Annotated in this window: 77 protein-coding genes, 1 other RNA gene and 1 pseudogene; 46 read left to right on the forward strand and 33 right to left on the reverse strand. The window is 46.8% G+C overall.

Translation table 11 applies throughout. The annotated features are described in order from the left end of the window. Positions 1–1,919: Ig-like domain-containing protein (locus QUB30_RS01725; protein ID WP_333328162.1), on the forward strand; the 1,919-nt coding region annotated here is incomplete at its 5' end. An 88-nt stretch (positions 1,920–2,007) separates the two neighbouring features. Here the strand turns inward: QUB30_RS01725 and cruG are convergent. From cruG to QUB30_RS01755, 6 genes are all read right to left on the reverse strand, one after another. Then, a complete protein-coding gene (gene cruG, locus QUB30_RS01730; RefSeq protein ID WP_333328165.1) occupies positions 2,008–3,219 on the reverse strand; it encodes a 2'-O-glycosyltransferase CruG in 1,212 nt (403 codons plus the stop codon). A 504-nt stretch (positions 3,220–3,723) separates the two neighbouring features. Further along, positions 3,724–4,665 (reverse strand): gamma-carotene 1'-hydroxylase CruF, encoded by a 942-nt coding sequence (gene cruF / locus QUB30_RS01735; RefSeq protein WP_333328167.1) that lies wholly within the window; start codon positions 4,663–4,665, stop codon positions 3,724–3,726. 163 nt (positions 4,666–4,828) lie between these two features. Continuing rightward, positions 4,829–7,444, reverse strand: coding sequence for a CHAT domain-containing protein (locus QUB30_RS01740; protein WP_333328170.1), 2,616 nt, complete (start codon positions 7,442–7,444; stop codon positions 4,829–4,831). 119 nt (positions 7,445–7,563) lie between these two features. Then, positions 7,564–10,482, reverse strand: a complete 2,919-nt coding sequence (locus QUB30_RS01745) for an S-layer family protein (RefSeq protein ID WP_333328173.1) — start codon at positions 10,480–10,482, stop codon at positions 7,564–7,566. 65 nt (positions 10,483–10,547) lie between these two features. Next, entirely contained in the window at positions 10,548–13,439 is a 2,892-nt protein-coding gene (locus tag QUB30_RS01750; RefSeq protein WP_333328176.1) for a two-partner secretion domain-containing protein, read from the reverse strand. A gap of 65 nt (positions 13,440–13,504) precedes the next feature. Beyond that, entirely contained in the window at positions 13,505–16,402 is a 2,898-nt protein-coding gene (locus QUB30_RS01755; RefSeq protein WP_333328178.1) for a two-partner secretion domain-containing protein, read from the reverse strand. Positions 16,403–16,739: 337 nt separating this feature from the next. Here QUB30_RS01755 and QUB30_RS01760 point away from each other — a divergent pair, with 337 nt between their 5' ends. From QUB30_RS01760 to QUB30_RS01775, 4 genes are all read left to right on the forward strand, one after another. After that, on the forward strand, positions 16,740–17,030 hold the full coding sequence (locus tag QUB30_RS01760) for a hypothetical protein (protein WP_333328181.1): 291 nt from the start codon (positions 16,740–16,742) through the stop codon (positions 17,028–17,030). A 131-nt stretch (positions 17,031–17,161) separates the two neighbouring features. Beyond that, on the forward strand, positions 17,162–17,392 hold the full coding sequence (locus QUB30_RS01765; RefSeq protein ID WP_333101609.1) for a DUF433 domain-containing protein: 231 nt from the start codon (positions 17,162–17,164) through the stop codon (positions 17,390–17,392). A 41-nt stretch (positions 17,393–17,433) separates the two neighbouring features. Next, positions 17,434–17,646: a hypothetical protein gene (locus tag QUB30_RS01770; protein WP_333218639.1), complete on the forward strand. Its 213-nt coding sequence runs from the start codon at positions 17,434–17,436 to the stop codon at positions 17,644–17,646. 139 nt (positions 17,647–17,785) lie between these two features. Then, positions 17,786–18,778: an alpha/beta hydrolase gene (locus QUB30_RS01775; RefSeq protein WP_333328184.1), complete on the forward strand. Its 993-nt coding sequence runs from the start codon at positions 17,786–17,788 to the stop codon at positions 18,776–18,778. 58 nt (positions 18,779–18,836) lie between these two features. Here the strand turns inward: QUB30_RS01775 and QUB30_RS01780 are convergent, their stop codons facing one another. The 5 genes from QUB30_RS01780 to QUB30_RS01800 form a co-directional block, all read right to left on the reverse strand. After that, complete coding sequence (locus tag QUB30_RS01780; protein ID WP_333328187.1) at positions 18,837–21,002, reverse strand: ShlB/FhaC/HecB family hemolysin secretion/activation protein; 2,166 nt, start codon at positions 21,000–21,002, stop codon at positions 18,837–18,839. A 794-nt stretch (positions 21,003–21,796) separates the two neighbouring features. Beyond that, on the reverse strand, positions 21,797–22,804 hold the full coding sequence (locus tag QUB30_RS01785; RefSeq protein ID WP_333328190.1) for a protochlorophyllide reductase: 1,008 nt from the start codon (positions 22,802–22,804) through the stop codon (positions 21,797–21,799). Positions 22,805–23,059: 255 nt separating this feature from the next. After that, positions 23,060–24,178, reverse strand: coding sequence for an alkene reductase (locus QUB30_RS01790; protein ID WP_333328193.1), 1,119 nt, complete (start codon positions 24,176–24,178; stop codon positions 23,060–23,062). 436 nt (positions 24,179–24,614) lie between these two features. Further along, positions 24,615–25,178 carry a Uma2 family endonuclease gene (locus QUB30_RS01795; protein ID WP_333328197.1) on the reverse strand — a complete coding sequence of 188 codons (564 nt, stop codon included), beginning with the start codon at positions 25,176–25,178 and terminating at the stop codon, positions 24,615–24,617. Positions 25,179–25,262: 84 nt separating this feature from the next. Next, positions 25,263–26,999: a pseudouridine synthase gene (locus QUB30_RS01800; protein WP_333328200.1), complete on the reverse strand. Its 1,737-nt coding sequence runs from the start codon at positions 26,997–26,999 to the stop codon at positions 25,263–25,265. A gap of 282 nt (positions 27,000–27,281) precedes the next feature. Between QUB30_RS01800 and QUB30_RS01805 the strand changes: the two genes are divergently transcribed. Both QUB30_RS01805 and QUB30_RS01810 read left to right on the forward strand, forming a co-directional pair. Beyond that, positions 27,282–28,964 (forward strand): tetratricopeptide repeat protein, encoded by a 1,683-nt coding sequence (locus QUB30_RS01805; RefSeq protein WP_333328203.1) that lies wholly within the window; start codon positions 27,282–27,284, stop codon positions 28,962–28,964. Positions 28,965–29,288: 324 nt separating this feature from the next. Continuing rightward, a complete protein-coding gene (locus tag QUB30_RS01810; protein WP_333328206.1) occupies positions 29,289–30,500 on the forward strand; it encodes a transposase in 1,212 nt (403 codons plus the stop codon). A gap of 11 nt (positions 30,501–30,511) precedes the next feature. Here QUB30_RS01810 and QUB30_RS01815 read toward each other — a convergent pair whose 3' ends face one another. The 3 genes from QUB30_RS01815 to QUB30_RS01825 all read right to left on the reverse strand — a co-directional run bounded on the left by QUB30_RS01815 (position 30,512) and on the right by QUB30_RS01825 (position 33,607). Beyond that, positions 30,512–31,576: an aldo/keto reductase gene (locus tag QUB30_RS01815; RefSeq protein ID WP_333328209.1), complete on the reverse strand. Its 1,065-nt coding sequence runs from the start codon at positions 31,574–31,576 to the stop codon at positions 30,512–30,514. A gap of 164 nt (positions 31,577–31,740) precedes the next feature. Further along, a complete protein-coding gene (locus tag QUB30_RS01820; protein WP_333328212.1) occupies positions 31,741–32,577 on the reverse strand; it encodes an MBL fold metallo-hydrolase in 837 nt (278 codons plus the stop codon). Positions 32,578–32,797: 220 nt separating this feature from the next. Further along, positions 32,798–33,607, reverse strand: a complete 810-nt coding sequence (locus QUB30_RS01825; protein WP_333328215.1) for an SDR family NAD(P)-dependent oxidoreductase — start codon at positions 33,605–33,607, stop codon at positions 32,798–32,800. A 1,429-nt stretch (positions 33,608–35,036) separates the two neighbouring features. On the opposite strand from QUB30_RS01825, the gene QUB30_RS01830 reads away from it, so the two are divergent. After that, positions 35,037–35,354 (forward strand): RNA-binding protein, encoded by a 318-nt coding sequence (locus tag QUB30_RS01830; protein ID WP_333328567.1) that lies wholly within the window; start codon positions 35,037–35,039, stop codon positions 35,352–35,354. On the opposite strand, the gene QUB30_RS01835 is transcribed toward QUB30_RS01830, so the two are convergent. After that, positions 35,340–35,555 carry a hypothetical protein gene (locus tag QUB30_RS01835; protein ID WP_333328218.1) on the reverse strand — a complete coding sequence of 72 codons (216 nt, stop codon included), beginning with the start codon at positions 35,553–35,555 and terminating at the stop codon, positions 35,340–35,342. The genes QUB30_RS01830 and QUB30_RS01835 overlap by 15 nt on opposite strands. Between QUB30_RS01835 and QUB30_RS01840 the strand changes: the two genes are divergently transcribed. The 3 genes and pseudogenes from QUB30_RS01840 (at position 35,554) to QUB30_RS01850 (ending at position 37,419) form a co-directional block, all read left to right on the forward strand. Continuing rightward, complete coding sequence (locus QUB30_RS01840; protein WP_333328221.1) at positions 35,554–35,742, forward strand: hypothetical protein; 189 nt, start codon at positions 35,554–35,556, stop codon at positions 35,740–35,742. The two genes, QUB30_RS01835 and QUB30_RS01840, sit on opposite strands and share 2 nt — an antisense overlap. A gap of 356 nt (positions 35,743–36,098) precedes the next feature. Beyond that, positions 36,099–36,338: pseudogene (locus QUB30_RS01845) on the forward strand (RNA recognition motif domain-containing protein); the annotation flags it as partial. 469 nt (positions 36,339–36,807) lie between these two features. Continuing rightward, positions 36,808–37,419 (forward strand): hypothetical protein, encoded by a 612-nt coding sequence (locus QUB30_RS01850; protein WP_333328224.1) that lies wholly within the window; start codon positions 36,808–36,810, stop codon positions 37,417–37,419. Between the two features lie 222 nt (positions 37,420–37,641). On the opposite strand, the gene egtD is transcribed toward QUB30_RS01850, so the two are convergent. From egtD to egtC, 3 genes are all read right to left on the reverse strand, one after another. Beyond that, positions 37,642–38,688, reverse strand: a complete 1,047-nt coding sequence (egtD, locus tag QUB30_RS01855; protein ID WP_333328227.1) for an L-histidine N(alpha)-methyltransferase — start codon at positions 38,686–38,688, stop codon at positions 37,642–37,644. Between the two features lie 573 nt (positions 38,689–39,261). Further along, positions 39,262–40,557, reverse strand: coding sequence for an ergothioneine biosynthesis protein EgtB (gene egtB, locus QUB30_RS01860; RefSeq protein ID WP_333328230.1), 1,296 nt, complete (start codon positions 40,555–40,557; stop codon positions 39,262–39,264). Continuing rightward, a complete protein-coding gene (gene egtC, locus QUB30_RS01865) occupies positions 40,529–41,317 on the reverse strand; it encodes an ergothioneine biosynthesis protein EgtC (RefSeq protein ID WP_333328233.1) in 789 nt (262 codons plus the stop codon). The genes egtB and egtC overlap by 29 nt, the downstream gene beginning before the upstream one ends. Positions 41,318–41,482: 165 nt before the next feature. Here egtC and QUB30_RS01870 point away from each other — a divergent pair, with 165 nt between their 5' ends. Beyond that, a complete protein-coding gene (locus QUB30_RS01870) occupies positions 41,483–41,701 on the forward strand; it encodes a hypothetical protein (protein WP_333328236.1) in 219 nt (72 codons plus the stop codon). Positions 41,702–41,855: 154 nt separating this feature from the next. After that, a complete protein-coding gene (locus QUB30_RS01875; protein ID WP_333328239.1) occupies positions 41,856–42,143 on the forward strand; it encodes an RNA-binding protein in 288 nt (95 codons plus the stop codon). 267 nt (positions 42,144–42,410) lie between these two features. Here the strand turns inward: QUB30_RS01875 and QUB30_RS01880 are convergent, their stop codons facing one another. Next, complete coding sequence (locus QUB30_RS01880; protein WP_333328241.1) at positions 42,411–42,857, reverse strand: hypothetical protein; 447 nt, start codon at positions 42,855–42,857, stop codon at positions 42,411–42,413. Positions 42,858–43,328: 471 nt separating this feature from the next. Then, complete coding sequence (locus QUB30_RS01885) at positions 43,329–45,785, reverse strand: putative PEP-binding protein (protein WP_333328244.1); 2,457 nt, start codon at positions 45,783–45,785, stop codon at positions 43,329–43,331. Between the two features lie 72 nt (positions 45,786–45,857). On the opposite strand from QUB30_RS01885, the gene QUB30_RS01890 reads away from it, so the two are divergent. After that, the gene (locus tag QUB30_RS01890; RefSeq protein WP_333328247.1) at positions 45,858–46,544 is read left to right on the forward strand and encodes a ComF family protein; all 687 of its coding nucleotides are present in this window, start codon (positions 45,858–45,860) and stop codon (positions 46,542–46,544) included. A gap of 395 nt (positions 46,545–46,939) precedes the next feature. Here the strand turns inward: QUB30_RS01890 and QUB30_RS01895 are convergent, their stop codons facing one another. Further along, on the reverse strand, positions 46,940–47,494 hold the full coding sequence (locus QUB30_RS01895; RefSeq protein ID WP_333328250.1) for a 2'-5' RNA ligase family protein: 555 nt from the start codon (positions 47,492–47,494) through the stop codon (positions 46,940–46,942). Positions 47,495–47,614: 120 nt separating this feature from the next. Between QUB30_RS01895 and QUB30_RS01900 the strand changes: the two genes are divergently transcribed. The 15 genes from QUB30_RS01900 to QUB30_RS01970 all read left to right on the forward strand — a co-directional run bounded on the left by QUB30_RS01900 (position 47,615) and on the right by QUB30_RS01970 (position 57,098). Continuing rightward, a complete protein-coding gene (locus tag QUB30_RS01900) occupies positions 47,615–47,848 on the forward strand; it encodes a YciI family protein (RefSeq protein WP_333328253.1) in 234 nt (77 codons plus the stop codon). A gap of 56 nt (positions 47,849–47,904) precedes the next feature. Beyond that, an RNA gene (gene ffs / locus QUB30_RS01905) (signal recognition particle sRNA small type) lies at positions 47,905–48,001 on the forward strand. A gap of 23 nt (positions 48,002–48,024) precedes the next feature. Then, a complete protein-coding gene (locus QUB30_RS01910; protein ID WP_333328257.1) occupies positions 48,025–48,405 on the forward strand; it encodes a phasin-related domain-containing protein in 381 nt (126 codons plus the stop codon). 198 nt (positions 48,406–48,603) lie between these two features. Beyond that, positions 48,604–49,047, forward strand: coding sequence for a hypothetical protein (locus QUB30_RS01915; protein ID WP_333328259.1), 444 nt, complete (start codon positions 48,604–48,606; stop codon positions 49,045–49,047). A gap of 34 nt (positions 49,048–49,081) precedes the next feature. Further along, positions 49,082–49,651 (forward strand): Uma2 family endonuclease, encoded by a 570-nt coding sequence (locus QUB30_RS01920; protein ID WP_333328262.1) that lies wholly within the window; start codon positions 49,082–49,084, stop codon positions 49,649–49,651. Between the two features lie 96 nt (positions 49,652–49,747). After that, complete coding sequence (locus tag QUB30_RS01925) at positions 49,748–51,094, forward strand: DNA phosphorothioation system restriction enzyme (protein ID WP_333328569.1); 1,347 nt, start codon at positions 49,748–49,750, stop codon at positions 51,092–51,094. Positions 51,095–51,297: 203 nt separating this feature from the next. Beyond that, positions 51,298–51,573, forward strand: coding sequence for a hypothetical protein (locus tag QUB30_RS01930; RefSeq protein WP_333206012.1), 276 nt, complete (start codon positions 51,298–51,300; stop codon positions 51,571–51,573). After that, the gene (locus QUB30_RS01935; protein WP_333328265.1) at positions 51,570–53,636 is read left to right on the forward strand and encodes an AAA family ATPase; all 2,067 of its coding nucleotides are present in this window, start codon (positions 51,570–51,572) and stop codon (positions 53,634–53,636) included. The genes QUB30_RS01930 and QUB30_RS01935 overlap by 4 nt, the downstream gene beginning before the upstream one ends. After that, complete coding sequence (locus QUB30_RS01940; protein ID WP_333328268.1) at positions 53,626–54,282, forward strand: Uma2 family endonuclease; 657 nt, start codon at positions 53,626–53,628, stop codon at positions 54,280–54,282. Before QUB30_RS01935 ends, QUB30_RS01940 begins: the two co-directional genes overlap by 11 nt. A gap of 12 nt (positions 54,283–54,294) precedes the next feature. Beyond that, complete coding sequence (locus QUB30_RS01945; RefSeq protein ID WP_333328270.1) at positions 54,295–54,615, forward strand: nucleoside triphosphate pyrophosphohydrolase; 321 nt, start codon at positions 54,295–54,297, stop codon at positions 54,613–54,615. A gap of 92 nt (positions 54,616–54,707) precedes the next feature. Beyond that, positions 54,708–55,178 (forward strand): DNA phosphorothioation-associated protein 4, encoded by a 471-nt coding sequence (locus tag QUB30_RS01950; RefSeq protein WP_333077092.1) that lies wholly within the window; start codon positions 54,708–54,710, stop codon positions 55,176–55,178. A 10-nt stretch (positions 55,179–55,188) separates the two neighbouring features. Continuing rightward, the gene (locus QUB30_RS01955) at positions 55,189–56,247 is read left to right on the forward strand and encodes an endonuclease/exonuclease/phosphatase family protein (RefSeq protein WP_333328273.1); all 1,059 of its coding nucleotides are present in this window, start codon (positions 55,189–55,191) and stop codon (positions 56,245–56,247) included. Further along, positions 56,244–56,522, forward strand: coding sequence for a hypothetical protein (locus QUB30_RS01960; protein ID WP_333328277.1), 279 nt, complete (start codon positions 56,244–56,246; stop codon positions 56,520–56,522). Before QUB30_RS01955 ends, QUB30_RS01960 begins: the two co-directional genes overlap by 4 nt. Before the next feature lie 185 nt (positions 56,523–56,707). Next, positions 56,708–56,896: a DUF6888 family protein gene (locus QUB30_RS01965; protein WP_333077086.1), complete on the forward strand. Its 189-nt coding sequence runs from the start codon at positions 56,708–56,710 to the stop codon at positions 56,894–56,896. Then, on the forward strand, positions 56,883–57,098 hold the full coding sequence (locus QUB30_RS01970) for a DUF6887 family protein (protein WP_333077085.1): 216 nt from the start codon (positions 56,883–56,885) through the stop codon (positions 57,096–57,098). Before QUB30_RS01965 ends, QUB30_RS01970 begins: the two co-directional genes overlap by 14 nt. Positions 57,099–57,160: 62 nt before the next feature. Here the strand turns inward: QUB30_RS01970 and QUB30_RS01975 are convergent, their stop codons facing one another. Continuing rightward, the gene (locus QUB30_RS01975) at positions 57,161–58,753 is read right to left on the reverse strand and encodes a DGQHR domain-containing protein (RefSeq protein WP_333328280.1); all 1,593 of its coding nucleotides are present in this window, start codon (positions 58,751–58,753) and stop codon (positions 57,161–57,163) included. 251 nt (positions 58,754–59,004) lie between these two features. Between QUB30_RS01975 and dndB the strand changes: the two genes are divergently transcribed. Next, positions 59,005–60,114, forward strand: coding sequence for a DNA sulfur modification protein DndB (gene dndB, locus QUB30_RS01980; protein WP_333328283.1), 1,110 nt, complete (start codon positions 59,005–59,007; stop codon positions 60,112–60,114). Between the two features lie 16 nt (positions 60,115–60,130). On the opposite strand, the gene QUB30_RS01985 is transcribed toward dndB, so the two are convergent. Then, positions 60,131–61,306 (reverse strand): DNA sulfur modification protein DndB, encoded by a 1,176-nt coding sequence (locus QUB30_RS01985; RefSeq protein WP_333328286.1) that lies wholly within the window; start codon positions 61,304–61,306, stop codon positions 60,131–60,133. Positions 61,307–61,487: 181 nt separating this feature from the next. Here QUB30_RS01985 and dndC point away from each other — a divergent pair, with 181 nt between their 5' ends. After that, positions 61,488–63,170 carry a DNA phosphorothioation system sulfurtransferase DndC gene (gene dndC, locus QUB30_RS01990; protein WP_333328289.1) on the forward strand — a complete coding sequence of 561 codons (1,683 nt, stop codon included), beginning with the start codon at positions 61,488–61,490 and terminating at the stop codon, positions 63,168–63,170. Between the two features lie 130 nt (positions 63,171–63,300). Then, entirely contained in the window at positions 63,301–63,864 is a 564-nt protein-coding gene (locus QUB30_RS01995; RefSeq protein WP_333328292.1) for a GxxExxY protein, read from the forward strand. Positions 63,865–63,913: 49 nt separating this feature from the next. On the opposite strand, the gene QUB30_RS02000 is transcribed toward QUB30_RS01995, so the two are convergent. Further along, entirely contained in the window at positions 63,914–64,048 is a 135-nt protein-coding gene (locus QUB30_RS02000) for a hypothetical protein (RefSeq protein WP_333328295.1), read from the reverse strand. A 67-nt stretch (positions 64,049–64,115) separates the two neighbouring features. On the opposite strand from QUB30_RS02000, the gene dndD reads away from it, so the two are divergent. Together dndD and dndE are read left to right on the forward strand one after the other, a co-directional pair. Further along, the gene (gene dndD / locus QUB30_RS02005; protein ID WP_333328298.1) at positions 64,116–66,113 is read left to right on the forward strand and encodes a DNA sulfur modification protein DndD; all 1,998 of its coding nucleotides are present in this window, start codon (positions 64,116–64,118) and stop codon (positions 66,111–66,113) included. 265 nt (positions 66,114–66,378) lie between these two features. After that, a complete protein-coding gene (dndE, locus tag QUB30_RS02010) occupies positions 66,379–66,780 on the forward strand; it encodes a DNA sulfur modification protein DndE (protein ID WP_172191399.1) in 402 nt (133 codons plus the stop codon). On the opposite strand, the gene thiD is transcribed toward dndE, so the two are convergent. Continuing rightward, positions 66,777–67,619 (reverse strand): bifunctional hydroxymethylpyrimidine kinase/phosphomethylpyrimidine kinase, encoded by an 843-nt coding sequence (thiD, locus tag QUB30_RS02015; RefSeq protein WP_333328301.1) that lies wholly within the window; start codon positions 67,617–67,619, stop codon positions 66,777–66,779. The genes dndE and thiD overlap by 4 nt on opposite strands. Positions 67,620–67,802: 183 nt before the next feature. Between thiD and QUB30_RS02020 the strand changes: the two genes are divergently transcribed. After that, positions 67,803–68,582, forward strand: a complete 780-nt coding sequence (locus tag QUB30_RS02020; RefSeq protein WP_333328304.1) for an MBL fold metallo-hydrolase — start codon at positions 67,803–67,805, stop codon at positions 68,580–68,582. A gap of 159 nt (positions 68,583–68,741) precedes the next feature. On the opposite strand, the gene ftsZ is transcribed toward QUB30_RS02020, so the two are convergent. Both ftsZ and QUB30_RS02030 read right to left on the reverse strand, forming a co-directional pair. Further along, on the reverse strand, positions 68,742–70,016 hold the full coding sequence (ftsZ, locus tag QUB30_RS02025) for a cell division protein FtsZ (RefSeq protein WP_172191392.1): 1,275 nt from the start codon (positions 70,014–70,016) through the stop codon (positions 68,742–68,744). A gap of 378 nt (positions 70,017–70,394) precedes the next feature. Further along, on the reverse strand, positions 70,395–71,300 hold the full coding sequence (locus QUB30_RS02030) for an FtsQ-type POTRA domain-containing protein (protein ID WP_333328309.1): 906 nt from the start codon (positions 71,298–71,300) through the stop codon (positions 70,395–70,397). A gap of 339 nt (positions 71,301–71,639) precedes the next feature. Between QUB30_RS02030 and QUB30_RS02035 the strand changes: the two genes are divergently transcribed. From QUB30_RS02035 to QUB30_RS02055, 5 genes are all read left to right on the forward strand, one after another. Continuing rightward, entirely contained in the window at positions 71,640–72,971 is a 1,332-nt protein-coding gene (locus QUB30_RS02035; protein WP_333328312.1) for a P-loop NTPase fold protein, read from the forward strand. Between the two features lie 949 nt (positions 72,972–73,920). After that, complete coding sequence (locus QUB30_RS02040) at positions 73,921–79,398, forward strand: WD40 domain-containing protein (RefSeq protein WP_333328315.1); 5,478 nt, start codon at positions 73,921–73,923, stop codon at positions 79,396–79,398. 321 nt (positions 79,399–79,719) lie between these two features. Further along, on the forward strand, positions 79,720–80,523 hold the full coding sequence (locus QUB30_RS02045; protein WP_333328318.1) for a TPM domain-containing protein: 804 nt from the start codon (positions 79,720–79,722) through the stop codon (positions 80,521–80,523). A 139-nt stretch (positions 80,524–80,662) separates the two neighbouring features. Further along, the gene (locus tag QUB30_RS02050; RefSeq protein WP_333328321.1) at positions 80,663–81,286 is read left to right on the forward strand and encodes a precorrin-8X methylmutase; all 624 of its coding nucleotides are present in this window, start codon (positions 80,663–80,665) and stop codon (positions 81,284–81,286) included. A 289-nt stretch (positions 81,287–81,575) separates the two neighbouring features. Beyond that, on the forward strand, positions 81,576–82,040 hold the full coding sequence (locus QUB30_RS02055) for a GNAT family N-acetyltransferase (protein WP_333328324.1): 465 nt from the start codon (positions 81,576–81,578) through the stop codon (positions 82,038–82,040). 135 nt (positions 82,041–82,175) lie between these two features. Here the strand turns inward: QUB30_RS02055 and QUB30_RS02060 are convergent, their stop codons facing one another. Beyond that, a complete protein-coding gene (locus QUB30_RS02060; RefSeq protein WP_333328328.1) occupies positions 82,176–82,886 on the reverse strand; it encodes a phosphate ABC transporter permease in 711 nt (236 codons plus the stop codon). 154 nt (positions 82,887–83,040) lie between these two features. Continuing rightward, complete coding sequence (dapB, locus tag QUB30_RS02065) at positions 83,041–83,868, reverse strand: 4-hydroxy-tetrahydrodipicolinate reductase (RefSeq protein ID WP_333328332.1); 828 nt, start codon at positions 83,866–83,868, stop codon at positions 83,041–83,043. 302 nt (positions 83,869–84,170) lie between these two features. On the opposite strand from dapB, the gene QUB30_RS02070 reads away from it, so the two are divergent. The 6 genes from QUB30_RS02070 to ruvC all read left to right on the forward strand — a co-directional run bounded on the left by QUB30_RS02070 (position 84,171) and on the right by ruvC (position 89,504). Continuing rightward, the gene (locus QUB30_RS02070) at positions 84,171–86,693 is read left to right on the forward strand and encodes an EAL domain-containing protein (RefSeq protein WP_333328335.1); all 2,523 of its coding nucleotides are present in this window, start codon (positions 84,171–84,173) and stop codon (positions 86,691–86,693) included. A gap of 65 nt (positions 86,694–86,758) precedes the next feature. After that, positions 86,759–86,893, forward strand: coding sequence for a DUF4160 domain-containing protein (locus tag QUB30_RS02075; protein WP_333328338.1), 135 nt, complete (start codon positions 86,759–86,761; stop codon positions 86,891–86,893). Between the two features lie 142 nt (positions 86,894–87,035). Continuing rightward, on the forward strand, positions 87,036–87,344 hold the full coding sequence (locus tag QUB30_RS02080; protein WP_333328572.1) for a DUF2442 domain-containing protein: 309 nt from the start codon (positions 87,036–87,038) through the stop codon (positions 87,342–87,344). A gap of 10 nt (positions 87,345–87,354) precedes the next feature. Further along, positions 87,355–87,633: a DUF4926 domain-containing protein gene (locus tag QUB30_RS02085; RefSeq protein ID WP_333328341.1), complete on the forward strand. Its 279-nt coding sequence runs from the start codon at positions 87,355–87,357 to the stop codon at positions 87,631–87,633. Positions 87,634–87,759: 126 nt separating this feature from the next. After that, the gene (bchI, locus tag QUB30_RS02090; RefSeq protein WP_333045226.1) at positions 87,760–88,875 is read left to right on the forward strand and encodes a magnesium chelatase ATPase subunit I; all 1,116 of its coding nucleotides are present in this window, start codon (positions 87,760–87,762) and stop codon (positions 88,873–88,875) included. A gap of 95 nt (positions 88,876–88,970) precedes the next feature. Continuing rightward, positions 88,971–89,504: a crossover junction endodeoxyribonuclease RuvC gene (ruvC, locus tag QUB30_RS02095; protein WP_333328345.1), complete on the forward strand. Its 534-nt coding sequence runs from the start codon at positions 88,971–88,973 to the stop codon at positions 89,502–89,504. 7 nt (positions 89,505–89,511) lie between these two features. Here the strand turns inward: ruvC and QUB30_RS02100 are convergent, their stop codons facing one another. The 4 genes from QUB30_RS02100 to QUB30_RS02115 form a co-directional block, all read right to left on the reverse strand. Further along, complete coding sequence (locus QUB30_RS02100) at positions 89,512–90,081, reverse strand: Uma2 family endonuclease (RefSeq protein ID WP_333328348.1); 570 nt, start codon at positions 90,079–90,081, stop codon at positions 89,512–89,514. 104 nt (positions 90,082–90,185) lie between these two features. Beyond that, positions 90,186–91,565 (reverse strand): hypothetical protein, encoded by a 1,380-nt coding sequence (locus QUB30_RS02105; protein ID WP_333328351.1) that lies wholly within the window; start codon positions 91,563–91,565, stop codon positions 90,186–90,188. Next, positions 91,558–92,013, reverse strand: a complete 456-nt coding sequence (locus tag QUB30_RS02110) for a hypothetical protein (protein ID WP_333328354.1) — start codon at positions 92,011–92,013, stop codon at positions 91,558–91,560. Before QUB30_RS02110 ends, QUB30_RS02105 begins: the two co-directional genes overlap by 8 nt. After that, positions 92,010–94,515 (reverse strand): CHAT domain-containing protein (locus QUB30_RS02115; RefSeq protein WP_333328357.1); only part of this gene is annotated, 2,506 nt, incomplete at its 5' end. The genes QUB30_RS02115 and QUB30_RS02110, both read right to left, overlap by 4 nt.

Here is a 94,515-nt window from a genome sequence, read left to right on the forward strand (position 1 = left end):
TAGCTACGGATACTGCGGGTAATAACAATACCGCCGCAGCAACTCAACTGACTCGCACTGCTGATATCACCACACCTGACATCACCGCACCTACTGTTGCCTTAACATCAACTTCCACAACTACAGTAACTGGTTTATTTAGCGTCACCGCTACCTTTAATGAAGATGTCACGGGCTTTGATAATACTGATATCACCGTAGCCAATGCGACTGTCGGTAACTTTGTTAAAGTTGACGGCAAAACTTACACCTTTGATGTCACTCCCGCTGCTAGTGGTAATGTCACAGTTGATGTCCCAGCAGCAATAGCTACGGATACTGCGGGTAATAACAATACCGCCGCAGCAACTCAACTGACTCGCACTGCTGATATCACCACACCTATTGTTGATGTCACCGCACCTACTGCTAACTGGGCTGCAATTTCTAACCTTACTACAACGGGTGGTACAAGTCAGACATTGACAGTTACTTTCAGCGATAGTAGTGGATTTGATGTTAGCAGTTTAGATGATTCTGATGTTGTTGTAAATTGGTCAGGTGGCGCTATTCCTGCTACCTTTGTTAGTGTTGATATTAATAGCAATGGTACGCCGCGTACAGCAACATATTCATTTACTCCGCCAGGCGGAATTTGGGATAATGCTGACAATGGTACTTACACAGTTAATTTGCAAGCATCGCAGGTGAAGGATACTGTTGGCAACTTGTCTGCTACTAGCAGTTTAGGTACTTTTGGCGTGAATATTGCCACACCAACGCCAACTCCTGCACCTGTACCAACACCAACTTCTGCACCTGTACCAACACCAACTCCCGCACCTGTACCAACACCAACTCCTGCACCTGTACCAACACCAACACCAACTCCTGCACCTGTAACAACACCAACTCCGGCACCTACACCAACACCAACACCCGCACCAAGCCCTGCGGAAACAGCGACACCGACGCCCGCACAAACACCGACGCCAACGCCATCGGTAACGCCAACACCAACAACTAACAACATCCCCAACGATGACTGCATCTGCGATGACATTGACTATCCCAACTTAAACCAACCGAATAGGGTTGAAAACACCATACTCGGTGTATCGTCCATTCAAATAGGCACTGCCAAAAACGATGAATTACTAGGCAGCAACAGCGGCAATCTATTCGATGCCAAATCCGGGAATGACAACTTATATGGTGGCGAGATTCGTGACATCCTCAACGGCAACACAGGCAATGATTTTATCAGCGGTGGCAAAGGTGACGACATCCTATTCGGAGATGAAAATAATGACATCATCCTTGGAGACTTGGGGAACGATTTAATCTTTGGAGGCAAAGGCAATGACTCCATAAATAGCCGCGAAGGTAATGACATCATTTATGCTAATAGAAATGATGACTTCATAGATGGTGGCAAGGATAATGACACCTTATTTGCAGGCAAAGGTAACGACATAATGCTTGGTAGTCAAGGTGATGACTACCTGTTTGGAAATGAGGGTTCGGATACCATCTGCGGCGGGGCTGGCAATGATTTCATCAGCGGTAATGAACAAGCAGATATCCTGGGAGGGTGTGAAGGAAATGATACTCTTTACGGAGGGGAAGACAACGATACTCTCACGGGTTGTCAAGGTGATGATATTCTTTACGGAGACTTGGGCAATGATAGTTTGAGTGGTGGTAGCGGTAACGATATCTTTGCCTTAAAAGCTGGTCAAGGATTTGATATTATTGCTGATTTTACAATCGGTCAAGATTTGATTGGATTAAGCGGAGGTTTGAGTTTTGGTCAGTTAACAATAACTCAAAATACTCAGGGAACTCTCATCAAAAATGTCTTGACAGGAGAAGAGTTATGTGTGATGGTTGGAGTCAGTGCCAATGCGATTACATCTGCTAATTTTCGGTTAATTTAGGAAATCAAAAAAAGTACGATCGCCCATTCGATCAAAAAAGGCTCTCGCACTTCTACCAATTTTAAAAGCTCTAGCAAAAATTTAACGATTATTCATACTTTCGGCCGCGCCACTGAGTAGGCTGATTTAAAGCAGAAATTAGAATTCGCAAAAACGCCAGCGGATCGGCCAAAGGTGATAGCCAAAACAGCCATTTACCCGATGCCCCAGTTGTATCGTAAGAAGGTGCGATCGCCAAACACAAAGCCGATCGCACTGCAACCAAAAATACATTCAATCCCAACAGCCAAAAGTGCCCAAATACACCAACCGGCGGCAGCGAACCAAACAGCAAATAGCACAATACAATCGGCACCGGCAAACCTTGAACCGCCAGCAACAGCCACAAATCGCCCCAAATTTGACCGCCAGAAGCAGCATCTTTCAAATCCAGCGATCGACCCCATTCATTCCAAGTCTCGATCGCCCCCTCATACATCCGCACCTTCAACACTTTTGCCCCATCCAAAAAGCCCACCTTAAAGCCCTTAGCAGCCGCATAGCGAGCCAGAGTCACATCATCGCAAAAAGAACCCCTCGCGACCTCATAGCCCCCTAATGCCACCAAAACCTCGCGCTTACACAAGAAACACTGACCGTTCGCCATCACCCGTTCCGGCACATCCCCGCCAGTCCCCGTCGGCCCGAACCGATAAACCAAAGTCATTAACAAAGCAGGTTGCAGCCACAACTCCCCCGGATACTTGAGGATAAACTGCGGCGACAGCGAAATCAAATCGTAATTTCCAGCTTTCGCCGTTTTGAGTAAACTCGCCACCAAACCCGGATGCGGCACAGTATCCGCATCGATGCCCAAAATCCACTCGCACTTCTCGGAACTTGCCAAAAAACCCGCATTCAGCGCCCAGGGACGCCCTACCCAGCCCGCCGGCAGCGGATCGTCGTTAATCAAGCGAAACCGGGGGTCTTTTTGTGCTGCTGCTTTGACTAAATCTCCGGTTCCGTCTACCGAATAGCTGTCAACCACGATCGCTTCTCGGAGTTCGTAACTTTGGCGGCTTAATCCTTCCAAACAAGGCGAAATGCGATCGGCTTCGTTCAAAGTCGGTACTACCGCAGTACAAGAACCTAACAAATCCAGCGTCGGCGAATCCGGTTCCAGGGGCGGAATGCGCGATGGGCCTTTAATTAACCGCGACATCAGAAGGGCTGCAGCGGGCAATTGCAGCAGCAGGAGTGCGACAGGGAGGATGCTTGTCAGCGGTTGGGAGAACAAGTGAGGGGCGATCGGGAAAACCATACTATTGAAGAATTGAAGAATTGGGAATGACTTACTGGATATGGGTTGGGAGCTTATTTACAGTTGATTTTTTTGGTAACTAATATCAATTAAAAAAAATTAATAAAATTTTGACCTCAAACATATTACAGGAATTGGGAATAATATCAATTCCGGTTGCACTCATACATGATATGGAGGACACGGCAATGCCGTGTCCCTACCGAAAATAATTTTGTAGGGACACGGCACTGCCGTGTCCTAATTTTGGCTAATAATATCAATTCCGGTTGCACTCATACATGATATAGAGGACACGGCAATGCCGTGTCCCTACCGAAAATAATTTTGTAGGGACACGTCACTGCCGTGTCCTAATTTTGGCTAATAATTCCGATGCTACCGGAAACCCTATGAAAAAATCTCCGCTGAAAAACCCGGTTTCTACAAGAAACCGGGTTTTTAAACTAGCTCAAAAATTAGTGTAAGTTTTTGCTAAATCAGCCGCGGTTGCTCACTAGCGACTTACTTGCGCAAAAGGCCCACGGGCTGAGGTGGAATTTCAGCCGCGAGCACAGATGTATCCAAAGATGGCATTGTTTCTGTGGCGTCACTTGCTGCGGGTTTAGCGATCCAGCTTAACGCGATCGCCGGAACAACACCCAGAAGCACAGCTAGCGATGTCGGGAACCAGAACCGAGAATCCAAGGAAGTGACAGTGATAATTGCTCCGAAAGCAAAGTTTACCAAATAAACAATTAAGGGCAAACCCAATTCCGATCGCTCTAATTTAATCGGTTTTTTTCTCCACAAGAAAGCTGCTACAGACATAAATAGCGCCCCCGTACCCATCCACCCAGCCAAATTGCGGTAAGGCATCCCAAAGAAAGCCCCAAGTTCCTCAAACTCCCAAAAAGGCACAGAAGTTTGACTCATCGCCGGATCTAGTACAAAATCCCAAGCTGTTAGCAGCAAAGCACCAAGGGCGAGCGCCCCTATTTGGCGCACCCAGTTGAGTTCACCTTTACCGCCAGCTACTCCAGCCCGAGCAATTACATAGGAAACCAGTCCCAGATAAAACCACGACAGGGGAATTGTAAACGGAACCAGCCCTGCAATTTTGTAACCCAAACCGCTCAAATAGTGGTAGTTGCCGAAGGGAAAACCCGTACTCGTTCCCAACAACTCGCTACTCAAGGACAAAAACACAGAAGGCAGTAAAAAAGCCAGAGTTGCACCCAAACCCAACGTCCGAAACGCATAGAGAGCAACTGCTGCTGCACCAAAGATGATATAAACTACTCCACCCCCAGCCATCCCCCACTGGAATAGCGTTTGCCCTGCTGGTGGCAAACTCATCACCAATTCGGGACGGGGTAAAATCAGCAGCAACCCTGCCAATCCAAAAGCCATTGACAAGACGTGGGCAATCAGGCAAAAGCGCTCAGCAATCAAAAGTTGCTTCATGGGACTCCTCGAAAAAATATTAGATGCGGAAAGCACTCCCTAACAGTTTACAATTTTTAATAAAAAATCAAGCATTTAAGTCAGTTGTCTGTTGTCTGTTGTCTGTTGACTGTTGACTGCAAGCCCGATGCCCAATTCCCAATTCCCCACTTCCGATCTTAAATTACTGCCAATTTCCCACAAGCACGAAAGGTGCCCAGAAATACGGATTCTGATACTCTGGGTTTTGCAGCAGCGTTAATTGAGCGTTGCGGAGGGCTTCAGCTTTGCTGGTTTTAGAAGAAGCAAGCTGTCGGTAAAACTCAGCCATAAAGATAGCTGTAGATTCGTCGTTGACTTGCCAAAGGGTGGCGGCGGTGCTGCGGGCACCCGATCGAATTGCGGCCCCTGCCAAACCCAAAGCCGCGCGGTTATCGCCCGAAGCAGTTTCGCAAGCACTCAAAACCAAAAGTTCGATCGGCTGTTGTTTCTCCCCAGTGCGGGCTCGCAGCAGTCGATCGAACTCCTTAACATTCACTTTCTGATCCCAAGTCACAATAAAAGTATCCGCAGCATTCGAGCTAAACTGACCGTGAGTTGCCAAATGCACGATCGGGTAAGACAAAGCTTTAATTCGATCGTGCAACCGCCCGCTGACAAAATCTTCATTCAGCAGCGAACTCGCCGGCATCTCGGCTGCAATTTGTTGAATTTCCTCCTTCACCCCCGGCAAAGCCGAGAAGCCTTGACGCGCTTCGGAGAGGGCTGCGGTAAGCACTTTTAACTTTACTTGGCTCAGCGGTTTCGGTGCCAGCAATTGCAATCCCGGCGCCAAAGCAATGCTGTATTTTTCTACCAAAAATTTTTCACCGTCGTGCAGCACAGCCATCGGCAGATTGCGCAAGTAACCGTCGAGCACAAATACCAGGGTTTTAATCCCGCTAGCCGTCAAATCCGCTTCCGCAGGCCGGATTAACCAGTCGTAAACCTGTTCGACGGGTTGCCTCCTGTCGCGGGGGAAAGCAGCAGGCCTGATGGTATTTTTGGCTTGTCTGAAGGCAGTTTCCAACTCAGCTTGAGACTTCTTCGTAGCGTAGCGGCGCAGGGGTTTGCCGGGAATAGATAAAATTACCTCCAAACGATCGCTCAAAATAATCGGATAAATCACCGCCGCTGTCGGATCGATTTCCTCGATCGACTTTGGTTTAGCATCAGCGCAAGCATCCCGAAAAAAGTTGTCCAATTCCGCCAACTGCAAAGATTCCACCGTTTGGCGCGCCAGTTTCAATTTAGGTTGACTGGGAGATTCCTCTTGCAAAAGCAGCCCGACTAATTCCCGATAAACCGGTTCGGCACTTTCCCGAAACGAAAATTGCACTTCGGGATTGACTGTCACCAAATCGCCCCGCAGAGAAGACAATATATTGACAGCTTGAGTATATTGAACGATCGCCCCTTCTGTATTTCCCTGAGCTTTCCGAATCCGTCCCAGTTGCCAAAACAATTGGTAAGCAATATCGGGAGATTGAAACGCCGGTGCTAAACTCAAAGCCTCAGTTGTGAGATTTTCCGCTTTCTGATACTGCTGTTGGATTTCCGATAGTTTGCCTTTCGCTGCCAGAATATAAGCTTGTATTCGTTTATCGCCCAAACTGTTTGCTGGTTCGACAGAGCGATCGAGCATTTTGTCAATATCGCTTAAACTCAAAGTTTCCGCAGGCGATTGAGCTAATTTCATCAAGCTTTGAGCTAGATTAATTTGAGCGTAAAGTCCGGCGCGGTTCGACCCCAATTGAGCGACTTGAGGTTCAATGGAACGCCACAAAGCTTCGGCCTCAGACCAATCTTCGCGATCGACCAACAAACTCAATTGGTTTAACTTTGCTTGAATTTGTAGGAGCGATCGCTCCGGCATCGCCTGGGCAGATCGAGCATAATATTCTAGGGCCGAGCGTTCCAAATCAGCGCGCTGTTTGGGTGTCAAACCCGGTTTATTGCTTTGAGCCCGTACCGTATTGCCCAGATTGAGATAAATTGCAGCCTCCTCTGGCCGGGAACCTAATTTTTGGGCTGCTTCGAGTCCAACCGACAGCACATCCTGCGATCGTTCCAGTTGTCCCAAAACCCGCAGCACCCGCCCTAAAGCATGAATTCCCCGGACTTGTTCGAGAGAAACCGACCCCTTTTTTAAACTTTCCAAACCCGCTGCCGAAACTTCGCAAGTTTGGTTTTCCAACTTGAAAGAAGCTAACAGCATTTTGCAAACTCTGGGGTAAAGTCCGAGAATTTCCCAAGCCCGACTTTGATTAATTTGAACTTGAAAAAGTTGGGGTTTTCTATCAATTTGCTCGAAAATTTTAGCAGCTTGCGTCCAAATCTCTATCGCATCTTGAGGCTGCCCCCGTTCAAGTTGCAACTGTCCTTGAATATTGAGAGTTTCAGCCAAAATCCGCTGCTGTTCGGGAGTTTTTGCCTGTGTTCGCACAGCCGACAAACTCGAATTTACAGCTTTTTCTGCTTGTTCCCAAAGCCCCAACTGCCCGTAGGTTGCAGCTAAATTGCTCAAAGCTGTGGCGCGATCGAGATTTTCGCCTTTTGCCTCAAACTGGGTCGCCGCTTGCTGCAACAGCGGTACAGCTTCCGAAAAACGTTCCTCTCGGTACAGAGTTCGAGCTTGACGGACAAGCTGCACCGCTGGTGGTGGATTAACCTGAGCAACTCCGGGAGGAATCGCAACTGCTAGCAGACAGGAAATCACAAATAACAGAATTACTTGTCGGAGCGATCGAGTAAACTTCATACTTTAAAAATAAAATTACAGATGCAGACACACATACTAACTAACCCAAATACATCTTATTCTTTATCTGCGTTAATCTGCGTTAATCCGCCTACATCTGCGGTTAAAAAAACCTAATTTCAACGCGGCACACAACCAGAATTCGGCCGAGGATTGCGAGAGTCAGCAGCATTACCCGGATTATATCCAACCAGCGTAACTTCTCCTTTCGCATTCACCACCCAACCTTGCGCCGGAACAACTTCCCCAGCCCGGATTTCCCCCTCTTCCTTCTTGCCTCGATCGGTTACATCGGTTAAATCCTCTACATTGCTCGTTGCCGAACTTCCTGCCTCTTCTACCCAAGGCAACGGCGATAGAGGGCTGCTGAGGGCATCATTAGGACTTGGTGGCACTCCTCCTTTCCCAGTAGCGGTAAACTCGCTTGCTTGCCCTCTAATGCAGGGATTTGCAGCAATTAACGCAGCCGGATTGACCACATTTTGCGGCAGTTCCACTAAACCTTGAGCGGGATTCACCCCAGAAGCACTAAATGTTACAGTACCTTGCAAAGCCGGGCCGCTACTTTGGGAAATAGCCGCAATATCGCTGGTAGGAATTAAAGATGTTGGACTTACTTGCAACGCTGCAAATTCAGGATCAGTCAGTCCTAAACTACTCCTGGCTTGTTCGCGGTTAAGGCTTGTAAAGCCAAAAATATTTGGTACATTGACCGTAAGTTTTCCGCCCCTAGCTGTGCGAGCATTAGCTGTAATATCGCTATTTTCTCGCGGTAAAGCTACCAAAATATCGCTATTAATTCTGATATTACCGCCCTCAGAAATACCTGCATCCGTGGTGATTCTACTGCCGCGCCGCAACTGAATATCTTGCGCTTGCAGGTTAATATTTGCCCCTGTACCAGAGACAGTCGTGCCATCAATTATGCTTTTATTATCCAGGGAAATTGAGTTAGCTGCAACGTTAATATTGCCAGCTCTACCTGTTCCTGAAGATTGAACGTTAACCACTGCACTGTCCCGAAGAATCAATTGATTAGCATTCAAATTCAACGAGCCTGCATTTCCGCTAGCATTGGAATTGACAGCATTAAAGGCCCTACCAGCCGAGGCTTCAATTCCACTCCTCAACCCACTGTTACTCCCAATACCTTGCACTTGTAAGCGATCGGCATTAATTGTAATATCTCCTGCATCTGCTATACCCAAAGAAGCCGCAGAAATAACGCCGCCATTCTGCACAGTTAGTTTAGGTGTTGACAGGCGGATATCTCCACCTCTACCAGAACTTGCAGTTTGAGTAACAAAAGAACTTGCTACATAGCCCGCATTCTCCAAAAATCTTGACTCGCCGCTCACTTCTACAGACTCGGAGGCTCTCACAGTTAAATTTCCTCCCGTCCCCCCACTTGTAGAAAACACGGCTTCGCCAAAAATCGCACCCGTCGTTAAACTAATTGTGGCTCCATTAGAAACACTCAACCGCTTAGTGTCGATCGTAATATCCCCACCTTTTCCATTCCCATCAAAAGTATTCGTGCCGAGCCGAGTTTGCCCTAGACCTACAGGAAGACTACCCGATAATTCCACAGATTCACTCGCTTTAATCGCGATATTTCCCGATGCTCCATCACTAAGGCTGAAGCTGGCAAACGCACCGCCCTCGCGCAGAATTAACCGTTGCGCTTCAACAGTGATGTTTCCGCCTTGACCAGTGCTTTCGTTCGTTGTTCCGTTATAGAGCGTTGAACTGACGAGTTCGACGGTGTTGGCGCGGATACTCAAATTTCCGCCATTCCCAGCACCAAAGGTGGGGGCACCGCCCACTACCCCATTGCTCATCAACAGCCGTCCGGCTTCAATGTTAATATCTCCGGCTGCTCCACTGCCAATAGCGCTAGTGAACAGAACGATTTGCGAAATAAAAGGGTTGCCTGTTCCAGATGTCTGAAAATTTTCTGTAAGCTGCTGATAGCCCTCAATTCCCAACCCGATCATTTCTACTGAGTCAGTAGCGCGGATGTTGATATCGCTTCCCCTCCCCTCTCCCAGTGTGGAGGCGAAAATTTGCGCCCCCCCCTCTACTCGTAAGTTTTGGGAATTGATGTCAATGCCTCTACCATTTATATTTCCGAGTGTCAATCCATAAATTCCTGAACCGTTAAGATTAATATTTCCACCTCGAATATCGACTTTCCCACCTCCTAATCCGCTGGTATTTATAAATGCACCGTTCATTTCAATATTGCCGAAGTTCTGAATATTGCGATAGTTTAAATTCAGACCTAAAGCTGTTGGTTCAAATTGCACTAAACCTGGACTCTTGACGCTACCTAGAAGAATTTGTCCGGTATAAGCAGTTAGATTTCCTCCTTGCAGTTGAATGTCACCGCCAATTAATGCTAAAGTTTGACCGGGGTCTACGGCTAAACCGAGTTTTTCAAAAGCAGGAATTTCTATGGGTAGTGGTGGTAAGGCGGATGTAGGAGCCTTTGTTTGGGAAGAGTTGACAATTGTGCCGGGATTTTCTCTAAATCTTAAACCCACAGGAATATTAATCGCTAACAATGGCACTGCATTAGAATTAGCTGCACTAAATTCAAACCCATTATCAAAGAGAATTCCGCTACCAGTTGAACCGACAAATGAACCGCGCAAATCTAACCGAGCGTTGGGGCCAAAGACAATTCCTTTGGGATTAAGTAAAAATAAGTTGGCATTTCCTTGGACTCCCAAGACGCCTAAAATATTAGAAGGATTGCCACCCGTAACGCGGGTAAAAATATTCGCAATTCCGTTAGGATTGGCAAAATATGCTCCTCTGCCTTCACCCACGTTAAATTGTTGTAAACTGTGAAATAAATTTACTCCGCGAGTTGCACCGCCTTCTATTCTGTCCGATGGTAAATTATTAATAGTGTCGGGAACTGTGCGCGAACTTTCTGCACCCAAGCTATTATCGGGGATGATTTGGGCGATCGCAGGGAAAGGAAACAGCAGTAAGAATGCAAAAAATAGGGCGGAAGATTGGCGGGGCATCTTTGAAGTCTGGTTAATTTAGTATGAGGAAAATAGCGACGGGCTAGCTAAAACCTGAAGATTACCTATTGAGGTACGCAAACACCCGTCGGTTTCGGACTGCGAAGAGATGCACCATTACTTGAATTATACGCTACCAGCGTTACTTGTCCTCGATCGTCCATTACCCAACCTTGAGCGGGAATAATTTCTGTTGGCCGAACGTCTATGGATGCTCTTTTGCCTTCTACTTGCTGACTTTCACCTACCGCTGGTTCCACCCAAGGAAACGGCGAGGGAGCGCTGCTGAGGGCATCATTAGGACTGGCGGGCACTCCTCCTTTCCCAGTAGCGGTAAATGCGCTATCGGCCCCTTGCGTGCAGGGATTTGCCGCAATTAACGCAGCCGAATCGACCACATTTTGCGGCAGTTCCACTAAACCTTGAGCAGGATTCACCCCAGAAGCACTAAATGTTACAGTACCTTGCAAAGCCGGGCCGCTACTTTGGGAAATCGCGGCGATGTCGCTGGTAGGAATTAGAGAAGTCGGACTTACTTGCAACGCTGCAAATTCAGCATCTGTTAATCCCAAAGTCGCTCGCACCTGTTCGCGAGTGACTGATGTAAACCCGAAAACATTGGGGACATTAATATTAACCCGACCACCGGCGGCCGATCGCGCATTAGCAGTAATATCGCTATTTTCATTGGGGAGGGCGACCAGAATATCGCTTTTAATGTTGATATTGCCACCCTCAGAAATACTTGCATCAGTTGTAATTCTGCTCCCTCGGCGCAACTGGATATCTCGTGCTTCGAGGTTAATATTTGCTCCGGGACCGGATGCCGTTCTACCGTCAATGCTGCTTTGGTTGTCAAGGGAAATTGAGTCTGCTTTGACGTTAATGTTACCAGCCCGTCCCGAGCCCAAAGCTTGCAGATTGAGTGTTCCTTCATTGCGAAGAATCAACTCCCCGACATTTAGATTCAACGAACCTCCGTTAGCCGTAGCATTAGGATCTATAAGGTCAGATGCAATCCCAACGGAAGTCTGAATTTGACTGTTAAATTCACCTTGACCCCCATTCCCAATAACTTCTACACGCCCCGCATCAATCGTGATGCTTCCGGCTTCTCCGCTGCCTAAAGATGCAGTGCTAATAACTCCCCCACCCCGGAGAGTCAGTACAGGTGTAGAAATGTTGATACTCCCTCCCCGATTAGCAGTGTTGGCATCAGCGCAGATGAAACTGGGATTCCGACTCCCATTCGCCAAAACTCCAGAAATACCCTCGACTGTTACTGACTCAGTGGCCCTAACTGTCAAATTACCTCCGGGCCCCCCAGTTGTATTCAACGGTTGGTTGCCCACAACTGCTCCGCTAGATAAACTAATTCCGCCTCCTTCGGAGATAATCAACCGCTTCGTGTCGATATTAATGTCCCCAGCTTCCCCATTCACACCGCTGGCAGTTGAGCCAATTAAACTTGCTACGGGACTTCCAGTGGGAGTCCGCAGCACTTCTACTGATTCATTCGCTTTAATGTTGATATTCCCCGCTCCTCCTTCACCGCGGGTGAGGCTGATCGCACTAGCACCATCGCTTACGGTTAAACGTTTTCCCTCAAAGGTGATATTTCCTCCCCTACCGGTACTCCCCAAAAGTGGGCCACTGTGGATTGCAGAAGCGACCATATCTAAAACCCCGGCACGGATGGTAATATTTCCGGCGTTGCCAGCACCTAACGTGGTGGTAGTCAATGCGCTTCCATTGTCCATCAGCAATCGTCCCGTGTCGATCGTGATGTTTCCGGCGGCTCCCATGCTATTAGTGCCAGTTATCAGCAGAAGTTGTGGGTCAAAAGGGTCGAAAGAGCCAGATACCGTATACTTACCACCAAACACTCTATAGTTATCTAATCCAATTCCGAGCATTTCTACTGAGTCGGTAGCCCGGATATTGACAGCGCCTCCCGCACCACTTCCTGCTGTCAGCGTGGAGATTTGCGTTCCACCTTGGCTCCGAAAATTTTGGGCGTTAATGTCGATCGCCCTGCCATCAATATTTCCCAAAGTCAGGGCATAAATTCGCCCATTATTGAGGTTGACATTTCCACCTCGAATATCGACTTGGCCGCCACCGATTCCACTGGCGTTGATCAGTGAGCCGTTGGTCATTTCAATATTACCAAAGTTGGAAATCTTGTCATAGTTTAAATTTAATCCAAATGGCGTTGTGCCAAATCCAACCATCCCCGGACTAGCGACGCTACCGAGCAAGATTTGTCCGGTAGATGCAGTGAGTGTTCCCTGATTTAATTCCATATCTCCGCCCACTAGGGCGATAGTTTGTCCGGGAGCAACTGCTAAGCCCATGTTATTGAAAATCGGCGGAATTCCTGGGGGTAATTGGGGTAAATTCAAGGCGGGCGCTGCTGAATTGTTAATGATTTTTCCCGAATTTTCTCGGAAATTTAAACCGATAGGTATATTGACATTTAACAGGGGTACTGATTGCGGATTGCTGCTGCTGAATTGATAGCCATTATCGAAAACTACGCTATCAGCAGAACTTGCTAAAAATGAACCACGCAAATCTAACCGAGCATTGGGGCCGAAAACAATTCCTTTTGGGTTAATTAAAAATAAGTTACCGTTTCCCAAAACTCCCAGAGTTCCTAAAATATTTGAGGAGTTTGGGCCCGTAACACGGGTGAATATGTTGGTGATTCCGCTGGGATTGGCAAAATATGCTCCCCGCCCTTCACGGATGTTAAATTCGCGCAAGCTGTGAAAGAGGTTAACGCCGCGAGTTGCACCGCCTTCTATTCTGTCCGAGGGTAAGTTATTAATAATATCGGGAACTGTTCGCGAACTTTCTGCACCCAAGCTATTATCGGGGATGATTTGGGCGATCGCAGGGAAAGGAAACAGCAGTAAAAATGCAAAAAATAGGGCGGAAGATTGGCGGCGCATCTTTTAATTCTGGTTAATTTAATATTAGGAAAATAGGGAGGGATTAGCTAAAACCTGAAGAGTACCTATTGAGGTACGCAAACACCCGTCGATTTCGGACTGCGAAGAGATGCACCACCACCTGAATTATAGGCTACCAGCCTTACTTGTCCTCGATCGTCCATTACCCAACCTTGAGCGGGAATAATTTCTCTTGGTCGAACTTCTATGGATGCTAGGGGGCTTTCTACTTGCTGACTCCCACCTACCGCTGGTTCCACCCAATTAAACTGGCTAGAATTGCTGCTGAGAACCTCGTGAGGACTCGGTGGCAATCCCCCCCGCCCCGTCACAGTAAACTCGCTCTCGGCCCCTTGGATGCACGGATTTGCAGCAATTAACGCAGCCGGATTCACCACATTTTGCGGCAGTTCCACTAAACCTTGAACGGGATTCACTCCAACAGAACTAAATGTTACCGCCCCTTGCAAAGCCGGCCCACCACTTTGGGAAATCGCCGCGATGTCGCTGCTGGGAATCAGAGATGTAGGACTTACTTGCAACGCTGCAAATTCGGCGTCACTGATCCCCAACCTGTTTCTGACTTGTTCGCGACTCGCTGCTGTAAAGCCAAAAACATTGGGAACATTGATATTCACGCGGCCGCCGCCTGCTGTGCGGGCGTTGGCTGTAATGTCGCTGTTTTCTTGCGGGAGGGCGACAAGAATGTTGCTGTTGATGTTGATATTGCCGCCGTCAGAAGTGCCTGCATCGGTGGTAATTTGGCTGTTGCGGCGCAATTGGATGTCTCGCGCTTGCAGGTTAATATTTGCTCCTGTACCGGATACAGTCGTGCCGTCAATCATCGCTTTGTTATCAAGAGCGATCGAATTTGCGACAACATTAATATTACCAGCGCGTCCGGTTCCCGTAGCCTGCACTGTCACTGTAGCTCCATCTCTGACAATTAGTCGATCGGCATTCAGATTCAACGAACCGGCATTTGCCGTAGCATTGGAATTAGTACCAAATATCTTGCCCACCGAAGCATCAATTGTACTGACAAACAGACCATTATTTCCGCTGCCGCTGACCTCAATGCGATCGGCATTAACAGTAATATTCCCCACATCTCCCACCCCCAAAGAACTCGTAGAAATTACCCCCCCATCCCGCACGGTTAGGCTTGGCGTATCAATGCGAATCTCCCCGCCCGGACTAGAGCTCAAAGTTCCAGAACTCAGCGCACTAGCACTCTGAATTCCGCTGGTCAAAAGTTGAGAAATACCTGAAATTTCTACTGATTCACTAGCCGTAACTGTTAAATTGCCAGCAGGCCCCCCATCCCTAGAAAACAAAAACCTGCCAATTAACACACCCGTTCCTACTGTAAACGCAGAACCCCCAGAGAGAGTCAACCGCTTGGTATCGACGTTAATATTCCCCGCCCTTCCGTTAGAGCCGATACTCAGGGTGCTAATTCCGGTTGACACAACTGTTGGCGGGCCGGTGTTAGACAATTCTACTGATTCAGCAGCTTTAATGTTGATATTCCCCGACGGGCCGCTGCTGTAGCTTGTGCTACCCAGAATAGAACCGTCGCGCATAATTAATTTCGCGACATCAACACTAATACTTCCTCCCGCACCGCTACTTTCTTTAGCTGTCCCGTTGTTAATTCCAGAACCCACCATCTCAAAAGTATTGGCACGAATGATTAAATTTCCGCCCCTTCCACCGCCAAAAGTGATACCGCTACCTACTACCCCATTGTTGAAGAAAAGGCGGTCAGTGTCGATCGTAATATTCCCCCCCGAACCAGCACCAGCACTAGCATTAAATAGCATCATTAGCGGGTCAAAGGGGTCTGTAGTTCCCGATACCAAATATTTAATTGCAAGCTGTTGATAGCCCTCAACTCCCAGCCCGATCATTTCTACTGAATCAGCAGCGCGGAAGTTGATATTACCTCCTGCACCATCTCCTAGAGTCAAAGTAGAAAATTGCGTGCCGTTTTCCACTCGCAACTTTTGAGCGCTGATATCGATACCTCTACCATCAATATTTCCCAGTGTCAGCGCATAAATTCGCGCACCGCTAAGGGCGACATTTCCACCTTTTAACTCTATGCGGCCGCCACCAATTCCGCTGGTGTTGATAAGTGATCCATCGGATATGTGAATATTGCCAAAGTTTTGAATATTGTCATAATTTAAACTTAAATTTTCATTTTCCCCCGCTGTCATTGCAAAATTAACTAAACCGGGACTGGCTGCGCTACCGAGTAAAATTTGTCCGCCGCTGGCGGTTAAATTGCCGCCTTGTAGTTGGATGTCGCCGCCAATCAGTGCTAAAGTTTGACCTGGTTCTACTGCTAAACCAACTCGATCGCTAATTGGGATGGGTAAAGCAGAGGCTGGGAGATTTACCTTTCCTACAGCCGTCGATTGATTGACAATTGCACCCGGATTGTCTCTAAATCTTAAACCAACGGGAATATTAACTGTTAACAGCGGGGATGTTTGCGGGTTGGTGCTGCTGAATTCAAAGCCGTTATTAAACGCAATACTGTCAGCAGTTGAACCGATAAAGGAGCCGCGCAAATCTAACCGCGCATTCGGGCCGAATATAATTCCTTTTGGATTAATTAAAAATAAGTTACCGTTGCCTAAAACTCCCAGAGTTCCTAAAATATTTGAGGAGTTTGGGCCAGTAACGCGGGTGAATATGTTGGTAATTCCGCTGGGATTTTCAAAATAAGCTCCCCGCCCTTCACGGATGTTAAATTCGCGCAAGCTGTGAAAGAGGTTAACGCCGCGAGTTGCGCCGCCAGTGATTCTATCTGAGGGTATGTTATTGATAGTATCGGGAACTGTGCGGGAACTTTCCGGGCCCAAGCTACTGTCTGGGATGATTTGGGCGAAGGTTTTCGAGGGAAATAGCAATAAGAAAACAAAAAGTAGGCCGGAAGACAGGCGAGACATAGCTTAAATCCTGTTAGATAAATAATATCGTTTCCGGTTCCATCAGAATTATATATTTGGATTATATCAGTGCGATCGCCCCAGTGCTCGATCGACTCTCTTTCACCCCTAAAGTGGACTTTTCCCCAATATAATAAAGATAGCTTTTTTCAGTGCGACGGCTGAGGAAATCTGTTTCTGTTTAAATATGTGTGTAGAATGTGCGTCCGAACGTTGACTCTCAGAAGATAGAACGATTGATGCAAGTCTTGGGTAGAGAAGCTTAGGGTTCAGTGCTTAGAAGCAAAGTTGAGAACCTCATCGAACGTTTTGAAGGTAACTCAGAGGAGGAACAGTCATGAGCTTGAATGAGTTGCCGGGAGCGGAGCTAATTCTACCTGGATTGGACGAGCTTCATCATGGTAAGACGAATACAGTTGGGTCATTATTAGTCGCGATCGCAGCAACGCGCCTAGCCGAAGCCGGCTTAGAGGTTCCTAAAGATCGTCTAGCAGAAGAGCCAGAACTGACCCTGTATGCTCTTCTTGAAGATGAACGGGATGATGCCTACCTCTATTACAATGCTTTGCTGAATCGCCTGAATAGCTTTTGTAACGCACTTGAACTTCGTTATATGTATAAGCTATGAGAATTGGATTACGCTATTTGAAAAAACTTTTGCGCGATCGTATTAAAAACAAGATTGACAACCTGGCCAGATCCGCAGCCCTAGGCTAAGATTTGGCAAAGGTTGAGAACACAATGACGATAATTACAACTATGAATTACCGAAATCACATCACGATCGAAGCAAATAAACGCGGTGGCAAGCCTTGTGTACGCGGCTTGCGAATTACGGTTTATGAAGTGCTTGAGTACCTGGCTTCCGAGATGACCGAAGCAGAAATTATAGACGATTTTCCAGATCTGACGCGAGAAGATTTAAAAGCCTGCATAGCTTATGCTGCTGACCGTGAGCGTCGGTTTATGACCGCGACATTATCCGCATGAAATTACTTTAGGATAGGAAGGATTAATTAGGGAATACTCAAATGGCAATTAACACTTTAGAGGAACGGCTTGCAGTAGTGGAAGCAGCGATCACTGAGTTGCAGAAGCAAATTGTGGCTTCTCAACCGACGAATTGGTTGCAACAAATTATAGGGTCTTTCAAAGATGAACCTGCCTTTGAGGAGCTACTTGCCTATGGACGAGCGATTCGCCAAGGGGATGAGTCTCTCCTCGAAGCTCAAGATGAGCTATGAAATATCTACTGGATACAGATCATCTGAGTATTCTTCAACGTCAAGCAGGAATAGATTTTAGCACCCTTTCGACGCGCATGGCTCAGTACCCGCTATCAGATTTTGCAGTATCGATGGTATCAGTTCTATAAATTTTGCTATGACAACCACAGAAAAATTGATCGTGCTTGCTCTAGGTATTAGTGCAATCAGCTTATTTGCTGGGATTCTCTATCAAGCAGTCAGTCAAGTAATTGATCGACGTAAGTATCCTCCGCAGGGTGAACTGTTTGATATGGGGGGATTTCGTCTACATCTCAACTGTGTGGGACAAGGGACACCAACAGTCATCATGGATGCTGGCGGTGGTGCTTCCTCAATTACGTGGGGCTTGGTTCCATCTGAAATTGCTAAGTTTACTCGTGTCTGTACCTACGATCGAGCAGGGTTGGGTTGGAGCGATCCCAATCCCAGGATACCTCGCACAAGTCAGCAGAGTGTTGATGAATTACACGCCCTGTTGGCCAAAGCTGAGATCGAACCTCCCTACATTTTAGTTGGACACTCGTTGGGTGGAGGCAATATGCGACTGTATGCCAGTCAATATCCAGAAGAAGTGGTCGGACTGGTGCTGGTTGATTCTGTCCATGAAGATCAAATAACACCCGCAATATGGAAGCGTATGAAAATGGCAATTTTGCTTTATCAGCTTCTGGCAATTGCCAGTCGGGTTGGAGTGTTACGATTAATCGGAGATATGAATCTGTTGCCAATGTTTAAGAATATCAAACAAGAAATTCAAAAATATCCGTTGGCAGTGCAAGCTCTATTTGATACCTACAAATCTTCCTGTTACCGCCCCTGTTATTGGGCAACTATATCAAGTGAGCTTGCCAACATGAAAAGCAGCTTTAAGCAACTGCAAGCGAGTACACTACTGGGGAACCTGCCTTTGATTGTATTAAGTCAAGGCTCTAAAAATCCAGAGATGAGTGATGAAAGATTCCAGCAATGGGCATTACTTCAGCTAGACTTGACCCAACTATCCTCAAATAGCCAACATATCATTGCAGAAAATAGTGGGCATCTTGTACCGCTAGATCGGCCTGAATTGGTGGTTAGTGCGGTTCATCAACTGATTGAGAGGACTTAAAGTAGTGTTGGGCGAAGAGAAGTGTTGGAGTTCGATCGCACTCAACCCAACCTAAAATTTAGAAAGCAAAGTAATTAATCCGAAAGTAGATGCCTTTTTCCTGCAAAGTTCGATCGCCCGATCGAGCATCGATCAAAGGAATACCATAGTCTAGACGCACATTCAACCGATCGCCCATCTGCCAAACTAGGCCTAAACCCGCACCCAGCAGTTTATCCGACTCAGGATTCGCCTTTTCCTCCGACTGGTTCCACCCTAGCCCAAAATCGATAAACGGAGCGACTTGCAACAATCCTTGGACTTCCGGGACACGCCAAACCGGGATTCGCACTTCAGCAGATGCGATCGCACCGCTATCAGTTAACAGCAAATCTTGGCGGTATCCGCGCACGCTTTGAACGCCGCCGATCCCAATTTGTTCGAGGGAAAGCAGAGGGCTGTCGGCTAATTGAATGTCAGAACGCACTATCAGCAAGGTTTCTGGCGCTAGCAGCCGCACGTACTGGGCTTGTCCGCGCCACGCCAAAAAGCGGCTGTCGGGCCCGCTATCGTTCGCAGTAGCGCCGAACAGATTAGTGCCGAGGGAAAACTGCGATCGCGCTGCGAACACTTGGTTGGAACTCCGCTGCACGTATTCTTGAAAAAAGCGCACAGCCGAAACCCGGGTTTCGCCGCGGTCGTTTGCTCCCGCCGAAAGCGCAAATCGTTCCCCAGACAGGAATGTATCGCTTTCTTGCCGCGAAAAACTCAGTCCCAAAGCCAAAGTGCGATCGGGCTTTTCGACAATCGGCTGGCGGTAAGTTAACTCGTAAGTCCGCGATTTCCCCTCAATTTCAGCAGCATCAAACGGTTCCTCGATGATGTTGGTGCTAGCAGCACTCGCAGCGAAACCAATCGTGCCGTTGCGCGCGTTGACGGGGACTGTGTAGCTGCCATTGAATTCATTGCTACCGTCGGTGTTAGCATAAGATACCTCTAATCCGTCGCCCAAACCGAGCAAATTTGCTTGATTGATGCGAACACCGCGCCGAAAACTGCCGACGCTGGGCGATCGATTGTTGTCTGCGAACACTTCAGCGCTAAAGCTGTCTGCTTCTTTTACCCGCACTTCTAAGCGGCTGTTTTCCGGGCGGCTTCCGGCTTGCAATTCGGCGGAAATATTGCCAATTAAGGGGTCGAGTTGCAGCAGTTGCAAGGCTTCCAGCAAGCGATCGCGGTTGAGGGGCCGTCTGGTAGCGCGTTCAAGGCGCGATCGCACGTAATTGGAATTTAAGCGCCTGTTTCCAGTAATCACAATTTCATCTAATCCGCCTTCTACAATCCGAATTTTCACCACACCTCCCTCTCTCGGAAAGGTTTGGTTGGCGAGAATTACAGCGCCGGAATTGATGTATCCTGCAGCTACATATTTTTGAGTGACGGCTGCTTCGGCTGCGATCAGTTCCGCAAAGGTGATTTCGCGGCCCGCAAACTGTTGCGTAACTTCTGCGAGTTCGCGATCGCTAAAAGCCGTGTTGCCCTCAAATTCAAAGCCAGCGACCTTAATTGTACCCGGAATTCCCGGTCTAATTTCGCTTTCAACGGGTGTTGGCTGGGTTGGTTGGAGGGGAGACGGCGCAGGCGGTTGCGGCGGCTCAGGAGCTGGTAATTCGGGTTCTCGCGGCAGAATTGGGTTGGGCAGTTGGGCCAGATGCGAGGCTCGATCGATACCCAAGTCAATTTTTTGTGGGTCAATATTTTCTTCTAGCTTTTGATCTGAGTTAAAAAGCTCGGTTTCTTGAGTTATTGTGCTGAATGTGCGATCGGTCTGAGATGTTGCACCATTGTCAATAAGCCTTTTACCGGCGGGCAGGATGCCCACCCCACAATCAAACTCACTCGTTGTGGAACAGGCATCTTGCCTGTTCTTGAGAATGGTGTAAGATGTCACATCGACTGAATTTGCCGCAGACGGCGGCAAGTCGGGAGTTTCCGCCGCCACCGAGTGTTCTGACTCTGTGGGTAACTGCGTTTCCTCGTCTTTTACCGGCAAGTCTTCGCGTTTGTCAAAAGTGGTATCGTTGGGGGCTAAAGCTCGATCGCCTCCGCTGCTAACTGCTGCCAAATCCTCAACATTTGAGGTCAAAATTTCAACGGTGCTAGCGGATGTTTTCGCTGGTTTTCCCAACAAAACCAACCCAAAAATACCAGCGAATAAAAATAGTTTTTGCGCTCGACAAGCCATAGAATCTAATTATCTCGAATAATTGGGTGAAAATATTTTCCGCAATAGAGCACCCTCAAGTAAAAATCAATCTTAACAGCAAAAAAGGAAACAGCCGTCGCAGCTAACAGTTTCGGCGACGCTACAAACCAAAAGGTCGATCGACGGCTGTTCATTTCTCAAGACTTACGCACCCACCGGGTTCTTATCCGAAAAAATATCGTGTAAGTCGATCGTAAACGGTAAAAAAAACCAATTTTTTTTTGTTGCAAAACCTACGCTTTCATGCTAAGACCGCAACCATAACAGTCCTGCACGCCAGGGTAAACCAGAAACCGGGTTGTTTCCGAAAAGACGCGCTACAACTGAGATATTGCACCATTCTCAATAATCTTTTTATGAACAGGCAAGATGCCTGTTCCACAAGAGATAAATTTTCTTGTGGAACAGGCATCTTGCCTGTTCTTAATAATAGTGCAAGATGTGAGTTACAGCCTGCAGAGCCACTAAAAAACCCGGTTTCTTTGATTTTGGTGCATCATATCGTTTCCGGTTGCATCGGAATAATAAAATCGAGTCAACAGTTAACACTCAACCATTCAGTTTTTCGACCCGTCAACAGTCAACAGTCAACAGTCAACAGTCAACAGTCAACAGTCAACAGTCAACAATTCCGGAGGAGTGCAACCGGAATTGATATCATCTCAATTCCGACTTTAATACCCCCTTTATTATTGAGTCCGCGTCTACCCACCTCCTGTGCGTAGACGCCGTTTCAACCGCCCAGCCTGATAAAGGGGGTTTGTAACTTTGAATTATGCAGAGCGGCCCGCACCAGCCGCAGCACCCATTTGAGCCCCGTCAGTCAATCCCACCAACTTAGCACTCAACTCCCACATCCGCTCGCCTTTTTCATCATCGCGGGCCTGGGGAGAAACCTTCTGTACAAAAGACTTACCATCTTTTTTCTGGCGGTTCCCCCAACTCCAATAAGCCCCAGATTGCTTGTATTCTGGATCGGCAACCACCATCGCCAGCCTTTCCCCCGCCAACTCCTGCGACACGTAACCGCCGGTGATATTCTTCTGAAACAGCGGGAACAGCTTCTGAAACAAAGGATAGTGGTTGCGGAACAGCGGCGTATCCGCGACGCATCCCGGATACAGCGAAGTGAAAGTAATCCCCGTGGATTCGTGAAAGCGGCGGTGCAATTCCCGCATCGTCAGCACGTTGCAAACTTTGCTATCTTTGTAAGCCTTGACCGGTTCAAACTTCTTGCCATCAACCATCGAAATCGGGTCTTTGAAACCCGCTTCAAAACCCTCAAACTTGCCCAAATCCGGGCGCGGCGGAATCTTCCCGCCCAACTCGTCTGGATTGTGAGTCACGGTTCCCAAAATCACGATTCTCGCATCGGAATAATAGGAAGGCTTCATATTTTCCATCATCAGGTTGCACAGCAGGAAATGACCCAGGTGATTGGTAGTCATCGTCAACTCGTAACCCTCCGGGCTCCGCAGCGGTTCCTTAATCAAAGGCATATAAATGGCGGCGTTACACACCAAAGCGTCCAGAGGCCTGCCGCTTGCCTTGAATTCTCGAGCAAATCGGCGCACGCTCTCCAAATCCCCCAAGTCAATCTGCATAATGGAGAAACTGCCTTGAGGTATGCCCAACTCTTGGGCGGCGTCTCCGGCTTTCCGCACGTCCCGACAGGCCATGACTACGTGCCATCCCTTGTCTGCGAGAGCTTTCGCGCCGTACAAACCGACGCCGGAGGAAGCGCCGGTGATGATAACCGTTGATTTGTGATTTTGTGCCATCTTGTTAAAAGCGCTTCCGCTATTGATTATTTTCAGGCACTCAAAAGCTGAGCTAGCAGCTCTAATTTTTTGAAGTACCCTATGGTTATTAGGATATGGGGAAACGTTCTCGATCTCAACCGGCGATGACAATTAAATATCGCTTCAACTCCCACTCCTACTTTTGTGAATTAACCATAAATCCTGTTGGGGCGAGTTCACCATTATCTATGATTCACATACTCGGTATTGATAAACCCGCCCCAGCCAACTCAACTAAGAAATAGCGGCCGATTCCTGATATCTAGGGAAATCGATATAACCTTCAGGCCCAAAAGAATACCAGGTGCCGACTTCGGCAGGGGGATTGAGCGGCCAACCATTAGTAAAACGCTCTACCAAATCGGGATTGCTGATAAAATCTCGACCAAAAGCAATTAAATCCGCAACTTTGCTGCTCACGGCTGTTTCAGCCTGTTCTTGAGTATATCCGGAGTTGCCGACCAGCGGCCCTGCAAACACATCGCGAAACTCACCTATCATCATCGGCGTTCCCAATTCGTGAAAGCCCCTATCCACACCGTCCACCAAGTGAAGGTAAGCTAAATCACAGGCATTTAACTGCCCTGCGAAATACAGAAAATCTTCCCGATAAGTGGGAGAACCCATATCATTGAAAACACCATTGGGAGAAAGTCTAACTCCCACTCTGTTTGCCGGAAATACGGAGATAATCGCCTCTACAATTTCCTTAAGAAAACGGTAACGGTTTTCTACTCCACCGCCATAGGAATCAGTGCGGTGATTGGTTCTGGTTTGCAGGAACGTGTCAATGAGATAGCCGTTTGCCGCGTGAATTTCTACACCGTCAAAACCTGCCATTTTTGCCCGTTCCGCCGCCTTGCGATAATCTTCTACAACCAGGGAGATTTCATCGGTTTCTAGAGCGCGGGGAGTTTCGTAGGGTTGTTTGCCTAGAGGCGTATGAATGCCTTCTCCGTTTATTTTGATGGCAGACGCTGCAACTGGCAATTGATTGTTTTCATGAAAACTGCTGTGGGAAGCCCGTCCGCAGTGCCAAAGCTGCATGAAAATCGGCGTTTCGCGGGCATGAACCGCATTCACAATGTGTTTCCAAGCTTCGGCTTGCTCGTCTGAATAAATACCGGGCGTATTGAGCCAACCATTAGCTTGAGTAGAAATTACTGTGGCTTCTGTAATGATTAAACCAGCGGAGGCTCGCTGAGTGTAATACTCTGCCATCAAGGCGTTGGGCATCCGCGCTTCACCGGCTCTGGATCTCGTCAGGGGTGCCATGACTACCCGGTTTTTTAAGGGTAAATCTCCGAGTTTGAAAGAACTGAGTAGAAGTGGAGAAGTTGTTTGAGCAGTCATAATTTTGAGGTTTGTCAACTAAAAAATCTGGGAAATCACATAACAGTTAACTGTTAACTGTTAGCTGTTAACTGTTAACATAATTAAGGTGATATCTCCCGCACCGAGTGTCGGGGACAAGCTTAATATAACTTGAATCGATCGCACTCAATGCTAACGGCATCACATATTGCCTTATCAATTAACGCTTGCTACACGATCGCCCTGAGTTCAAAATCGCGTCGCCGCCTGTAAGTGCAGTGTTTCTCCTAACTGCGGATGCTCACAGCAAAGTTCCCGCGCGTGCAAGTGTAGCAGGTTCGCAGCAGCCCGCGATAAAAAGTTATTATGCTTGTCAACTAAATTTGAAAAGTCTCACGATGTTCAATAGTGAAAATATTTTTTTATGCACTTTGTATGTAAAAAATAGCATCTAAAAAGTCAACTTTATTTGTCATTAATCAAGCAGCCAACTAAATAAACCTTGTACTGTAAGATTGAATTCTCTTGCAAATTCTGGCACTGGTAACAGTACATCCGGTTCGTCATAAAACGCTGTTGGTCGATCGACTAAGTAAACAAATACACATTGCTCTGATGGGTCAATCAGCCAACCCATCTGGGTTCCGTGCTTCAAGCAATGCAGAATATTTTTTGTTACCTTAGTTTGGCTTTGGTCAGGCGAAAGAATTTCGATCGTCCAATCTGGGGCAATTGAGAAAACATTAGCCACTTCACCATTTTCCTTGCGAGGAATCCTGCTCCATAAGAATACGGAAACATCGGGTATAATCGATCGTTCACCAAAAGTGCAGCGGAGTTCTGAGAAAGCTCGTGCAATCTTTTTTGACCTCACAACCGAGTTAATGGCGGGAGACAATTCAGTCTGAAGTGCACTATGTTCTCCTTGTGGCATTGGTTTTTGGACGATCCGTCCATTAATGTATTCGCTGGCGGGTTCCGTCTCCGGCAGATTCAGAAACTCTCCTAGGGTAAGGGTTTTAGTGGGAGTCTGTACCATTTTAAGGTTTCCTGAAGAGAGGCGAGTTGAGATTCCTATACTGATTATTCTACAGATATCGATCGTTGCCCGATCGCCCTGAGTTCAAAATGGTGTTTCTGCCTTTAGATATAGCGTTTCTCCCGACTGCGGATGCTCAAACGAAAGTTCCCGCGCGTGCAAGTGCAGCCGGTTCGCAGCAGCCCGACATCCGTAAAGCCGATCGCCCAAAATCGGTATCCCCAACCCTCGAACATCCGCTGCATGAACCCTCAATTGATGCGTGCGTCCCGTCAGCGGCAAAAACTCGACGCGAGTAAAATTTCCCTCCCTCGCCATTACCTGAAAGCGAGTAACGCTGGGCTTTCCGCACTCCCAATTGACTTGCTGGTAAGGGCGATTTTCTGGATCGCCCCAAAGTGGGAGATCGATCGTCCCCGCCTCAATTTTTACAGTACCCGAAAGCACCGCTTCATAAACTTTGTGAACCTGCTTTGTTTCAAATTGCTGTCTTAGTTGACTGCTAGTTTCTTTGTCCCGCGCCAATAGCAAAATCCCAGATGTTTCCCAATCTAAACGATGCACCGCATTCAAATCCAAATTATCCGGTAACAAGTTACGCAAACGACTAAAAACACTATCTTGATTTTCCAAATAACGACCGGGAACTGACAGCAAGCCAGAGGGTTTATTAACCGCGATCAACCATTTGTCTTCATAAATAATCGGTAGCATTTGCGTAACGGGCAAGATGCCCGTTCCACAAGAAAAATTATTCCTTGTGGGGAGTAGGGATTGGGCTTCTAGCCCGCCCGTAAAACCCTCATTTATATTAGAAACAATCCGATTTTGAGCCAATCCTGACAGCAAAAAACCCATCAACGGCTGACACCGATCGCCACAAGCACCATAAAATTCTCCCTGCATCTTATCGCCCGATGGCGGCCCCCACCAAAACTCAGCCATTGCCAGCGGTTTCAGATTGTTTACTGCTGCGTAGTGGAGCAATTTTGGCGCACAACAGTCGCCGGTGCCAGTCGGAATAGAATTGGTTGGCATCAATGAGGAGAGCGATCGCGATTTTCCCAAAAAATTCACCAGAGTGTAAGCCGCGTGCATTTGTGTCTGAAGTTCGCGGGAAAGTTCTTTTCGCCGCTGTTTCAGCGCCCGCATCCGCCGATCCGCAGCTTCAATTAATTGTTTTAGCGGCTGCAATGTTTCATCCCGCTGCCGTTTTAATTGCCTGCGTTCAATTTTCTCCAAACGGCTTTCTTGCTTCAGTTGTTCCAGGGCAATTTCTAGTGTTTCTGCTGCGAGAGTTTGACACAGTAACTGGCGTTTTTCATCTCGCTGCAGCTTGCAATTGCGGTGGCGATCGCTCAAAACTTGCATTTGCACTTCAAACTCTCGAAATAAGGCTGCATACTCTTGTCGCTGCGGGAGTTGATTCAATGCAATAAGTTCCTGTTTCATCGCCTCCAATTGAGTTAACGTGCGGGCTTCCTCGAAAGCAACTCGATCTCGTCCCGGAATCGGCGGCACCCAGCCCTCAACAATGCTGCAACCGTTCAGCAGCCCGGAAAATGCTTTGAGTATCCCCTGTTCCCCCGAAGGCATCTCCACCAGTAATATGCCGTACATCTTCCCTTCGCCATCGTAGGCATCGTCAGCCGCAAGATACCGCATCAAACCCCGGGCGAGATCCTCGGACATTCGAGTGCGCGGCAGTCTCAGCACCTCGCCACTTTGAGGACAACGGCCTTCGTACCAATAATTCGGGTGCGAGTCGATCGACTCCCGATCGCAGTCAGTGAAATCTAAAAGCGTGTGCAACTCTAGCATCTTAAATTTGGTTTTAAACCTGAATGAGGACACTATGTGCTTTCGGTCAATCGAAAATCTAAAATCTAAAATCTAAAATCGACTGACCGTATTTTACAGCGGTGTACCGAAAGTGGGAATGGTGCATAATTTTATACCTACTCGAATTAAGTAAAAAGGATTTGTCGCACCAAGCCTGATATGCTAAATTTGTTTCCAAACAGCAGCGATATTAAGAAAAGCATAAGTTAATATATAAGACCGCAAGCTTGTTATCCCACTAAATTTTTATGTGAAAGGCGTATGCCAGACCTCTCGACTTCGGCTACAGAAAACTCCTCAAACCCCCAACCAGCTCTGCTGCCGCCGATTTTAAGAATTTTTGCAGCATTTCCAGATTACGATCGGGGCAATAGATTGTACGCCGCAGGAAGGTACGAAGCGGCAGTCCTTTGCTACGGAAAAGCGGTTCAAATTAAGCCGGACTGGGCCAGGGCGTGGCTGAATCTGGGCAAAGCTTACAAGCAACTGCATTCCTACGCAGAAACCGTAGCCTGCGCCGATCGAGCTACAGCAATTAATCCCGAAGAATACTGGGCTTGGATGCTGCGCGGGACAGGGCTGTTAAGTTTGCAAAATCACTCAGAAGCGATCGCGGCTTTCGACACCGCAATTCAAATCAATTCAGAAAAGCACGAAGCTTGGTATCAGCGGGGCAGAGTTTTAGAGGAATTGCAGCAGTGGGATACAGCCGCAAGCTGTTACAAAAAAGCAACCCAACTTCATCCGAATTTGCCCGCCATGTGGTACCGGCAAGGTAACGTGTTGGTTCAAGCGGAGCGCTATCCTGAAGCCGTGGCCGCTTTCGAGCGCGCGCTGAAACTCGTCCCGACTAATTGGGAAGCTTGGCTGAACCGAGGTTTGGCTTTGATGAAAGCGGAACGCTACGCTGAAGCTGTAACTTCTTACGATCGCGCCATTCAACTGCAACCACAAAATAGTCTGGCTTGGTTCAATCGGGGCATTGCTTCCGCAAAACTGCACAAATATGCAGAAGCGGTGACAGCTTACGATCGCGTACTGCAAATGCAGCCCAACGACTGCGAAGCTTGGTTTTATAAAGGAATGGCCCTCAAACACCAGTGGGCAGACGCGGCAATTGCTTGTTTCGATCGGGCAATTCAAATTAATTCTTTTTATCCCGAAGCATGGATCGGGCGCGGTCAAACACTGTCAGAATCGAGAGATTATGAAGGGGCGATCGCAGCTTTTGACCAAGCCATTCAAATTAATCCAAATTTTCCCGAAGCTTGGCTGGGTAGAGGCATCGCCCTGGCAGGATTGGAACGCGACAAAGAGGCAATTATCGCTTACAGCAATGCCCTACAAATTGAAGGTAATTTTCTAGAAGCTTGGAACTTGCGAGGCGAATCTCTGGAAAAATTACAGCAATACGAAGAAGCGATCGCCTGTTTTGATAAAGTAATTTCTCTGACTTCAGAAGCAGAAATTACATCAAAAGTAGGGTTGCAGCAAGGCGCAGCGCTGGAAAAATTGCAGCGTTACGAAGAAGCCGTCGCAGCTTACAACCGCGTACTAAAAATCGTGCCAGACAATTTTGAAGCTTGGTTGCAACGCGGCAACGCTTTGTCAAAATTGCAGCAGTACGAACAAGCTCTAGCATCATACGATCGAGCAATTACTGTCTGGCCGGACAACTATCAAGGCTGGGTACAGCGAGGTCTGATTCTAGGGGAAATGCAGAATTATTCCCAAGCACTCGTCGCTTTTGACCAAGTGATTCAACTCAAGCCAGACAACTGGGAAGCTTGGGCGCAGCGGGGTGACGTTTTGCAAAAATTGCAGCGAACTCAAGATGCTATTAGCTCTTACGGAGTCGCCCTCGAAATCAAACCCGATTACTACGAAGCTCTAGTCAGTCGAGAAGAATTGAGGCTCAAGGGCGCGATGTCAGGAAAGTGGTAAGGGGAAATTGACAGATAGTTTTGATTTTTGAAATTGCTTTGTTCCTCGTAATACTGCGCTGGGGTAAAGCTTGAACTATTTAAGTTAAAACTAAAAAACTTCCCTCTTATCTCTGCTCCCTAGAAACAATCCAAAAGAGCCGGAGACAACCTCTCCTCTAGCCTTGGTGGGTTATCAAGAAATTGGGTTTAAAACCCCGTCCTTCGCTCGACGGCTTTCTCCTAATGTAGGGGATACGACACGTACTTGTAAAGCTTTGTGAACAAGTTTAGCGATGTTAAGCTAGCGTTGCTAGCATAAGAGTATCGTGATCGGGTCGAAGTCATGCTAGTTTTTGAATTCAAAGCATACGGTAAAAAGCAGCAATTAGATGCTATAGATGAAGCAATTAGAACAGTGCAGTTCATCCGCAACAAAGCATTGCGCTTTTGGATGGACAACCAAAAAGTCGATAAATACGACTTAAATAAGTACAGCGCTGTTTTAGCTAAAGAATTTTCGTTTTGCGATGACTTGAACAGCATGGCTCGGCAATCTAGCTCAGAAAGAGCGTGGTCGGCAATCTCCCGATTCTACGATAACTGTAAAAAGAAAATTCCGGGAAAAAAGGGATTTCCGCAGTTCCAGAAAGACAACCGCTCGGTCGAATATAAGACAACCGGATGGCGTCTGGCAACCGACCGGAAATCTCTCACTTTTACCGACAAGAAAGGAATCGGGAAACTCAAACTAAAAGGGACGCGCGACTTACATTTTTATCAGCTCCGTCAAATCAAGCGAGTACGCTTAGTAAAGCGAGCAGACGGATATTTCGTCCAGTTTTGCGTCCAAGTTGACCGCTCTCAAAAGATTGAGGTCACAGGCAATGCGATTGGATTAGACGTGGGGTTCAAAGAGTTCTACACAGACTCAAATGGCGTTGCCGTCGAAAATCCGCGATTTCTGGGCAAGGGAGAGTACAGATTAAAAAAAGCCCAAAGACGAGTTTCAAAACGAGTCAAGGGTTCGCAAAACAGAAGAAAAGCTAGAGTGATTCTAGGAAAGCGCCACCTCAAAATAAGTAGACAGCGTAAAGATTTTGCCGTGAAATTGGCAAGATGCGTCATCCAGTCAAACGACTGTGTAGCCTACGAAGATTTGAGGATTAAAAATATGGTGAAGAATCACTGTTTAGCCAAATCGATTAACGACGCATCTTGGTATATGTTCCGAACATGGATGGAATATTTCGGCAAAGTATTCGGAAGGATTACGATTGCCGTGCCACCCAATGGAACAAGTCAAGAATGTTCTAGCTGCGGGACAGTTGTTAAGAAAAGTCTATCAACGCGAACCCACGCTTGTCAGTGCGGATGCACCCTTGATAGAGATTGGAACGCCGCTAGAAATATCCTGAGTCGGGGATTAAGTACGGTGGGGCACACCGGAACTTGGATCTTAGATCCGAACGCTTGTGGAGAATTGACCGCTACCGATGTTGAAGCAATTCTGCATCGGCAAGTCGATTCTGCGAAACAAGAATCCCCTCGGCTTTAGCCAGGGGAGTGTCAACCTAGCCACGATGGGTTCATGGCGGTACTATCAAATTGGTTGGTAGTTTTATACAGTTCGTATTGCCCTTTTGCCGCCGCCTCGCGAGTGCGATTCAGCATTGCTGCAACTTGTGCTCGATCCATCGGCTTAAACGTGCGAGCGGCCTCAAACGCTTGATCGAGGAGTTGCATACTATCAATGCCAGTAATCACAACTGAAGTAGGCAGATTCATCGCATAGTGGAGACATTCGATCGGGCTTACTGTATTACTTCTAAGCACATAGGGGTCGCCCATAGATTTCATCCCCAATACACCTATTTGGTTCTTCACCAGCACCGGCAGAACTTGTTGCTCAAAACTTCTAAAATGAGCGTCCATCACGTTCAGCGGCATCTGTACCGCGTCAAAACGGAAATTGTTTTGAGCGGCAATTTCCATCACTCGTAGGTGAACCAAAGGGTCTTTGTGTCCTGTAAACCCGATGTAGCGAATCTTGCCCGCCTTCTGCGCTTCTACGACGGCCTCCATAGCCCCGCCGGGAGCAAAAATGCGATCGGGGTCTTCCATCCGAATAATTTCGTGATGCTGCATCAGGTCAATGCGATCGGTCTGCAACGCCTTCAGTGACTCGTCAATCTGCATCATCGCCGCGCCCTTGGTGCGGCCATCAATCTTGGTCATCAGAAACACCTTTTGCCGGTAGCCATCCTTGAGCGCTGCACCCATCCAGCGGTGGCTGCGTCCGTTATGATAATCCCAAGAATTGTCCATGAAATTGATGCCACGGTCGATCGCACTGCGAATGAGCTTAATAGCTTCTTGCTCCTCTCGAAGGCGTCCGATATGGTGTCCCCCCAAGCCAATTGCAGACACTCGCTCTCCTGTGCGTCCCAGCGTCCTGTAACTCATCTCGCCGCTTTGGATTTGACCTTGGGCAACTGGACTTTCAGCGTCTAGTTGGGTCAGTTCATCTTGAGCTAACACAGGTTTGAAAAACCCTTCGGAAGCTGCCAGCCCTGCTGCAACCAAACCCGAAGCAGAAGTTACTTTTAACATATTGCGTCTGCTGATATTCATAAATGCCTTCTTCAAGAAACTACTAGGACTCACTCACCGCTTCGCTGCACTAAAGAGTTTTGAGTTGTAAATTTAAGATGTCTCAAAATCCAGACAGCAGTCCGGCTGCAACTTCTCCAACCGCCTACTTTACCTAATCAATAGTAATGATGAAATTTCTAGTTTTAAGAGCTACTAGACCCGTCAACGAAGGCTTTTAACTCAATAGCATCGTGACTGCAAAACAGGCGCACATCTTTACTATGCTGCACCGATAATGCGTGCAGCCGGCCTTGATTGAGCAACCGAGCCTTGCGATCGACCTCCATCATCCATTGGTAGGCGCGCAAAGCGGGCGTGCAGCGCCGGTTAGCGGCATCCATCTCGTGTCGGTAGAAATAGGCATCCCCTGCGTGCAGGAGCCAGCCCTCGGGTGTATCAATGGCAATGCCAGCATGACCGCGCGTGTGCCCCACCAACGGGATTAGCAAAATTTCCGGCGGCAACCCGTCGAGGTCGCGGACAGCTTCAAAACCGAACCAAGGTTCGCCACCCGCCGAATAGTATTTCCAGTGTTTGACTTCATCCCACTGCCCCGGACGATAGCGCCTTTTTGTGATGAAACCGTGCCGATCCTGTGCGGCATCGATTTCAGCCTGCATGACGTGTACCGTTGCTTCCGGGAAATCTTCTAGACCACCGGCATGATCGAAATCGAGGTGGGTGAGCACAATATGGCGCACATCGCTTGGTGAAAATCCGAGCTGTTCAATTTGATGGATGGCCGTGTACTTGCGATCGAACTGGATGTTATTAAAATGCACGAAAAACGGGCTGAGCCGGGAGTAAGGCGACTCGATATCCCGCAATCCGAAGCCGGTATCAATCAGAACCAGTCCCTGATTCGTTTCAACGAGCAGACAATGGCAGACGAGGTGAGCCGTCAAACCCCGACTGAAGCCATCGAAAAGCGCCCCACCAATGGGACACATACAGCCACAATTGAGATGATGAATTTGCATAAATGTGCTGCACTAAATTACTTAGGCGAGAACCATTTATTCCTCAGTTCGTATCCAAGGGCGATGCTGCATAATGCCATCGATGAACGCCTGAGAAAAATGTGCTAAATCGTCACTACTGGGAGAAGTAAACACGCTTTTATCGGCAGCAATCTTGCCATTATCTGCGATGTTTACTTCCTTTAAATCTGCACATAAGAATAGATAAGACGGGCGCGAATTATTTGTTAGCAGATCCCGGTTCAGTAAGCTGGCGGTGCATTTCGGCATTAACGGTATCAGGCAAAACCTTGCTCGCGCTGGCCAGAATCTTTGTCTTGAGTGAACCGGCGATAATGTCGTCCTTACCCGCCATCAGCGCCTCGAAGCCCTGCTTGGCAACTTCGGCCGGGTCGTCTTTCGTGTCTGCGCCCGCCTTCGTGTCGTCCATTCCCGCCCGATGGAAGAAGTTGGTATCCGTCGGCCCTGGCATCAGCGCGGTAACGGTGACGCCTGTGTCCTTTAACTCGTTACGCAGCCCTTCTGAGAAGGAGTGTATAAATGCTTTAGATGCCGCGTAGACTGCCTCGAACGGGCCGGGCATTAGGGCGGCAATCGACGAAGTGAATAGAATCCGTCCCTGGCCGCGATCGACCATATCCTTAACTACCCGTTTAGCCAAATGCACAGACGAGACAACGTTGAGGTTAATCAGATTTAGTTCGTCCTTCAAGTCTGTCTCGCGGGCAAAGTCGCCCCCGACGCCGACACCGGCATTAATTGCGATCGCATCTACTGGCCGATTAGTCGCTTTAATCTGGTTGTAGAGCGTTTCAACACCGTCGTAGGTAGCGAGGTCTGCCTGCACTGTATCGACTTTCGCACCGAGCCCCTCAAAGGCTTGAGCCGCTTCATTGATGCTCGCTCCGGTGGCGGTGACTAGGAGATCGAATCCGTTTTGAGCGAACTGTTTGGCGAGTTCGTAGCCGATACCGTTAGAGGCACCCGTCACTACAGCCAAGGGCCGGGTTAACGAACTGTTTATAACCATCTAAAATCCTCTGTAACTGCTTCACACTCGTTTGTCTAGGCTTGCTTCTCTCTGTACCAGACAAGTTTTGTGGACTGTGGGCTTTCAACTTTTACAATGCTAGGGATGTAGGAGTGCGATCGCATCTTTCCAAGGACATAAGCTGTTAGACATTTAAATAGGGTATAAGGGAAAAAAATTAATTCAATCAGTGTAAAGATGCCAGCACAGAATCATTTCAGAGAGAGAGTAAATAGAGAAAGTACATAAAGATTTTAACAATTAATAAAATGGAAATCTTACATAAATAATCCGGATTTTATTCTTACTAAATCATGGAAAACGCCCGCTACAATTGCTGAGCTTGGAGGCTGTTAATTAAATAAAGTGTCCTCTTGCTGCATTCATTCAAAGCTAGACAATCTAGAAAGTATAAAAGCTGAGAGGCTGAAGGGAAAACCTAAAAAAACTACAGATAGATATATAGAACAATATTAAATGTTTTTCACCCAAAAGCCCGATCTATATAAATGGGGTAGCTCAACAGCTAAAAGATTAACAACATATTTATCAAATTAAACAGAAATAAATTAAACAGATCGCACATCCATCCCGAGGTATCTTTTATAATTAACCAAACCATTAAATTTATTGATGATAATTAAATTGGTTTAAGTCTGAGATACATGACCAAATTTGTTCATAATTTAGACATTTAAAATTTTTTTTTTTGTGATTTTTTTTTTGTGATGTGTTAAAGCTGGCAATTGGGACATTTCACGATCTCAAAATGAAGGTGTAGTGAATAAAACAATTAAACGTATTTCTAATTATGCACTATTACCGCCAATCAAAAGTAAACTTTTTGGAAATATCGCTGTTCTATATCGGATTAACTTTGATGTCTATATTAGGAGTAGAAAAATGCGCGTAGATATTGCTAATAACTCTTTTGATAATTACTTGGCAACCGCCATTATCTGGCGCTAAATCCGATTCGATGAGAGACGGGAGATGGGAGATGCGAGATTGGCTCGGAAGATGACTCCTGGGCTAAAAACATTTATCTCTGCTGGAACGGGCACGATGCTTGCCCAGCCAGAACAGTGCCGGATGTCAGTTATAACTGATGTCAGGCACTGTTCTCAATCAGACCCAATCAACCTGGTAACAGCGACGAAAAATTTTACCCCTCAGGTCGATCGCGCCGCAATAAACCAAGCGGATGACGCCAAAAGTGCAAGATGTCAGTTATCACGAATACTTTACTGTCGGAGATTGCCCGAGGGCACCCAAAATTGAAAATTATGACAGCCAATGGCTGATTCTGCTGGCTTCATGTTATAGTTGTTGTTCAAGAATTAAATTCGGTTGCGTAGCTTTGTTGGTGTTTATTTACAAGCGTCTCTCCGAATCTAAATCTCTGCACCCTAATGATTCTGGAGATTTTATGTCGATTTACGTGGGTAATCTTTCATATGAGGTAACATCAGACGACCTCAGCGAAGTATTTGCCGAGTACGGTACTGTAAGCCGCGTCCAAGTGCCAATGGACCGGGAAACAGGCAGAATGCGGGGTTTTGCTTTTGTGGAAATGGCAAGCGAGGCAGAAGAAGCAGCAGCCATCGCAGCCCTAGACGGTGCTGAGTGGATGGGCCGCGACTTGAAAGTCAACAAAGCCAAACCTCGCGAAAACAACAACAAACGCCCATCAAGTGGCGGCGGCGGCTGGGGCGGCGACAACAATCGCTCTTCACGACGCTACTAAGCTTTGAGACTGAAAATTTGAGTTTTGGTAGTTGACGGCAGGTGCGAATGCTGCTTTTTTTTTCGGGTTGTTCCATCGACCCATCAAATAAAACTCCCACACCTCTAAGTTAGTTTTGCCCCCTCCTTTGAGGGGGCTTTGTGTTTGGCGAAAAATCCCGCCCGGTACGCCTGCAGCCCAGTTCCCAGCCTGACTCGCCATGCTGATACCCGATCCGAATCACTGGGTGGCGCTGTTGGGAAATATCGCAATTCAAGAGGAAAGTTCTGGCAATGTCGATCGCGATCTGGTTAGCTTTGATGTCTATACTTGGGGTAAGAAAATGCGCGTAGATATTGCTAAGATCTCTTTTCAGAATAATTTTTCGGCCGCCATTGCAAGACGCTAATTAGAAGATTTTTTTTTCTAGCTGCCCTCTAGCCAATACTTGCTGTTGGAGATTGCCCGACGGCAGCCAAAATTGAATAGGACTAATGCTAACTGGCACACGACCATCGATTTGTAGGGTACGTCCGACTTGGATTGTGAACTCATTATCAACAGTTCCCGATAGTAGAGCGCATGACTAATTGTGACACTTGCGTCCAAGACTGTTGAAAATTCTGACAGCCAATCGCTGATTCTGCTGGCTTCATGTTATAGTTGTTTTTCAAGAATTAAATTCGGTTGCGTAGTTTGTTGGTGTGTATTTACAAGCGTCTCTCCGAATCTAACTCTCTGCACCCTAATGATTCTGGAGATTTTATGTCGATTTACGTGGGTAATCTTTCATATCAGGTACAAGAAGATGACCTTAAACAAGTATTTGCCGAGTACGGTACCGTAAGCCGCGTCCAAGTGCCAAAGGACCGGGAAACAGGCAGGGTACGGGGTTTTGCTTTCGTGGAAATGGCAAGCGAGGCAGAAGAAGAAGCAGCCATCGAAGCTCTAGACGGTGCTGAGTGGATGGGCCGCAACTTGAAAGTCAACAAAGCCAAACCTCGCTAAAACAAACACTTCTCGGGCGGCTGCGGCTGGGGCGACAACAATCGCTCTTCACGACGCTACTAAGCTTTGAGACTGAAAATTTGAGTTTTGGTAGTTGACGGCAGGTGCGAATGCTGCTTTTTTTGTCGTTTGTTCCATCGACCCGCCCAATAAAACTCCCACACCTCTAAGTTAGTTTTGCCCCCTGCTTCGAGGGGGCTTTGTTTTTGGAGAAAAATCCCGCCCGGTACGCCCGCGGCCCATTTCCCCGCCTAACTTGCGATTCGGTATACTCTTAACGGCTTTTTTGAAGAGGCTTTCGGGATTTCTAGGCTCAACTCCTGTAAACTGTCAAACTATAATTAAGCACAAAGAAAAGTTAGAATAACGGCAAAGTGATATTGCTCAAAAAACAAACAATCTTTACAGAAAATTAGCCGAAAAAACCAGCCCGACCAGCAAATCTATTGATTTTGCCTGAATAAAGATGCCCAAGGTCTACAGCACGGCGGAACTCATTAAAATCCTCGAAGAAGAGCGCCAAGCCTGCTTGCAGGGGCGGCGTCTCAACTTGACTGAAACTCCTGCTACAGGCAACCCCGTGATTGACCGCTTTCTCAAATCAGAGGGCGTGCAGAAATTCACTGCTTATCAAAATTTTAAGGCAGCCGTGCACGAATACCAGCGGGAACATCAAGTTTCTGGGATTGTCTGGCGGGAAATGGCGGTTAAAGGCAATACTCTACGCTATCCGGCAGTGGATGACGAATTAATAGCTCTACCGGTTGATTTGATCGCGCTCAAGGCCGCTAAGATTGCTATGTTGAAATTCTGGCAGCAGGTAACTGCGGGGATGGATTTGTATTTAAGTGTTAACAGCGGGAAGGATTTTCGATATATCGAGCCGGTTGATGTAGAGGCTATAGCCCAGCGCACAGAATGGGCCAGTCTCTCGAAGTGGGAAAAGTTGGATTTTCTAGAAATTTTGTTGCAGTTGGGCTGGGGGAAGCCGGAGGAAGCTTATTATAAGCGGGGATGGCCGACCTCGGGCAGCGAGTACATTCACGCCGTCAAACCCGGACAGCGGCCGATTTGTTAATTGCTAAGTGGTAATTGCTAAGTGGTAATTGCTAAGACGATATCCTGAATTTAGAACCATCGACAACACAGAAATTGAGGAGACGGCACTGCCGTCTCCCTACCCCACAACGTCGTAGCACGGGCGAGAACCTGACGCCATCGCCCAATCCGATGTAAGCATGGCCAGATTTGTAGGGACACGGCACTGCCGTGTCATGACTGTGGGTAATATCTGAAGAACTCATTGATTAACATCTGACATCTGACAAAGCATCAAGCCAAACCACTGATTGGGATCAGTCCAAACTTGCACCGGCATTAAACCACGCTGCGAAAGTTCTTCTTTTACATTATTAAGATTAAACTTGCGGGATATCTCGCTGCGGATAGTTTCTCCCGCTGCAAATTCAACCGTTAAATTGAGAGCGCGCAACTGCACTTTTTGCGCTTTTTTACTTTTTAAGTGCATTTCAATTTGACATTCCTCTTGATTGTAAAATGCCCAATGCTCGAACTGTGCCAAATCAAAATTTCCCTCATATTTTCGATTTAAATGCCGCAGCATATTCAAGTTAAATGCCGCCGTTACTCCTTGACTGTCATCGTAGGCAGGCTCTAAAATATCCTTAGATTTGTCTAAGTCAATTCCCAGCAAAAAATACTCTCCCGGCTGCAATGCAGCGACAATTTGCGAGAAGAATACATCGCATTCTCGAGCGTTGAGATTGCCGAGGGTACTGCCTAGAAAGCAAATCATTCGGGTTGGCAACGGCGACGGTGCAATTTTAGCTAAGGCTAATTCGTAGGTGCTGACAAGTCCGTGAATCTGGAGCGACGGATAATCTGCCAAAAGTTGACAAGCGCTGCTTTCTAGGATAGTGGGACTGATGTCGATCGGCAAATAGTGCAGGGGATATTCCCGTTGACTGTAAGCATCGAGGAGAATCCGAGTTTTGGTGGAACTGCCGCTGCCGAGTTCGACGATTTCGCAGGGGCCCGTTAACTTTGCGATCGCCCCCGCGCACCGCTGCAAAATAGCCGTCTCAGTGCGCGTCAGGTAGTATTCCGGCAACTGACAAATCAACTCGAACAAGTTCGATCCGCGATCGTCGTAGAAATACTTTGGAGGCAGGGATTTGGGGTTTTGAGTCAACCCGATAACTGCATCGCTGCCAGCATTGATTTCTGCGGGTGTCGGTGCCGCAGCGCTCACCAATCGCTCTAAGTGCAGCCGCGTTTCTTTGGTTGAGGCTGAGTTTGCCGTGTCGGACAGTCTTGGGAATTTCATAAAGTAATTTTTAGATGCACATATGGGTATAGCACGCAGTCGCGTTGCCAAATATCGCGCTCAAGTCAGATTTTTCATGCCGATCTCCGTTATGTATTGTCTCACCGGATGGCGATCGCATCCACAATTAAAACTTAAAATTTATCCACAAAAATTATTAAATAATTAACCAAACTTGTTTTATATCGATTTCGGTTGCACTCCTCATGATTGTTGACCCTTCGACTTGGCTCAGGGCAACGCGGTTGACTGTTGACTGTTGACTGTGAGTCAAAAAACTGAAAATTTCGTTGATATTTGTTGGCAGCTTGATTCGACCTTACCAGCACGATGAAGCGCGGATTTGATATCATTCCGGCGCAGCCGGAATTGATATTACCTGATATTTTTACATGAAATAAATTTGCAGTTTGCAAACAAATTTCGTCCCAAATTCCCTTTCCAGCAATTTATAGGATGTCCGTAAAATAAGCGTGATAAGGCAATTAGTGAGGACTCAAGTCCTCTGAAAAGTTCGAGGACTTGAGTCCTCACTACGAACCAATTTGATTGCAGTTATCATTACATAGCGAACTACTTAGCGCAGCGAAAACCAGCAATAATTTGCCGCACGCCCGGATAATACCAATTCCGAAAGGTCGATCGCAGTGCCTGCGGAAAAGTCGCCCAACTCCCGCCTTTCAAAACCCGGTGTTCTCCATCAAAATAAGCTTGAGAATAGCCCCTGTAAGGATAACTTTTAAATCCCGGATAGGCGTCAAAGGTTGAAGCAGTCCATTCCCAAACATTGCCCAACATATCGCAGCAACCGGACGCACTTGCTCCTTTGGGAAAGGCATCAACTGGCGAGGTTTTTGCAATATTATTGCCGTGATTGCACAGGCTGCCGTTTGGCTGTTTTTCTCCCCAAGGATAGATGCGATATGTTTGATTTGCGGCTTCCCAAATCGCAGCTTTTTCCCATTCGGCTTCCGATGGCAAACGCTTGCCGATAAAGTTGCAGTAAGCTTCGGCTTCGTACCAACTCACGCCGCAGACTGGATGGTTGTTGAAAGCTGGATTTTCTGACCAGTAAAGCGGTCGAGAGACGGCTTCGACTTGCAGCCATTTCCAGCCGTCCGCTGACCACCAATCAGGGTTTTGATAGCCGCCGGATTCCATGAAATCTCGGTATTGACCGCAAGTGACGGGATAGCGATCGATCGAGTATGCTTCTAAATAACATAGGTGGCGCGATCGCTCGTTATCCAAAGCCTCAGCAGCATCGCTTCCCATGTAAAATTCCCCGCCCGGAATTTCAATAGCCGAATCAGTAATCGGGAATTGGTAATCGGCAATTAATCTTCCCTCTTTCTTCTTCCTTCTATCCGTTACGTCCCTTAAATCCGTTACCAAATCCGTTGCCGAACTTTCTTCTTCCTTCTTCCTGTGCATTTGCAACACGAAAGCAACTGTTTCGCAGTGCTGGCTTTCGTGCTGAATAATAAACCGCCAGAGACGTTCTTGCTCGTCGATCGGCGCTACTTCCAAATAATCTAACACCTTTTTTCTCACCGCGTCCAGATATAATTTAACTTCAGGTAACGTCGGCAAAAAAACCCGTTGTTTTTTGGGCAAAATATCAGCAGCAAATAGTTGGTGATACTGAGGAAAGACAGGTTGCAACCCAGCACACCGCTGCAACAGCCACAAATCCTCAGTATAAGCAATGTGACCTAAGTGCCAGCCAACTGGACTGAAATCAGGATGAGCTTGACGGCAAAAAGTATCGTAATCGATGTCTGTAAATAGCTTGAAAGTGCCGCTGCGACACTGTTGAAAATCGCGATAAATTGTCTCTCTACAAGATTGGATAGATTTCGATATCACGATCTACTCCGGTACTGATAATGCTCTGGACTGGGCACGAGTGCCAATTTCCAGCAAATAAAGGTTCAGAAGCAATGAAGACAGAATTCGGGAAATTTAAATCGTCCCGCAACCAATAGAGGGAAGGAGGGGTTTTTTGGGAAGCAAAGCGAGAGGCAACGAGCCGGTGTCCGTCACTGATAATTATATTAGCTGAAAATTCTACTTGGTGAAAGTTTGCTAGCTCGGCCAAAGTTTTCAGCGAGTTTTGCAAAGCAGCTTCTAGAGTCAGATTAGCGGCGGTCAATTCATTGACAAACAAGGCGAAGATATGCTCAGAATCTGTAGTACCGTTAATTGATTGATAAAGGGTATCGCTGAGCCGATCGCGAATTGGTCTGTAAAGAGTTTGCCGAAAATTCTTCACGAAGCCGTTGTGTACAAACAGCAGGCGATCGTTCTGAAACGGCTGACAGTTGCTCAAATCTACAGCTTGTCCTGAAGTTGCACTGCGAACATATCCGATCGCGCATCCTGATTCAACGTATCGACTGATACTCGGAAGGTTAATGTCGCTCCAAATTGGCTGTACATTTTTATAGGTAAACGGGTCAGTATCTAAGTGCGGGTGATACCAACCAATACCAAAACCGTCAGCATTGAGTAGGCCAGAAGTCATTTCGCGGGGCTCGTAACTCTGCACAATTAGGGAATGTTCCGGCTTGTACAGAATAGCATCGAGTAAAATCGGCTCCCCGAGGTAGCCAAGCAAACGGCACATAAAATTTTTGCAGCAAATTGATTAGCATTGTAGGTCAATAGCCGGCAAATTAGCCGACCGCGCATCTTCAGCGCTGGGAACAGGGTTTTTTGTAGGTCGCTGCCAGCATCGCAGTACAAACGGTACAGTTAAGGTAGAACCCCTGCAACACAAGGAGACTCTTGAATGTTCCTCGACGAACTCATCCCAATGACCAAAGAATTGATCCAACAGCCCATCGCCTTCGCAGGCGGATTTTTATCTGGTATGCTTCGACTCAACCTTCACGAAGATCCCGTTAAAAGCTGGATCGACGAGCAAGCCGGTTCAACTTCCTACACTACTCCCCCAGCCGAACCCACCAACGGTAAAAGCACCGGGCCTCAGTCAATCTCGATCGACTAAGGAAAAGCACTAACTATTGCAGTCACTAGAAAGGGTTTGTCAGTGTGGCAAACCCTTTTAGTCAGATTCGATTGCCCAGTTGCAAGCAAGATAGCGCTTGACAGTAAAATGAACAGGTTATTATGTATAGCACAACAAGTTCAGTTCGATCGACATGACTATCTACATTGGAAATCTGTCTTACCGCGCCACCGAAGAAGACCTGAAAGCAGTATTTGCAGAACACGGCACAGTCAAGCGAGTTGTCTTGCCTACCGACAGGGAAACCGGTCGGATGCGCGGTTTTGCATTTGTTGAGATGATGGAGGATGCCCAAGAAGACGCTGCAATTGCCGAATTAGACGGTGCAGAGTGGATGGGGCGTCCCTTGCGAGTAAACAAAGCTAAACCGAAAGAAGAGGGCAATCGAGGCGCAGGTATCAAGAGGAACGGCGAATATTAGTCCGCGATGCGGCGGTTGACATCCTCTCGGAACCCACCTGATGCGCCAGTGCGCAACTAGCGCCGATTTTCTAGCAGCAGTCGCTCTTGGGGATGCAATGTCAAATCCGCTGCACAAAAATATCGACCCTGAATGGGCTGCACTCGATCGTACTTTTTGAGACAGCCAAAATTGACGCACGGGAGTCTAGAAACCCGATTTCTTCCCGGATACCTCACCGCTAAAAGCAAAATTTATTAGGAGAAACCGGGTCGATCGGCGTCAGTCTTAGAAAGAGTAAACTCGCCCTTTTTCATCAATATAAACTGACCGGTCTTGCCTAGTGCGGCCATCCGATCTGGTGATGCGAATCGTCACAATGTTTTGCTGCGAGTCAACGTTATAGTCGTATTTCAAACTTGTGCTTCCTCCTGTGGCATTAATCGGAATATTGGCAATGTCGCCGGTGCGATTGCTGATGCGAACAATGATATTTTTGGTGACTCCGACGGGCAAGGATGACAAGCTGGCACCTGATTGACCGTATTCTAGGTTTAATCCTGTTTCATTTAAGAGTCTGAGGGTAATGTTGCGAGTATTGTCAACCTGCGCTTGAGGTTGCCAGAATCCGGGTTTTGTCCCGCCGTCAGTTGCAGGTTGAGATAATGCTGGGTGGGGATGCAGACAGCCGAGGGCGGCAAGTATTGCTGCTGTTGCAATAATTTTCGATTTCACTGTTTGTACCTCCGGGTCAAGTGTTAGCGATATTTCTATCCTAGCTTGAAAATCAGATATTGTTAATTTAGGACTTAGGTTCCGAAACCAGGTTGCTACGAAAAATCAGGGGTTGAGCGCGATATATAGCGTTCGGTAGAAGCAAGAAGGCATTCAAGAATAAAAGTAAGACTTTCAACAATTAAGAACGTTCTAATACCATTTTACAAAAAGAATCCAACTGTAGGCCGGCGATCCAAACCCGGGCTGTCATCAGTCTTTTTCAATTCTTCAATTATTTACTCTAAAATCTCAAATAGTGTAACCGTCTGGGGGGTTGCTATATCTACTCAGAAACCGGGTTTGTGTAATTGTTAATAGTCTTAGACGCACGGGTGTCTATCAGCCCGGTTTCCGATCGGGTTGCTGCTTGCCAAAGGTATGATTTAGAGTAGCAACCAGGTTGGTAAGGTAAACTGCGTCCGGGAGTGGTTAATTGTTAATTATCGATCGAGCTAGTTCTAGGAGCACGCGCTGTTCGGCGCGGGCGATCGCCCTGCAAGTTTGTTCTACGGCATCGACATTGACCGAAATAGAAGAAATCCCCCACCGCACGAAGGATTCAACTGTCTCCGGATACAATGCTGGAGCATCGCCGCAGATAGAGCAAGGAATGCCTGCGGCCCGGGCCTCAAGGATTAATTGTTCGATCGCCCTCATCACTGCCCGATCGCGCCCGTTAAAAGCACCTGCTACCTGTTCGGAGTTGCGGTGAATGCCTAACAGCAATTGAGTTAAATCGTTGGTGCCGATGGAAATTCCTTGAACTCCTGCTTTTACGTAATCTGGCAATAAAAATAACACGGAAGGAACTTCCGCCATAATCCACAGTTGAAACTCCGCAGGTCGCTTTTTCCAAATTGTTTCTAAGCGCTGGCGGCAGTAGACAAACTCGTCAACAGAGCGCACGAAAGGCAAAATTAAATTGACATTTGTATGGCCAGACTCGCAGACTTTTTGAAGTACGCACAGTTCCCAATCAAATAACTCCGGTTCAAAGGTATAACTGAAACTGCCGTGGGCACCTGATTCGCGCAAATCGAGAGCTCGATAAAATAGCGGTCGCGGCGAAACGGCAGCAGCAAATAAACTGAGGCAATCCGCCATGCGCGAGACAAATTCCGATTCGCGGCCCTCTTGCAGCCAAACTTTGGGGTTTTGAGAGTCCAACGCTTCCAATGCCATTAATTCCGATCGCACCAATCCGATGCCGTCTATTGGCAGATTTTTGAGGCGGTCGATAGAACTCGTTTGGCTGACATTAACTAGCAGTTGAGTCGCCGTTGGGGGGTACCAAACATATTCGCCAGACTCAGGCCGTCGAGATTTAGGCCCGCGATTGGACGATCGATCCGAGCTTGAAAATTGGTGGTTGGCTATTGACATTTTTGCTGCTGTACTGTATATATCTGCATTTGTCGATCTGTCCCCAAGTCTGCTACTGTCTCCTGTCTCGATCGCGTCCTGTTGGGCGGTGGCAAAAACTTCTCCGCTATCGCCGTCTACCAACACCGAATCGCCCGAGGCGATCGCCCGAGTGGCCCCGGCAACTCCCACCACAGCCGGAATCCCCAATTCTCTCGCTAAAATGGCACCGTGGCCTGTCATGCCTCCTTGTTCCGCAACTACCCCAGCAGCAACTTTCAGCCAAGGCAACCAATTCGGCTCGATTGTCCGGGCTACCAAAATGCCTCCGGCTAAAAATTCCGCGTTTTCTGGGTGCGAATTAGTCATAACTTGGGCAATTGCTTCAACTTTTCCTGATGCGGCAGCCAAACCTCTGAGGATCGCAGGAGTCCTGGCTGGGGCGATCGGCTTTTCCCATACCGATGCGACTTTTTCCCCTTTCAAAAGACGAACTTGAGTAAAATAAAACTGCGCTTCACTGCTGTTTGCTATCTGGTTGATCGTCCACTTCAAGATTAAATCCGAGTCAAATTCTGCGATCGCTTTTTTACTCAATTCAATGATTTCTTGCAGTTGTGATGCCTGTAAAACGTATTCAGTTTGTGCTTCCTCTCCCAGCGCTAAAACTTCCACGCAACTGTCAGGAAAATCAGGAATTAGAAATGGAGAATTGGGAATTTTGACAGCAGCCAAATTGCCAGTATGCGGTTTTTTTTTCGCTTGTCCGTCGCCGACTTTGAGATTGTAGGCTAATGTTTTGTAACCGAGCCGCTGGAATTTAACTGCGCCTGTTTCCGGCTGCACTTGATAGTAATCGGGGACGGTTTCTCCCCTAGCGAGGGACAATCCCAAACCGCAGGTGGCTTGGATTTCCCACGCTGCACCCGCTTTAGTTTTCACCTCGCCTGCGGCGATGGCTCCTTGAAGCGGCTGCACCAAAACTGCGGGATTGATTTGCTGTATCCTCAGGCCGCAGCGCTGCCAGTAAAATAGACTTCGGGCTCTGAACAGTTCTGCCCAAGCTCGTTTGAGTCCGGCCCCAATTGCTTCTGGTTCTGCCCTTACTGCGTGAGCTTGCAGGATTCCGATTGTTTTCGGGTTCCATGAAGTCAGGGAAGGGCGAAAAATTAAGGCTTTGGAGTTTGAGTTGGAGTTTAGTTGACAAACAGCAGACTCTAGGGTGGAGAGCAGTGAATCTGGCAGTTTGCCGGCGAGGATTTGGTGGCGGATGCTGCGGGCGATCGATTGCAGTTGTCTGGGTTCATCGACATTCAAATGCAGGGAAGAGTGGGGCCAGTCAGCAAACAGCGGTTCTAGCCAGTCGATCGACTCTAAAAACTGCCAAAATGTTTTAGCCGGCACGACAAAACCCGGTACAACGGGATGATTTTTCTGGAGCAAACAGCTCAAGTAAAATGCTTTTTCTCCCACTGCATCTCGGTCTGAAGGTTGAATTTTGTCTAGCCAGTAGAGGTTTTTCACGCTGCGATCCTGTTCTTGCAAACTGATTGAATTTGATAGTTTTTCCCATTAATCACTTACCACAATTTTAGGATGAACAAGCGACAATGGACCGGATTACTCAAATCTTTTCTCAATTTATTTCTTAAGTCTAACTGTCCTCTTTGTCAGCGACCAGCCGCCAGAGAGTTTTGTCCCTACTGCCACAAGCAACTTCAGGGATTTCAGTTAGCCGATCCCGGTCGATTTTGGCATTCAGAGCAGCCTGTTTTTGTGTGGGGTGAGTACGGCGGGGCTCTCAAACGGGCGATCGCTGCTTTGAAATATGACGGCAATCCGCAATTAGCCAAACCTCTCGGCGGCTGGCTGGCCGAAGCTTGGTTGAGTTTTCCCGAATTAGCTACAGATAATTTAACAGTTGTACCGATTCCCATGCACCAAGAAAAGCTCAAGGAGCGCGGTTTTAACCAGGCGGAACTTTTGGCTGAAAGTTTTTGCGAGCTGACTGGTTTGCCTTTGCAGCGCCACGGTTTGGCTCGGGTGAAAAATACTCAGCCTTTATTCGCTCTGACAGCACAGCAGCGGCAAGCGGAAATGGAAAATGCTTTAATTTTGGGGAAAGATTTTCGCCGCCGGCTCCCGCGCGATCGAGTGCTGTTAGTTGATGATATTTACACTAGCGGTACTACGGTTAAGTCGGCAACTAAAATATTGAAACAGTCGGGAATTTCGGTTTACGGAACTGTGGCACTTGCAACTCCTAATAAGATTAATCGGTAAGCTGTGACTGCCTTTAATTTTAAACAGATTTGTAGTGAGGACTAAAGTCATCTGGTTTGTGGACGCACTTGCGACCTCAGAAACCCGGTTTCTACGAATATTTCTCGTTCCTAGACGCAAAACTCGTAGAAACCGGGTTTCTCGCCCCCCGCGAGTCAGCCCTGAAACTGTCCGAAGTGTTGATTAATGATGCTTTGCTAAGGAATGAGAATTAAATAACTTACAATGCGTGATGTTCTTGTGGGATGGGCGTCCCGCCCGTCCAGAAAGGGCGGGCGGGACGCCCATGCCACTTTCAAGAGTGTAAATTATTTAATTCGCGATCCTAACAATATTTTTTGCGGAAAACGAACCGCGAAGACGCTATTGACGCGAAGAAAGAGAAGGGAGAGAGTTTAGGCGGAAAGTGGGAATTGGTTGCTGATGTTCCACCGGCTGCCGTCGTGAATCAGTAAAGTTAACGCGGAAGCGGTAAACTCAAAGTGGAGCGATCGCCCGGAGAATTCCAACCAAGCCGTTTGAAAATTCTCCTTAGTTAAATCGCGAAAGGCTACTGTCATGTGCGGTACAAATGGGCGAGTCTGGGAAACTCGATCGACTATTCCCAAAGTTGCCTCCAAATAACTCATCAAATCTTTGTGAATCTCCAGCAATTCGGGTGATTTGACAACATCAGCGTAAATGACGCGGGGCGCGAAAGCAGCAAAACCGGATAGAGTAACGGGAATGGGCAGCCGATTTGCAGAAAACTGGTTCAAACTTTCCTCTAATTTGGGAACATCCTCCGCTAACGAGTGAAAAGGAGGTTGCAGCGTGATGTGCGGCGGCGAATTCAAAGCACAGCGGCTGTTGTAGTGTTCCGCAAAATACTGTTGAATCTCAGTAATGTGCTGTTCAATATCGGGAGGCGGCACTAGGGCAATAAAAAATCGCTGTTTTGACTGGTTCATCGGATAACATCGCAGTTAAGAAAGGATGGTGCAAAATGGAATATAGAGCATTTGCTCTAGATCCCATTGGTGATCGCCCATTCCCAATCTAAAATATAAAATCTAACATCCAAAATAAAAATGCCTTGGTTTTTAAAAATTGAGCAAGGAATTGTCGAAAAGCCTGTCTTTGACCAATACGTGCCAGCTCACAGAGCTTATGTCCGAGAGTTGATTTCTAAAGGACACCGAGCGAAAACTGGCTACTGGGGGCGGCGGGGCGGCGGTATGTTGATGTTTGAGGCGGGTTCGATGGATGAGGCGAAGGCGATCGTCGCTGAAGACCCGCTGGTGAAGAATGGTTGCGTTATTTAGGAAATTTATCACTGGTGTGTGGTTGAAGAATAAATAACTGTGTTATACTCATTTATGAACTGGACCCACGCGATTCCAACGCCCAAATCTTGTCAGGACCGGAAGGTAGCAGCAACACGGGATGCTTGTAATAGGCGTGGTCTCCGGTTCACCCAGTTTTATGAGGTGTAGCTCCTATGCCTGGTTTCGGAGATATTTTACAAAAAGCAGTTTACCTTGGTGTCGGGCTAGCTTCTTACGCTGGTGAAAAAGCTGGCAGCAAGTTAACTGAATTACGCACTGAAGCCCAAAAGCTGGCAGACGAATTGGTGAAGCGGGGCGAGATGTCCACGGAAGAAGCTCGCCGCTTTGTTGATGACATGGTACAACAGGCTCAGCAGCAGCCTCCGGTAGAATCGACCCGGGAGCCAAAACCCGCTGAACCTCGGCGGATTGAAATTATTTCTGAGGAAGAAGATGTCTCGGCAAAAGATGCTAAAGAGACAGGCGGCGTAGACAAGCTCCGCGAACAGGTGCAGAATTTACAAGAGGAATTGCGGCGTCTGAAGCGAGATTAAACTCAAAAAAGCTCGCTCCGTAAAGCATGAAGGGAACTCAGGATAATAATCTTGAGTTCCCTTTTTGAATATCTCCCCTGTTGAATGTGGACGGATCTCAGGCAATAGGTAATAGAATTGAAAGTAGGTGCGATCGCTTCGCATGAGGCTGGCTCCACCTGTCTGTAAAATATTTTGTAATAGCAAGCTCTCAAATTCATGGAAGATTGGTCTAAAGATTTTTTTGGAGTAATGGAAAATGCTGTTTCTGAAGTAGAGCATTTTTTCAGCGAAATGGGCGAAGAGTTTGTCGAAATGCTGGACGTTTTGGCAAAAATGTCGGAAGAGTTTACTGAACAAGTACAAAATAATCTGATTAATGACATTGACGGTTATTTCAATGAATTTGACGGTTTATTTAATGAATTTATCGAACCGATAATTGAAATTTGCCGCGACTTCGACCCTGAGTTTGATGAGATAGATTTGTCGATGGTGACTTATGTAGACCCTTCGCCGACGCAGCAGCCGGCTTGTCGCGGTTGTCGCAACTATCACGGTCAAGTTTACGGGGGAAATTTGTTGGTTTGTGCGATGCACCCTACCGGTGTGGAATCGGAGAGTTGTGCTGATTGGGAAACAGACGGCGATGCAGATTTTTAATGGCGGAGTTGATTTGTTGAGGGGTTAATGGCTTATGGTAACGTCAATTCAGTCTCCGTCAAAGATTTCTCTGGAAGAGTTTCTGCTATTGCCAGAGACTAAGCCGGCTAGCGAGTATGTTGATGATCAAATTCATCAAAAAGCTATGCCCCAAGGAAAACACAGCACGTTACAATTCGAGTTTCCATCTGTTATTAATCGAGTTGGCAAGCCGCAGAAATTAGCTTATGCTTTTCCCGAACAGCGCTGCAATTTTGGGGGACGTTCTATTGTTCCAGACATAGCAGTGTTCGAGTGGCCGCGCATTCCTATGAATTCTCAGGGAAAGATTGAAAATAGGTTTGAAATTGCGCCGGATTGGACAATTGAGATTTTATCGCCGGAGCAAAGTTCAACTCGCGTAATTAATAAGATTCTGTTTTGCGTCAAGAATCATACTAAATTAGGTTGGCTGATTGACCCGGAAGAAGAATTGGTAATTGTTTTTAAACCGCAGCAGGAACCTGAGATTAAAGAGAATGAAGATACTTTACCTGTACTGGATGTGCTGTCGGATTTGCAACTGTCGGCGGCAAATTTGTTTGAGCTGTTAAGTTTTAATTAGAAATGAGTTACAGTTGAGTCAGGGTAAGTTGGCATCTAACGACATTTAAAGGTGAATCGCTCAACGGCTAATAATTCGCAATTTGGGTTTCCGAAGATGCCGCCATCGCTGCAATTGCGACAGTATCAGCGAGTGGCGGTTGCTAATTGGTTTGCGAATCAGGGACGCGGTACGCTGAAGATGGCGACGGGTAGCGGCAAGACGATTACTGCACTGGCGATCGCCACAGAATTATACAATAAAATTAACCTGCAAGTCCTGCTCGTAATTTGCCCTTACTGCCACCTGGTGAATCAGTGGGCGCGCGAATCGGAGAAATTTGGTTTAAAACCTATTTTGGCTTTTGATAGCGCCCGAAGTTGGCAAAATAAGCTGGCTGCGGGTTTGTATGAAGTGCGATCGGGCGATCAAGCATTTCTCACAATCATCACCACTAACGCCACATTAATGTCGGATAGCTTGCGATCGCAACTCCGCTATTTTCCAGAAAAAACCCTGATTATTGGAGACGAAGTTCACAACTTAGGCGCGCCCCGTTTAGGAGAAAGTTTGCCGCGCAATATTGGACTGCGACTCGCCCTTTCCGCCACCCCAGAAAGGCATTTCGACGAACAAGGAACCGAAGCTATTTTAGATTATTTCGGCCCTGTTTTGCAGCCGGAACTCACCTTAGCCGACGCCATCCGCCAAAAAGCATTAGTACATTATTTATACTATCCAATTTTAGTAGAATTGACCGAATCTGAAACCCGCAAGTATTCCCGCTTAACTCAAAAGATTGGCTGGGCGCTTTGGGGCGATGAAAAAGTAGAAGAAAATGATGCTTTAACAACTTTATTAATGCAGCGAGCCCGGTTAATTGGAGCGGCGGCTAATAAATTAATAGCTTTGCGAGAATTAATGATTCACCGTCTCGACACAGCCCATACTTTATTTTACTGCGGCGACGGTGCGATCGAAGGAGGTGCGCGCCGAAATAACAACCGCCAACTAACAGAAACCGCGAAGTTATTGGGTTCAGAATTAGGCTACCGAGTTAACACTTATACTGCGGCAACTCCTTTAGCAGAAAGAGAACGATTGCGCCAGCAATTTGAGAGTGGAGAATTGCAAGGTTTGGTAGCGATTCGGTGTTTGGATGAAGGCGTGGATATTCCTGCAATTCGCAATGCTGTAATTTTAGCAAGCAGCAGCAATCCGCGCCAGTTTATTCAGCGCCGTGGACGGATTTTGCGGCCACATCCGGGGAAGGAAAGGGCAACTTTATTTGACATGATAGTTTTGCCTCCAGATTTGGGCAGAGAAACCCTAGAAGTCGAGCGCAATTTGCTGCGAAAAGAGTTGAAGCGGTTCTTGGAATTTGCCGATTTAGCCGACAATGCTGGGGAAGCTAGAGTTAAATTGCTGCAACTTCAGAAGCGTTACGGGCTATTAGACATTTGACATTTATTAAGGTTCGGTTTATGTTTGAGAATAGAGAATTATTCGATCGCAGTTTGAGTTGCTAGTTTAGTTCGCGATCGCACGCAGAGTTCAGAAACCAGGTTTCTTTGTAGATTTCTCGTGACTGTTGACAAAACTCGTAGAAACCGGGTTTCTCGCCCATGAGCCTAGGCTCTGTATATTTTAATATTTGCAAAAAAAATATGACGGAAAATCTGAATGAAAATTTGATTATGGCATTTAGATATGAAGATAGTGCGATCGCAGCCTTACCGACAAGCATTTTAGCAGAAAAGCGTTCTTCTTATCAAACTCATCAGGAATTCAGCGACGTACAGGAACCAATTACTAGCGCGCCGCCGGAAGTCCGACAAATTATTGAGCGGGTATTGGAAATTGAAAAAGATAAACTGTACATGAGAGCTCCCCGCCACATTAACGATGACATTTTAAAAATCATTAAGGAAGCAATTGTATGAAGTTAATCTCAATTACTCTATGCAACTTTCGTCAATTTTACGGCAAAAGCCCCGAAATTAAACTAGCTTGGGGTCGGCAAAATATTACAGTAATTCACGGTAATAACGGCGCGGGAAAAACGGCATTAATGAATGCTTTTACGTGGGTACTTTACGGACAATTTAGCGCAGCTTTTGCTGCGGAAGAACAATTAGTAAACAAGCGCGCTCTGGCTGAGGCGGAAATGGGAAAAGCCGTAGGTTGTTGGGCGGAAATTGTGTTTGAACATGACAGCACGCGCTACCAAGCAAAACGCATTTGTCGCGCTTATAAAAGTGAAAATACTGTAGAACATGGCAAGGCTGAATTGTTTCTGAATGTAGCAAAAGATAACGGTCTGTGGCTGAAGCCGGATCAGCATCCCGATGATATTATCGGGCGGATTTTGCCGGAAAGTTTACATAAATATTTCTTTTTTGATGGGGAGCGAATCGAGCAAATTGTCCGCTATGACAAGAAAGCAGAAATTGCGGAAGCTACTAAGGAGTTGCTGGGTGTGGAAGTCTTGAATAGATCGATCCGGCATTTAGGAGAAGCCAAAAAATCTCTAGAGACAGATTTAAATATAATTGGTAATGCTGAAACGAAGAAACTTTTAAAAGACAAGCAAAAAATTGAGCAAGAAGCTGAGCAACTTGCGAGCCGACAAGTAGAAATAGAGCAGGAATTGGTGAACCAAGGGGAGTTAAAAAAAGCAGTTAATGGTAATTTGTTGGAACTTAGCGGTGCTGCGGATTTACAAAAGTTGCGAGACGAATTGGAAATGCAGAAAAATTTATTTAAGCAACAAATTTCCCAAGCTACAGATGCTCTAAAACGCTCAATCTCTATGCGCGGCTATGGGGTATTTCTGTCAGATGCGGCGGCTGAATTTAAAGTAATTGTTGAAGGTTTGCGGGAAAAAGGCGAGTTGCTTTCGGGGATTCAGCGCCCGTTTTTGGAAGAGTTATTAGCGCAGCAGCGGTGTATCTGCGGTGCGGAATTAGTGGAGGGTTCTGAGTCTCGCCAACAGGTTAGCGGTTGGATGGATAAAGCAGGAATTGGGGATGTGGAAGAAACAACTATTCGGATTAGCGATCGGGTAAATGAAATTGATAAACAAGTGGCTGATTTTTGGGAGGAAATTGACCGACAGCAAGGCAATATCAGCCGCGATAGAACCGAACTTTCTCGGGTGGAAAATCAGTTAGATGATATTCATAGCAAGCTGCGAAATTTTCCTGACGGCGATGTCAGCCGCTTGCAAAAGCGCTTGGATGAAATTGAGGCAAAAATTGGCGATTTGCACCGGGAAACAGGCTCTAATCAGCAGCAGATTGAGAGTTTGAATGTGCAGGTGTCGGCTTTGGACAAGCAAATCGACAAGCAGCAACTGAATGAGCAAAGGCAAGTATTAGCCCAGCGCCGGATTGCTGCGACTCAGGATGCGATCGATCGCCTAACTGAAGTGCGATCGCGCTTAGAAAAACAGTTTTGTTCTCAGTTGGAAAAGCGGGTGCAAGATATTTTCAGTCAAATTTCTTTTACTCCTTACATCCCCAAGTTGAGCGATAAATACGAACTGACGCTAGTAGAAAATACCTCTGGGAAAGAATCTTTGGTTGCTGCTTCTACAGGAGAAAATCAAATTCTCAGTTTATCGTTTATCGGGGGAATTATTGATGGCGTGCGTGAGTGGAGTCAAAAAAATACTTTGATGGGCCCGGATAGCAGTACGTTTCCAATTGTGATGGATTCTCCCTTTGGTAGTTTGGACGAGATTTATCGCAAGCAAATCGCTAATAAGCTGCCGAAGTTGGCGAATCAATTAGTAGTTTTGGTAACAAAAACTCAGTGGCGCGGAGAAGTTGCTCAAGAAATGGAAAGTTGCACCGGTAGGGAATACGTGCTGGTGTACAATTCTCCGAAAGCTGATTGTGAAGAAGATGCGATCGAACTCGGCGGGACGCGCTATCCTTTAGTTAGGCGCAGTCCAAATGAATTTGAATATACGGAAATTGTAGAGGTGGATTATGGCTTCTAATTCGGCAATCACGCAGGTTTTGGAAACGGATATTTGGGTGAAGGCGACGTGGGAAGAGTTTCTAGCCTTCGTTGACGATTCAGCTTGGGAAAAGGGCAAGTTTTATTATTATCAAAACCACATGAGGGTAGAAATGTCACCAGTAGGGCCATTGCACGGGCGTCAAAATTCAATTATGGCCTGTGTAGTTATTCTGTTTGCAACATTGAGAAATATCCGAGTAGTTCAGTTTACTAACACCAGTTTTCGCAAAGCAGGTATCGGCGAGTTTCAACCTGATTTAGCTTACTACATCGGTTCAGATTTAAGAGTGCCTCCTGATGATAGCAATTCTGCTGTTGATTTAAATCAATACGACCCGCCTAATTTGATAGTGGAAATTGGGGCGTCTTCTTTTAATGATGATTTAGGCGGCAAGCGGTTGCTTTACGAAGACGCAGGAATAAGTGAATATTGGGTTGAACGTGCAAACACGCGGGAGGTTTTTGCGTTTGCGATTAATGGCGGAGGTAGCGGGAGAATTCAAGAGTCGCGGGTTTTGCCGGGATTGGAAATCCGGTTAGTTGAGGAAGCTTTGAATCGGAGTCAAACGCAAGATGATGGGGAAATTAATCGCTGGTTGATTCAAACTTTTAGTCAAGGTTGAAAGGAGTTTGACGTGAAAAAAGAGTATCATAAGTTGGTGCGCGATCGCATTCCTGAAATTATTTGCCAAAGTGGGAATGAATGCGAGGTTGTAATTTTGTCGGAGGCAGCATACCGTCAAGCTTTGCTGCAGAAATTGATTGAAGAAGCGGGGGAAGCGGCGGCGGCTGATGAAGAAGATTTGGTGGCGGAATTGGCGGATTTGTATGAGGTGATAGATGCGGTGATGACCAGTTTTGGCATTTCGGGCGATCGACTTTTAGCCGAACAAACGAAGCGGCGGGAAGCAAGAGGAGGTTTTGCACAAAAAATTATGTTGTTGCGGACATTCTGAAAATTATCTGCGTTAATCAGTTTTTATCTGCCTCTAATCTGCGGTTACTCTATCAATCAAATTACTCAGTTAAAAATTACATATTAATCCCAATGGCTGCTAACAAAATTAGAATTGCTAAAGATAAAGCCGAGTTAGTCAAATCCTTAACTTTATCGGATAACAACTCCGCGCCATTTCAGACTTACGCCGATGTCATCGCTTTCGCCGCATCCTTGGGAAATCAGCGGAAAAAACGATCGCCTTTAGGGGAAATTTCTAAACGAGAACCGGGGGCGATAGATGTTGATATCTTTGTATCCAGGGGTTACGATATGGCGATTAAGTTAATTGCGATCGCCGAAACCAAAAATCCTCAAATTCTCTCCCATCTCGACGAAAAATTGGAAGCAGAACGCTTGCAAATTTTTGAAGAATATGCTAATGGGGGACTGGAAATTTTGCGCGAAGAGTTGCGGGGTGCGGCGGATTATACCGATCGCCTTTTGTTGGTTTTGATTTCAGAAAGAGACAACCAACATCGGTCAAATGAAGAATTCGATTTAAGCAAGTTCTTATTTTAATAGGTTTTCAATGAAGCACATCCCAAAAAATATAATCAAGAGATGCTTACAGAAATCTGCAAAATTTCTTGCTTACAGTTACTCAGCATTTATTATCTGCTATTTCATTCTCAAACTAATCTTTTGGGATAGAATAGGAATTCTTGCCTTAATTAGCACTTTTAGCCCCTTAATTTTCTTCCCTACTTTCCTGCTTCCCCTCATCGGATTGTTAATCATCAAAAAAAGATGCTTCACTGTTATTTCTGCGATCGCCTGCTTTCTTCTAATAAGTTGGCTGCACGTCAAATACTTTTCTCCCGGACCCATCAACATCACAAATTCGCAGCCCAGCATCAAAATTTTATCCCATAACCTCAGTTGGCATAAAACTCAGTCACCTACTTTATTTAAGCTGATTGACCAGCAAAAACCCGATATTATATTTTTACAAGAAATCGTTAGGAAACATACCGAAAGAGCTTTCACCTGGTTAAAAGCAGACTACCCCTATCAAATTGGCACTCCCCCTGTAGGGATTCTCAGTAAATATCCGATTGTATCGAGCGAAATACTGCACTTAGCCGGCCATCCAGAAACGCAGCAGCGGGTCATTATTAAATTTAACGAACAAGAAGTAGTGATTTATAATATGCAAGCTACCGGGCCGTGGTTGAAACTCTCTAAAAAATGGCGTTTTCTCAAAATTCCCGTTTACAAATATGACAAACGTTCGCCTGAAATTCAAGACTTAGTACAGCGAGTTGAGCGAGAAACTCTCCCAGTAATTGTCGCGGGCGATTTTAATATGACAGACGAAACCCAAGACTATGACAGGGTGCAGAAAGTCATGCAAGATTCTTTCCGAAAATCTGGGTTTGGGTTTGGTTTTACCTGGCCTCGCGGTTGGGAACTTAAATTCTTGGTAAAAAGGTCGAATTGGAGATTAAATTATCCCGTTTTCCGGATTGATTATATTTGGTATTCCAAGCATTGGGGTGCTAAATCGAGTTCGGTTTTGGAGGCAACGGAGTCCGATCATTTGCCTGTAGGAGCAGAACTTATTTTGTTAAAGGAAGCCAGATTGTGAGAATTGGCCTATACTATTTAAAGCCAGAGGCAAACCCCATGCAAATTACCCTCACCATCCCCGATCACTTAGAACAGCAGCTTCTTCAGAAAGCTAGCGAACTCAACTTGCCGCTCGAAACCCTGATTTTGTCATCCCTGGATCAACTATTTCAAGAAGACGAAGAGGAGCTATCTAAAGAAGAGATCCTCAACAGCCTCCGGATTGCGCTTCAGGAAGTAGAAGACGGCAAAGTTCACCCGCTCCCAGAACTTTGGGATGGTATTGATGTCTGAACCACCCAGCATCCAGGTTCTGTTTGCAGATCAATATCAAGCTATCTAAATGGGAAGGTAAACTTGGCTGCGAGCGGGATCTGTAGTATTGTTCTAGCGACTAAAATTGCTAAAAGTGATAATATAAATATACAACTTTCTTTGAGCTCTATGTTAAAATAAGTATTAGGTTGAGTGATTGACAAATGCCTACTGCTGCCCAGCTAGAGAGTTTATATCGCATCAGTTATCAACTGACCTACACGATGCTTCAGCCTATACATCTGATTTGTGTTGACGATCGCACTCGTAATGTATACATATTGGCTGGGTACGATGAAGAGCTTGAGTTCCAAATTTTACCCAATGGGGAATTTGCTGATGAGCCAAGTTAACTATAACGCCATGTCGAATACTGAATTGAAACAGTATTTTCTTAAACATCGTGGAAATCGAGCCGCTTTTCAGGCGTACTTAGACAGAATCAATCAGCATCCGCTGAGGATTATTGCAAGTCCCGGCGATCCAGATTTTGATGAGAAAGTTCAAGCCGCAATTCGCCGCAAGTTAGAAGCGACAAGAAATCGCAGCACTTGAATGAAGCTAGGGATACGGCACTGCCGTATCCTGTATTTCATCATACTCGATCCAAGAAAAACTTAGCTAAGCACTGGCGGCAATCCTACCTCTTGCGGTGGCACAAACCTGCCATTAAAACTAATAGCTTTATCCTCAAAAGTTCTCGCTTCCGCTACCGCTTGCCGCAAATGAGCTCGCTCCATATCGTCCTGAATTCCCCCTACCAAATATACAATTAACTTCGTTGCTAACTCCTTTCCAGAAACTAGCACTCGCTTTTTGTTCGGATCGTACAAAATCCCGTACCACGGAGACTCAGGATTGTCCATGTGGCTAAATCCTTCATCGACATCGAATCTGCGGAGTTTGTCGAAAATAGATTTCAGGGAAAGTTTCTTCCTAAATACTAGAATTCCCAAAGCATTAGCTAAAGCAACTTGACCGACTGGACGGAACAAAATATTTCCCTCGCCCCCAGGCTTTTCAAAACTAAATCGGCGCAATTCAGCCGTTTCTTCGCCGCTTTCAATTCTTTGATAGCTGGGCAAAGTTGCTAAATGATCGAACAATTTTTTAAACTCCTCAATTCCCTCTTTCAGTTCTTCATCTTCGGGACGCATGGGAATTAAACCTTTTCGTTCCGGCTTCCAATGAGGGAATTTGTATTCTAAATACCGTTCGGACATATCTTGCAGCGCTTGCAATGTGGTTAAGACAGTTGATTTTGCTGCGACTGTGGCGCTGTCCCAATTGACGCGGGGGTTTCTGTCATCTTGTTCTTTTAATAAGGGATGGGTGACGGCAATTTTTCGGGCTGCGATCGCAAATCCGTTGTCCTCGTTCAATAATGCTAGCTGGCCCTGACTCAGCGTTACCGCCATTAGGTTAACGTGCACAAAGATCGATCGCACGCGCCGTTGTGCTTGCTGTCGCGTTTCCCCCGCTACCGCCGCCGGAATAAACTCAATTCCGATTTTTTCGTGAGCTAATTTATACACTGTTTCCGGGTCGATTTGATACTCTTCTGCTAAATCTTCCAGAGTAATTGCAGCGCCGACAGGTTTTTTATTTTTGTTGTATCTTTGCAGGATTCCGGTTTTAATTAAACTCATTAAACCTTGAACTCCCATCAGCCGATGCTGGCCGTCTAAGGCAAAAATTGAGACTTCTTTAGAAACATTCAAAAGCCCTAAGTTCTCGTTTTTATCAAAGGATGTAAATTCAGTGGCGGATTTGGTTGCTACGCCATTTTTATCCCATTCCTCAGCTAGAGGATTGTCTACCCAGGGGGGACTGACGACTACTAAAACTGCGGGGAATTTGTGCGATTTTCGGGCTGCTAAATATTGAGTTAGGGTGGCTTGGCGCGACCAATCTAAGGGACGCTGGATAATTTCGTCAATGGTTTCGTCGTCGCGGACGATGTTGTTGGTTTGGAGGTCGAATTTTTGGCGGAAAAGCGGCATTTGGGAGGCGAAACGGACGCGAGAGTCTAACCATTCTAGGGTGACTGAACCGATGTATGCTTCGCTGTTTCCCATCTGGGTTTTTTGTACGAAAATGCGATCGTCTTTTCCTAAATAATTATCTAATAAAAGTGCGATTTCTTGTCTGTCGCTATTTTCTTTTTCTAAAATTTTGCTAGCGAGGTCATCCGCTGGGTTGGTTGTCATCGGCGGTTTTTATATAAAAATGCTATTTTTTTAAAAAATATCATATATTAAAGTTTTTGTCAACACTTGTTTTTAAAAAAACATTGTGAAATACTTAAGTTATGCCCTAATAGCCCACCTGAATACCATAAAATTTGCAAAAAGTCAATAGCTATTAATGCCCAATGCCCAATGCCCAATGCCCCATGCCCCATGCCCCATGCCCCATTCCCCATCCCCAATGCCCCATTCCCAATGCCCCATTCTAAAATATGTCTATTCCTTCTTTTGAATACATTTTGCCGGTAATCCGGGGAATTCAAGCGGGTCGCGAATATTACGTGTCGATGTGTCCGGTGCGTTTTTTGCCGAAATTGTTTCCCTTTGAATCTGAAGATTTGCCGCCATCTATGCGGGCGAAACGCGCGCTTAACAAAGCTAGGATTCCTGAAATTGCTGATTATTTTGTTAAGAATCCTACAAATTACACTTGTGGGGCTATTGCTGCTTCGATTGATGCGGATATTACTTTTGAAGCAGTGGGAAATGAGGCAGAGGAAAGGAAAATCGGTCGCTTGCGGGTGCCGATGGATGCTAAGTTTACTATTAATGACGGACAGCATCGCCGGGCGGCTTTTGAGATGGCTTTGAGGGAAAATCCGCAGTTGGGATATGAGACGGTGGCGCTGATTTTGTTTCTCGATGTTGGGTTGGAAAAATCGCAGCAGGTGTTTGCTGATTTGAATAATTTTCAAGTTCCTTTGGAGGGGTCACTCAGTCTACTTTACAACCACCGGGACGATCGCCCTTTTGTGGTGAAGGCGGTTGTTAAGCAGGTTGAGGTTTTCCGGTGTTTGACTGAGATGGAGAGGGGGAGTTTGAACGGGCGATCGCACAAGTTGTTTGCGCTGAGTGCGATCGATCGTGCTATTATGGCTTTGCTATCTAATATTCACGGCAGCGAACAGGCAAAACCCTCTGGTTCTCGCACCAAAAAAGAACAGAAAGAGGAAGAACTCGCTCAAAAAATACAACTGGCGGTTAGTTATTGGAATGCAGTTAGCAATTTTATTCCTGATTGGCAATTAGTTCTGCACAAGCAAGTGGCGGCGGGGGAAATGCGCCGGGATTGCGTGCACTGTCACAGTGTTGTGCTTGAGAGTTTGGGGGAAGTTGGGGCGGCTTTGCGATCGGTTTTTCCTGAGAGTTGGGAGGAACATTTGAGCCTTTTGCAGCAGGTTGATTGGTCGATTTCTAATCCTGATTGGGAGAATGGGATTTTGTTGAAAGGGGGGATTTCTAAGTCGAGGGCGAGTGTTAGTTGGATGACTGATTATTTGAAAAAGCGGTTGGGTTTGGAAACCGCAGATGCACGCAGATGAGGGCTGATAATATTGCTTAAGTCCATTCTAGATGGGCTTTGACTTTGCTGACTGCTACTTTTACACTACTGGCATTTGATGAGATTTTGTAGGATTTATTATTGGTAGGGGTGGAATTATACAAAACTACATTTCCCTCCCAAAGATGGCTTTTTCTAGACCAATCCAATTGAGCTAGTTGCAGCACTCTTTCTGTTTCAAAATCTTGGCTGCTATCTCTGTCATAAGTACAGTATAGCAACCGACCTAAAATTTCTAGTCCTACGCTTCTACCCAAGATACAGTAGTCTTTAAATTTCTCAACATCTTGACTTCTCAATTCTTCAACACTTGTTTCAGAAATATGTCTCGTATGACTACATTCGGAGAAAAAATTATTAAGACATCTACCCAAAGTCTCTGATGCTTCCGCAACGTCATAATTTTTAAGTTCATCACTTGGATCGTCAGTAAACGCACAACTTACGGCTCTTGCTATGTAATTAGTTGTATATATCAAATTCCTTTTACTGTCGGGAGTCGATTTAATTTTATCGGTCTTTTTATAAAACATTGCTACTTTTTCAAGTAAGCTTTTGGTAATTCCAACTCGACCTTCAAACTCACCGAATGACAAAAGTAATGATTTATCCAGTTGTCTTGTCTGCGCCATATCTCTAAAATCCGTCTGACACTGGTTAAAGTCTTCCTCTAAAACCAGCGTAATCGGGAAATCATTATCACCAATTAACTCGCCTTCAGCACTTTCAATTAGCTCGTGAATAGCGCGCTTGCGATGCTGTCCATCAGTAATATCTAACTTAACGCCACGAGGAATAACTACTAGACAAATCCCCCGACCTAATTCTATAATTTCAATTTTTTGAGGAGGGACATTTGCTGTCAGTGTCCCCAAAATCCAGGGTTGATCATTTCTGGCGCGTTTAAGAATATATTGTTTTATTTCCTCAGCATGACCCTTTACCTCTGGACGATTTTTACCAGAATCAGGATCATTCCCAGTTGAGGGTCTTGCTTGGAGGAGGGTAGGTAAGTCATTAGGCGGGATATTTATTTGCACCATTTTCCGCTTTCCCTGCTGGAAAATTAGGCCTGGATAGCAATTCTCACGGTGGTACTTGGCGAAGTAAGGAGCAAGTAACTCATCAATTCGCGGAGCTCTATCGGACTGAGGAGGGTTATTGTCAGACATATAATTTTATCAAACATTTGTAAAATAATTATACATCAAAAACAATAGAGGTGTAAACCCATCACGGATAGTATTTTGCCAAGAGGCAAACAATAAATCAAAAAAATAAAATCTTGTAAAGCATTGGAGAGGATTATATTGTATCATATAGTTTTAAGAGTGACAATCAAACATTTCCACCATGATACAAACTCAACAGATCTCATTATTTCCAACTCGCACCGTTACCGAATTAATAGAAGACATAGAATTGCTAACGGAGGAAATCCAAGAGTTATATTGTCTTGACGATATCCCTTGGGTAATTGGATATAGTGGGGGAAAAGATTCGACGGCAGTAGTACAGCTAATTTGGAATGCAATTGCTAAGATTCCACAGGAAAAACGTATAAAAAAAATTGAGGTTATTACAACAGACACTCTAGTAGAAAACCCCATCGTATCTGCATGGGTTCGTAAGTCTATTAAGCAAATGAATCTGGCAGCCGCAGAACAAGAAATGCCCATAAATACTCATGTGTTACAACCAGAGTGGACAGATACTTTTTGGGTAGGTTTGATTGGCAAAGGATACCCAGCACCCAGAGGTAAGTTTCGCTGGTGTACCGATCGCCTAAAAATTTCTCCATCTAACCGTTTTATTCGTAATATTATCCGAACTAGCGGGGAAACAATACTTGTATTAGGGACTCGTAAAGCTGAAAGCACAAAGCGCGCTCATAGGATGAAAAAAATGGAAGCCCGACGGGTGCGGGAGCGCCTAAGCCCCAATATGAACTTACCGAACTCTCTGGTTTATAGCCCTATTGAAGACTGGCGTGATGATGAAGTTTGGCTTTATCTGATGCAGTGGGACAATCCTTGGGGATACAGCAACAAAGATTTGTTCGCTATGTACCGGGGTGCGAGTGCTGATAATGAATGTCCCCTAGTTGTCGATACTTCTACCCCTAGCTGTGGTAGTTCTCGTTTTGGGTGCTGGGTGTGTACAATGGTTAGTCAGGATAAATCGCTAACAGCGATGATTCAAAATGATGAAGAAAAAGAGTGGTTGCAACCTCTACTAGATTTCCGTGTGGAATTGGATGTTGAAGATAGTCGCGATCGACGTGACTTTAGGCGACGTAATGGCAATGTCCAACTCTATGAACGCAATTTAGAGGGTGAAAAATCTATTGAGCCTATTCCAGGCCCCTATAGTAAAGAAGCGCGTGATGATTTACTGAGGAGACTTCTTTCTGTTCAAACCGAAATTCGTTCTAAAGCACCAGAAGAAATGCGAGATATCACCTTAATTTCCCCGGAAGAGCTGAGCGAAATCCGGCGTATTTGGCTAGAAGAAAGACACGAATTCGACGACAGTTTGCCCCGGATTTACGAAGAAGTCACGGGCGAACCTTTTGAAGATTCCCGCCCCACCGCTGAAAGAAAACTCCTAGGTAGCGATGAATGGACTGTGCTCGAAGAGATTTGCAGCGAGGACAAAATGCACCTCGAATTGATGGCAAAACTCCTTGATACAGAACGCCAATACTACACGAAATCCCGCCGTACAGGCATTTACGGCGATTTGGACAAATGCTTTGAAACCAGTTCGCGATCGGAAAAAGAAGCGATAGGCAACGCCCACTATCAACGCAACTTAAAAACAGCCCTGGAAGCTGTTAAAGCAAATCCGACGGAAAAAATTCAGCAATTCAAAGATGCGATCGCCCAAACCAACAGTTCCGCCAAAAACGATACCGTTGATATTGCCAAACTTAAAGAAGAACTCGAAAGCAATAGCAATCAAAGCAGACAGCTATCTTGGGCAGACATCAAATTTTCACCGCCAAATTCAGGAGAGGAAAAACCTAGCAATTAGCACGCGCTAGCCTGCGGTTAAACCCAAACTTGTTGACAGCCACCCCGCCGAGCGCTCGGATACAATAGGCTGTCAACTAACCTCATTATTACCCAACCCTCATCGTTTAAATTACAAAATTTTTACGACCATGATTAATCCTAATATTCCCCATCAGGATATTACATACAGCATCATCGGCTGTGCAATGAGAGTACACCGGAGGACGCAAAAAGGTTTAAGAGAAAAACATTACCAAAGAGCATTTGATGCAGAAATGATAGAATCCGGTTTAACAACAGAAATGGAGTATCCCCGACAAATTTACGACGGTGAAGTTTGGATGGGAATCCTCTATCTAGACCATTGGGTGAATCAAGGTATTGTAGTAGAGGATAAAGCCGTAAATTATCCAATGACCGATAAAGATAAAGCTCAAATAATAGCTTACGTAGCAGCTACAGGAGCGCAAGTAGGTTTATTTATAAACTTTGGACGCAGCAAATTAGAATATCACCGCATCCTCCCACCAAAATCTGTACAAGGTTGGCAGAAACACATTCAACCATACTTGTGGACGCCGAAAACAAGTGGCAGGGGTTGGACAAGAGGAAGTTCAGGAACCTATGAAGAAACAGATGCGGAACTCCCCTTACCTCCCAGCATTAGGCCCCAGAACCAGGAGGAAGATTCAAACGATGTGATTGATTGGTAGCAAGGGGGGGACGGTTAGCAACGGATTTTGTAACGGATGTAACGGATGATTAGTGGGTGATTACCAAATCCGCTGCTAATCGCCCCCCACCAACCACCCATCCGTTAAATCCGCTGTTAACCGCCCCCCCACCAACCACCCATCCGTTAAATCCGCTGCTAACCGCCCCCCACCAACCACCCATCCGTTAAATCCGCTACCAAATCCGTTGCTAACCGCCCCCCCACCAACCAACAAAATCTATATCTACAATGCAATTCCTCGAACTCGTTCTCAAAAACTTCGGCCCCTATGCAGGCACCCAAACCATCAATCTCCGCCCCGAAAAAGGCGGAAATCCCTGCCCAGTCATTTTATTTGGCGGCATGAATGGCGGCGGCAAAACCACCCTCATGGACGCCATTCGCCTCGCCCTCTACGGTGGCCGCGCCCAATGTTCCACCAGAGGCAATTTAAGCTACAGCGACTTTCTCAATCAATGCGTCAACCGCCACACTCCCCCATTAGAAGATACCCGCGTCGAACTAACATTTGAACAAGTCCAAGACGACAAATTAGCTCAATTCAAAATAGTTAGATACTGGAAAAAACCAGAAATAAAAGAGAACTTAAGCATTCTCATATACAGCGAAATTGTCAGCGATTGGTGGTCGGACAAAGCGATTACTAACACTTGGGACGAATACATCGAAACCCTTTTGCCCGTCGGAATATCCAATCTATTTTTGTTTGACGGCGAACAAGTAAAAGAACTCGCCGAACTCGAAACACCGCCGGAGTTTGTCGTCGGGGCGATTAAATCTCTTTTAGGTTTAGAATTAGCAGAACGCCTCGCCGTCGATTTAGAAATATTAGCCGGTCGCAAGCGGAAAGAAATTGCTGGCAAAAAAGACTTGGCTGCTTTAGAGAAAATCGAACAAACTTTTAAGAAAATTACTGATGAAATAGACTCAGCTAAGCAAGAACAAGCCAGCTTTAAAAACGAATTAGATAAAGCTCAAAAAAATCAGCAACAAGCATCAGAAAAGTTTATCTATGAAGGCGGGAAAATTGCCGCCGATCGCAGTCAGCTAGACAGCAAGCTAAACGACTACAGAAATAAGGCAGACAAAACCCGTAAAGCCATGATGGAATTGGCATCAAATACACTACCGCTAGCCTTAATTTCTCCCTTGCTAAGTGAAGCAAAAAATCAAGCAGAAACAGAAGCCAGCCAGCAGCAAGCAAAGATTGCCCAAAATGTTATCAAACAAAGAAGCGATCGCCTTCTCAACTATATCGCGGGAATCTCGTTAGATCCCCAACAGCTAGATAAAATTCAAGACTTCATCCGCCAAGAAAACCAAGAACTCGAACAGCAAGCCGGAACAGACGCCCCGCCCTGGATGAACGCCGACAGCAACAGCATCCAGCAACTAGAAAACCTCCTTAGCTACCAAATCAAAGCCCAGCAAATTCTAGCAGGCGACCAAATAGAAGAAATCAAAAGCATCGAAGCAGAAATCGACTTTACAGACAGACAACTAGCAGCCGCAGCTTCCCCCGAAGCCTACGAAAAACTAGAAGAAGAAGTCAGGAAAGCCCAAAAAGCAGTCGCTATCGCAGCCGCAGCCTTGGAATCAGCCAACCGCCGCGTCGATGAATTAGAGAAAGAATTAGCCAAAAACCAAAAAGAACTAGAAAACTACAGCAGCGAATACATCACCATCAGAAACAGCCAACACGTCATCGCTTCGATCGCCAAAGCCCAAGCTACCCTGAAACTCTTTAAAGAAAAACTAACTCTCAAAAAACTCAACAAACTCGAAATAGAAATTACCGACTGTTTCCGCTACCTGTTGCACAAAACCGACCTCGTGCACAGAGTTGCGATCGACACTCAAACATTTAGCCTCTCCATTTACGATCCAGAAGGCAAACCGGTACCCAAACACCGACTTTCAGCCGGGGAAAAACAATTGCTGGCGATCGCCTTTTTGTGGGGATTGGCGAGAGTATCCGGGAGACAATTGCCAGTGGCGATCGACACTCCCTTGGGCCGCCTCGACTCCTCCCACAGAAACAACCTAGTCGAACGCTATTTCCCCTCGGCCAGCCACCAAGTCATCCTGCTTTCTACCGACACGGAAATTAGCAAAGTAGAATACGAAAAACTCCAAGAATTAGAGGCGATCGCCCACAGCTACCTCCTCAAATACGACTCCGCAAAACACCAAACCACCGTCGAAAAAGGTTACTTCTGGGAATAAAAATTCGCCCTAAAAAATAGCCGCAACCTCTTGACTTTGCCCTAGGGTTGCGGTAGTATATATAGCATAATGGGATGGTGGCGAAAATTTTATTTTTGCCACCATCCCATTATTAAGGATAAATCCTACTACAATCAAAATACCAAAAAACAACCTTTTTATCAAGTCGCGCCGTGTAAAAAAATGTTAATTATTTCTCGTTAGATAGAGGCTTTGCTTCCCCAATATTAACACTTTTTACAATATACCAAACAATCTTAAACTCATGGAACCACCACTCGATCGCATCCGCCTCTCCCAAACAGGCAAAGACCAACTATCCAAACTGAAACGATCGACCAAAATCGATCAGTGGAATATTTTATGCAGGTGGGGATTTTGCAGATCGCTCGCCGAGCCCAGCATCCCATCGCCAGTACCAATTCCCAGCGACAGCAACGTCGAATTAAGCTGGGATGTCTTCGGCGGCGACATGGCCGATATCCTGATAATTGCCCTCAAGCAGCGGTGTCACCAAGACAATTTAGGCACAGAAAAAGAAACTCTAGCTAAACAGTTTCGCCTGCACTTGCACCGAGGTATTGGCTATTTAGCTGGCGATCCGAATATTAAGAAAATTGAAGACTTGGTAGCGATCGCTTTATCGCCAGAGAAATTAAGAAATTAACTGACTGTTGACTTCTTGCCCCTTCTTTCTTCTTCCTTCAACAGCGGGAAAAAATGACCTACTGGCCCTTGACCTTCCCCAATATCTAAAGCATATTTGAGAGCAGTAGTAACATAATCCTTAGCCAATGTCACCGCCGTAAACAAATCTTTCCCCAAAGCCAAATTAGCTGCGATCGCAGCACTCAAAGTACACCCAGTCCCGTGAGTATTCCCAGTATCAACATTCTCAGTCTTCAACACATCCAACCGCGCACCATCAAACCAAACATCAATTCCCCGCAAATCCCCATTCATCCCGCCGCCTTTCACCAAAACAGCTTTCGCACCCAAACGGTAAATCTGCTGCGCCGCCGATCGCATATCGTCTAGAGAAACAATCTCCAAACCGCTCAAAATCTGAGCCTCAAACCGATTCGGAGTCACGACAGCAGCCATTGGAATCAAAACATCCTGCAAAAATGCGATCGCCCCCTCATCAATCAATCGATCGCCCGATCGTGAAACCATCACCGGATCGACAACCAAATTCCTGATTCCCAAAGCCTCAACCTGTGAAGCCACCGCCGCCATAATTTCCAGGTTCAACAGCATCCCAGTCTTCACAGCATCCACCCCAATATCACCAACCACCGCCTCAATTTGAGCCGCCACAGCCTCCGGAGACAAAGCATCAACCCGCGTCACACCCAAAGTATTTTGAGCCGTCACGCAAGTCAAAGCACTCGTACCGTGCACGCAGTGAAACGCAAAAGTCCGCAAATCCGCCTGAATTCCGGCCCCGCCACCGCTATCGGAACCAGCCACAGTCAAAGCCACAGGAATCTTCGATTTAATCATCTTTTTTCAACCGCAGATAAACGCAAACTTTCCCCAAACACATCCCATCATATCTGTGGCACGGGCGTCCCGCCTGTGCTTCCCCGTGGCACGGGCGTCCCGCCTGTGCTTCCGAAACGGTTAAAATTCCCAAACAAAATTAGCTATGATTAAACCAATTGTAAAGAATTATTGCAAACAACTGTGAAAATCACCCGAATCGACCTCAACTCTTGGATCTTCCACATCGCAGGCCAAACCATCCTCGTCGATCCCTGGCTGGTCGATCCCCTCGTATTTTACGGTCAACCCTGGCTGTTCACCGCCTACCACAACACGCCCGTCGCCTTCACTCCCAGCACCTTACCGCCGATCGACCTCATCGTAATTTCCCAAGGATTAGACGACCACTGCCACAGACCAACACTCGAACAGCTCGATCGCACAATTCCCGCGATCGCCTCACCCACCGCCGCCAAAGTCCTCAGCAGTTTAGGCTACACCAATATCACATCTTTAGCAAATTGGCAAGAGTTAAATTTTAAAGAAAAGTTACAAATAACCGCCGTACCCGGAGCCGAAATCGGGCCGGGACAAGAAGAAAACGGCTACTTGCTCAAAGATTTAAGCAGCGGCGAGACACTTTATTACGAACCGCACTTACCGCCATTAGACAAAGTTAAACAGAAAATAGACACAGTAGACGTAGCGATCGCCCCAGTCATCGGTCAAATCTTCCCATTCCTCGGACAAGTGATCATCGGCCCTTCGGAAGCCCTCAGCCTCGCCCAAACTCTCAAACCTCGGTTTTTCCTGCCTACAGCGGCGGGAGACATCCGAGCCACAGGCATTTTACCAATGTTAGTGCGATCGGTCGGCAGCATCCCCGAATTTCGCGATTTACTAGCAAAATCGGGACTCTCCACCCAACTCCTCGAACCCGAACCAGGCCAAACCCTAGAAATTTTAGATTTTCGATTTTAGATTTTCGATTTTTTAGATTTTGATTTGAGATGCTCGATTTTTTAGATTTTTTAGATGGGAGATTGGAGATTCAATGCCAAATCCCCAATCTAAAATCCAAAATCCCCAATCTAAAATCCCAAAATCCCCAATCTAAAATCTAAAATCTAAAATCTAAAATCATCTTGGCGGGCGACGGTTGCGCAAAAACTCAGGAATATCCAATCCCAAATCCTGCGGCGGTTTCGTTTTCGGATCGGGCGTCTGTTGAGCAGGAGTTGCCGGCACAGTTGCAGCCCGCCAAGGAGCATTAACATTTTGCGTCCGCCCCGGAGTCGGAGGCGACGGAACTTCCCCCGAAAAACCAGTAGCGATCACAGTAATCTTAATTTCGCCCTGAAGCCGCTCGTCAATCACCGCTCCAAAAATAATATTGGCATTCGGATCGACAACCTCGTAAATCGTCTCAGCCGCTGCATTCACCTCGTGCAGCGTCATGTCAGTACCGCCAGTGATGTTAAACACCACACCTCTAGCGCCCTCAATAGACGATGCTTCCAGCAGAGGCGAAGAAATAGCCTGCATGGCAGCCTCCCTAGCCCGCGACTTGCCAGAACCCACGCCGATGCCCATCAAAGCCGAACCCGCATCCGCCATTACTGCCCGCACGTCAGCAAAGTCAACATTCACCAAACCGGGAATAGTAATAATGTCAGAAATACCCTGAACCCCTTGGCGCAGGATATCGTCAGCAACTCGAAAAGCCTCTTGTACCGGCATTTGTTCCGAAATCACAGACAGCAGCTTGTCGTTAGGAATTACGATCAGCGTATCCACCCGGGTTTGCAAAGCCGCAATCCCTTCCTCAGCTTGGCTGGTGCGCCGCCGTCCCTCAAACGTGAAAGGCCGCGTCACTATGCCTACAGTCAAAGCGCCCATTTCCTTAGCCACCTCAGCCACGATCGGAGCCGCGCCCGTGCCCGTACCCCCGCCCATGCCGGCCGTGATAAACACCAAATCCGCATGATTCAGAGCATTAGCAACCTCGTCGCGAGATTCCTCCGCAGCCTTTTGGCCGATCGCCGGATTGCCCCCCGCGCCCAAACCGCGCGTCAACTTCTGTCCGACTTGCAAGCGTTTCGGAGCATTTGAGAGAACCAGAGCTTGGGAATCTGTATTCACGCACCAAAACTCGACACCAGAAACCTCGCTAGCAATCATCCGGTTAACGGCGTTGCCCCCACCGCCGCCGACGCCAATTACTTTGATTTTGGCGGCACTGCTGGGCATTATGTCTTTGGGATTGACCATAGGATCGATATCAATACTATCTACATTTACATAACCAGACTTGCGTCTAAAGGGATTGGCGGAATCTGCAGCCACCGGAAAATTTTTTACTTCTTCCGAAGGGGGACTGTCTTGGTCAGACCCCTGTCTATTATTAAGCTTCATTAGAGTCGGGGATAGTAGATTACAGCTTGTTAACTAAACGCCAATTCACAATCAACTATAGGCTAAGTTGCGTGAAAAACTAACACTTGTCGAGGCTCAATGTTAGCAATCTCGGATTTTGCAAATCGCCGATCGCCCATACCTCGCTCATACCCCATCAACGCGCTTGACCCCATCAAGGCACTCGTAGGCAACGCATCTGGAAAAAAAAGGGATACTTGCCCTTCCCGCATCGGTATGGAAAGAAAAATCTGATTGTTTTTTCCCGATGTGGAGGGGTATCAAAAAACTCTCCTTATTTCCATCCCTGCGTATCGATCCTGATGGCGAAAAATTCTGCCGTCCGATCGAGCCCTTCTACCTTCTGTTGACAGAGGATCAATTCTGGGCGCGAGTGGGTGCGGGAGTGGAACTCTCCAAACTGGGGGGGAGTTCTGGCAAATGGACGATCGGCGCAGCAGGATTTTTCAAGTCAATGTAGGCTATTTTGCTTGAATCTAGCTGTTTTGGCAATTGTCGCATTCGGTCTAAAACCTTAAGTTGCTCCGCAGTCCTGGAACTGTACGGCCCCAAGTGTACGGTACCGATCTCTGTTTTCAAGATCAAGTTGTTGGAGTCTTGCCAATTAATCTCAAACACTTTCACCGTCAAGCCGCTGAGTCCTTGGTAAAACTTCGGCCAAGAGGCGCGATACTGTTCCAAGGGCCCGATGACTTTTAAAGTTGGCAAAGAAAGCTGAGGCTGCGTTCCCTGACTGCTGCCTGGCCCGATCGAACTATTCTGCGATCGCACAGCAGCAGTATAGCTATCCGACGGCATCCAACCTCCGCGAGCGTCCAGCCAGCCCACTTTTTCCTTGTCGCTGTTGGATCTCAACACCGCCGTCGGCTGCGCCACCGCCACCGGCAGGCGTTCTGCCACTTCTACAGTCAAACTCGGCGGAAACAAGTTACGAGTCACCTTCGCTTTGGCTATGGGCCCAGTTGACTCCAGCTTTTCGGCCAGCGCCTGCGGTTGAATCCCCCACAATGACTGCGGGTAAGACAGCGGCACCAAAGACCGCACCGCCTTGTCCGACAGCCACTGATTGCCCTCCACCTTCACTTGTTCCGATCGGGCAATCAACCAAGCCGGCTGAGCAATCCACCACAGCAAACCTCCAGCCATTGCGCTCGCTGCCAGCATTTGCCACACAACAGCCGCCAATCGAGCGCGCCTCTGCTGCCGCAACTTTTGGCGCCTGCGCCCTAACTCTGTTTGAGAAACCGCTCCAAAACTAGCCATCTACGTCTTGACAATATAGTAATTAAGGATTAGCACAAATTCAAAACTGTTTAATCTTTGTCTCTTGAGCCCTGTTTTCCCCTACCATTTAACCAGATCCCCGCAAATTTACCCAGTCTCCTGCCAATATCAGTAATATCACTGATCCCGCTAAGTAATAAAAAAAATATTAATTAAAAATTCCCAATTCCAGCGCCGGGACAACCCCTTACCAGATCAAGGTTGCTTGGGTATTTAGGGCATTACCCCACAGGGCAAAAGGTTACAAATCAAACTAAACTCAACTAAAGAAAGTTTAGACTTTCGATTAACTTTTTTAACTTTTATTCGGCTTCAATTGTGATCGCACTCGAATTAGACAGATTCTATAAAGCCTGCAACCCGAGCAAGACCCTTGTTGCGGGAGACCCAGGAGATTATCAATACTACATTGATTTTGGTTCCGTGCGCGGCGGGAAAATCATTGAATCTTTACAGCGAACCATTACCCGTATCTCCCCTGACGAGCCAACCTGTCAGCTATTTACAGGCCATATCGGGTGCGGCAAATCCACGGAATTGTTTCGACTGAAAGCTGAGTTAGAGCAAGAGGGTTTTTGCGTCGTCTACTTCGAGTCTTCCCAAGACTTAGACATGGGGGATGTAGATATCAGCGATATTTTGCTGAGCATTGCCCGCCAAGTCAGCGAAACTATGGAATCGGCTAAAATCAAACTCAGACCGAGCTATTTTACCAATCTGTTTGCAGAAGTAGCAGAATTTTTGCAGACTCCCATAGATTTGTCAGCGGAAGCCGAGTTATCTGTAGGCATTGCTAGAGTTACTGCTAAAACTAAAGACTCTCCCAAACTGCGATCGCAACTCAGGCAATATCTCGAACCCCGCACCAACAGCATTTTGCAGTCGATCAACGAAGAACTCCTCAACAAAGCTAACGCTGAACTTAAGCAGCAAGGCAAAAAAGGACTCGCAGTTATCGTTGACAACCTCGATCGCCTAGATGCCTCCCTCAAGCCCAGCGGACGCACCCAGCCAGAATACTTGTTTTTAGACCGCGGCGAACAGTTGAAAAAACTCAATTGCCACGTCGTCTACACGATTCCCCTGACTTTGATTTTTTCCAACGACTTCGGCCGCCTCGCCAGTCGATTTGGAGTCAAACCCAAGGTGATGCCGATGGTACCGGTGCAAATGCGATCGGGTGACGACCACCTCGAAGGAATGGCACTGCTGCGGCAGCTAGTATTAGCTAGAGCTTTTCCCACAGTTGCTCCCCCTCAACGCATAGATTTGATTTCCAAGGTTTTTGACTCTCCCGAAACTTTAGACAGGCTCTGCCGGATTAGCGGCGGTCACGTTCGCAATCTACTGATGCTTTTGTATAGCTGTTTGCAGCACGAAGACCCGCCGTTCTCTAGCGAATGTCTCGAAAGCGTCATTCAAGAATACCGCGATGACCTTTTGGCAGCCATCAATGACATGGAATGGGAACTGCTGTTTCAAGTCGTCAACCGACAAAGTGTAACCGGCGAAGAAGAGTCTCAAATCTTGTTGCGAAGTATGTTTGTCTTTGAATACCGCGATCGAGAAGGTCGCTGGTTTGGTATCAATCCAGCCCTAGCAGAAACCAGAAAATATCAGGAGTGGCAGCAGCGCAGCGACCAAAAATAGTTGGGATTTTTGAGATTGCTGAGCGACTCCCCAAGCTTTTCACGGCGAGTGAATTAGAAACTCTTTAATACCATTTCCCAAAAGTAATGCAACTGTAGGCGAGTTCCAAACCACGAACTTCATTAGTCATTCTCAATTCTTTAATCGAAAATCGAAAAGGGCATAACTTCTGATTCACGGGTCAAAACTCCGAACTCTTACAATCGAATACAGCACGCAGTCAGCGGTTTTTGCCGCTGGCTGATTTCTGTAGGCTCCCGACTGCACGCCGCGAATGTTATGGCAACAACGCCCGAGGGTTGGGACGTTCTTAATTCCTCAAACCCATGCGGTCGATTGGTTCTTCCTTCTTTTTACCCGATCGCGACTTGCCCCGATCCCTTCGGCTACGCTCAGGGAGCAGATCCGAATGGAAGGGAGCCGAAGGGTCTTTTTACGTCTACTGATTGCCCCCTAAAAATTTGCCACCACCAAGGACTTTCCCCAATCTCAACTCTCATATCTGCAATGCCCGACCCCCTATGTCTGTTTTTACCTGTTGCTCTTAGCCTCAACTAATTCCATCCCCGAGAACAATTTTTTTGGCTGTTTTGCTAAATCCCTGCTACAGATATATCGGAGTTGTTTACTAATAGCTAGTCGTCGGTATTAGCCATAAATTTAGTTGTCGGCTATTGATGGTCTGCAGCCATTTATCTGTAGCTGACTAAAAAATATATTAGGCGGGCTTAAAATTTTATTGTCAAGTCTAGCATTCTCTGATATTGAGAGGTATGATATCTTTACATTGAGTATAATGACTGTGTAAGTATTGATAAAAGAAGTACGGAGAACTACGTAGTTATACTGATATAAAGCGCCCGATAGAGACGGGTATCTCTAAGTAGATACGATTTCAGTCGCGATCGGCGAGCGTTAAGTAATTGATTTCTGCAAAAGGGGTGCACGCATGACCGATCTAATTAAGGTACAAGAAACTGCCAGCTACAACGAGCGAGCACTCAAAACTCTAGTAAGAGCGATCGCAATGTCTCAACAGCAATTTTCGCTAATTTTGGTGCGCTGCAACTACGAGCAATTGCGACAGCAAATAGCGCAACGGCTGCGAGAAATTTGCCCAGTTCAAATACAAGATATAGTCCTGCCAGCAGGAGTCAAAACGCTCTACACTACCCTACTAGCAAACACGATCCAGAGCGGGTATTCGCCCTCGGGTTCCGCCTCGGCTTTGATGGTATTCGGTTTAGAAACAGTAGTAGAGATCGACGAACTGATGGCCTCTACCAATCAAGTGCGAGACGAATTTCGCAAAAATTTTTCCTGCCCGGTGATTTTGTGGGTAACAGATGACATCGTGACCAAAATGATTCGTTTGGCCCCGGATTTCAAAAGTTGGGCCGCCGCCACAATTAAATTTGAAATGGCCGTTGACGAATTAATTAATTTCCTCGCTGGGCGCGCCGATACTATATTTAAAGTAGGCGAACTAAATCAAGAACTCCGTAGCAGCACCGCCGGCACCCGAACAAGTTTTGCTACCTGCACAACCGACTGGGAAAAACGCGCCCTGGAGCGCGAAATCAGCCCCAGAGAACGCTTTCTCACCTTTAACTCTCAACCCCAAAACGGACGACAATCAGATGTCCGCTCCTATTCGCCTTTGAGTCCGGGCAATACTCTCGATCTGGCGATCGGCTCTTTGCCGCGCCGAGAACTAGAATTAGCTTTAAGAGATTTACAAAATCGCGGTCAAGAATTAGAACCCGCCCTCAAAGCCAGCCTGCAATTCGTTCTCGGTCGAGATTACTATGTCAGCGACCAAACCGAAACTGCCTTAATTCACTACCAAGAAAGCTTAGCATTTTGGCAGCAGCAAACCGGCAACTGGGAACTCGCAAACTGGGAAGATTCCGAAAACGGAAAAACTCTCTCTTCCTCCTTGTCGAATCCTGTTCCCAACATCCTATTTGTAGAGAGAGAAGGCATAGTGCTGTTTCACATAGCCCTGTGTCACCGGTTGCAAGCAGCCAGAAATCCGGTAGCCAACCGCCAGCACTGGGAACAAGCTTGGATTAGCCTCGAACAATCTAGAAACGCTTTCTCCCTTGCCTCGCGCCCCGAATTGGTAGCTGAGGTGACAGCACACCTCGGAGAGGTGCTGCAGCGCTTGAAAGCTTGGGGAGAGTTGCAAGCATTAGCTGAAAATTCTTTGCAGTTGCACTTCACTTACGGTACTCCCAGCCAACTAGCTCAAGATTACGGCTTTTTGGCTGAAGTTGCCCTGCAACAGTCGAGGTGGAGTCAAGCCCGCCAGCTAGCCGAGTTAGCTTTGGCGATTTTGGATCAAACGCCTAACGATTTGAGATTGCTGATTGAAGATTTGAGATTGGGGTTTGAGGGAAATTATCCAGAAATTGTGGACACTAACGAGTCAAGTAACGATCCAAAATCTAAAATCCAACATCCCAAATCCGACAGAAGTTCGTATCTTTTACTGCTAGCCCGAAGTTTGCGGCAGCTAGACCAGTGGGAAGCGGCGGTTCATTCATTGGAGTTGGCTCAAGCTCAAAGCGAGCCGAAGTACGACCCCCGACTTTACATCGATATTTTGACGGAACTGCAAGCGGTTTATTTCGAGCAGGGAGAGTATCTCAAAGCTTTTCGGATTAAAAAAACCCAACGTTCGATCGAATATCAATACGGATTTAGAGCTTTTATCGGAGCCAGCCAATTGCAACAGCAGCGACAAGCCGTCAATCCTTCGGGTCCCTCAGCTCAAAATCAAGCCGCCATCGCAGCGTCCATGACAGCTTACTCGCGTCAAAAAGATATCAATAGCTTGCTAGAAAGAATTAGCAGGGACGACCATAAATTAACTATTATTCACGGGCCCAGCGGTGTCGGAAAAAGTTCTCTAGTCAATGCGGGTTTAGTACCTGCTTTGAAAAATATTACTCCGGGCGCGCGCGATACATTGCCCGTAGTAGTCAAGGTTTACACCGACTGGCTCGTGGAGTTAGAAAATGCTTTGAACGGCGCACTGTACGACAAACAAGCCGAAGAGGAAAGGAAATTAATCTCCAAAGGAGTACAGGAACTCCACAAAAAAAGTTGCTCGGTTATCCCACAGTGTAGCTCGGAAATTTCTTCTTTTATTATAGATAAGTTGCGCGATAACGCCACAAATAATTTGTTGACTGTTCTGATATTCGATCAATTTGAAGAGTTTTTCTTTGTTTCGACATCAATGGCACAAAGACAACTTTTTTATAATTTTTTGCGCTTGTTTTTGAACCTGCCTTATGTCAAAGTAATTCTGTGCTTGCGCGAAGATTATTTACACTATTTACTGGATTGCGATCGCTTCCCAAATCTTGACGCTATTAACAATAATATTCTCGACAAAAGTATCCGCTACCAACTCCGCAGTTTTTCTATCAAAGATGCGCGGGCTGTCATCGGACACTTAACGGAACGGGCGGAATTTTATTTAGAGCCGGCACTGATCGATGCCTTCGTAGAAGATTTAGCAGACGAACTGCAAGAAGTGCGACCGATCGAATTGCAGGTAGTGGGAGCGCAACTACAAGAAGAAGGTATCACCAGTTTAGCACAATACCAGCAATTGGGGGACAATCCCAAAGCGGAATTAGTGAAGCGATCGCTCGAAGGAGTCATTTCTGACTGCGGCCTGGTTAACGAAGACGCAGCTTGGAAAATCTTGTTTTCCCTGACAGATGAAAGAGGCGTTCGACTGATTAAGACCAAACACGAACTCTCATTAGTGATAGGCCAACAGCCAGCAGATGCGGGCGAAAAAGAATTATCGGCGATCGGCAGAAACAGAATTTCCCTACAGCGACAGTTCGCAAAAGACCCAGAAAGCCGACAAAAGAAAACCGACAACCTCGACTTAATTTTAGACATTTTAGTCGGTCACGGTTTGCTATTTCTGCTGCGGGAAGCCCCAGAAGACCGCTATCAATTGGTACACGACTATTTAGTGCGGCCGATCCGCCAAAGATTCGGTTTAGAAGCCAGACTGCACAAAGCAGAAGCCGACAAAAACATGAGTCAAGCACAGCTCTACCGAGCCAATACTTTTCTCAAACAACTGCTGGGATTAGCAGTGATCGGCGTACTGCTGCTCACCAGTTCCACCATCGCCGCCGTAAACTTTTGGTGGCGGGCCGTGGGTCAAAAACAGCTAGCTGTCGCTCAAACTCAGCGAGCAGAAATTAGTACCCTCACAGCAGCTTCAGAAGCCCTTTATTTCTCAAACAACAAATTTGATGCCATGATGGAAAGTTTGAGAGCGGGGAGACAGTGGAGACAAATCGAACACTCTCAAGAAATGCACACTCTCAAAGACACCGAAATTCTGATTTCTGCTGCCCTCCAGCAGGCAGTTTATGGCGTCAAAGAACGCAACCGCTTGGAGGGACACGGCGACGTAGTTTGGGGTCTCAGTTTCAGTCCTGACGGTCAAACAATAGCTTCTTCGAGCGTAGATAAAACAGTCAAACTTTGGCGGCGCGACGGCAGTTTGCTGGCAACTTTTCAAGGTCACACTAACAGCGTCGCTTGCGTCGCGTTCAGTCCCGATAACAAAACCATCGCCTCGGCAAGTTTAGATAAAACTATTAATATTTGGCAAACTGACGGTACTTTACTAGCAACTTTAAAAGGCCACACTAACAGCGTTACCAGCGTTGCGTTCAGCCCCGACGGCCAAACGATCGCCAGTGCATCTAGAGACAAAACGATCAAACTTTGGAAAACCGACGGCACGCTGCTGCAAACGATCGAACAACTAGCTCCCGTAAATTGGCTCAGCTTCAGTCGCGACGGCAAAATAGTCGCTGTGGCGAGCGATGACGGTACTGTGAAACTGTGGAGTTCTGACGGCAGGTTAATCGCTAATTTTTGGCACAGCCAAAACAGAAAACCCTCGAAAGTTTATACCGTCAGTTTCTCGCCCGACGGTGAAAAGATCGCCAGTGCCGGTGAAGACACAACTGTGAAAATCTGGAGCATCGCCGCACTAAAATACCCAGCCAGAGAAAATTCGACACCAGCACATAAAGGTGAACTGCTAGCAACTTTGCGGGGACACAGCAAGTGGGTATTTGGTGTCAGTTTCTCCCCCGACGGTCAAACACTTGCTTCAGGAGGTGCAGACGGGACGGTCAAACTCTGGAGTCTGGCTGGTGTGGGCGACAAACGCCCAACCGATGCTAGCAACATTAAACCGGAGAGCCGCTTGCTGAGAACTTTTGAGGGACACGCCGATAGAGTTACTCAGGTGAGTTTTAGCCCGGACGGCAAAACTCTGGCTTCGGCAAGTTTTGACAAAACACTCAGGCTGTGGCGGCTCGATGACGTGCCGCTCAAAACCCTCGACGGACACCAAAACCGGGTGCAAAGCGTTACTTTCAGCCCCGACGGCCAAAAGCTCGCTTCTGCTTCTACGGACAAAACTATCAAACTCTGGAGCCGCACGGGAGTTTTGCTGGAAACCTTGGAAGGACACACTCAGAGAGTCGCCAGCGTCAGTTTCAGCCCCGACGGCCAGCTACTTGCTTCTGGGAGTTACGACAAAACGGTGAAAGTCTGGAGTTTGAAAGAAGAGGGCATGAGTAATATTCTGCCTTGTCCTTCGGCTCCGCTATTCCCCTGTTCGCCTTCTGTGCAGTTCACTCTCGACGGCCACGCCGACAGCGTGATGAGCGTGAGCTTTAGCCCCGACAGCGAGATTCTCGCTTCGGCGAGCAAGGACAAGACTGTTAAACTCTGGACGAGAAACGGCAGGTTGATTAAAACTTTGACGGGACACACAGGCTGGGTGACTGGGGTGACTTTCAGTCCCGACGGAGAAATGCTTGCTTCTGCAAGCGATGACGGTACTGTCAAACTCTGGAATCGGGACGGTCGTTTGCTGAGGACTTTGGAAGGGGCTCACAACAGTTTTGTGTTGGGGGTTGCTTTTAGCCCTGACGGCAAAATGCTGGCTTCGGCGGGTTACGACAATTCGGTGAAGCTGTGGAAGGTGGACGGGACTTTGGTTGCGACGCTGCTTAAAGGTTCTAGCGACAGCGTGACTAGCGTGAGTTTTAGCCCGGACGGTTTGTTGGTTGCTTCGGGCAGTTACGATCATAAGGTGAAGCTGTGGAGCCGCAGCGGGACTTTGCTGAAAACTTTGACGGGTCACAAGGATAGCGTGATGAGCGTAAGTTTTAGCCCGGATGGGAAGGTTCTGGCTTCTGCCGGCCGGGATAATCGGGTGATTTTGTGGAATTTGGATCTTGACGATTTGCTGGTGAGGGGCTGCGACTGGGTGGGGGATTATCTGAGAACTAATCCTAATGTGAGCGATCGCGATCGGCGTCTCTGCGACGGGGTGGCGGCAAAACCAAATCGATTTTAGATTTTAGATTTTAGATTTTAGATTGGGGGATTGAGTCGATTTTCGATTTTCGATTTTCGATTTTCGATTGGGGGATTGAGTCGATTTTCGATTTTCGATGTTTCTGGGCCCCTTGAGGAGCTCGATCGTTAATTTCTCCGCCCTTGCACCTCTTCCTCTCCTCCTCCCCCCCCTCCCCCTTTCTCAAAAACTCTTTCCCCCTTCCCCTTGCTCTCGGCTTCCTGTAAAGTAAATAATTGTAAAGAAATATGAGTTTTCTCTTATCCTCTGGTTAAGACCGCCACCTCGCATTCACAATTAAGACCCGGATTATAAGTTCCTATGTCACAGCTTTTCCCGCGAAAATTTCTAGCCTTTGCTGCCGCATTTTTTCTGGCTTTGTCGGTGTGGACGATCGCACCTGCGGCTCACGCTTTCAATAATCCCGATTTGTTGCCGTCAACTCAGACGCCGATCATTGACTTAGCTAAAGCCCTCACGGATATTGAAGAAGAGGGTTTGGCAAAAAATTTAAAGGCCTTTGAAGCCGAAACCGGCTGGAAACTGCGAGTGCTGACTCAGTACGATCGCACGCCCGGTTTGGCTGTCAAAAGTTATTGGGGGCTAGATAACAAGAGTGTGTTGCTAGTTGCTGACCCCCGAGGGGGCAATTTGCTCAATTTTAATGTGGGCGACTCGCTGTATCCGCTGCTGCCCCGCACTTTTTGGGTGGAACTGCAAACCCGCTACGGTAATCAATTTTTTGTCCGGGACAATGGCGAAGATCGAGCGATTATTGAATCTTTGGAGTCGATCGAAGGCTGTTTGCGTCAGGGCGGGTGCCGCGTGGTTCCCGGTTTGCCGAGGGAACAGTGGATTCTGACGTTAATTACGTCGGTAGTTGGCGGCGTCATCTGCGGGTTTGCGGCTCAGCCTCGGAAGCCGGGACAGGTTGTGGCTTGGCAGTGGGCGCTGATTTTTTCGCCGCTGTGGGGCATTCTGTTTTTCGCTTTCGGACTTGGGCCGGTGGTGACTCGGACTTCTGACTGGTTGCCAGTGGTTCGGAATGTGTCCGGTTTTGCGATCGGAGCTTTGGTGGCATTCCTAACTCCGGTGTTGGGCAAATCTTCTTCGTCGGAAACTTAGTTGTCACTTGTCAGTTGGCAGTCAACAGTCAACAGTCAACAGCGATGCCCTGAGCGAAGTCGAAGAGTCAACAGTCAACGAATGACTAAAAGCTGGTAAGCTGATACCTGACAACTCAGAGGCGACAGCTATCCAACAAATGGAATGGCACGTAAGCGATGCCCAGAGTCTGGGATTAATCGATAACGAAATTGGCGACCACGGTTTTTCAGCGGCGGAGTACGAAATAGTCCGCCGCGTGATTTATGCGACTGCTGATTTTGAGTACAAGTCTTTAATTAGTTTTTCCGATCAGGCTTTGCAAGCCGGGGCCGCTGCTTTGGCTGCTCGGACTACGATCGTGGTAGATGTGCCGATGGTGCAGGTGGGCATTACGCCCCTGATCCAAAGTACCTTTGCGAATCCGGTTTACTGTTCGATGGAGGCTTTGACGCGCCCTCAAAAGGAAAGGACGCGGGCTGCTTGGGGGATTGAAACTTTGGCAAGACGCTATCCTGAGGGGATTTTTGTCGTGGGCCAGGCTCAAACTGCTTTGTCGGCGATCGTGGATTTGATTGAAGCTGAGGAAATTCGACCGGCTTTAGTGATTGGGACTCCTTCTGGGTTTGTGGGGGTTGACGTGGCTAAGTCGCGACTGCACGATTCGATGATTCCTCACATTCGGATTGAGGGCCGCAAGGGCTCTGCGGTGGTGGCTGTGGCTATTGTTAACGGGCTGGTGGATTTGGCTTGGCAAGCTTACGGCCAAGAGGGGAACAGTTGATCGAGAAGTTAATTGTCATGAGTCATGGGATTTTAGATTTTAGAGCCCGCTTTCGGCACCCTCTACTGTCACAATCGGTTTTTTCGGAATGTTGTGAACAAATTAAGTTACTTTTTATAATTTGGGATTCTGTGAACCATCATAGATAGTCCTAGACGCATGAGAGTCCAGAAACCTGTTTTTTTTACGAAAATACGCAGGTTGCAGCCACAGATTCGGTAAAAAACACGGTTTCTTTGTCGGAGTGCGTAAGTCTTGAGAGAGTAGAATTCTCTAGCAAATTAAGGAAATGAGTCGATTCCAAATTCGCGAAGATGACCTCAGAGGTAGAAAGATAGCTGACTTTCTGTGCGAACATCTCGAAAATATGAATGAGATTACACCACCTGAAAGCATTCATGCTCTTGATTTAGAAGCATTGCGCTCGCCCGATATTACTTTTTGGGCGGCTTGGGAGGGTGATGAATTACTCGGATGCGGAGCACTGAAAGAACTAGATTCAAGAAGTGGTGAAGTCAAATCAATGCGTACCGCCAAGGCTCACCGCCGTAAAGGTATCGCCGGGAAGATTCTTGAACACATCATCAAAGAAGCGGAACGGCGTGCTTACGATTGCCTGAATTTGGAAACAGGGGCTTTGCCTGAGTTCGCCCCGGCACGAGCCTTGTATATACGGTATGGGTTCAAGTACCGAGGCCCATTCGCTGAATACATTGATGACCCGAATAGCGTGTTTATGACGAAAAAGCTCTAGGCTGGGCTTCTCGAAATTGGTGTATTTCTTGAAAATCTCGCAATGACGCTTAACTATTATTAGACATCTCCAGAAATTAAGTTTTTGCTCGGGTTTAACTTGCGATCGCTCTTAAATTTGTCGCTACTATCCATATTAATAATCAGCGGGCGATCGCCTTTTTACATCTCTGCTTTGATTAGTGCGATCGCGGTCTTTTTTCCTACCTTTTTTAATTTGCTGGCTCATTTCTACAAACAAATCCCTGCGTAAATAAGGATAGTCGCTCACCCACACGTCACGGCTGGGAATATAAATATCTGAAACTTTGGCAATTCTGCCTAAATCTTCTTGATTTGACATAATTAACATTAAAGCAGCTTGGCCGGGGACAATTCCTTGGTGATCTTTCCGCAAGGGAGCTCGAAGTGTAGTAGTAAATCCGGTTTTGTCGCCGACTTCTAAATTAATTCGCGGTTCTAAGTTGTCTACAATTACGAGTTGTCCTTTTTTATTGACAGTTTCTTCTTGACTTGTGACTTCATCTGTGATGTAAACATCCAAAACTCGCCCTTGCCAAAAACCGCAGTATTGATATTTGCGGCATTCTGCATTCCGCAAACTGGCCCACAAAATCGGCCCCCACAGCCAGTACAAACCGGCGATCAATCCGGTGATTAAAACTAGCGGCGCGACATCTGAACCGGCGAAGTTATAGACTATCAGCAGGAAAACTACTGTTACCGCTGAGATTAACATTCGCCTCAAAAAATCGGGCGGTTTTCCCCAGATATATTTGTATTGCGCTCCCGTGGCGACGGCGGGAATTAGCTCTTGAAAGGTTTCGCGCGTTAAGGGAATTAGCATAAGAAGTTCGGCAACGAAGCATTGTACGGGATTTAACGGATGGATGTTGAAGTGAGAAGTCAGAAGTGAGAAGTCAGAAGTGAGAAGTCAGATTAGTTCCTATTACCAATGGCCGATAACTAATGACAGATAACTAATGACTGATGACTGATGACTACAAAATTTTTTCCAGGCCGTAAACAAGAGATCGCAGTTCAAGGACTTTGCGTATAGATAGCAAGACTCCTGGCATATAACAAGCGCGATCGCTGGTATCATGTCGTAAAGTATAAACTTGACCTTGCCCGCCAAAAATTACCTCTTGGTGGGCAATTAAACCGGGCAAGCGGATGCTATGAATGCGAATCCCTTCATCCGCCGCTGAACCTCGAGCTCCGGCTAATTTTTCGGTTTCCTCAACTTCTGGCTGATTGAATGTTTTTCCCATTTCTGCTAGCATTTGAGCAGTTTGAATAGCCGTGCCGCTGGGGGCGTCGGCTTTTTGATTGTGGTGCAGTTCGATAATTTCTACGTGTTCAAAATACTGAGAAGCGGTGACAGCAGCCTGTTGGAGTAAAACCATGCCGATCGAGAAATTGGGTACGATCAAACAGCCGATGCTGGCTTTGTCAGCAAATTCAGCTAAGTCTTGAATTTGCTCGCTGCTCAAGCCGGTAGTGCCGACTACCGGGCGAATGCCATAAGCTATGGCCGATCGCACGTTTTCATAAACAGACGAAGGGTGCGTAAAATCTACCATCACGCCTAACTGCTTTTCCTGAGATGCTAATACCAGCATCCCTTGCAAGTCGTCAGTGACGGGAACTTCTAACGGGCCGCATCCGGCTAATTCCCCCGCATCGGCGTTGAGGAACTCAGGAGAGCGGTCTACAGCCCCAAATAAGGTCATGTCACTAGCATTGGCGATCGCCTTAATTACTTCGCGACCCATTTTGCCTGCGGCACCGTTAACAATCACCGGAATCGGAAGTTGATTCGCCATAATCTCAAAAATATCCTGAAAGTTCGATCGACTAAATTTTAACGCTTGTGGGAATTTGGGGAAACAAGGAATGAAAGACAGGATTTGTCGGCCAATCTTCAGAAACCCGGTTCCCCTCCGAGAAATACTTTGCCAAATCGAGTTATTAGCTTAAAGAAACTCGGTTGCGGCACAAGGAATGAAAAAATTATATTCAATCTCATATTAAGCCCAATTCTGTAAGAACAGACTTGTGCAAAGCTAATTTGCACCGACATATTTTTTCTGTGACTGCCAAATTCTCTCGAAATCTTCGATCTGTAATGTCTGTCGCAACTGGCTTCGACCTGAGTTCTCAAAACCGACGGCTCAGGATTTTGCCTGCAATGCTTGCGGGCGCGACTTTAACGCTGCTGAATATGGGAGTTCGGCAGTTGGGAGGCCTGCAAAGCTGGGAATTGGGGAGTTTTGACTCGTTAGTGCGCTTGCAGCCAGATTCCGGCCCCGATGCGCGGTTGCTGGTAGTGGCAATTTCTGAGGCCGATATTCAAGCTCTGGGGAGATTTCCAATTTCCGACAAGACGATCGCTCAAACCTTGACAAAACTGCAAAAGTACCAACCAAAAGTCATCGGTTTGGATTTGTACCGGGATTTGCCCCAAGCGCCAGGACACCAAGAATTGCTGGCCGGGCTGAAAGCACCGAATGTTGTGGCGATCAACCAATTGAGCGATTCAGAAAGTCCGGGAGTGCCTGCGCCCCCGGGGATACCGCCCGATCGGGTCGGTTTTAACGACTTCGTGCTCGATCCTGATGGCGTTGTACGCCGCAATTTGCTCTCAGTCTCGCAACCTGAAAAGAAGACTGCTGTCTCGTTTTCTTTGCAAGTGGCATTGCTGTATCTCAAAGACAGAGTACAGCAGAAAAATAGCCCTGTTCATCCCCACCAAATCAACTGGGGAAAGGCAGAATTTGTGCCATTAACTTCTGACAGCGGCGGCTATGCAAATATTGACGCCAAAGGCTACCAAATTCTGGTCAAATATCGGTCTGCGAACGAGGTGGCGCGACAAGTCAGTATCAGGCAGGTATTGAACGGGGAAATTGACCCAAGCTGGGTTAAGGACAAGATTGTATTGATCGGGACGACGGCACCGAGTACCAGAGATTTGTTTTTGACGCCCTACAGCCCGGTTAAAAAGCAAAGTCCGAAAATGCCGGGGGTGCTGGTGCACGCGCAAATGCTCAGCCAAATATTGAGTGCGGTTTTGGATGGGCGATCGCTGTTTTGGGTGTGGCCGGAATGGGCGGAAATTTTGTGGAACGCTGCTTGGGCGATGGTTGGCGGGGTTTTGGCTTGGCGGATTCAGCATCCTGCGAGGGCCGGATTGGCTGGGGGTGCGGGATTGATCGGACTGTTGGGGATTAGTTATGGGATTTTTACTGGGGGTGGGTGGGTACCGTTAGTGTCGCCGACTTTGGGTTTGGTGGTGACTGGTTTGGGTGTCAGTGCTTACAGGAAGCTTTACGATGCTTTTCACGATTCTCTAACGGGTTTGCCCAACCGCGATTTGTTCGTCGATTGCCTGGGGCGGGCGATCGCCAATACTAAGGGCCGCCACAGCTATCTGTTTGCGGTGCTGTTTCTGGATTTAGACAGATTCAAGGTAATTAATGATTCTTTGGGTCATTTGGTGGGGGATGAACTGCTGATAGCGGTGGTGCTGCGGTTGAGGGCGATTATTGGATCGGGGGATACTGTGGCGCGGGTGGGAGGCGACGATTTTGCGATTTTGGTGAGGAATGTTGATGTTGGGAGTGCGGTGGATTTGGCCGATCGCATTCACCAAGCTTTAATTGTGCCTTTTGAGTTGAAGGGGCAGGAGGTGTTTTTGACGGCCAGCATCGGGATTGCGCTGGGGGGCGAACCCGCTGCTACTGTCAGGGAACAGCCGGAACACTTGCTGCGGGACGCCCACACGGCGATGTACCGGGCGAAGGCTTTGGGAACGGGAAGGTATCAGGTGTTTAATGCCTCGATGCACGATTTGGCGGTGGAGAGGTTGCAGTTGGAGACGGATTTGCGGATGGCCCTCAAGCGTCAGGAGTTTTTGCTGCACTACCAGCCGTTTGTATCTTTGGCAAGCGGGAGGATTATTGGGTTTGAGGCTTTGGTACGCTGGCAACACCCGCTGCGGGGTTTGATTCCGCCGATGAAGTTTATTCCGGTGGCTGAGGAAACGGGGGCTATTGTGCCACTGGGTGAGTGGGTGCTGGAGGAGGCTTGCCGGCAGTTGCGGCTGTGGGAGGGAATGTTTGACTTCGATCGACCTTTAATTATGAGTGTAAATTTATCTGGGAAGCAGTTTGCTCAGCCGGATTTGGTGGAGCGCATTCAGGCTATTTTAGGGGCAACGGGTTTGAGTCCCGAGAGTTTGAAGTTGGAGATTACTGAGAGTGTGGTGATGGAGGATGTGGAGTCGGCGATCGCGGTTTTAAAGCACATGAAGGCGCTAAATGTCAAATTGGGAATTGATGATTTTGGCACGGGTTATTCGTCGTTGAGTTATTTGAGTCGGTTTCCTACGGATACTTTGAAGGTTGATAAGTCGTTTGTGGGGCGGATGGAGATCGAAAGCGAGGGGGAGAATGTGGCGATCGTGCGGACGATTGTGGCGCTGGCTCACGCTTTGGGTATGGATGTGATTGCTGAGGGTGTGGAGACGGCGCAACAGTTGGCTAAGTTAAGGTCGATCGGCTGCGAATACGGTCAGGGTTATTTTTTTGCTAAGCCGTTACCGAGCCAGGCTGCGACTGCTTTGATGGCTTCCGAGCCGCAGTGGTAGTTGTGGGTTATTCTTGTTCTTGGTTCATATACAATAATCCTCATATCGTAGTTTAGAAAAGCTTGATGCCAGAAGTCGCACGATTTTACGGAATAATTATCAAAATTTTCTTTGGAGATCGTCCACCGCCTCATTTTCACGCAGTTTACGGTGAGTATAATGCTTTGATCGGCATTGAATCTTTAGAAATTATTGAATGAGATTTACCGAATCTGGCTCAAAAGCTGGTAATAGAATGGGCTACCTTGTACCAGAAAGAACTGCTGGATATGTGGAATAGTCAAGAGTTTAGTAAACTTCCGCCATTAAAATAACTGTGATTTTTTTATAAAATCTGAGCGCATTGTTTCTGCTAAAGCTATTGACGATAACACCTTGATGGTCAAGTTTCCAAATCTTGAAATCAAGAAATATAACATCTCTAAGTTATTAGAAAATCCGAGGTTGGCGATGTTAAGCAATCCTGGCTTTTTAAGAAATTTTAAAATTGAACCTGGTGGTTATGCACTGGTTTGGAATGAAGATATCGATATCAGTGAATATGAACTTTGGCAGAATGGAGTCAGTTGCGCGGCTGAGGAAATTGAGCAATACATTGAATTTATTCATAATTCGTTCGGAGGAAAGCACGATCGTGCAAGAATTATTTGATGTAGTCTAATTGTTAGTAACATTGCCTGAATCTAATTTGCACCAGGGTGTTAGAAGGACAATTGTAGATTGTTACGATGATGGAAATTACGAGGTAAAATTTAGCGATCGCTCTGGCGAAACGAGAGCTTTGTGTACTCTGTCTACCGAGCAGTTTTTAGTTGTTTGGAAGTCGAAAGAAAGGCGTTGGTTGTCTGTATCTGAGCTATTAGCTGCGATGGTTGAACGTTTGTCAGACGAACGTCAGCAACAAATTTTAGAGTTTGCGCGTTCTGTGTCTCAGAAATAGTCTGTTTTTGGCGGGGTTTTGAGAGGAATCAGACAAACTCTGTACTTGGATTTCAAGGCAGCAGATCGACTGTTGTCCGCTTGTATGTCACAATAAACAAGCAATTATTATATTTTGAGTTATCCTGTGAGTCCTACTGCCGAAGTCAGCAATACCCTAAATGCGGGCGCTCTACCAACCGTTACCGCTACCCCAGCGCGCCGCGCTGTTTTTCCCTTCACTGCGATTGTTGGCCAGGAGGAGATGAAACTGGCGCTGCTGTTGAATGTCATCGATCCCAAAATTGGCGGGGTGATGATTATGGGCGATCGAGGTACTGGTAAATCTACCACAATCCGCGCCCTCACTGACTTGCTGCCGGAAATTGAGGTGGTGGCTGACGATCCTTTTAACAGTCATCCCAGCGATCCAGATTTGATGAGCGATGAGGTGCGCGATCGCACTTTATCTCAAACTGACATTAAAATCGCCCGCAAAAAAGTCCAAATGGTAGACTTGCCTCTGGGCGCTACCGAAGACCGAGTTTGCGGTACGATCGACATCGAGAAAGCTTTGTCGGAAGGTGTTAAAGCTTTTGAACCAGGGCTTTTAGCTAAAGCGAACCGCGGCATTCTGTACGTTGATGAAGTCAATTTGCTCGACGATCATTTAGTCGATGTTTTGCTCGACTCGGCCGCCAGCGGTTGGAATACTGTTGAAAGAGAAGGCATTTCGATCCGCCACCCGGCTAAGTTTATTCTCATCGGTTCCGGCAATCCAGAAGAAGGAGAATTGCGGCCGCAGTTGCTCGACAGATTCGGGATGCACGCGGAAATTCGGACTGTAAAAGACCCGAATTTAAGAGTGGAAATTGTCGAACAGCGATCGAGTTTTGACCAAAATCCGCCGGAGTTTCTCGCGAAATATCAGCACGAACAAGATGATATGCAGCAGAAGTTGGTGGAAGCTCAGGAAAGGTTGAAATCGGTAACTATCGATCGAGAGTTGCGGGTAAAAATCTCCCAAGTCTGCGCTGAATTGGACGTAGACGGGCTGCGGGGCGATTTGGTGACAAATCGGGCTGCGAAAGCTTTCACGGCTTTGGAATGCCGCACAGAGGTGACTGTGGACGATATCCGCCGGGTGATGACTCTGTGTTTGCGGCACCGGTTGCGGAAAGACCCGCTAGAATCAATAGATTCGGGGTATAAAGTGACTAAAGTGTTCGATCGGGTATTCGGCCTAGAAACAACTGAGGGGTAATTGGTAATTGGTAATTGGAAATGGGTAATTGGTGGTGATGAAACCTTCCCAAATTTTCATACCTTATTCCCCATTCCCAATTACTAATTCTGGCAATGGAAAAACGAATTTTAGGATTAGATCCGGGCTTGGCAAATCTCGGCTACGGGGCAATTTCCTGTCAAATTGTACCGGGCAAACAAGATAAAAACAGCGTTTCCCTGATTGATTGCGGCGTTATACAAACAACCCCAAAACAGGAAATGGGACAGCGCTTGAAAACAATTTACGACGATTTGCACGAGGTAATTGAACAGATTAAACCTGAGATAGCAATTGCCGAAAAACTGTTCTTTTACAAGATGGGAAATACAATACTTGTAGCGCAAGCGCGGGGCGTTTTGACGCTAGTATTGGCGCAGTGTGGAGTGCCGCTGTTCGAGTTTACGCCGGCTCAAATTAAGCAAGCTTTGACCGGACGCGGTAATGCGGATAAATCCGAAGTGCAAGAGGCCGTGGCGCGGGAGTTAGAGTTGGGTTATATTCCGAAACCCGACGATGCGGCGGATGCTTTGGCGGTGGCTTTGACTGGGTGGTACGATGATGATATTTGTCCAAAGAAAATACAGTTGGAAACAGAAAAAGTTTGATACAATATCAAATCATCGGCAAATTAAGCACAAATCCGGGCAAGACATCTTCTCCCGATAAACTTACAGGAAATTGTACAATCTCTACTTCGCGAGAAGGGCGATAAATCTCCACTTGTTCGTCTAGAGGATTAATTAACCAACCCAAGCGTAAACCACTGTTTAGATACTCCTGCATTTTCTCCTGAAGCGGCTGCAGCGGGTCTGGGGGCGATCGTAATTCAATGGCAAAATCAGGACAGATTGGCGGAAATTTCTCTTGTTGTTCTTCTGTTAAAGCCGACCATCTTTCTAAGCTAACCCAAGCTGCGTCTGGCGATCGATCGCCATTATTGAGCAACCGGAAAATTGTGGAAGAACTAAACACTCTCCCTAGCTGCGTTTGACGGTTCCACAAGCCCAACTCTGTAATTAAATCGGCTTCTCGATTGCCGCTGACTCCGCCTACGGGTGACATAATAATAATTTCTCCTTTAGCAGTCCGTTCAAATTGCCAATCTCGATTCATCTGGCATAAACGGTAAAACTGTTCGTCTGTTAGTTCGACAGTATCTAAGTTTAAAGTAACGGTTGTCATTTTATTATTTCTCCTCTCTTCTCTTCTATTCAGTCCGCGCAGGCGGACTTCGTTTGACAAGAAGCGATTTCAATCGCGGATTTATTTAAAATCGCTAATCTATTTTAGCGCCATTTTTTGCCGATCGCGATTAGGACGATCGCACCCAAAACACCTGCTACAATTCCTAAACCCATACTCAACCCAAAAACCACATTTACATCCATCGGATTTGAGGAGCTGGCCGGACTTTTAATTTGACTAGCATAAACGCTGGCTGCTACTCCGCTGGTGCCAATTCCCGCACCCACAACCCCAATTGTAACATTCAAAGTGCGATCGCTCTTAGCCCTCTCAATCTCAATAATCCCCTCAATCGTTTGAATCGCATTTTCCAACAACCTCAAACCCGCAGTCAAACTCCGATTATCCGCCGCCACTTGCCAAACATACTTCTCCTCAGCAAAATCGCTGAAACTTCCCATAAACTTGAAAGCTTCGGCATCACTTCCCATTTCCTTACCGATAGTTTCCAGCCGTCTCTTATAATTTTTAAGATTAGTTTTGATTGTATTTTCTTGCTCTTCCAATCTGCTGATATAATTAGCATAAACCGAGAAAATTGTCAAGGAATTAACTAAACTTTGCTGCAATTCTTTCAGGTCAACTTTCGGCGCATTCACCTGTTCCGGCAATTTGTTAACAATGTCTTGAATATTCCGCGAAGCATCTTTCAAGTCAGCCTTAAGTTGGCGGCTTTGAGTGTAAGCCCAAATCACTTTGTTGCGGAAGACAAACACTCGCATTAAATGCACGTAAAGTTTAGCGACAGTCTTGCTAATCTCGCCAATAGCTTGCCCATTATTGTAAGGAAACAAGCAAATTAAGACGTGATGATTGTCGCCAATATTGCCCCTATCTCCCGGAGGTAGCCACAATTCGTAAAAATCAGCACCTAAAAATTTACCGTCAGCTTTTAAGTCTCTATCCCATTTAGCATTCAGGAATAGATTGAGTTTGTTGTAGCAATTTCTAGCTGTTATTAAAGCATCTTGGTCATCAGCAGTCAACTGTCCCCACACCAGCCAACTTTGACCGATGGTAGCCGGTGGATTGACGCGGGAAATTACTTGTTGTTGCAGCCATCCTAAACAGTCGATTTCTTTGGCTTCAAATTTCTTGTTCCCGTCAGTTTCTATTTTCCCAGACAAGTCAAATTGTGCCGCATAGGTATCGCCAATTTTGACGGGATAAGCGTAGCCATCGAGGGGAGACTCAAATGCTTCTAATTTTTTGTCGCCAAGTAACTCGATATACTCAGCAGTTTCAGTTTCAGCTTGTTTGAGTTTTGCTAGCTGCGGGGCAGAGATTTTGTCGCCATAAATCTTTTGCCAAAACTGTTGGCGGTTTTGGCTAATCTTGTCCTCATTTTGCCCGATACCGTCTGCTAAATCGTAGACAAATAAATCGACAGTCGGGTAGATTAGCCAATTTTCCTTACTCATGGACAAATCCATCTGCGATCGACAATAAGATTGTATCTCGACTTGCTTTCACTGAGTCCCTAGCTTGCAAAATCTTTCTGAGGAATCCTCCAAACCCGCGCGGCTGGACTTTTGCCTCGATTTTCTTGATAATTTCTGGCAAATCTGGCAAATCGCTGATGTCGCTACAGATGTTATCAATTTGGTTAGTAGTGTTGTTTATTTCAAATTCAGCATTCGGCAGAGGTCCTTTGTTGCGTTCGTTGCTATGATTCACTAACCAACCATCAGCTTCGTTATAAGCAGCCAGCAAAGGGGGATGCAATTCGGCAAGTCTTTCGATATCGATAATTGTCAAACTTTCACCTATTTTATTGCACTCGGATTGGACGGCGGCAGGTAACGGTTCAGTTTGTTGCAATAGCGCGACAATAAAAGCTTTAAAAATCTCGTCTTGCGTGTCGTTCATAATCCTGTGATAGTGAAAGCAGCCCAATAGTAGGGATGCTGATAAGGTGGGTCTAATTCCATTTTAGCCAACGCTTCGCGATTCCTGTTAAAGAATCGGTTCAGCATAAATTTAACTTCAGAAAGTTCGGCGCTGTTTGCGGAAATATTGTCAATTTCCCCTTGATACCAGGCCGCTAAATCCTCGCGGGTGGCTTCTCGTAGCCATTTTTGAGCATTTTTTAAAGCAACGCGCATGGGTTGGCGGGCTTCTCCCCACTGTTCGTAAAAATAAATCATTAATAACGTACTCGCACCCGATTCTACGGGCCACAGGGTACTGACGACACAGCCAACTCCCGCGCGCATAAAACCGCTAGTTAATCCTACATATTCGGCGAGAATTGTTTGTTTGTCAGTCAATGCGGTTTCGCAGGCGGGAAGGCAGATTAATTGGTAGTTGCTGAGGTCATGTTTGATAAGTTCTCTGACTGTTAATCGGTGGTTGCCGCTTAAGTATAAAGTCGATTCGAGGGGATTATCAAAATTATAGCTGCCGTGGCCGGTGAAGTGAAAAACATCGTGCGGCTGTTGCAATAATCTTTCGACTTCATCGAGGGTGGCTGCGTCTTCTCCCAGTCGGGTAGAGTTGGGAAACATTCGGCAAATAATTTCCGATTCGATTTCGGCGGCGGGGAGAGGGGCGAATCTTTTTTGTTGACCGTTTTTATCGGTAATTACGCTGTGGGGATTTTCGATGCTGAGGATGGAAAGAACCCCCCTAGCCCCCCTTGCTAAGGGGGGGACAGGAGTGTTCAATGTCTCGGTTTGTGAGGCGGAGACTGGAGTATTCTCTTTAGCCCCCCCCTTAGCAAGGGGGGGGTTGGGGGGGGTAAATTGATGTTGCAAACTAATCCCAACTTCCTCTTTAGCCCCCCCCTTAGCAAGGGGGGGGTTGGGGGGGGTAAACCGATGTTGCAAATTAATCCCAACTGCCGCGCTAGGCAAATAACTAACCACAAAATCACCACCAAACAAAGCATGAATTGGGAAGCGGTGCAAGTCCCGGTGAGGAATCAGAATTAAGTGGGTAATCCCCTCTAATTGCTGTTCAATGACATCAATTTTCAGGATTTCCTTGAGTCTGGCAAATTTACTTGCCATTCCCGCACGCCAAGGATGATTTTGTTGGCTTGTTTTCTCCTGAGATTGATAATCGGTGTATTGTTGATTCCACTTTTTCAGCCATTCTTCAAATTGATCGGGAAAATCGCTCAAACAGTTTTCGGGAGACAACAAGCCCTCGAATTTAATGATGAATGTTGTCAGGGATGCGTCGCTGAGATGCCAGTAAATTGCGGCAGTTGTGGGATTGAGAAGTTGCTGAATTTGTGAGTGAGTGACTGTCTCTTCTGTTTGGTAAAGGGGAATTGGCAAGGCATCCAGCAGCCAAGATATGCAGACATTTTTATCGGTTTCTGCTGTTGCTAAGGCTTGGGCAAATTGCCCCGACTCGATGAATATATTTACCGTTAACTGTTCAAACCTAACTAATTTGTCGGTGAGTTGCTTTTGGGTGAGTTGCGAATAGTTTTTAGCTTTGAGCAAGCGCTGCAATAAATGGGTTGCATCTCGCTGTAGTTTATTGGCTTGTTCGGTTTTTTTGAGGCTGACTAAAGTTTTGATTAAATCCTGCAAAACTTCTAGATGCAGTTTCAGAAAAGCATCTGGTATTAGAGTTTTGAGTGCTTCTTTGTAGCTGGCGGCGGCTTTATTCCAATAGGTGTTGCGAGAATTAAGTTTTCCGCGATCGTAGTGAGCATTTCCTAGTGCTTGATGAAGTTCTCCATATCCTTCGGTGTGGGTGTTTTTTTGGCAATATTCTAAGCCTGCTTGTAATGTTAATATTTCTCCTTCATAGCCACGCTGTTTCAGGTTGTGAGTTAAGAGAGTTCTTATTACTGGTGGAGAATTAGGGAATTGTACCTGTAATATATCATAGACTGGCTGGTTATGTCTAGGTGTGATGCTGACTGCTATACTCCGATTAATCCAGGGTTCGTGATAATCTGGTTTAATTTCTAAGGCTTTGTCGTAGGAGGCTATCGCTACTTCTAGCTTTCCTAAATCATGCAGTGCATTGCCCCGATTGTACCAGGGTACGTGTTTATCTGGTTCGATTTCTAAGGCTTTGTCGTAGGAGGCTATCGCTTCTTCTAATCTGCCTAACTTATTCAGTGCAATGCCCCGATTGTACCAGGCTTCGTGTTTATCGGGTTTAATTTTTAAGGCTTTGTCGTAGGAGGCGATCACTTCTTCTAATCTGCCTAACTTATTCAGTGCAATGCCCCGACTGTACCAGGGTTCGTGTTTATCTGGTTTGATTTCTAAGGCTTTGTCGTAGGAGGCTATCGCTTCTTCTAATCTTCCTAAATTACTCAGTGCATTGCCCCGACTGTACCAGGGTTCGTGTTTATCTGGTTTGATTTCTAAGGCTTTGTCGTAGGAGGCTATCGCTTCTTCT

It is taken from the genome of Microcoleus sp. BROC3, from assembly GCF_036702515.1.
Lineage (GTDB): Bacteria > Cyanobacteriota > Cyanobacteriia > Cyanobacteriales > Microcoleaceae > Microcoleus.

What these genes read in the sequence shown, in the direction of transcription:
- QUB30_RS02060 (WP_333328328.1), bottom strand. Translation starts at nt 82,886, where the DNA reads ATGCTAATTCCCTTAACGCGCGAAACCTTTCAAGAGCTAATTCCCGCC.
- QUB30_RS01915 (WP_333328259.1), top strand. Translation starts at nt 48,604, where the DNA reads ATGGAAGATTGGTCTAAAGATTTTTTTGGAGTAATGGAAAATGCTGTT.
- QUB30_RS02045 (WP_333328318.1), top strand. Translation starts at nt 79,720, where the DNA reads ATGTCACAGCTTTTCCCGCGAAAATTTCTAGCCTTTGCTGCCGCATTT.
- QUB30_RS01830 (WP_333328567.1), top strand. Translation starts at nt 35,037, where the DNA reads ATGTCGATTTACGTGGGTAATCTTTCATATGAGGTAACATCAGACGAC.
- QUB30_RS01940 (WP_333328268.1), top strand. Translation starts at nt 53,626, where the DNA reads ATGGCTTCTAATTCGGCAATCACGCAGGTTTTGGAAACGGATATTTGG.
- QUB30_RS01985 (WP_333328286.1), bottom strand. Translation starts at nt 61,306, where the DNA reads ATGTCTGACAATAACCCTCCTCAGTCCGATAGAGCTCCGCGAATTGAT.
- dndD (WP_333328298.1), top strand. Translation starts at nt 64,116, where the DNA reads ATGCAATTCCTCGAACTCGTTCTCAAAAACTTCGGCCCCTATGCAGGC.
- QUB30_RS02040 (WP_333328315.1), top strand. Translation starts at nt 73,921, where the DNA reads ATGACCGATCTAATTAAGGTACAAGAAACTGCCAGCTACAACGAGCGA.
- QUB30_RS01975 (WP_333328280.1), bottom strand. Translation starts at nt 58,753, where the DNA reads ATGACAACCAACCCAGCGGATGACCTCGCTAGCAAAATTTTAGAAAAA.
- QUB30_RS01780 (WP_333328187.1), bottom strand. Translation starts at nt 21,002, where the DNA reads ATGGCTTGTCGAGCGCAAAAACTATTTTTATTCGCTGGTATTTTTGGG.
- QUB30_RS01875 (WP_333328239.1), top strand. Translation starts at nt 41,856, where the DNA reads ATGACTATCTACATTGGAAATCTGTCTTACCGCGCCACCGAAGAAGAC.
- QUB30_RS02050 (WP_333328321.1), top strand. Translation starts at nt 80,663, where the DNA reads ATGGAATGGCACGTAAGCGATGCCCAGAGTCTGGGATTAATCGATAAC.
- ftsZ (WP_172191392.1), bottom strand. Translation starts at nt 70,016, where the DNA reads ATGAAGCTTAATAATAGACAGGGGTCTGACCAAGACAGTCCCCCTTCG.
- QUB30_RS01950 (WP_333077092.1), top strand. Translation starts at nt 54,708, where the DNA reads ATGGCTGCTAACAAAATTAGAATTGCTAAAGATAAAGCCGAGTTAGTC.
- QUB30_RS01910 (WP_333328257.1), top strand. Translation starts at nt 48,025, where the DNA reads ATGCCTGGTTTCGGAGATATTTTACAAAAAGCAGTTTACCTTGGTGTC.
- QUB30_RS01765 (WP_333101609.1), top strand. Translation starts at nt 17,162, where the DNA reads ATGAATTACCGAAATCACATCACGATCGAAGCAAATAAACGCGGTGGC.
- QUB30_RS01760 (WP_333328181.1), top strand. Translation starts at nt 16,740, where the DNA reads ATGAGCTTGAATGAGTTGCCGGGAGCGGAGCTAATTCTACCTGGATTG.
- QUB30_RS02055 (WP_333328324.1), top strand. Translation starts at nt 81,576, where the DNA reads ATGAGTCGATTCCAAATTCGCGAAGATGACCTCAGAGGTAGAAAGATA.
- QUB30_RS02110 (WP_333328354.1), bottom strand. Translation starts at nt 92,013, where the DNA reads ATGAACGACACGCAAGACGAGATTTTTAAAGCTTTTATTGTCGCGCTA.
- QUB30_RS01790 (WP_333328193.1), bottom strand. Translation starts at nt 24,178, where the DNA reads ATGACTGCTCAAACAACTTCTCCACTTCTACTCAGTTCTTTCAAACTC.
- ruvC (WP_333328345.1), top strand. Translation starts at nt 88,971, where the DNA reads ATGGAAAAACGAATTTTAGGATTAGATCCGGGCTTGGCAAATCTCGGC.
- QUB30_RS02100 (WP_333328348.1), bottom strand. Translation starts at nt 90,081, where the DNA reads ATGACAACCGTTACTTTAAACTTAGATACTGTCGAACTAACAGACGAA.
- QUB30_RS01955 (WP_333328273.1), top strand. Translation starts at nt 55,189, where the DNA reads ATGAAGCACATCCCAAAAAATATAATCAAGAGATGCTTACAGAAATCT.
- QUB30_RS01925 (WP_333328569.1), top strand. Translation starts at nt 49,748, where the DNA reads ATGCCGCCATCGCTGCAATTGCGACAGTATCAGCGAGTGGCGGTTGCT.
- QUB30_RS01800 (WP_333328200.1), bottom strand. Translation starts at nt 26,999, where the DNA reads ATGCTAGAGTTGCACACGCTTTTAGATTTCACTGACTGCGATCGGGAG.
- QUB30_RS01920 (WP_333328262.1), top strand. Translation starts at nt 49,082, where the DNA reads ATGGTAACGTCAATTCAGTCTCCGTCAAAGATTTCTCTGGAAGAGTTT.
- QUB30_RS01820 (WP_333328212.1), bottom strand. Translation starts at nt 32,577, where the DNA reads ATGCAAATTCATCATCTCAATTGTGGCTGTATGTGTCCCATTGGTGGG.
- QUB30_RS01890 (WP_333328247.1), top strand. Translation starts at nt 45,858, where the DNA reads ATGAACAAGCGACAATGGACCGGATTACTCAAATCTTTTCTCAATTTA.
- QUB30_RS02070 (WP_333328335.1), top strand. Translation starts at nt 84,171, where the DNA reads ATGTCTGTCGCAACTGGCTTCGACCTGAGTTCTCAAAACCGACGGCTC.
- egtC (WP_333328233.1), bottom strand. Translation starts at nt 41,317, where the DNA reads ATGTGCCGTTTGCTTGGCTACCTCGGGGAGCCGATTTTACTCGATGCT.
- QUB30_RS02075 (WP_333328338.1), top strand. Translation starts at nt 86,759, where the DNA reads ATGCCAGAAGTCGCACGATTTTACGGAATAATTATCAAAATTTTCTTT.
- QUB30_RS01805 (WP_333328203.1), top strand. Translation starts at nt 27,282, where the DNA reads ATGCCAGACCTCTCGACTTCGGCTACAGAAAACTCCTCAAACCCCCAA.
- QUB30_RS01785 (WP_333328190.1), bottom strand. Translation starts at nt 22,804, where the DNA reads ATGGCACAAAATCACAAATCAACGGTTATCATCACCGGCGCTTCCTCC.
- QUB30_RS01970 (WP_333077085.1), top strand. Translation starts at nt 56,883, where the DNA reads ATGAGCCAAGTTAACTATAACGCCATGTCGAATACTGAATTGAAACAG.
- QUB30_RS01840 (WP_333328221.1), top strand. Translation starts at nt 35,554, where the DNA reads ATGCTGATACCCGATCCGAATCACTGGGTGGCGCTGTTGGGAAATATC.
- QUB30_RS01755 (WP_333328178.1), bottom strand. Translation starts at nt 16,402, where the DNA reads ATGTCTCGCCTGTCTTCCGGCCTACTTTTTGTTTTCTTATTGCTATTT.
- QUB30_RS02030 (WP_333328309.1), bottom strand. Translation starts at nt 71,300, where the DNA reads ATGGCTAGTTTTGGAGCGGTTTCTCAAACAGAGTTAGGGCGCAGGCGC.
- QUB30_RS01825 (WP_333328215.1), bottom strand. Translation starts at nt 33,607, where the DNA reads ATGGTTATAAACAGTTCGTTAACCCGGCCCTTGGCTGTAGTGACGGGT.
- QUB30_RS01930 (WP_333206012.1), top strand. Translation starts at nt 51,298, where the DNA reads ATGACGGAAAATCTGAATGAAAATTTGATTATGGCATTTAGATATGAA.
- dndB (WP_333328283.1), top strand. Translation starts at nt 59,005, where the DNA reads ATGTCTATTCCTTCTTTTGAATACATTTTGCCGGTAATCCGGGGAATT.
- QUB30_RS01795 (WP_333328197.1), bottom strand. Translation starts at nt 25,178, where the DNA reads ATGGTACAGACTCCCACTAAAACCCTTACCCTAGGAGAGTTTCTGAAT.
- QUB30_RS01835 (WP_333328218.1), bottom strand. Translation starts at nt 35,555, where the DNA reads ATGGCGAGTCAGGCTGGGAACTGGGCTGCAGGCGTACCGGGCGGGATT.
- QUB30_RS02000 (WP_333328295.1), bottom strand. Translation starts at nt 64,048, where the DNA reads ATGGGTGGTTGGTGGGGGGCGGTTAGCAGCGGATTTAACGGATGGGTG.
- QUB30_RS01995 (WP_333328292.1), top strand. Translation starts at nt 63,301, where the DNA reads ATGATTAATCCTAATATTCCCCATCAGGATATTACATACAGCATCATC.
- QUB30_RS01740 (WP_333328170.1), bottom strand. Translation starts at nt 7,444, where the DNA reads ATGAAGTTTACTCGATCGCTCCGACAAGTAATTCTGTTATTTGTGATT.
- dndE (WP_172191399.1), top strand. Translation starts at nt 66,379, where the DNA reads ATGGAACCACCACTCGATCGCATCCGCCTCTCCCAAACAGGCAAAGAC.
- QUB30_RS01815 (WP_333328209.1), bottom strand. Translation starts at nt 31,576, where the DNA reads ATGAATATCAGCAGACGCAATATGTTAAAAGTAACTTCTGCTTCGGGT.
- QUB30_RS01900 (WP_333328253.1), top strand. Translation starts at nt 47,615, where the DNA reads ATGCCTTGGTTTTTAAAAATTGAGCAAGGAATTGTCGAAAAGCCTGTC.
- cruF (WP_333328167.1), bottom strand. Translation starts at nt 4,665, where the DNA reads ATGAAGCAACTTTTGATTGCTGAGCGCTTTTGCCTGATTGCCCACGTC.
- dndC (WP_333328289.1), top strand. Translation starts at nt 61,488, where the DNA reads ATGATACAAACTCAACAGATCTCATTATTTCCAACTCGCACCGTTACC.
- QUB30_RS01775 (WP_333328184.1), top strand. Translation starts at nt 17,786, where the DNA reads ATGACAACCACAGAAAAATTGATCGTGCTTGCTCTAGGTATTAGTGCA.
- QUB30_RS01870 (WP_333328236.1), top strand. Translation starts at nt 41,483, where the DNA reads ATGTTCCTCGACGAACTCATCCCAATGACCAAAGAATTGATCCAACAG.
- thiD (WP_333328301.1), bottom strand. Translation starts at nt 67,619, where the DNA reads ATGATTAAATCGAAGATTCCTGTGGCTTTGACTGTGGCTGGTTCCGAT.
- QUB30_RS01745 (WP_333328173.1), bottom strand. Translation starts at nt 10,482, where the DNA reads ATGCCCCGCCAATCTTCCGCCCTATTTTTTGCATTCTTACTGCTGTTT.
- QUB30_RS02105 (WP_333328351.1), bottom strand. Translation starts at nt 91,565, where the DNA reads ATGAGTAAGGAAAATTGGCTAATCTACCCGACTGTCGATTTATTTGTC.
- egtD (WP_333328227.1), bottom strand. Translation starts at nt 38,688, where the DNA reads ATGAAATTCCCAAGACTGTCCGACACGGCAAACTCAGCCTCAACCAAA.
- QUB30_RS01810 (WP_333328206.1), top strand. Translation starts at nt 29,289, where the DNA reads ATGCTAGTTTTTGAATTCAAAGCATACGGTAAAAAGCAGCAATTAGAT.
- QUB30_RS01750 (WP_333328176.1), bottom strand. Translation starts at nt 13,439, where the DNA reads ATGCGCCGCCAATCTTCCGCCCTATTTTTTGCATTTTTACTGCTGTTT.
- QUB30_RS01850 (WP_333328224.1), top strand. Translation starts at nt 36,808, where the DNA reads ATGCCCAAGGTCTACAGCACGGCGGAACTCATTAAAATCCTCGAAGAA.
- QUB30_RS01965 (WP_333077086.1), top strand. Translation starts at nt 56,708, where the DNA reads ATGCCTACTGCTGCCCAGCTAGAGAGTTTATATCGCATCAGTTATCAA.
- QUB30_RS01770 (WP_333218639.1), top strand. Translation starts at nt 17,434, where the DNA reads ATGGCAATTAACACTTTAGAGGAACGGCTTGCAGTAGTGGAAGCAGCG.
- QUB30_RS01935 (WP_333328265.1), top strand. Translation starts at nt 51,570, where the DNA reads ATGAAGTTAATCTCAATTACTCTATGCAACTTTCGTCAATTTTACGGC.
- dapB (WP_333328332.1), bottom strand. Translation starts at nt 83,868, where the DNA reads ATGGCGAATCAACTTCCGATTCCGGTGATTGTTAACGGTGCCGCAGGC.
- QUB30_RS01895 (WP_333328250.1), bottom strand. Translation starts at nt 47,494, where the DNA reads ATGAACCAGTCAAAACAGCGATTTTTTATTGCCCTAGTGCCGCCTCCC.
- cruG (WP_333328165.1), bottom strand. Translation starts at nt 3,219, where the DNA reads ATGGTTTTCCCGATCGCCCCTCACTTGTTCTCCCAACCGCTGACAAGC.